General features: G+C 35.7%; 120 protein-coding genes, 1 pseudogene and 2 other annotated features (2 of these 123 cut by a window edge). Of the genes and pseudogenes, 20 read left to right on the plus strand and 101 right to left on the minus strand.

Features of this window, described 5'->3' with window-relative positions:
* The 3 genes from BM121_RS12020 to BM121_RS12030 all read left to right on the plus strand — a co-directional run.
* Window positions 1–67, plus strand: the final stretch of a protein-coding gene (locus BM121_RS12020) for a DEAD/DEAH box helicase (protein WP_091483889.1). Its footprint begins 1,082 nt before the window's first position; only the last 67 of its 1,149 coding nucleotides appear in the window; the start codon falls outside the window, past its left edge; its stop codon occupies window positions 65–67.
* A 226-nt stretch (window positions 68–293) separates the two neighbouring features.
* Window positions 294–536 carry a DNA alkylation repair protein gene (locus BM121_RS12025; RefSeq protein WP_091483890.1) on the plus strand — a complete coding sequence of 81 codons (243 nt, stop codon included), beginning with the start codon at window positions 294–296 and terminating at the stop codon, window positions 534–536.
* Between the two features lie 24 nt (window positions 537–560).
* On the plus strand, window positions 561–713 hold the full coding sequence (locus BM121_RS12030; RefSeq protein WP_091483891.1) for a small acid-soluble spore protein P: 153 nt from the start codon (window positions 561–563) through the stop codon (window positions 711–713).
* 253 nt (window positions 714–966) lie between these two features.
* Here the strand turns inward: BM121_RS12030 and BM121_RS12035 are convergent, their stop codons facing one another.
* From BM121_RS12035 to BM121_RS12230, 41 genes and pseudogenes are all read right to left on the minus strand, one after another.
* Window positions 967–1,710, minus strand: a complete 744-nt coding sequence (locus tag BM121_RS12035; RefSeq protein ID WP_091483892.1) for an SDR family NAD(P)-dependent oxidoreductase — start codon at window positions 1,708–1,710, stop codon at window positions 967–969.
* A 513-nt stretch (window positions 1,711–2,223) separates the two neighbouring features.
* The gene (locus tag BM121_RS22080; protein ID WP_175495418.1) at window positions 2,224–2,391 is read right to left on the minus strand and encodes a hypothetical protein; all 168 of its coding nucleotides are present in this window, start codon (window positions 2,389–2,391) and stop codon (window positions 2,224–2,226) included.
* A 190-nt stretch (window positions 2,392–2,581) separates the two neighbouring features.
* A complete protein-coding gene (locus BM121_RS12045) occupies window positions 2,582–3,847 on the minus strand; it encodes an MFS transporter (protein WP_091483894.1) in 1,266 nt (421 codons plus the stop codon).
* A gap of 247 nt (window positions 3,848–4,094) precedes the next feature.
* The gene (locus BM121_RS12050; RefSeq protein WP_091483895.1) at window positions 4,095–4,754 is read right to left on the minus strand and encodes an ArsR/SmtB family transcription factor; all 660 of its coding nucleotides are present in this window, start codon (window positions 4,752–4,754) and stop codon (window positions 4,095–4,097) included.
* Between the two features lie 193 nt (window positions 4,755–4,947).
* Window positions 4,948–5,944: pseudogene (locus BM121_RS12055) on the minus strand (tryptophan--tRNA ligase).
* A gap of 58 nt (window positions 5,945–6,002) precedes the next feature.
* Window positions 6,003–6,242: a binding site (T-box leader), on the minus strand.
* A 192-nt stretch (window positions 6,243–6,434) separates the two neighbouring features.
* Complete coding sequence (locus tag BM121_RS12060; protein ID WP_091483896.1) at window positions 6,435–6,719, minus strand: hypothetical protein; 285 nt, start codon at window positions 6,717–6,719, stop codon at window positions 6,435–6,437.
* Window positions 6,720–7,060: 341 nt separating this feature from the next.
* Window positions 7,061–7,369 carry a hypothetical protein gene (locus tag BM121_RS12065; RefSeq protein WP_091483897.1) on the minus strand — a complete coding sequence of 103 codons (309 nt, stop codon included), beginning with the start codon at window positions 7,367–7,369 and terminating at the stop codon, window positions 7,061–7,063.
* Between the two features lie 210 nt (window positions 7,370–7,579).
* On the minus strand, window positions 7,580–8,377 hold the full coding sequence (locus BM121_RS12070) for a CPBP family intramembrane glutamic endopeptidase (RefSeq protein ID WP_217649317.1): 798 nt from the start codon (window positions 8,375–8,377) through the stop codon (window positions 7,580–7,582).
* Between the two features lie 454 nt (window positions 8,378–8,831).
* Window positions 8,832–9,194 (minus strand): GNAT family N-acetyltransferase, encoded by a 363-nt coding sequence (locus tag BM121_RS12075; protein WP_342714478.1) that lies wholly within the window; start codon window positions 9,192–9,194, stop codon window positions 8,832–8,834.
* 42 nt (window positions 9,195–9,236) lie between these two features.
* The gene (locus tag BM121_RS12080) at window positions 9,237–10,490 is read right to left on the minus strand and encodes an aminopeptidase (protein ID WP_091483900.1); all 1,254 of its coding nucleotides are present in this window, start codon (window positions 10,488–10,490) and stop codon (window positions 9,237–9,239) included.
* Window positions 10,491–10,880: 390 nt separating this feature from the next.
* Entirely contained in the window at window positions 10,881–11,636 is a 756-nt protein-coding gene (locus BM121_RS12085; protein ID WP_091483901.1) for an alpha/beta hydrolase family protein, read from the minus strand.
* Between the two features lie 280 nt (window positions 11,637–11,916).
* On the minus strand, window positions 11,917–12,129 hold the full coding sequence (locus BM121_RS22450) for a DUF3237 family protein (RefSeq protein ID WP_245780795.1): 213 nt from the start codon (window positions 12,127–12,129) through the stop codon (window positions 11,917–11,919).
* A gap of 627 nt (window positions 12,130–12,756) precedes the next feature.
* On the minus strand, window positions 12,757–13,608 hold the full coding sequence (locus BM121_RS12095) for a tyrosine-type recombinase/integrase (protein WP_342714474.1): 852 nt from the start codon (window positions 13,606–13,608) through the stop codon (window positions 12,757–12,759).
* Complete coding sequence (locus BM121_RS22455; RefSeq protein ID WP_245780797.1) at window positions 13,595–13,735, minus strand: hypothetical protein; 141 nt, start codon at window positions 13,733–13,735, stop codon at window positions 13,595–13,597. The genes BM121_RS12095 and BM121_RS22455 overlap by 14 nt, the downstream gene beginning before the upstream one ends.
* Window positions 13,736–13,782: 47 nt before the next feature.
* Complete coding sequence (locus BM121_RS12100; RefSeq protein WP_245780798.1) at window positions 13,783–14,025, minus strand: hypothetical protein; 243 nt, start codon at window positions 14,023–14,025, stop codon at window positions 13,783–13,785.
* Window positions 14,026–14,186: 161 nt separating this feature from the next.
* On the minus strand, window positions 14,187–14,483 hold the full coding sequence (locus tag BM121_RS12105; RefSeq protein WP_091483902.1) for a MazG-like family protein: 297 nt from the start codon (window positions 14,481–14,483) through the stop codon (window positions 14,187–14,189).
* Window positions 14,484–14,526: 43 nt separating this feature from the next.
* On the minus strand, window positions 14,527–15,090 hold the full coding sequence (locus BM121_RS12110) for an LOG family protein (protein ID WP_091483903.1): 564 nt from the start codon (window positions 15,088–15,090) through the stop codon (window positions 14,527–14,529).
* A gap of 256 nt (window positions 15,091–15,346) precedes the next feature.
* On the minus strand, window positions 15,347–16,096 hold the full coding sequence (locus BM121_RS12115; RefSeq protein ID WP_091483904.1) for a class I SAM-dependent methyltransferase: 750 nt from the start codon (window positions 16,094–16,096) through the stop codon (window positions 15,347–15,349).
* A 398-nt stretch (window positions 16,097–16,494) separates the two neighbouring features.
* A complete protein-coding gene (locus BM121_RS12120) occupies window positions 16,495–16,812 on the minus strand; it encodes a hypothetical protein (RefSeq protein ID WP_091483905.1) in 318 nt (105 codons plus the stop codon).
* Window positions 16,809–17,015, minus strand: a complete 207-nt coding sequence (locus BM121_RS12125; RefSeq protein WP_091483906.1) for a helix-turn-helix transcriptional regulator — start codon at window positions 17,013–17,015, stop codon at window positions 16,809–16,811. Before BM121_RS12125 ends, BM121_RS12120 begins: the two co-directional genes overlap by 4 nt.
* Before the next feature lie 237 nt (window positions 17,016–17,252).
* Window positions 17,253–18,011: a collagen-like protein gene (locus BM121_RS22460; protein ID WP_091483907.1), complete on the minus strand. Its 759-nt coding sequence runs from the start codon at window positions 18,009–18,011 to the stop codon at window positions 17,253–17,255.
* An 830-nt stretch (window positions 18,012–18,841) separates the two neighbouring features.
* The gene (gene pyrE / locus BM121_RS12135; protein ID WP_091483908.1) at window positions 18,842–19,465 is read right to left on the minus strand and encodes an orotate phosphoribosyltransferase; all 624 of its coding nucleotides are present in this window, start codon (window positions 19,463–19,465) and stop codon (window positions 18,842–18,844) included.
* On the minus strand, window positions 19,458–20,162 hold the full coding sequence (gene pyrF / locus BM121_RS12140) for an orotidine-5'-phosphate decarboxylase (protein WP_091483909.1): 705 nt from the start codon (window positions 20,160–20,162) through the stop codon (window positions 19,458–19,460). Before pyrF ends, pyrE begins: the two co-directional genes overlap by 8 nt.
* On the minus strand, window positions 20,162–21,070 hold the full coding sequence (locus tag BM121_RS12145; RefSeq protein WP_091483910.1) for a dihydroorotate dehydrogenase: 909 nt from the start codon (window positions 21,068–21,070) through the stop codon (window positions 20,162–20,164). The genes pyrF and BM121_RS12145 overlap by 1 nt, the downstream gene beginning before the upstream one ends.
* Window positions 21,067–21,828 (minus strand): dihydroorotate dehydrogenase electron transfer subunit, encoded by a 762-nt coding sequence (locus tag BM121_RS12150; RefSeq protein WP_091483911.1) that lies wholly within the window; start codon window positions 21,826–21,828, stop codon window positions 21,067–21,069. The genes BM121_RS12145 and BM121_RS12150 overlap by 4 nt, the downstream gene beginning before the upstream one ends.
* Window positions 21,825–25,025 carry a carbamoyl-phosphate synthase large subunit gene (gene carB, locus BM121_RS12155; RefSeq protein WP_091483912.1) on the minus strand — a complete coding sequence of 1,067 codons (3,201 nt, stop codon included), beginning with the start codon at window positions 25,023–25,025 and terminating at the stop codon, window positions 21,825–21,827. The genes BM121_RS12150 and carB overlap by 4 nt, the downstream gene beginning before the upstream one ends.
* On the minus strand, window positions 25,026–26,117 hold the full coding sequence (locus tag BM121_RS12160) for a carbamoyl phosphate synthase small subunit (protein ID WP_091483913.1): 1,092 nt from the start codon (window positions 26,115–26,117) through the stop codon (window positions 25,026–25,028). It lies immediately after the preceding gene.
* Complete coding sequence (locus BM121_RS12165) at window positions 26,114–27,394, minus strand: dihydroorotase (RefSeq protein WP_091483914.1); 1,281 nt, start codon at window positions 27,392–27,394, stop codon at window positions 26,114–26,116. Before BM121_RS12165 ends, BM121_RS12160 begins: the two co-directional genes overlap by 4 nt.
* Window positions 27,354–28,283: an aspartate carbamoyltransferase catalytic subunit gene (locus BM121_RS12170; protein ID WP_091483915.1), complete on the minus strand. Its 930-nt coding sequence runs from the start codon at window positions 28,281–28,283 to the stop codon at window positions 27,354–27,356. The genes BM121_RS12165 and BM121_RS12170 overlap by 41 nt, the downstream gene beginning before the upstream one ends.
* A 35-nt stretch (window positions 28,284–28,318) precedes the next feature.
* A complete protein-coding gene (locus tag BM121_RS12175) occupies window positions 28,319–29,701 on the minus strand; it encodes a solute carrier family 23 protein (protein ID WP_091483916.1) in 1,383 nt (460 codons plus the stop codon).
* A 131-nt stretch (window positions 29,702–29,832) separates the two neighbouring features.
* Window positions 29,833–30,378, minus strand: a complete 546-nt coding sequence (pyrR, locus tag BM121_RS12180; RefSeq protein ID WP_091484087.1) for a bifunctional pyr operon transcriptional regulator/uracil phosphoribosyltransferase PyrR — start codon at window positions 30,376–30,378, stop codon at window positions 29,833–29,835.
* A gap of 419 nt (window positions 30,379–30,797) precedes the next feature.
* The gene (locus BM121_RS12185; protein WP_091483917.1) at window positions 30,798–31,712 is read right to left on the minus strand and encodes an RluA family pseudouridine synthase; all 915 of its coding nucleotides are present in this window, start codon (window positions 31,710–31,712) and stop codon (window positions 30,798–30,800) included.
* A complete protein-coding gene (gene lspA, locus BM121_RS12190; protein WP_091483918.1) occupies window positions 31,709–32,182 on the minus strand; it encodes a signal peptidase II in 474 nt (157 codons plus the stop codon). The genes BM121_RS12185 and lspA overlap by 4 nt, the downstream gene beginning before the upstream one ends.
* Before the next feature lie 115 nt (window positions 32,183–32,297).
* On the minus strand, window positions 32,298–35,057 hold the full coding sequence (ileS, locus tag BM121_RS12195; RefSeq protein ID WP_091483919.1) for an isoleucine--tRNA ligase: 2,760 nt from the start codon (window positions 35,055–35,057) through the stop codon (window positions 32,298–32,300).
* 277 nt (window positions 35,058–35,334) lie between these two features.
* Window positions 35,335–35,553: a binding site (T-box leader), on the minus strand.
* A gap of 59 nt (window positions 35,554–35,612) precedes the next feature.
* Window positions 35,613–36,134, minus strand: a complete 522-nt coding sequence (locus tag BM121_RS12200) for a DivIVA domain-containing protein (protein ID WP_091483920.1) — start codon at window positions 36,132–36,134, stop codon at window positions 35,613–35,615.
* A gap of 85 nt (window positions 36,135–36,219) precedes the next feature.
* A complete protein-coding gene (locus BM121_RS12205) occupies window positions 36,220–36,993 on the minus strand; it encodes a YlmH family RNA-binding protein (RefSeq protein ID WP_091483921.1) in 774 nt (257 codons plus the stop codon).
* An 8-nt stretch (window positions 36,994–37,001) separates the two neighbouring features.
* Window positions 37,002–37,286 (minus strand): YggT family protein, encoded by a 285-nt coding sequence (locus tag BM121_RS12210; RefSeq protein ID WP_091483922.1) that lies wholly within the window; start codon window positions 37,284–37,286, stop codon window positions 37,002–37,004.
* A gap of 8 nt (window positions 37,287–37,294) precedes the next feature.
* Window positions 37,295–37,729: a cell division protein SepF gene (locus BM121_RS12215; RefSeq protein ID WP_091483923.1), complete on the minus strand. Its 435-nt coding sequence runs from the start codon at window positions 37,727–37,729 to the stop codon at window positions 37,295–37,297.
* A gap of 6 nt (window positions 37,730–37,735) precedes the next feature.
* Window positions 37,736–38,422, minus strand: coding sequence for a YggS family pyridoxal phosphate-dependent enzyme (locus BM121_RS12220; protein WP_091483924.1), 687 nt, complete (start codon window positions 38,420–38,422; stop codon window positions 37,736–37,738).
* Window positions 38,423–38,444: 22 nt separating this feature from the next.
* Window positions 38,445–39,245 (minus strand): peptidoglycan editing factor PgeF, encoded by an 801-nt coding sequence (gene pgeF / locus BM121_RS12225; RefSeq protein ID WP_175495419.1) that lies wholly within the window; start codon window positions 39,243–39,245, stop codon window positions 38,445–38,447.
* Window positions 39,246–39,308: 63 nt separating this feature from the next.
* Window positions 39,309–39,602 (minus strand): YlmC/YmxH family sporulation protein, encoded by a 294-nt coding sequence (locus BM121_RS12230; protein WP_091483926.1) that lies wholly within the window; start codon window positions 39,600–39,602, stop codon window positions 39,309–39,311.
* A 132-nt stretch (window positions 39,603–39,734) separates the two neighbouring features.
* Here BM121_RS12230 and BM121_RS12235 point away from each other — a divergent pair, with 132 nt between their 5' ends.
* Complete coding sequence (locus BM121_RS12235) at window positions 39,735–39,908, plus strand: YfhD family protein (RefSeq protein WP_091483927.1); 174 nt, start codon at window positions 39,735–39,737, stop codon at window positions 39,906–39,908.
* A 391-nt stretch (window positions 39,909–40,299) separates the two neighbouring features.
* Here BM121_RS12235 and sigG read toward each other — a convergent pair whose 3' ends face one another.
* The 23 genes from sigG to BM121_RS12350 form a co-directional block, all read right to left on the minus strand.
* Complete coding sequence (sigG, locus tag BM121_RS12240; RefSeq protein ID WP_091483928.1) at window positions 40,300–41,079, minus strand: RNA polymerase sporulation sigma factor SigG; 780 nt, start codon at window positions 41,077–41,079, stop codon at window positions 40,300–40,302.
* A 92-nt stretch (window positions 41,080–41,171) separates the two neighbouring features.
* Complete coding sequence (gene sigE, locus BM121_RS12245; protein WP_091483929.1) at window positions 41,172–41,894, minus strand: RNA polymerase sporulation sigma factor SigE; 723 nt, start codon at window positions 41,892–41,894, stop codon at window positions 41,172–41,174.
* Between the two features lie 27 nt (window positions 41,895–41,921).
* Complete coding sequence (gene spoIIGA, locus BM121_RS12250) at window positions 41,922–42,812, minus strand: sigma-E processing peptidase SpoIIGA (RefSeq protein WP_091483930.1); 891 nt, start codon at window positions 42,810–42,812, stop codon at window positions 41,922–41,924.
* Window positions 42,813–43,163: 351 nt separating this feature from the next.
* On the minus strand, window positions 43,164–44,312 hold the full coding sequence (gene ftsZ / locus BM121_RS12255; RefSeq protein WP_091483931.1) for a cell division protein FtsZ: 1,149 nt from the start codon (window positions 44,310–44,312) through the stop codon (window positions 43,164–43,166).
* 66 nt (window positions 44,313–44,378) lie between these two features.
* Complete coding sequence (gene ftsA, locus BM121_RS12260; RefSeq protein WP_091483932.1) at window positions 44,379–45,677, minus strand: cell division protein FtsA; 1,299 nt, start codon at window positions 45,675–45,677, stop codon at window positions 44,379–44,381.
* Between the two features lie 148 nt (window positions 45,678–45,825).
* Window positions 45,826–46,194: a small basic family protein gene (locus BM121_RS12265; protein ID WP_091483933.1), complete on the minus strand. Its 369-nt coding sequence runs from the start codon at window positions 46,192–46,194 to the stop codon at window positions 45,826–45,828.
* On the minus strand, window positions 46,194–46,919 hold the full coding sequence (locus tag BM121_RS12270; protein WP_175495420.1) for a DUF881 domain-containing protein: 726 nt from the start codon (window positions 46,917–46,919) through the stop codon (window positions 46,194–46,196). The genes BM121_RS12265 and BM121_RS12270 overlap by 1 nt, the downstream gene beginning before the upstream one ends.
* Before the next feature lie 4 nt (window positions 46,920–46,923).
* Complete coding sequence (locus tag BM121_RS12275) at window positions 46,924–47,610, minus strand: DUF881 domain-containing protein (RefSeq protein ID WP_091483935.1); 687 nt, start codon at window positions 47,608–47,610, stop codon at window positions 46,924–46,926.
* Window positions 47,600–48,382 (minus strand): cell division protein FtsQ/DivIB, encoded by a 783-nt coding sequence (locus BM121_RS12280; protein ID WP_091483936.1) that lies wholly within the window; start codon window positions 48,380–48,382, stop codon window positions 47,600–47,602. The genes BM121_RS12275 and BM121_RS12280 overlap by 11 nt, the downstream gene beginning before the upstream one ends.
* A 97-nt stretch (window positions 48,383–48,479) precedes the next feature.
* A complete protein-coding gene (gene spoVE, locus BM121_RS12285) occupies window positions 48,480–49,577 on the minus strand; it encodes a stage V sporulation protein E (RefSeq protein WP_091484088.1) in 1,098 nt (365 codons plus the stop codon).
* A 100-nt stretch (window positions 49,578–49,677) separates the two neighbouring features.
* Entirely contained in the window at window positions 49,678–51,024 is a 1,347-nt protein-coding gene (gene murD / locus BM121_RS12290; RefSeq protein ID WP_091483937.1) for a UDP-N-acetylmuramoyl-L-alanine--D-glutamate ligase, read from the minus strand.
* A complete protein-coding gene (gene mraY / locus BM121_RS12295) occupies window positions 51,021–52,007 on the minus strand; it encodes a phospho-N-acetylmuramoyl-pentapeptide-transferase (protein ID WP_091483938.1) in 987 nt (328 codons plus the stop codon). Before mraY ends, murD begins: the two co-directional genes overlap by 4 nt.
* A gap of 30 nt (window positions 52,008–52,037) precedes the next feature.
* Window positions 52,038–53,498, minus strand: a complete 1,461-nt coding sequence (locus BM121_RS12300; protein ID WP_091483939.1) for a UDP-N-acetylmuramoyl-L-alanyl-D-glutamate--2,6-diaminopimelate ligase — start codon at window positions 53,496–53,498, stop codon at window positions 52,038–52,040.
* Between the two features lie 88 nt (window positions 53,499–53,586).
* The gene (locus BM121_RS12305; protein ID WP_091483940.1) at window positions 53,587–55,512 is read right to left on the minus strand and encodes a stage V sporulation protein D; all 1,926 of its coding nucleotides are present in this window, start codon (window positions 55,510–55,512) and stop codon (window positions 53,587–53,589) included.
* Between the two features lie 81 nt (window positions 55,513–55,593).
* Window positions 55,594–57,789 (minus strand): penicillin-binding protein, encoded by a 2,196-nt coding sequence (locus BM121_RS12310; protein ID WP_091483941.1) that lies wholly within the window; start codon window positions 57,787–57,789, stop codon window positions 55,594–55,596.
* A gap of 8 nt (window positions 57,790–57,797) precedes the next feature.
* The gene (gene ftsL / locus BM121_RS12315; RefSeq protein ID WP_091483942.1) at window positions 57,798–58,178 is read right to left on the minus strand and encodes a cell division protein FtsL; all 381 of its coding nucleotides are present in this window, start codon (window positions 58,176–58,178) and stop codon (window positions 57,798–57,800) included.
* A gap of 15 nt (window positions 58,179–58,193) precedes the next feature.
* Window positions 58,194–59,153, minus strand: coding sequence for a 16S rRNA (cytosine(1402)-N(4))-methyltransferase RsmH (gene rsmH / locus BM121_RS12320; protein WP_091483943.1), 960 nt, complete (start codon window positions 59,151–59,153; stop codon window positions 58,194–58,196).
* 24 nt (window positions 59,154–59,177) lie between these two features.
* Window positions 59,178–59,609, minus strand: coding sequence for a division/cell wall cluster transcriptional repressor MraZ (mraZ, locus tag BM121_RS12325; RefSeq protein WP_091483944.1), 432 nt, complete (start codon window positions 59,607–59,609; stop codon window positions 59,178–59,180).
* A 171-nt stretch (window positions 59,610–59,780) separates the two neighbouring features.
* Window positions 59,781–61,403: a bacillithiol biosynthesis cysteine-adding enzyme BshC gene (gene bshC, locus BM121_RS12330; RefSeq protein ID WP_091483945.1), complete on the minus strand. Its 1,623-nt coding sequence runs from the start codon at window positions 61,401–61,403 to the stop codon at window positions 59,781–59,783.
* A gap of 104 nt (window positions 61,404–61,507) precedes the next feature.
* Window positions 61,508–61,894 (minus strand): DUF3397 family protein, encoded by a 387-nt coding sequence (locus tag BM121_RS22690; RefSeq protein ID WP_091483946.1) that lies wholly within the window; start codon window positions 61,892–61,894, stop codon window positions 61,508–61,510.
* A gap of 753 nt (window positions 61,895–62,647) precedes the next feature.
* Complete coding sequence (locus BM121_RS12340) at window positions 62,648–63,097, minus strand: RsfA family transcriptional regulator (RefSeq protein ID WP_091483947.1); 450 nt, start codon at window positions 63,095–63,097, stop codon at window positions 62,648–62,650.
* 334 nt (window positions 63,098–63,431) lie between these two features.
* Window positions 63,432–63,605, minus strand: coding sequence for a 50S ribosomal protein L32 (rpmF, locus tag BM121_RS12345; RefSeq protein ID WP_091483948.1), 174 nt, complete (start codon window positions 63,603–63,605; stop codon window positions 63,432–63,434).
* A 32-nt stretch (window positions 63,606–63,637) separates the two neighbouring features.
* Window positions 63,638–64,165 carry a YceD family protein gene (locus BM121_RS12350; RefSeq protein WP_091483949.1) on the minus strand — a complete coding sequence of 176 codons (528 nt, stop codon included), beginning with the start codon at window positions 64,163–64,165 and terminating at the stop codon, window positions 63,638–63,640.
* Window positions 64,166–64,343: 178 nt separating this feature from the next.
* Here BM121_RS12350 and BM121_RS12355 point away from each other — a divergent pair, with 178 nt between their 5' ends.
* A complete protein-coding gene (locus BM121_RS12355) occupies window positions 64,344–65,564 on the plus strand; it encodes a nucleotidyltransferase (protein WP_175495421.1) in 1,221 nt (406 codons plus the stop codon).
* Between the two features lie 62 nt (window positions 65,565–65,626).
* On the opposite strand, the gene BM121_RS12360 is transcribed toward BM121_RS12355, so the two are convergent.
* Window positions 65,627–66,646, minus strand: coding sequence for a SepM family pheromone-processing serine protease (locus tag BM121_RS12360; protein ID WP_091483950.1), 1,020 nt, complete (start codon window positions 66,644–66,646; stop codon window positions 65,627–65,629).
* Window positions 66,647–66,811: 165 nt separating this feature from the next.
* Between BM121_RS12360 and ylbJ the strand changes: the two genes are divergently transcribed.
* Entirely contained in the window at window positions 66,812–68,002 is a 1,191-nt protein-coding gene (gene ylbJ / locus BM121_RS12365) for a sporulation integral membrane protein YlbJ (RefSeq protein WP_091483951.1), read from the plus strand.
* Here the strand turns inward: ylbJ and coaD are convergent.
* The 7 genes from coaD to BM121_RS12400 all read right to left on the minus strand — a co-directional run bounded on the left by coaD (window position 67,999) and on the right by BM121_RS12400 (window position 71,913).
* Entirely contained in the window at window positions 67,999–68,484 is a 486-nt protein-coding gene (coaD, locus tag BM121_RS12370; protein WP_091483952.1) for a pantetheine-phosphate adenylyltransferase, read from the minus strand. The genes ylbJ and coaD overlap by 4 nt on opposite strands.
* Window positions 68,477–69,046, minus strand: a complete 570-nt coding sequence (gene rsmD / locus BM121_RS12375) for a 16S rRNA (guanine(966)-N(2))-methyltransferase RsmD (protein ID WP_091483953.1) — start codon at window positions 69,044–69,046, stop codon at window positions 68,477–68,479. The genes coaD and rsmD overlap by 8 nt, the downstream gene beginning before the upstream one ends.
* Window positions 69,047–69,364: 318 nt before the next feature.
* Window positions 69,365–69,646, minus strand: a complete 282-nt coding sequence (locus tag BM121_RS12380) for a YlbG family protein (protein WP_091483954.1) — start codon at window positions 69,644–69,646, stop codon at window positions 69,365–69,367.
* A 19-nt stretch (window positions 69,647–69,665) separates the two neighbouring features.
* Window positions 69,666–70,109: a YlbF/YmcA family competence regulator gene (locus BM121_RS12385; protein ID WP_091483955.1), complete on the minus strand. Its 444-nt coding sequence runs from the start codon at window positions 70,107–70,109 to the stop codon at window positions 69,666–69,668.
* A 63-nt stretch (window positions 70,110–70,172) separates the two neighbouring features.
* Window positions 70,173–70,406, minus strand: a complete 234-nt coding sequence (locus BM121_RS12390; protein WP_091483956.1) for a YlbE-like family protein — start codon at window positions 70,404–70,406, stop codon at window positions 70,173–70,175.
* Between the two features lie 10 nt (window positions 70,407–70,416).
* Window positions 70,417–70,806 carry a spore coat protein YlbD gene (gene ylbD, locus BM121_RS12395; protein WP_091483957.1) on the minus strand — a complete coding sequence of 130 codons (390 nt, stop codon included), beginning with the start codon at window positions 70,804–70,806 and terminating at the stop codon, window positions 70,417–70,419.
* A 69-nt stretch (window positions 70,807–70,875) separates the two neighbouring features.
* Window positions 70,876–71,913: a CAP domain-containing protein gene (locus BM121_RS12400; protein WP_091483958.1), complete on the minus strand. Its 1,038-nt coding sequence runs from the start codon at window positions 71,911–71,913 to the stop codon at window positions 70,876–70,878.
* A gap of 153 nt (window positions 71,914–72,066) precedes the next feature.
* On the opposite strand from BM121_RS12400, the gene BM121_RS12405 reads away from it, so the two are divergent.
* Both BM121_RS12405 and ytvI read left to right on the plus strand, forming a co-directional pair.
* On the plus strand, window positions 72,067–72,432 hold the full coding sequence (locus tag BM121_RS12405; RefSeq protein WP_091483959.1) for a YugN family protein: 366 nt from the start codon (window positions 72,067–72,069) through the stop codon (window positions 72,430–72,432).
* A 105-nt stretch (window positions 72,433–72,537) separates the two neighbouring features.
* Window positions 72,538–73,593, plus strand: coding sequence for a sporulation integral membrane protein YtvI (gene ytvI / locus BM121_RS12410; RefSeq protein ID WP_091483960.1), 1,056 nt, complete (start codon window positions 72,538–72,540; stop codon window positions 73,591–73,593).
* A gap of 181 nt (window positions 73,594–73,774) precedes the next feature.
* Here the strand turns inward: ytvI and BM121_RS12415 are convergent, their stop codons facing one another.
* The 7 genes from BM121_RS12415 to cyoE form a co-directional block, all read right to left on the minus strand.
* Entirely contained in the window at window positions 73,775–74,230 is a 456-nt protein-coding gene (locus tag BM121_RS12415; RefSeq protein ID WP_091483961.1) for a DUF420 domain-containing protein, read from the minus strand.
* Between the two features lie 20 nt (window positions 74,231–74,250).
* Entirely contained in the window at window positions 74,251–75,141 is an 891-nt protein-coding gene (ctaG, locus tag BM121_RS12420; RefSeq protein WP_091483962.1) for a cytochrome c oxidase assembly factor CtaG, read from the minus strand.
* 386 nt (window positions 75,142–75,527) lie between these two features.
* Complete coding sequence (ctaF, locus tag BM121_RS12425; RefSeq protein WP_091483963.1) at window positions 75,528–75,851, minus strand: cytochrome c oxidase subunit IVB; 324 nt, start codon at window positions 75,849–75,851, stop codon at window positions 75,528–75,530.
* 3 nt (window positions 75,852–75,854) lie between these two features.
* Entirely contained in the window at window positions 75,855–76,475 is a 621-nt protein-coding gene (locus BM121_RS12430; protein WP_091483964.1) for a cytochrome (ubi)quinol oxidase subunit III, read from the minus strand.
* On the minus strand, window positions 76,475–78,325 hold the full coding sequence (gene ctaD, locus BM121_RS12435; RefSeq protein ID WP_245780804.1) for a cytochrome c oxidase subunit I: 1,851 nt from the start codon (window positions 78,323–78,325) through the stop codon (window positions 76,475–76,477). The genes BM121_RS12430 and ctaD overlap by 1 nt, the downstream gene beginning before the upstream one ends.
* Before the next feature lie 26 nt (window positions 78,326–78,351).
* Window positions 78,352–79,443 carry a cytochrome c oxidase subunit II gene (coxB, locus tag BM121_RS12440; protein ID WP_091483966.1) on the minus strand — a complete coding sequence of 364 codons (1,092 nt, stop codon included), beginning with the start codon at window positions 79,441–79,443 and terminating at the stop codon, window positions 78,352–78,354.
* 86 nt (window positions 79,444–79,529) lie between these two features.
* The gene (cyoE, locus tag BM121_RS12445) at window positions 79,530–80,465 is read right to left on the minus strand and encodes a heme o synthase (RefSeq protein WP_091483967.1); all 936 of its coding nucleotides are present in this window, start codon (window positions 80,463–80,465) and stop codon (window positions 79,530–79,532) included.
* A 353-nt stretch (window positions 80,466–80,818) separates the two neighbouring features.
* Between cyoE and BM121_RS12450 the strand changes: the two genes are divergently transcribed.
* Window positions 80,819–81,709, plus strand: coding sequence for a COX15/CtaA family protein (locus tag BM121_RS12450; RefSeq protein ID WP_091483968.1), 891 nt, complete (start codon window positions 80,819–80,821; stop codon window positions 81,707–81,709).
* 323 nt (window positions 81,710–82,032) lie between these two features.
* Here BM121_RS12450 and BM121_RS12455 read toward each other — a convergent pair whose 3' ends face one another.
* Together BM121_RS12455 and BM121_RS12460 are read right to left on the minus strand one after the other, a co-directional pair.
* The gene (locus tag BM121_RS12455) at window positions 82,033–83,226 is read right to left on the minus strand and encodes an FtsW/RodA/SpoVE family cell cycle protein (protein ID WP_091483969.1); all 1,194 of its coding nucleotides are present in this window, start codon (window positions 83,224–83,226) and stop codon (window positions 82,033–82,035) included.
* 141 nt (window positions 83,227–83,367) lie between these two features.
* Window positions 83,368–83,649 (minus strand): Fpa/YlaN family protein, encoded by a 282-nt coding sequence (locus BM121_RS12460; RefSeq protein ID WP_091483970.1) that lies wholly within the window; start codon window positions 83,647–83,649, stop codon window positions 83,368–83,370.
* A gap of 197 nt (window positions 83,650–83,846) precedes the next feature.
* On the opposite strand from BM121_RS12460, the gene BM121_RS12465 reads away from it, so the two are divergent.
* Together BM121_RS12465 and BM121_RS12470 are read left to right on the plus strand one after the other, a co-directional pair.
* Complete coding sequence (locus tag BM121_RS12465; RefSeq protein WP_091483971.1) at window positions 83,847–84,302, plus strand: hypothetical protein; 456 nt, start codon at window positions 83,847–83,849, stop codon at window positions 84,300–84,302.
* Window positions 84,303–84,387: 85 nt separating this feature from the next.
* Entirely contained in the window at window positions 84,388–84,978 is a 591-nt protein-coding gene (locus BM121_RS12470; RefSeq protein ID WP_091483972.1) for a YhcN/YlaJ family sporulation lipoprotein, read from the plus strand.
* Between the two features lie 190 nt (window positions 84,979–85,168).
* Here BM121_RS12470 and BM121_RS12475 read toward each other — a convergent pair whose 3' ends face one another.
* Both BM121_RS12475 and BM121_RS12480 read right to left on the minus strand, forming a co-directional pair.
* Window positions 85,169–88,525, minus strand: coding sequence for a phosphodiester glycosidase family protein (locus tag BM121_RS12475; protein WP_091483973.1), 3,357 nt, complete (start codon window positions 88,523–88,525; stop codon window positions 85,169–85,171).
* Window positions 88,526–88,859: 334 nt separating this feature from the next.
* Window positions 88,860–89,114, minus strand: coding sequence for a hypothetical protein (locus BM121_RS12480; RefSeq protein ID WP_091483974.1), 255 nt, complete (start codon window positions 89,112–89,114; stop codon window positions 88,860–88,862).
* Between the two features lie 160 nt (window positions 89,115–89,274).
* Between BM121_RS12480 and BM121_RS12485 the strand changes: the two genes are divergently transcribed.
* A complete protein-coding gene (locus BM121_RS12485; RefSeq protein WP_091483975.1) occupies window positions 89,275–89,481 on the plus strand; it encodes a YlaI family protein in 207 nt (68 codons plus the stop codon).
* A 97-nt stretch (window positions 89,482–89,578) separates the two neighbouring features.
* Here BM121_RS12485 and BM121_RS12490 read toward each other — a convergent pair whose 3' ends face one another.
* Window positions 89,579–89,962, minus strand: a complete 384-nt coding sequence (locus tag BM121_RS12490) for a YlaH-like family protein (protein ID WP_091483976.1) — start codon at window positions 89,960–89,962, stop codon at window positions 89,579–89,581.
* 119 nt (window positions 89,963–90,081) lie between these two features.
* Between BM121_RS12490 and BM121_RS22085 the strand changes: the two genes are divergently transcribed.
* The gene (locus tag BM121_RS22085; RefSeq protein WP_175495422.1) at window positions 90,082–90,252 is read left to right on the plus strand and encodes a DUF5325 family protein; all 171 of its coding nucleotides are present in this window, start codon (window positions 90,082–90,084) and stop codon (window positions 90,250–90,252) included.
* A gap of 34 nt (window positions 90,253–90,286) precedes the next feature.
* On the opposite strand, the gene BM121_RS12495 is transcribed toward BM121_RS22085, so the two are convergent.
* A complete protein-coding gene (locus tag BM121_RS12495) occupies window positions 90,287–91,090 on the minus strand; it encodes an inositol monophosphatase family protein (RefSeq protein ID WP_091483977.1) in 804 nt (267 codons plus the stop codon).
* Window positions 91,091–91,231: 141 nt separating this feature from the next.
* Between BM121_RS12495 and BM121_RS12500 the strand changes: the two genes are divergently transcribed.
* Window positions 91,232–91,852 carry a YktB family protein gene (locus BM121_RS12500; protein ID WP_091483978.1) on the plus strand — a complete coding sequence of 207 codons (621 nt, stop codon included), beginning with the start codon at window positions 91,232–91,234 and terminating at the stop codon, window positions 91,850–91,852.
* Window positions 91,853–91,996: 144 nt separating this feature from the next.
* Here BM121_RS12500 and BM121_RS12505 read toward each other — a convergent pair whose 3' ends face one another.
* Window positions 91,997–92,266: a UPF0223 family protein gene (locus BM121_RS12505; RefSeq protein ID WP_091483979.1), complete on the minus strand. Its 270-nt coding sequence runs from the start codon at window positions 92,264–92,266 to the stop codon at window positions 91,997–91,999.
* A gap of 150 nt (window positions 92,267–92,416) precedes the next feature.
* Here BM121_RS12505 and BM121_RS12510 point away from each other — a divergent pair, with 150 nt between their 5' ends.
* Complete coding sequence (locus tag BM121_RS12510) at window positions 92,417–93,886, plus strand: aminotransferase class I/II-fold pyridoxal phosphate-dependent enzyme (protein ID WP_091483980.1); 1,470 nt, start codon at window positions 92,417–92,419, stop codon at window positions 93,884–93,886.
* A gap of 123 nt (window positions 93,887–94,009) precedes the next feature.
* On the opposite strand, the gene BM121_RS12515 is transcribed toward BM121_RS12510, so the two are convergent.
* From BM121_RS12515 to BM121_RS12550, 8 genes are all read right to left on the minus strand, one after another.
* Window positions 94,010–94,921 carry a hypothetical protein gene (locus tag BM121_RS12515; RefSeq protein WP_091483981.1) on the minus strand — a complete coding sequence of 304 codons (912 nt, stop codon included), beginning with the start codon at window positions 94,919–94,921 and terminating at the stop codon, window positions 94,010–94,012.
* Between the two features lie 94 nt (window positions 94,922–95,015).
* Window positions 95,016–95,528, minus strand: a complete 513-nt coding sequence (locus BM121_RS12520) for a TetR/AcrR family transcriptional regulator (protein WP_091483982.1) — start codon at window positions 95,526–95,528, stop codon at window positions 95,016–95,018.
* 176 nt (window positions 95,529–95,704) lie between these two features.
* Window positions 95,705–96,616, minus strand: coding sequence for a polysaccharide deacetylase family protein (locus BM121_RS12525; protein WP_342714479.1), 912 nt, complete (start codon window positions 96,614–96,616; stop codon window positions 95,705–95,707).
* A 688-nt stretch (window positions 96,617–97,304) separates the two neighbouring features.
* Entirely contained in the window at window positions 97,305–98,714 is a 1,410-nt protein-coding gene (lpdA, locus tag BM121_RS12530) for a dihydrolipoyl dehydrogenase (RefSeq protein ID WP_091483984.1), read from the minus strand.
* Between the two features lie 4 nt (window positions 98,715–98,718).
* Complete coding sequence (locus BM121_RS12535; RefSeq protein WP_091483985.1) at window positions 98,719–100,014, minus strand: dihydrolipoamide acetyltransferase family protein; 1,296 nt, start codon at window positions 100,012–100,014, stop codon at window positions 98,719–98,721.
* Window positions 100,015–100,044: 30 nt separating this feature from the next.
* Window positions 100,045–101,022 (minus strand): alpha-ketoacid dehydrogenase subunit beta, encoded by a 978-nt coding sequence (locus BM121_RS12540; RefSeq protein ID WP_091483986.1) that lies wholly within the window; start codon window positions 101,020–101,022, stop codon window positions 100,045–100,047.
* A gap of 3 nt (window positions 101,023–101,025) precedes the next feature.
* Window positions 101,026–102,108 carry a pyruvate dehydrogenase (acetyl-transferring) E1 component subunit alpha gene (gene pdhA, locus BM121_RS12545; RefSeq protein ID WP_091483987.1) on the minus strand — a complete coding sequence of 361 codons (1,083 nt, stop codon included), beginning with the start codon at window positions 102,106–102,108 and terminating at the stop codon, window positions 101,026–101,028.
* A gap of 388 nt (window positions 102,109–102,496) precedes the next feature.
* Complete coding sequence (locus BM121_RS12550) at window positions 102,497–103,141, minus strand: YkyA family protein (RefSeq protein WP_091483988.1); 645 nt, start codon at window positions 103,139–103,141, stop codon at window positions 102,497–102,499.
* Between the two features lie 171 nt (window positions 103,142–103,312).
* Between BM121_RS12550 and def the strand changes: the two genes are divergently transcribed.
* Entirely contained in the window at window positions 103,313–103,867 is a 555-nt protein-coding gene (gene def / locus BM121_RS12555; RefSeq protein WP_091483989.1) for a peptide deformylase, read from the plus strand.
* Window positions 103,868–103,975: 108 nt separating this feature from the next.
* On the opposite strand, the gene BM121_RS12560 is transcribed toward def, so the two are convergent.
* Window positions 103,976–104,758, minus strand: a complete 783-nt coding sequence (locus BM121_RS12560; RefSeq protein ID WP_342714475.1) for a Cof-type HAD-IIB family hydrolase — start codon at window positions 104,756–104,758, stop codon at window positions 103,976–103,978.
* Window positions 104,759–105,180: 422 nt separating this feature from the next.
* Between BM121_RS12560 and BM121_RS12565 the strand changes: the two genes are divergently transcribed.
* Window positions 105,181–105,390 carry a DNA-dependent RNA polymerase subunit epsilon gene (locus BM121_RS12565; protein WP_091483991.1) on the plus strand — a complete coding sequence of 70 codons (210 nt, stop codon included), beginning with the start codon at window positions 105,181–105,183 and terminating at the stop codon, window positions 105,388–105,390.
* Between the two features lie 3 nt (window positions 105,391–105,393).
* A complete protein-coding gene (gene rnjA, locus BM121_RS12570; protein WP_091483992.1) occupies window positions 105,394–107,061 on the plus strand; it encodes a ribonuclease J1 in 1,668 nt (555 codons plus the stop codon).
* 117 nt (window positions 107,062–107,178) lie between these two features.
* Here the strand turns inward: rnjA and BM121_RS12575 are convergent, their stop codons facing one another.
* From BM121_RS12575 to BM121_RS12585, 3 genes are all read right to left on the minus strand, one after another.
* Window positions 107,179–107,850, minus strand: coding sequence for a potassium channel family protein (locus BM121_RS12575; protein ID WP_091483993.1), 672 nt, complete (start codon window positions 107,848–107,850; stop codon window positions 107,179–107,181).
* 87 nt (window positions 107,851–107,937) lie between these two features.
* On the minus strand, window positions 107,938–109,776 hold the full coding sequence (locus BM121_RS12580) for an ABC transporter ATP-binding protein (protein WP_091483994.1): 1,839 nt from the start codon (window positions 109,774–109,776) through the stop codon (window positions 107,938–107,940).
* A 15-nt stretch (window positions 109,777–109,791) separates the two neighbouring features.
* On the minus strand, window positions 109,792–111,543 hold the full coding sequence (locus BM121_RS12585) for an ABC transporter ATP-binding protein (protein WP_091483995.1): 1,752 nt from the start codon (window positions 111,541–111,543) through the stop codon (window positions 109,792–109,794).
* 189 nt (window positions 111,544–111,732) lie between these two features.
* Here BM121_RS12585 and BM121_RS12590 point away from each other — a divergent pair, with 189 nt between their 5' ends.
* Window positions 111,733–112,566: a mechanosensitive ion channel family protein gene (locus BM121_RS12590; protein WP_091483996.1), complete on the plus strand. Its 834-nt coding sequence runs from the start codon at window positions 111,733–111,735 to the stop codon at window positions 112,564–112,566.
* A 151-nt stretch (window positions 112,567–112,717) separates the two neighbouring features.
* Here the strand turns inward: BM121_RS12590 and BM121_RS12595 are convergent, their stop codons facing one another.
* From BM121_RS12595 to cbpB, 3 genes are all read right to left on the minus strand, one after another.
* A complete protein-coding gene (locus BM121_RS12595) occupies window positions 112,718–113,833 on the minus strand; it encodes an N-acetyldiaminopimelate deacetylase (RefSeq protein WP_091483997.1) in 1,116 nt (371 codons plus the stop codon).
* Between the two features lie 72 nt (window positions 113,834–113,905).
* Window positions 113,906–114,625: a 2,3,4,5-tetrahydropyridine-2,6-dicarboxylate N-acetyltransferase gene (dapD, locus tag BM121_RS12600; RefSeq protein WP_091483998.1), complete on the minus strand. Its 720-nt coding sequence runs from the start codon at window positions 114,623–114,625 to the stop codon at window positions 113,906–113,908.
* 69 nt (window positions 114,626–114,694) lie between these two features.
* Complete coding sequence (gene cbpB, locus BM121_RS12605; protein ID WP_091483999.1) at window positions 114,695–115,135, minus strand: cyclic-di-AMP-binding protein CbpB; 441 nt, start codon at window positions 115,133–115,135, stop codon at window positions 114,695–114,697.
* Between the two features lie 174 nt (window positions 115,136–115,309).
* Here cbpB and BM121_RS12610 point away from each other — a divergent pair, with 174 nt between their 5' ends.
* Window positions 115,310–115,343: the 5' end (the start) of a metallophosphoesterase gene (locus BM121_RS12610; protein WP_091484000.1), read on the plus strand. It continues 818 nt past the right edge of the window; 34 of the gene's 852 nt are visible here — the first part of the coding sequence; the start codon lies at window positions 115,310–115,312; its stop codon lies off the right edge, out of view.

Genomic DNA, 115,343 nt, shown 5'->3' on the forward strand with positions numbered 1-115,343 from the left:
TCGCCAATTAAATCTGACTGTGTCAAAGAAAATCCTATTCAAAGGGAAATTAGTTAATTCAAAATAATTCACTTTCCCTATTGTCCTTTTTTAACACAGTTCACTATGACTATGCCTCAACTGAAGCTTGCAAACGCTCGACTGAATTCACGAGTTTGAGCAAGCTGTATCATCAAACAGTTTAAGGCCTTCGTATAATTTAGCAGGAGTCAGAGAAAATAAAAGGTAAGTATCGTTCAAACTTTTGTAGCAATACTCCTACAAATAACAAAGTTACCATGGAGGGGTTTTACTTGAATCAGCCTTACCAGTGCCCTAAATGTAAAACAAACCGTTCACGTTTTAATGTAATTGAACAAGTAGCCAAACCAGTAAAATTAAACACAGCTACTGGTGAAGTAATCAATAATTACGAGCAGGAACCGTTAGAAGCCTTTCATGTCGCCTACAACGGCCCTGACAAGAGAATACAATGTGGTGTGTGTGGCTTAATTGAAGATGAAAACTCCTTTATTAAGTATGCTCAAACACGATAAATAAATCATGGAGGATGAATAAATATGACCAAAAATCGTAAAGGACCGAAACAGCAGGAACAACCTAATTTACCCAAAAGCGTACAACAGCCCTACGGTGAACCATTAGCAGGATCGCATAAAGTAAAAAATAAAAACCATTCCCGACAAAAACATGGTGCATCACATGACTTGTGAGACCCCTATTCAATATGAGGTATTGGAGTTAGGCATTATTCTACAATCTGGACCGATTGCAAACAAAAACCACCACATATCAATGCAGGAATTTTATAGAAAATATTTTTAGAATAACGAAGAGCAACGCAAGTTTATCTGCATTGCTCTTTTAGAGTACTGCACCATAGAGTGCAATAAGAGATGTGTGCTTCTGTTAGTTTAATTACGTGGACCAATTCATATCTTTTAATATATTCTACTAAGGTTTTATTTACTCATCTGAAGTACCCAGTGTCATTCCACCGTCTACAACAATTTCTGTACCCGTACAATACGAGCTTTCATCAGAGGCAAGGAACGCTACAGCTCGAGCAATTTCAATTGGTTGTCCAATACGTCCTAAAGGTACTGAATCGTAATAAGCAGGAACATGTTTGCCTTGAGTAGCCATTCCTGTTTCGACTCCACCTGGATGGACCATGTTTACTCGAATTCCTTTTGGTCCTAATTCAATAGCTGCAGCTTTGGACATTGCAACCACAGACGCTTTTGTCGCAGCATAAACAGAGGATTGGCTAATTGGAGCAAATGCAGAAATCGAAACATTGTTTATTATGGAGCCTTTTTGCTGCTTTTCCATTTGTGAAATAACTGCTTGCATCCCCATAAAAACACCAAGTTGATTGATATTGATCAACTCTTGATAATCATCTAGGGTTGTCTCTGTAAATGGTTTGCGTTTTAGAGCTCCAGCATTATTCACTAACACATCAAGCTTACCGAATTTATTTATGACCATATCAACCGCTGATTTCCACTCTAATTCTTTTGTGACATCTAATTGAACTGGAATAGCGTGGTCTTCTCCAATCATCCTAGCCACTACTTTAGCCTCGTCATAGTTTCGAGCACCAATTGCTACTATAGCCCCCAATGTGGCAAGGTGCTGAGCAATAGCTTTTCCCTGTCCTCGATTAGCCCCAGTGACAAGAATGACATGGTTGCTTAAACACATATCCTCACTCCTTTTTTAAATCATCATAAAGCACTGTTTATATGAAACTTTAACATACAAAGTACTTTTAAAGTTTTGATTTCACCTTAATATCAGCGTTAAATAAAGCATGATTTTCACCTAAAACATTAAACGATATAAATCTCTGCTTACTAAATTCCTTTCGTAGTTCATGTTATTTATACTCTATTTTCTTCCGCTAACCTGCTACAATAGTGAAAAAGCGTATCTTCTTATTGAAGATACGCTATCCAAAATTCCTATCCAAAAACAGAAGAAGATAACTACCTGCACAAAGATACATTGCAATTTGAGTTATAATATAAATTGAAAGTTCATTTAAAGTTAGTTTTCTTTTCCTCTTAATTTTTTTAAACTGCCTATAATAATAGAAAGAACATAGGATTAGTATTATTGCTGATATTTGGAATATATTGTCCAATAAACTGATCAATGATTCATCTCCTCACGTTAAATTTTTTTCACTTCAATAAAAAAGGTCCTGTAATAATTTTATTTTCCTTTTTTTATCAACATACTCATTATTAGTGCAAATATGGCTATGCCAGTTACTATTCCACCAATTAACGACAAAGAAAAATAATCAAAAATGAAATAAACCACTAACATACAAGCAATGATACCTGCCCCAAAACTTATAATAAACTTTTTGATATCCAAAATGATTCCCACCTTTAAAATCAACGTATCTCTTATTCAACAATCCTGCTTCGGTAGCACAATATCTTCTTTCACAATATTAACATAATATTCCAATATAAAAATGTGCAACAAAAATTTCTGTTTAATGTTATAGCTCTTGTTTAACTAAAGCATTCCTTTTGTTGAACAAATGAATTCTATTAGTTCATCAATCTTTACTACTACGAGCCCATATCACGACTGGAATGAGTATTAAGGACAAAATCCCTCCTGCAAGTGATAACGTGTCGTAACTTGTTCCGGCAACAACCATTCCTGATAAGGCACTACCTGAAGCTCCTGCTAACGCTATAAAAACATCCATTGTTCCTTGAGTTTTTGCACGTGTTGAAGGTTCTGTTGAATCAACAATGAGAGCTGTACCACTTATCAAGCCAAAATTCCACCCTATTCCAAGTAAAGAAAGAGCGACAACCAGAAGAAATACAGAATTACTCGGTGCAATTGCTGCTATGACACCCGAAAGGAGCAATATAACTCCAGAAGTCATCGCCATGGCGAATCGACCAATCTTATCAACAAGAATACCCGTGAAGAGTGATGGGAGGTACATGGAACCTATATGAAAGCCGATAACAAGTCCGATGGCACTTAAACTGTGACCGTGATTTCCCATATGAACGGGTGTCATTGTCATAATAGCAAGCATCACTATTTGGGTAAGTACCATAATGGTAGCACCAACTGTAATTCCTTTTTTATTATTTTGATTCTTCTCCGGTTCCCCGTTAATTTTTGTTCTTTGCTTATTCGCATTTATTTTTAACGCTATAATGAATGGGTCAGGACGTAAAAAAGTAAATAACACCAGACCTGCTAATATGAATGCTGTTGCGGATAAAATAAAAGGACCTGCTAACTCTGGTACGCCAATAGAAAGAGCGAATTCCCCCATAAGACCCACTAAGTTGGGACCTGCAACTGCACCAAATGTGGTGGAAACCATTGCTATACTTACTGCAGTGGCTCGCTGTTTGTTAGTCGCTAAGTCCGTACCCGCATAACGGGCTTGTAAATTAGTTGCAGTGCCTGCTCCATATACAAGTAGGGCAGCAAATAATAAAAACACACTATTTATGATAGCAGCAAAGACAACACCTAATGCTCCAAGTCCACCTGTAATAAAACCTGTTGCAAGACCCATCCGTCTTCCAAAACGATTAGAAAGCCTTCCTACTATTAATGCAGCCCCTGCTGATCCTAAAGTAAATAAAGCAGCTGGAAGACCTGCGAATGCGTTTGTTCCAAGCATTTGTTCCGCAAGCAACGCTCCAACAGTTATTCCAGCAGCTAGTCCTGCCCCGCCAAACATTTGAGAAATAACGACAATGATTAATGTACGTTTATATAATTGTTTTTGTTTTTCTGGATTATCTATATATCCTTGTGCCACATCATTTGATTCATCAGACATATTAAACTCCTTCTTCCCTATATTTACTCTTAAGAAGAGATTATCAGCCCATTCTACAAGCTCTACACAACATGCATCGTGAAGATTGTTGAGCACATTCCACAGGCTAGTAATTCTACATTTAATTCCTCAAATTTATTCATCTGTTCTTTAACAATGAATTTTTATGATTTTTGTTAAAGTAGTATTAGCAAAAAACATTCGAAACTTTATCTAATCCTTTGTTTCTAAAGTGATTAATCCTCATTTAATTTAATTGGTCTTCAAATTGATTCCAATCTTGAACGCTTTTGTCTAAACGAAAGGCATTTATACCTTTAGTTTTTAAAAGCTCTACTGCTTCTACCGACATCAGACAGTATGGTCCTCTACAATAGGCAACAACTTCACAATTGGTTGGCAAAGAAGTGAGTTTTTCCCTTAATTCCTCAATTGGCATAGAAACAGCACCCGGAATATGAGCTCTTTCATATTCTTCTTTCGGTCGAACATCTAACAATAAAACTTCACCTTTTTCCATCCGATCTTTAAGTTCTGAAAGTGAAACCCCATCCATACCAAGATTGGCATTTAAGAATTCTTGTTTTATTTGTTGAACCTGTACAAACTGTTTTTCTGACAATGTATGCAAGGAATTTATAAAGTCCGAAATGACTGCATCTGCTAATTCGTAAATCACATAATTCCCTTTCTTCTGAAACTTTACCAATCTTGAATTAGAAAGGGTTTGTAGATGCTGAGATACATTTGCCACAGACATAGTAGTTGCTTTCGATAATGCTTCCACTGACTTTGGACCTTGAGATAAAATATCAAGAATCTCCAAGCGTTTCGGACTCGAAAGACTTTTACCTATTCTTGCAAACTCTTGATACAGCAAATCTTTTAAATTTCTCTCATTAAACATTTTAATTCGCCACCTATTCAAGTGTTTTATTGAATAGTTGAATCATAACCATTACTAACCCTTTTGTCAAAAACTCCGACTTAAACTAACCTACAAGTTAGCACAATAAAAAAAGGAGTTTTCCTACAAACTTCTTGTTCAACTATTGCACCCGTTTGTTTAAATACAATGCTTCACAATGTCTCTTATTGATTTATACATAAATACCGATTTTACGCTTAATCTCATTTAAAAATGGTGAAGTGATGGACCTTGCTTTTTCTGCTCCTTCTCTAAGGATTTCATCTATTTTATCTGGAGAGGACATTAGTTCATTATATTTTTCTCGCGGTTCTTCGATAAATCTATTCATCACGTTAAACAAATCCTTTTCCGCATCCCCCAGCCAATACCTTGAAGATATTGCTCTTTCATCTTTTCAACTTCAATATCAGAAGCAAATTCTTTATAAACATAAAGATAGTAGATCTATCGGGATCTTTTGGTGCTTCTGGCAGTAATGAATCTGTTTTGATCTTGTTTATAAGCTTTTGTAACTTTTTAGGATCTTCAAAAAGTGGGATTGTATTATTATAACTTTTACTCATTTTCCGACCATCTAATCCAGGCAATACAGCTGTATTTTCTTGGATTTTGTACTCTGGTAACAAAAATGTCTCACCGTAGGTATTATTAAAACTTTCAGCAATGTCCCTGGTAATTTCGACATGCTGAACTTGGTCTTTTCCAACAGGAACCACTTCAGTTTTAAACATCAAAATATCGGCAGCCATTAGAACTGGGTAGTTAAACAACCCCATATTAACACAAAAATCTATGTCTTTCTCTGATTTTTTATTACTATCGATAAGCGCTTTATAGGCATGAGCCCTATTCATTAAACCCTTGGATGTAAAACAACTCAAAATCCAATTTAATTCAAAAATATCTGGCACATCAGATTGTCTATAAAAGATTACCATGTCAGGATCAAGTCCCAATGCTAACCATGTTGCTGCTATTCCGTATGATAAATGTCTAAATTCCTCAGCATTATGGATTTTTGTAAGACCATGATAATCTGCAACAAAATATGCTGATCTATAATCCTCTATCTTAGCTAGATCTAATGCTGGCTTTATCGCTCCAATATAATTCCCTAGATGAATTTGCCTTGTTGGTTTTATTCCAGTTAATATAGTTTTAGTCATAAATAAACCTCCCTCACAAAAATAAAATACAATATAAAAAGGGCTACCCATCCCAAAATAAAAGGACGAGTAACCCGTGGTGCCACCTTAATTCGCGTTCACATAAGTAAACGCACTTATCCGTACAGAACATTATAGTTGTTTCAATACTTAGTCTCTTTTAACGGTAAGACCATCCGCTAAACCTACTATTAATTCAGTCTAGTAGCTCCGAAGCCCATTCAACAATAGTCCCGCACTGATCATCAGCTCTCTGAAGCGTTCTTAAAAGTTTACTCTTCTTCTTCATCGCACTCTAATTATTAAGTTTCACTCTAAATTATGGATAATAAAAGGTCAAGATTTTAAATGAAAACGTACTTTGTATTTTGAACTAACCTGCTTCAGTAGTGAAAAAGCGTATCTGCTTATTGAAGATACGCACCCGTTAGTTATACATAAAGACTTACACATTAATTGCATATTATATAAATAATGTGACAATAAGTAATTATTTCTTACCTTTTAGTTCTAAAAGTATAGGTGCTATATTTAGTAAGATAGAAACAATTGTCAAAAACCATAATGCCCTTTCCATACCAGGTACTACATCCGCTAAAGCTGCCCAATCTTCCACTTTTACCCACCGAGATACAAGACTGTATTCTGCACAAAGTGTTAATGCTGTAAATGATAATCCCATCGCCATAGCAAGCTTATAATCCTTTCCTGCTTTATACATATAAAGATTTATAAAAGTTGCTACTATAGCAATAACCCCTAATATTACCCACATAACTATACCTCCATATATTTTATTTATGTCCTGTAATAATACTAATGTGCTTCATCTCAATTTTTGCATTACTTTTTTATTAGACATTAATACATCTAATTTTATTTCACAGTAAATGCTCTTCCTTTTGTGATTTCTTATTGAACAAACCTGCTTCGTTAGTACAAGAAAGCGACTGCTTTATTAAACAATCGCTACCCGTTAGTTTAAGTACAGTATTCACAATCAACTAATTGTATCAGAAGTTGCTCTTGTCATTTCTTCTCCTCCAATTCAATCATCTGGCCCGACTGATGAACTAATTTATTACGCAGCTACGCCCTTTTCTGGAAGATATCTATCTATGAATGACTAACTTTCTTGTTCTTGCTATAAACTTCATAAGCAAAATATCCAAATAATAAACCTATTCCAGCTCCCAAACTAAATATTGATGGTAAGGAGATGGGGAAAAATATGCTAAGAAGTATAGCAACTACACAACCAATCACCATTCCGATAGGTATTAAACTGTCTAATAAATTTTGGGCACTTTTTGATTTTTTCTTACCAAGAGTGCCCTTCTTAGTTTTGTGTATCATTCTCATAACTACAAATACTGCAATCCCGCAAACCAGTACAAGCGGTAGTAAAATACGAACAATTTCCATATCTAAGCTCCCTCACCCTCTCTTCTCTCACTTTTATTGATTTAATTTTAACATAAATTATTCAACAATTTGGCCCGACTGATGAACAAATTCACGTTTGCGGCACAGTGACAATCGTTTCATTATTGAAATTTATACTAAAGTAAACAAATTTATTTCTATAGAACAAAAAGGTTTTATTATTTCCAACTCATCATCATATTTATTAACTTAAAACAATCCGGCTACAATCTGCATCGGAAAATTTATTAAACCGTGAATGATGATGAGTACCCATACATTTCTGTACTTCGCCCATAAGAATCCTAAAAATAATCCCATAACCCCCTGGTTGACGATTACATTTGAAAATGCAATATCTGCTGAGTCCCCACCCTGGATTGCCATATGCCAAATTGCCCAGAGCAAGGAAGACGCCATGATTGCAGGCCATGTACCGAGCAATGCCTCAAGTCTTGTCTGCAGCCAAACTCTGTAAAATAGCTCTTCCAATACACTGTTCATCAAAAAGGAAAACGATGCACCTATAATCAATACAATCAAATCCATCTCATATTCAGGAACTTCAGGATTGGCCAAGGGACTGAAGAAATATAGAATAATCCAAACGACTGTGACAATTGAGGGGTAAAGCCATTGGTTATCTTTTAAATAGGAGTGGATTGATAAAATATTATTTTTTGACCGTTTTTGTTTATAAATGCTGAACATCATAACCGGCCCGATAAGCAGCAGTAAAATTTTAAAGATAGGGAAATATATAGATAAATCATCTTCTGGCACCAAAAGTAAACCGATGAAAAGGAGAAGGGCAAGTGTGGTTAATATGGTGGATTGCCTAACCAGCACTTTTTTATCCCCTTTGGTGAATGGATTGTTGTCTGAAAAACTTCCAGGTAACAATAGAATCAATAAAAGCAACACTCCCGAAATAATCCAGTTATTCCAAAAAGGAGTCATTATACCATAATCTGCACTGAATTCGATCAGCCCTTCATTTTGAATCATAACCCAGGCTGCTGCAATAAAGATTAATATGAATCCACTGTATACAATCCATCGGTATCTATTTTTCATCATTAATCATGTTAACCTCTCCTAAAGTATTTGTATTATTATAAAATGTTTTCAAGTGAAAAATAATGACATTTGTAATCAATCGTCCATTGCACTAAACCAATAAGGATCAATAGTAACGGTTTCACTCCAACCATTGTAGCTTTATAATAAAAATTGATAGAATCGCCTTACAAACCTACAATTTATAATAACTAAGAAGAATTCACTTTGAATAAAAATTGATCAAAATGTATTCAATCTATGTGATGTTTTATGCAAATTTTTATGAAAAAGTATGATCATAATCGTTTACGAATTTATTCAACTCTTCTAACACAATGGTTAATAACTAATAGGAGCTGTCACCCTGGCAACTCCTTCTTTCGTTAAAGCACCATTTACTTTAATAAAAATTCATCTTTAAAATAGAAAACACCTTAGTATCACGAAATTCACCTTTAATGAATTCATTTTTTCTTAAAGTACCTTCGTATTCAAAACCTGCTTTTAACATAACCTTTCCAGAACCAATATTGTCAGTATCGCATCCACCTTCTATACGGTTTAGATGAACACTCTCAAATCCGAATTTAATTACTTCTTTGATTGCTTCAGACGCAAATCCATTACCCCAGTAATTTTTATTTAACACATATCCTATTTCTGCTTTTTTATGTTCATTTGACCAATCTACAAACGAACAAGTACCAATAACCTTAGGAATGCTGCCCAGTTTGTTTTCACTATAACTAGCACTAAGTATAATCCACTAGAAATCAATTTTCTCTGTTTTTAAGTTGTAGACGATTTAGAATTGGAAACCTCCATCCTTCATTAGCAGGACTTCAGTTCCACCTTCTTTAATACCCACTACTTTCATATCTTCGGTACCAAAAGTCACATTGACTAACAAAAGTGAAGTATTCAGACCCGCTGCCTTCAACTCTTCCTCAGATCGGTCAATGCCATTTTGAATATTGGAGGGAGATGCATTTCCGATTCCAATATGACAGGCCGTATTTTCATCAAACAAGGTATTGTAAAAAAGAGTATCTGCCTGAGCAAGAGGAGATTTATTAGAGACCAAGGCAATTTCACCTAGATAATGTGAACCTTCGTCTGTTTCGATGAGATTTTGTAACACTTCTTGTCCCTTTGCGGCATAATAGTCGGTAATCCGTCCATCTTTAAAAATTAGATAAAATTCATCGATGACACTTCCCCCATAGATAAGAGGTTTAGTACCTACCAATTTGCCATTCACCTTATTTTTATGGGGAGCAGTAAATATTTCTTCCGTAGGAATGTTCGGAAAGAAAGGTATTCCATTTTTATCTATGACACCCCCACCGATATAGAGATGATTTTTAGGTAGACCAACTAATAAATCAGTTCCACGGCTATTTGTAAAACGCAGGGCTTCAAATTGGCTCTCGTTTAGGATTTTTTTTCGAGACTCGAAGGCTCTACTGTGACTCTCCCAATCTTTTATAAGATTTTTCCCATCTGCCCGAGATCCTTTTAAAATTAATTTCCATAATGATTGTAAAGCTTCTTCTTTACTTAGGTTGGGAAATACTTTAGTTGCCCATACAACGTACGGGACAGCTAGAAGACACCAGCGTACCTCGTGGGATCTAATTTTCGCATAATAATCCCTCAATTTGGTACGAGAAGCTTTTTGGAAACGACTTATCCTTTCTGTAGAAACCTCCTTAAAGACATCTAAGTTTTCAGAAATAATATGGATGTAAGCAGCACCTGCATCGTCCCACTCCTTAAAACGGGCAGCCTGCCAATCAGGAAAGTGATCGATGACACTATCTGCTGCATTTAAGTAAAATTCTTTGGTAGACTGTTCATCTGTCCAATCTATAAATACATTTGAAGCTCCTGCCTCATAGGCTACCATTTGGATTAGACGTGCAAACGTAGCATTTTGTATATCACTATGAATAATCAATAATTGATTTTTTTGCAGATTTACACCAGCTCGTACAGCAAGTTCTGCATACTTTTTTAACTGTGCTTCACTTATAAATTCATATATTCCTTTAATCATTTAATATCTCCCCTGTGATGTTCTTGTATAATTTTACTACAGAACCCTCACCTACTTAAACTAACCTGCTCGTTAGTTTAAGTGAACAACTTCACAATACCACCAATCTTCACAATAAAATTATAAGAAAAAATAACAAATCGTTGTTCTTATTTAACACAATAATAATAATCGTTGCTGCGCAGAATGTGTCAAATACGAAAAGACGATCACTTAGAATGCAATCGTCTCTGGTTCCACGGGGACAGGTTCTTTGTCCCCATTCCTTTGTTTTAAAAATGTGAAAGATACATAAGTAAGAATGATTCATGCAAGGTAAGTAGGAAAAAATCTGAAATTGTGGGACGGAGAACCTGTCCCCCTGGTCCTGCCTCTGCTCCTGCCAAGATGTTAGATATTTGCTTTTACAAATTCATATGTCATCTCAGCGACTTTTTTATTACCAGCTTCTGAAAAACCATGACCTTCTCCTGGAAACACTTCAATTCTAGCGTGTGGATATAACATTTCTGCCCTCTTCCCATATTCAAGTGTTACAATTTCATCCTGATCTCCATGAAAAATTAGAACATTTTTATTGAATTGCCCAATATGGTCGAAGACATCATAGTCATGAATCGATTCAAAATATATTCTACCTAATCGAACTCCCCATAACTCATGTGTATCAGGGATGCTGTCAAGTGTTGGAAACCTTTTATTCCAGTCATCTGCAATACCCAGCGCTGGAAATAGCAATAAGAGTCCTTTAATGTCCTCTATATATTCATCGGCTACTAATCCTGATACTAATCCCCCCTGACTTCCTCCAAATAAAAAGATATTATCAGGATCAACATTTCCCCAATTTTTTATGGTTTCAACAACAGCAGACAGATCTTCTTTTTCTGTAAATATAGACATTTCATCAGTCTTAAGGTCACTCTTTGAATTTATGGAGCCGCCACAAAAGTCGAAGCAAATTGCGCCCACGTCATTTTTTGCTAAATAGTCACTATTCATAGCAAAATCTACATTTGTTCCATTAAAACCGTGGCTGAAGATTACGACAGGGCACTTTCTCTTACTATTAGGCATGTAAGAGACACCATGAATTTCCCTCTCATGATGTTTAATCTTCACCATTTCTTTTTGATAACTGCTCATTTTTATACCTCCATGTCTTAGGAAATTCAAATTACATATCCGGTTAACCCCATTGGATAAAATAATCTGAACTTTATTTTATTTTATATATTTTAATATCTAAACCAGACGCTGTTGGTAGACCTTCTGCAACTAAAATGTCATCATTCAAAAAAGCTAATGCCTTACTATTCGTAATGACTTTTGGATATGATCTAAATAATGCATTTATCAACTTGTTGTTTACATTACCGTTATTCTCAATATAAATTTTGCAAAGTTCCCCTGTATAATCCTTCCCTTAAAGCATATACCTAGCTGATAACGTATGTCGATCACTAAACCTTCCAATGATTTGCGTATCCACGCCTCCGTCAAGGATCTCTCCTTTAAAATAATTACCCGTTACATGACCTTTAAAAGAAATCATTATTACTGAATCTCCATCATTATTATTTAGTTTGATCGTATTCTCTATTTGAACATGTACAGTAAATATTTCTTCAATATCCATTTTTCCAATCCTCCTATACCTTACAATGGACGCATGTATTATGTCTGTCAAGATTATCTGGAATCCTGAAATGGTGGTTAACTGATTATTGCGGATGAAAAGAGCCACTTATGCATAGTTTTGAGCCACCGATTGCAAAAAATAGAGCCACCATATGCGGACATGAGAGCCACTAAAATGGTACCCGCTCTTTAAAGAAGAGCGTCAGAGCCACAGCGAAGGCTGCTTGCCATTGACTGTAACGCCCAATTCTTTGCATTTGGTGGAAGGGGTCGGGGCCCGAATCGGTTTGTCCGTGTTATCATATTTGAGCAGGTGTGCCTATTTGGCATTATTTATGACAGACCTGCGATTATTCCTCAACACGGACAAAAGTTGAGTCAATGGTGGCGGAGAATAGTATCAGCGCTAATTATGGCAGAAAAAACAATCGTGGCTCTCCTTGCCGCAGTTACTGGCTCAAACTGTCCGCAATACTCAGTTAACTATAAATGACTGCTTACATATACCTATGATCAGCACCTAAAGTCTTATAAAGTAAACTCTCGAACCATGTTCCTTTAGTGCATTAAACACTATGGTTAATATGTCTTTCCTGGATAGTAAGAGTCTAATGACAATCACATTTTATTGAATTAGATATCTTTTATGCTGTTCACGTTTCCGTTCATGAGTAATTTTGGCATACTTTAGTGTGGTATCTGGTGAACTGTGACCTAGTAGCTCTTGAATAGATACGAGCTCAGCTCCATTATTTAATGTTAATGTTGCAAAAGTATGTTTAAAAACATGCGGACTTACTTTGTCTTGTAGGCCTGCCCTTTGAGTGATTATTCCTATTTCTCTTTGTATTCCTCGTTTAGAAAACCTTCTATAAGGTTTTCTCTCTGTAATCATCAACACTTCACAATCATCTTTTCGTTCTTTTAAATATTTATCTAAATGATACATTGCTCTAATTGAAAAATAGACTTCCCTTTGTTTATCACCTTTACCTATAACTAATGTGCTCATATTCTGTTGATTGATATCAGCTTTATTTAATCCATGAACTTCAGATAAACGACAGCCAGTTGCATACAATACTTCAAGAAAAGCACGTTGTCTAATTGTTTCACAGGCTTCTCTTAATATTTCCAGTTCTTCAATTGATGGGGCTTTAGGAAGTCGGTATTCATCTTTTGGAGCTTTTAATTTGGCAGTTGGTTCACGTTTAATATATTCTTCTGAAACTAACCAACTAAAAAAACTTTTTAAAATAGATAATTTCTTTCTAATTGTGCTCATTTTTAATGTCCCATCTTGACTTAAGTACATTCTAACATCTGCTGTAGCTATGTCCTCAGCCTTCTTTTTTACGATATCAGCAAACATACTTAATTCCATGAGGTAGTTGTCTAGAGTAATAGAACTTAAACCGTCTAGTTTTTTTGCCGAGATGAACAATTGTATTTTATCCTCAAGGTCAGGATGTATCAACTCTTTGAATATAATACTCTGATAGAACAGTAGATAATTTATTCTTTGTATTTTCCACTTCAATATTAGGATACAAATCTTTTAAAGCAGCCACTAAATCTGATAATACTTGCTCTCCTAGATTCATAATAATCAACTCTCCTTAGTTCTTATTAGTAACTAAGGATTACCTATTCAAACACCGTTAGGGACATCGAGAATAACTAATACGAAACTTGCAATTTCCCCATCAACTTTTACAATAAAAGGGTGACGGTATTCCTCAGTCCATTGGTGGTCTAGAAATTTATATAAATATAAGCCGTGTTGACTTATTACGTGACCATCAAATTCACTGCTATCATAACGATAAAACTGAATTAAATTACTTAGAACGGATTTATCTTCATATGGAACAGGTGATAATGAAATATCCATTATAATGCTCCTTCAAATTAATTAAGTAAGGTTCTATGATTTTTTTATTAGGTGTCTTGTTATACTAAACTGCTTCGTTAGTACAAGAAAGCGACTGCTTTATTAAACAATCGCACCCGTTAGTGTAAGTGAATCCTTTCACATATTATGATTAATTAACTTTAATAACTCATTTTACTTTCCCACTTATCCATCTTCTTACTAACTAGTTCTTGGAATTCTTCATCATTTTCAGATAATTTATAAAACATAGCTAAAGCTACTATAACAACATCAATACATTCTTCTTTTACATCATCAATTCCCAACTCTTTATAGTCACTTCCACTTGCTTTTAGATAAGATAAAACAGCTTGGGTGGTTTCACCAACCTCCTCAGATAACTTCAATGCCATTTGTTCTAACGTTTTTGGTTCTCTTTCACTCAGTAACTTTATCTCTTTTAGCAACTGTTCCATGATTTCTTCCCTCTTTTCAATTTATAATTATAGTGATAGTTTATTACCATTTATGTATATAAGCACCCTCGTATGTCATTAGCTTATTAACTAACTCTTTTGAATCCTCATCAATAACTATTAATTCTTTATACTCCTTTTTAACAAACCCTTGTTCAATCATATGGTCAAAAAGTGTTAATATAGGTGAGTAGTAATCGTTAATATTGAGTAATGCACACGGTTTGTTATGGTATCCTAGTTGAGCCCAAGTAAATACTTCGAACCATTCCTCTAAAGTTCCAGAACCACCAGGTAATGCAATAAATCCATCAGCAAACTCTGCCATTAACGCCTTTCTTTCATGCATAGTTCTAACGACATGTAGTTCAGATAGTTGTTGGTGAGCTATTTCAACGTTTTTTAACTTCTCTGGTATAACACCTATTACTTTACCACCTACTTCCATAACAGCATCAGCAACTGCCCCCATACAACCAACTGTTGCTCCTCCATAAACAAGATCGAATCCATTATCTACTAGAACTTTTCCAAGTTTTTTAGCTTCTTCCATATAGATTGGGTCAATTCCTTTACTAGAACCACAGTAAACTGCAATTGTTTTCACAAACATCTTCCTCTCAAAAATAAAATCATACTATATAATAAAACACTATTTATTTTACCATCATTTTCTATCATAAATAGAAAAAACTAAACACATATTTTCAACCTCATATCTTTACAAAACTCCCCTTTAGCGCTATAAGAGGTGCAACAGCTTGTTCAACTATCGCACCCAATAGTTTAAGTGTATCACTTCACAATTAAACCTTAGAAAAAAGCTGCACTAAGCAGCTTTTTCCCTGGATGGATCATTCTATTCACTTCTTTGCAATGATGAGGAATCTTTTAGAATTTGTTTGGATTCCTTTAACATTTCGATTCTTTTCTATAAATTCATTCAATATTTCAAAATCCTTCTTATCTTCACCAAAATTAGGAATAATTGGTGTGTTTGTAAGTAAGAAGATTAGGTCTTCAGGTCTTTCAAAATAGTCAATTGCATCATATTCAAAGGATTGAATCTTAGAAAAACCTACTTCTTTGAGTTCACTAATATATTTTTCTTTCAATGCACCGTCAGTTTTATCATAAGCCTGCCCTCGACCAAATGCGTTTTTTATATTTAATTTATCTGCTTCACTTACTTGTTGTGTCAGAAACCACCCACCACTTTTTAATACCTTATATACTTCTGTTGAAGAAAGTGGTGCATGACAACTTGAAACCACATCAAAAAAGCCTGAAGGAAAATGCAAATCGTAAGATGACATCTGAAAGAACTTTACGTTCGAAACATTTGAATTTTTAAGATTAGATACCGCAGTTTCTAACATTCCACTTGATAAATCAATTCCAATCAAGAAAAATAATGAAAATGAAATTCGTAATATATTCTCACCGCCACCTGTACCAATATCTAAAAGTACATCTGTTTTTTTACATCTTTTAATTACTTCTTCGTAAAAGTCCCACTTAACACCTTCAGAGGAACATTTTATATTGCTAAAATTCCAACCGTTTATTTTCCCGACCTTATCATAGAAATACTCATAATCAAACTCTTTCATTTTTTAACCGCCTTTCAAATATAAGAAAAAAACAAGACACAATCATACAGTGTCTTGTTTTTCGTAGTAATATAAATGACTACCAACACTGTTCAAAATATAGGTTTAAAAAAGGGCATACTTCTCCCTTGATGGCTGGCACGCGTTTTTTTTCCAGCCCGAAAACCTAGATACTTCGAACAAGACGGTAAGACATTCCATTCACCCCATTTGAAAGATTAGGTAAAGTATAACTAATATTCAGATAATTGTAAACATTTTCATCTTTAATAACCCAACTCTTTAATACAATAGGAACTGTCGATTGATAAGCTCTTTGTTCCACTCTCGCATCCTTTACTTCAACAAGTTAAATCGTTATCCTTGTTAAGCATTTGCCACCCGTTGAAAAGAAAATATTATGCACTTATTTTTTTATTATTAATTACTAAGAAAATAAAATAGCTCACTACCAAAATAATTAAATAGAAAAGTTCTGGAAATACAAAGGGAATATCAGACAAACGTTCATCTTGCAGATTAAATAAATCAAAAAGGAAATTTGTTAATAAAAACAGAAATATGGTAGCCCAGCTTTGAACGATGGATTTTTGTTTAATTGATTTTTTTCGTTCATCATCATTCGGTCCCAATATAAATTCCTTACTCCCAGTAAAATACCCAATGAAGGCTATAAATACAAGGGGAACTATTATGAGCGTAATAAATAAATTCATTCTTTATCCTCCCTCTCTCTGAAAAATAATTCATCCACTGTAACACCTAAATTCCTTGCTAAGTCAAAAGCTAATTGTAAAGTAGGGTCATATTTGTTGTTTTCAATAGCGTTAATTGTTTGCCTACTTACATTACATAATTTCGCTAATTTTCCTTGGGAAAGAGTATATTTTTCTCTGTACTCCTTAATTCTATTTTCCATCCAATATGCCTCCACATTTACAAGATGTAAAAAACATTTTACACCCAAATGATAAAATAAGACAAAGAGATTGTCAAATTCTTTTTACAACCCTTCGTCTTATTTTTACTTATTGCTTCTTGTACTAAACTGTTTCGTTAATTTAAGTAGAACTGTCCCACTCTCGTACGCGCAATCTACCTATAAAACAACCTACATATTAGTTTGGAATAGAGTAAGTGATTCTATTTCTCATGTCTATTGGAGTCGCGTGATAACAAGATGTGCTGAAACAGGCTCTGTTCCTCCAGCGAGAGGAGTGATGGTTAGTGCTGTGGTTTCGCTAGCAGGATTTCGTACAGTGAGTATTGAATCGCTTACTGTCGTTTGAACAAGAGCCATTCCTACTATCTGAGAAGTACCGGTTGCTCGCCCGACCACCGTATAAGGAAGCTCAACGGCTCCTCCTCCCGAATCGAGAGTTAAAACCAATTGTCCTGCTTCGGAAACACTCACCTGAAAAAAGACTTGATAAATGCCAATGTCAAACAAGCTAAATGTATCGGGACCAGTACGAGAAATCTCCCCCCCACTGGAAGGTCCATCTTGAGGAAAATCTACGTCCCCTCCAGCTGGCACCGGTGCAGCATTATCAGGGGGCATTAACGCATAAAAATCAGCAAAGGCGAGTAATCCTCCTGATGGTCCTTGTTCTCCTTGAGGTCCTGCTGGCCCTGTTGGTCCTTGTTCTCCTTGGGGTCCTGCTGGCCCTATTGGTCCTTGTTCTCCTTGAGGTCCTGCTGGCCCTATTGGTCCTTGTTCTCCTTGGGGTCCTGCTGGCCCTATTGATCCTTGTTCTCCTTGAGGTCCTGCTGGCCCTATTGGTCCTTGTTCTCCTTGGGGTCCTGGAGGTCCAGGTGGACAAACACATTTCTTCTTTTTAGCTTTTACTTTTTGTATAGGATAAATTGGACAGCACCGTTGAATTTTTCGGGTATAAGGCTTATAACTAGTCATAAGATCACCTCATAGAAAGTTTTAATTCATACTATGTTGGTAACTTATTAACGGAAGGGCAAGTATCTCATTATTATACTAAAATTCACTGAATAGTATTTTCATTGAAGTGGAAATTATCTTCAACATTACTGCCCTTATATATAGTATAGTTTTCCACCGTATTCAACGTAAGTAAAGATATGTAAAATGCTAAATTTGTATCTTTGTATAAGCATTATATGTAGTAAGTAATTATAGTTTTTAACGTTAACAAAGATAAGACTTTACTTGGATGGGTGGGTATGATAGGCTTGCACGCCTGATGAAACAACTGCTTCATCCTTCCAAGACCAATCGTGCCCACAGAGGCTCCAAGTCAAGTCCTTAAACGCATATCTACGGTTACATGTAAACAATGGTAAAAGGTACGCCTTATCAATGTTTTGAAACGGATACTACATATAACTGCCACTTTAGTTTAAGTACACTTTTTCACAAACTCATTTATTTTTTAACATAAATATCCAATACTGGAGTTAGGAATTATGCTACAATTTGGACCGATTGCGAAATAAAAATACTGCATGTCAATACAGGATTTTTGATCAAAATTTTCCCACTTATCTTCAAAAGTAGTGTTTGACTCCTCTACTATGATTAAAACAGCTTTCCATACCTTCGTTTAAAAATCAAATAGCCTATTTCCATAAATATTTATAGAAATAGGCTATTACATATATGAATCTACTAAAATTAAATTTGTATGTTTATTCCATTCCATGTCATTTTTCTACACAATGGTCGAACAGTATCGAATTAATACATTTCCTGCGGTTTCCCAGGAAATATTAATTATTACCAAGTTCATCTCGCCATTGTAATAAATCCGTTTTTTCTGCCTCTGTAATTTCAGCTTTTTCAACTAATGCACTAGCTAAAATATCAAAGTTTGTTATTGTTTTAAAAGGTATACTAGCATCTTTAAATTGTTTGTCTGCTTTCTCTAAACCATAACTAAAAATAGCTAACACACTTAAGACTTCCGCACCTGCTTCTTGTAGTACAAGTGCACTCTCGATAGATGATCCTCCAGTAGATATAAGGTCCTCAATTACGATGACTTTATCTCCCTGTTCTATCTTACCTTCTATCTGATTTTGCTTGCCATGTCCTTTGGGCTTTGATCGTACATAAACCATTGGAAGACTTAAATAATCAGCTAACCATGCAGCATGAGGTATTCCTGCTGTGGCACATCCTGCAATCACATCTGGTTTTTCTTCTAATTGATCAATTATTTCCGCAAATTGTTTTACTATTTGTTTTCGCACTTCTGGATAAGACATTGTTAATCGATTATCACAATAAATTGGTGAATGAATTCCTGATGTCCATACGAAGGATCGATCTGGTCGAATTTGAATGGCATCTATTTCAAATAACGCATTGGCAATTTCTTTTGATTTAAGCATGATTCCACTCCTTCCGTACACGTTGATAATTAGCTTTAGGGTTTTCCGCTTGAGTAATACTTCTACCGATCACCAAGTAATCCGCACCATTTTGTTTGGCTAACTGAGGGGTTGCTACTCGTTTTTGATCGTTTTGCTTGGAATCGCTTAGTCTAATCCCTGGTGTTACGGTTAAGAAGTCATCACCACATGTTTGTTTAATGAGTGGTACTTCATGTGCCGAACAAACAACGCCATCTACACCACTATTTTTGGTTAATAATGCAAGGCGTGTTACTGCCTGATCTACTGATTGCTTAATCTGTAATTCTTCTTGTAAAGTCGATTGATCCATTGATGTTAACACGGTTACTGCAATTAGTTTAGGAACCTTACCATTAGTTCCTGCTTCCAATCCTCTTTTGGCTGCTTTCATCATTTCTGAACCACCGGAAGCATGAACATTCACAATATCAATACCTAAATGAGCTAAATTATACATCGCTTTTTCAACTGTTGTTGGTATATCATGAAGTTTTAAGTCTAAGAAAATCGGATGGTCATGTTCTTTTAGCCAATCGATTATTTCCCTGCCTTCACGATAAAACAATTCCATTCCTACTTTTACTGGTACCCCATAAAGATCATGCTTCTCAATAAACGATTTCACATCTTCTGCCGTACGGAAATCCAAGGCCAGAAAAAAAGGTTGATCCATTACACATGCCCCTTTCCTATTGCATCTTCCACTGAATCGAAGCCATATTGCTTTAGCACTCGTGGTAAATCATTAATGATCTCAGGACATGCAAGCGGATTTTGAAAATTCGCAGTTCCAACTGCTACCGCATCTGCACCAGCTAAAAGAAATTCTAAAGCATCTTCGGCTGTAATAATTCCACCCATCCCGATAATCGGGATATCAAGGGATTGGCGCACTTCATAGATCATACGAATCGCAATCGGTTTTATCGCAGGACCTGATAATCCCCCTGTTTTATTTGCAATGATCGGCTTTCGCTGTTTTAAATTTATTTGCATACCTGTTAATGTATTAATCATTGACAAGCCATCAGCTCCAACTTCCGACACTGCTTTCGCCATTTCTACAATATTTGATACATTCGGAGATAATTTGACATATACCGGATAGTCACTTGCTTCTTTAACCTGATAGGTTACTTCTTTTGCAAGTGATGGGTCCGTTCCAAATTGTACTCCACCCTCTTTCACATTAGGGCAAGATATATTTAATTCTAAAGCAGTAATATCTTTTGAATGATTTAATGTTTTAGTAACCTTGACATATTCCTCTACTGTACTCCCGGCAACATTAGCAATCACAGGTGTGTCATATGGTCTTAAAAAAGGTAATTCTTCTTCTATAATTTGTTCAACACCAGGATTTTGTAAGCCAATCGCATTTAACATACCACTTGAAGTCTCTGCCACTCTCGGTGTGAGGTTCCCGTAACGTGCTTCACCTGTGGCTGCTTTGACAATAATTGCTCCCAGTTCACTTAAATCATAAAACTGACTGTACTCTTTCCCAAATCCGAAACAGCCGGAAGCTGGCATGACAGGATTTTTCAATGTTAGACCTGGCAATCTCGCCGTTAAATTCATGTTAAGATCACCTCATTTGCTGAAAATACCGGACCGTCTTTACATATTTTTTTCGATTTCGAAGGGTCTTCTTTTAAAGGCACTACACATGCATAACATGTACCAACTCCACAACCCATTCGTTCTTCTAAAGAGATATAGCCATTACGACCGTCTAATTTACTCGAAACCGCCTTTAACATTGGCGTTGGACCACAGGAGAAGAAGTAATCAAATGTGGGCTCCATTTCATCAATAATATCTGTAACAAAGCCTTTTGTGCCATAGCTACCATCATTGGTCGCTATATAGGTATCGCCAATTTGTTGAAATTTTTCTTCATAGAATATTTGATCTTTCGATTGAAAACCAAGGATACTCGTAACTTTTACCCCTTTATCCTTTAGCGATTTAGCTAGATAGTAGAGCGGAGGCACACCAATACCTCCACCCACTATCAATGCTTGATTCATTTCTAATTGGTCAATCGGGTAATAGGAGCCACACGGTAAAATAACATCGAGAGAGTCTCCAGCCTTATATTTACCTAGCTGGCGAGTTCCTTCTCCAAATATTTTAAAGATAATCGTAAAAGTTTCCGCATGGGCGTCGACAGCAGCTACAGAAACCGGCCTGCGTAACATATGATTCGGTAAGGCGATATGCACAAATTGTCCTGGCTTTAATACTTGTGCCATAGATGATTGCAAAACAACTTCAAAAGTATCTTCCGCGATTTGCAAATGACTATTTATTTTCAACAATTGTTTAGTTATCACAGTACAATAGCCTTCCCTTCTACTGCTGGCTTTGCAGTAAATGTTGTTGAATCAATCACATTTACAATAGCTTCTGCTGTATCTAAACTTGTTAAACATGGAGTACCATGTTCTACTGCTTCACGACGGATTCTAAACCCGTCAGAACGAGGTTTTTTACCAGAAGTAAGTGTATTAATAACTACTTGGACTTCACCCTGTTCAATAATGGAGAGTACATTCCTACCTTCTGCTCCGACTTTTCCTACTTCAGTCACTGGTATATTTAATTCCCTGATTGTTTTAGCAGTTCCCGCTGTAGCATAGAGATGGAAGCCTAATTCAAAGAATCGTTGAGCAATTTCAGATGCTTCTGCTTTATCCTTATCAGCTATCGTTATCAAGATTGCCCCTTGCATCGGTATCTTTAACCCAGATGCAGTTAAACCTTTATATAACGCTTTTTCTAATGTTCTGTCACGTCCAATTGCTTCCCCTGTTGATTTCATTTCAGGTCCAAGCATCGTATCAACACTACGTAATTTTTCAAATGAGAACACCGGTACTTTGACAGAAACTGTTTCTGGCTCGGGTAGCAAACCTTTTTCGTAATCCATGTTTGCCAGTGATTCTCCTATAATACAACGTGTTGCGACATTTGCCATCGTTACACCTGTTATCTTACTTAAAAATGGAATCGTACGACTTGCTCTTGGGTTAACTTCTAGTACGTACACTTCATTGTGATGCACGACAAACTGAATATTAATCAGTCCTTTTACTCCCAATTTTTCAGCAATCTTAATCGTAATATCCACGCATTTCTGTTTAATGCCAACTGATAATCGTTGAGCAGGATAGACCGCAATCGAGTCACCAGAGTGAACACCGGCACGTTCAATGTGCTCCATGACCCCAGGTATGATCGTTGTTTCTCCATCACTGATCGCATCCACTTCCACTTCAATTCCAGTTAAATACTTATCGATTAACACTGGATGCTTATGCTTAATATGATTCGTTTTCGCTAGATAGCCCTCTAATTCCTCTTCATTATAGACAATTTCCATCTGACTTCCACCAATAACATATGATGGGCGTACTAAGACTGGATAACCAATCGCTGTTGCTGCTTCTTTTGCTTGATCTAGTTGTCGTACACTTTGCCCTTGTGGTTGTGGAATGTTTAACTCTTGTAAAAGTTGTTCAAATTTATCACGGTCTTCAGCTGTATCGATCGCAGCAAGTGGAGTCCCCAGGATATTTACACCACGACGCTCTAGTCCTTCTGCCAGATTAATAGCTGTTTGACCACCAAATTGAACAATAACTCCTTCTGGTTTTTCTAAATCTATGACATGCATTACATCTTCTAAAGTTAATGGTTCAAAATATAATTTGTCTGAAACACTAAAATCAGTTGAAACAGTTTCAGGATTACTATTCATAATAATCGCTTCATAGCCTGCCTCTTTTAATGCCAGTACAGAGTGAACCGTCGCATAATCGAATTCAATCCCTTGTCCAATTCTGATCGGGCCTGAACCGATAACTAATACTTTACTGCGAGCGGTTACTATTGATTCATTTTCCTCTTCATATGAACTGTAGAAATAAGGTGTTTCCGATTCGAACTCAGCTGCACAGGTGTCTACCATCTTATAAACTGGTAAAATATTTTCCGTTTTCCTAAGCTGATAGATTTCGTCTACATCAACATTCCAAACACGAGCAATATGCGTGTCCGAAAAGCCTAATTTCTTTGCTTCTTTTAACAGATCAAGGTTTTGTGGAATATCTGCTAACTTTATTTCAAATTCAATAATCTTTTTTAATTTTTCCAAGAAAAAGCGATCAATCTTCGTTAATTGAAAAATTTCTTCAAGGGATATGCCTTTTCGTAGTACTTCTGCTAATACATAAATCCGTTCATCATCTGCATGTACTAAACGGTCTTTTAAAGATTCAAGTGATTCATCTTCTAATTTAGCTAAGTAGAAATCATCACCACTTATATCTAATGAGCGAATGCCTTTAAGTAAAGACTCTTCGAAATTACGACCAATTGCCATAACTTCTCCTGTTGCTTTCATTTGGGTACCAAGCTTCCGGTTACCTAATACAAATTTATCAAATGGGAAACGAGGAAATTTCGTCACGACATAGTCTAAAGCTGGTTCATACATTGCATAAGTTGTTCCTGTAATTGGATTCATAATCTCATCTAATGTCATACCAATAGCAATTTTGGCAGCAATTTTCGCAATCGGGTAACCTGTCGCTTTGGACGCCAAAGCAGATGAACGACTTACTCTTGGGTTCACTTCGATAATATAGTATTGGAAACTGTATGGATCTAACGCTAATTGAACGTTACAGCCCCCTTCAATTTCCAATGCGCGGATAATTTTTAATGATGATGAACGCAACATTTGGTATTCACGGTCACTTAATGTTTGTGATGGTGCCACAACGATTGAGTCTCCGGTATGGATACCGACTGGATCAATGTTTTCCATGTTACAAACTACGATTGCTTGATCATTTTTATCTCGCATTACTTCATATTCAACTTCTTTAAAACCTGCTATATTTTTTTCGATTAAACACTGATTTACCGGTGACAAGGCTAGTCCATTTCTGGTAATTTCTTTTAAATCTCCCTCGTTATAACACATGCCACCACCTGTACCACCTAGTGTATATGCAGGCCGAACAATTAGTGGATAACCAATTTCATTCGCAAAGTCTAATGCTTGTTCCACCGTGTTTACGATTTGGCTATCAGGTACTGGTTCATTAATTTCATTCATTAATGTTCTGAATTTTTCACGATCCTCTGCTTTCTGAATCGCGTCTAATTTTGATCCGAGTAATTCCGTACCGTATTCTTCTAAAATTCCGGACTCATCTAAAGCAACCGCTAAGTTTAAGCCAGTTTGCCCACCAAGAGTTGGTAAAACCGCATCCGGTCTTTCTTTGCGAATGATTTTAGATAAAAATTCTACCGTTAATGGTTCCATATACACTGTATCTGCAATCGTATGATCCGTCATAATGGTTGCCGGATTAGAGTTTGCCAAAACAACTGTATAGCCTTCTTCTTTCAATGATTGACATGCTTGTGTTCCGGAATAGTCAAATTCTGCCGCTTGTCCAATTACAATCGGGCCAGAGCCTATTACTAAAATTTTTTTAATATCCGTTCTCTTTGGCATTTAGACTTCCTCCTTCTGTGTTGCTTGATAGCTTGCGATATTCCCCATAAAAAGGTCAAATAAATAGTTCGTATCATCTGGACCTGGTGAGTTTTCCGGATGATATTGTACGGAGAATGATGGATATTTGGAGTGTTTTACTCCCTCCACTGTTTTATCGTTTAATGCGATCTGCGAAAGTTCTAAATCGGTTTGCGCAATGGATTGTTCGGTTACGGCATACCCATGATTTTGGGACGTTAAATAAGTGCGTTTAGTCTCATAATCATAAACTGGGTGGTTTGAACCGCGATGTCCAAATTTTAATTTGTCGGTATCTGCACCACATGCTAATGATAGTAGCTGGTGTCCTAAACAAATACCAAAGATCGGTATAGTTAAAATAACCTTCTTGATCATTTCAATCGCTTCTGGTACGTTTTTAGGATTACCAGGACCATTTGTTAACATGATGCCATCAGGTTTTAGACGCAAAATGTTTTCTGCACTATAATTGTAAGGTACAACCGTTACATGGCAATTACGCTTGGTTAATTCTCGTAAAATACCATGTTTCATACCAAAATCTACTAATACAATGCGGTATCCTCTTCCAGGTGAGACATATGGTTTTACGGTAGAAACCTGTTCAACTTGATTGGTAAGCGATTTTGCTTGTTTTAACTTGTCCAAAGCTTCTTTATCCTCAGCACCAGCTTCTGTTAAAATACCTCTCATTGTACCGTGTTTACGCAAAATTTTAGTTAACTTTCTTGTATCTATTCCAGAAATACCTGGTATATTATTTGCTTTTAAATACTCATCTAGGTTTTCATCACTGCGAAAATTAGACGGTGTTTCACAATATTCTTTTACCACAAAACCAAAAATTGATGGAGTGATCGTTTCAAAGTCATCTCGGTTAATACCGTAATTTCCGATAAGTGGATATGTCATCGTTACAATTTGACCACAATACGATGGGTCAGATAATGTTTCCTGATAACCTGTCATTCCAGTATTAAATACGACTTCACCAATACTTTCCGCTAAGGAACCAAACGCTTCCCCATTAAACACGGTACCATCTTCTAAAATAAGTTGTCTTTTCATTTTGTCCCCTCCTCATAAGCAATCTGACCTTGATAAATGGTCATAACAGGCTTCCCAGTTACTTCCCATTTATCAAATGGTGTATTCTTTCCTTTTGATAAAAAGGTTGCTGTATCTATATTTTCATTTGTTTCTAGATCTAGTAATGTGAAATCAGCGCTTGCACCAATCTCAATCCGTCCGTAAGGTAACCCGAATGTATCTGCTGGTTTTACGGTCATCCAATCAATTAGCTGCTTTAAACTAAAGATTCCTTTTTTAACAAAATGGGTATGCAAAAGAGAAAATGCTGTTTCAAATCCAACAATTCCAAATGGTGCTTCTTCCATACCGTTTGCTTTTTCCTCAGCAGTGTGTGGAGCATGATCTGTTGCAATAAAATCAATCGTTCCATCAAGTAAACCTTCGATTAGCGCCTCTTGATCTGCTGTTGCACGCAATGGTGGGTTCATTTTAAATTGGGCATCATTTTCAGTAATAGCATTTTCATTGATTAACAGGTGATGTGGTGTTACTTCCGCTGTTACCCGAATACCTGCTTTTTTCGCATCTCGTATCACGCGTACTGATTCTTTCGTACTGACATGACATACGTGATAATGACATCCTGCCGCTTCAGCTAAAAGGACATCACGGGCAATCTGTACAGCCTCACAAATAGAAGGAATTCCTGGTAAGTCTAACTGCTGACTCACTTTCCCATCGTGCATCACACCATCATGAATTAATGTATTTTCTTCACAGTGCGCAACAATTGGCATGTCAATTGCTGCTGCTTGTGTCATTGCCTGTAACATCATATCTGCTGATTGAACACCAACACCATCATCTGTATAAGCAAAAGCACCCAATTGCTTTAGTGCCTTCATATCGGTTAATTTATCACCTACAAGTCGCTCGGTAATTGATGCATAGGGTAGAACACGAATTGCTGCTGTTTCTTCAATTCTGTTTTGAATAGATTGTAAAACTTCCGCTGAATCAGGAGTTGGTCGCGTGTTAGGCATCGCGCAAACCGTTGTATACCCTCCACGAGCAGCAGCCTTCGTACCAGTGGCAATAGTTTCTTTAGCTTCGCCACCTGGTTCTCTTAAATGGACATGGACATCGACAAAGCCTGGGGTGACCAAGTTGCCCTTTCCATCAATATGGTCTGCTTCTGTAATGTCCCATTCCGTTCCGATAGCTTTAATTTTTCCATCCTCTATTAAAATTTCACAAGGTTCTAAACTGCCATTATCCAATATTCGCTTGACGTTTGTTAAAATTTTCTTCATTGAAATTGCCCCCTTGGTTCAAAAGTGTCTCTATTACTGCCATTCTTGCTACTACACCATTTTTCATTTGTTTAAATATTCGCGATCTTTCACATTCTACCAACTTGGTATCAATTTCGACTCCGCGGTTAACAGGTGCTGGGTGTAATATGATGGCATGTTTCTTCATGTTTGCTTCTCTTTCTACGGTTAAACCATATTTCTCTAGGTAACTTTCTTGATATAAATTAAATTGATCCTGATGTCGTTCATGCTGGATTCGAAGTAACATTAAAACATCGGCTATTTCGATTGCTTCATCCATGGACACGTAGTGATACGGTAATGATTCATCATGCCACTCGTCCTTCCCGGTTAAATAGACCTCACAGCCTAATGTTGAAAGTGCAATTGCATTGGATCGTGCCACACGGCTATGCTTGATATCACCAGCAATCACTACTTTTAGGCCGCTAAACTGCTTGAATTCCTGATAAATGGTCACAAGATCTAAGAGACTTTGAGTCGGGTGTTCTCCAGTCCCGTCTCCTGCATTAATGACAGGGATGGATAAAGATTCTGCTAATTGATTGGCAATGTTTTCTTGCTGATGTCGTAAAACAATAAAGTTAGCACCAATAGATTCAAATGTTTTTGCTGTATCATAAATACTCTCACCTTTTGTTACACTTGAGACATCTGTCATAAAGTCCAGTGGTTCAATACCAAGTTTTCTTTCTGCTACAACAAAACTCATTTTGGTGCGTGTACTAGGTTCAAAGAAAAGATTAGCAGCAAAATATTGCTCTTGTAGAGGATTTACCCCTTTTTGACTAATATGATGTGCCCTTCTCACCAATTGAAGTATTTCTGTTTCTGTTTTATCCTTCATCGTCACAAAATGCTCCATCTTTTACATCCTCCCTATCCTTTTATTTGAAACTATTACTCCTCATCTTCAGATCTTGCAAACATACTACCATTACCATAACCTGATTCTTTTTCAGGTAAGATAAGATTTAAAACTAAGCCAACTAATGCGGATAGGGCCATACCTGCAATGGGTACAACTTGACCATTACCAACCGGTATATCGATATGGGCACCACCGATTCCGATGACTAAAATGACTGATGAAATAACGAGGTTTCTTTTTTCTCCTAAATCTATTTGGCTATCGATTAGCATTCGTAGACCGCTTGATGCGATAATACCGAATAACAGAATCGATACACCTCCCATAACCGGAGATGGAATAGAACCAATTAATTCTGTAATGATGCCGATAAAACCGAAAATCATTGCTAAAACTGCAGCACCACCGATAACAAACACACTAAACACTCTGGTAATCGCCAATACACCGATGTTTTCACCATATGTTGTATTAGGTGGTCCTCCTAATAATGACGCGATCACAGTAGCTACCCCATCGCCTAATATCGAACGGTGCAAACCAGGCTTTTTCAGAAAATTTCTGCCAGCTATTTTGGAAAGAACCATTTGGTCACCAATGTGTTCGGCAACTGTTACGATCGCAACGGGTACCATCAAAAATACAACACTCCAGCTAAATGCATCTACTGGATTAAACGTAACAAACGGGATAACAAAATCAGGTACTAAAAAGATTGACTGAATAGCCTCACCAAATGAATTACTGGAAACAATTTTGTCCCAAGCAGCTTGAACGCCGCTAGCATCTAATACTTTCACATTTGTGATGGCAGTGATAACTAGTGAGTAGGTATATCCACCGATTATCCCAATTAGGATCGGGATAAGTCCGAAAAATCCTTTAAATAACAAGGAACCGATAACTGTGATCAGCAAAGTGACAATCGCTGCACTGAAATGAACACCGCTGTATTCACCGTCTACATTCATAGCCATATCAATCGCCGTAGGGGCTAATCCTAACCCAATCACAATAATGACTGGCCCTACTACAATGGGAGGTAATACTTTGATAATCCAATCTGTTCCAAAGGCTGCTATCAATAACGAAAGGATTCCATATACAACACCAGCCAAGAAACTCCCAATCATGACTCCTTCTGGTCCACCTATTGCCATGGCACTTGTGATTGGAGCGATAAAGGCAAAACTGGATCCTAAATAGGCTGGAATTTGTCCTCTTGTAATCAGCAGGTATGCGAGTGTACCAAAACCACTGGATACTAACGCAACTGCTGGTGACAACTCTGTTAAAAACGGAACTAAAATTGTAGCTCCAAACATTGCAAACAAGTGCTGTATACTAAAAATCAACCACTTTGATAGCTTGGGTACTTCTCGGACATCTAAGACGATATTTTTCTCTGACATTTCTCCATCTCCCTTAATTAACTAATAAAAAAACCTCTTTGCTGGTCGCAAAGAGGTAGACGTGTAGTATAAGGTATACACGTAGCCTTTAAATGCGACCTTGCAAGCATCTCTGTACTTGTTTAAAGGTCTTATTCTTTTTCATAAATACTAACACTATCTTTTTGATCGATTTCTTCCAATTCAACTGTAATGATTTCATTTTGTGATGTTGGAATGTTTTTACCTATAAAATCTGCACGTATTGGCAGTTCACGATGTCCCCGGTCTACTAAAACAGCTAGCTGCATTTGAGAAGGTCTACCTATATCCATAATTGCATCCATTGCAGCTCTGACTGTTCTGCCTGTATATAAAACATCATCTACTAAAATAACGTTTTTGCCTGTAACCTGTTCTTTTAAATTGGCTTCATTCAGTGTTGGTTCATTTTGATCTTCAACATGTGATAAATCATCACGATATAGTGTAATATCCAATTCTCCAATTGGTACTTCTACACCTTCGATATCTTGAATGCGTTCCTGGAGACGCTTAGCAATCGGAACTCCTCTTGTTTTAATACCTACTAGCATTAATCCGCCAACACCTTTATTGCGTTCGAGAATTTCGTGAGCAATTCGTGTCAGCGCCCTTCTCATTGCTGGAGCATCTAGTACATTTGCTTTTTGATTCAACATAAAAACCTCACTTTAAATTACTATATTAAGACCTGTTACAAGAAAAGCTTAGTGCGCCCGTCTAGAAACGTAGCGACTTCAGAATCAACTGAGATTAAGGAATCACGGTAAGCATGTGAGCCGATGATGACTTTCACCCAAGGGTATAAGGGCGACTAGGCCTCTGGTTTCACCAGTCAGCAAGTCTTCTTTATCGTAGGGTGATTCGTGAAGCCTCCTAGTTTTTGGGCGTTCGGAGCTAGACACCCGCGCACATTTTATACTTTATTGCCTAAAAAAACCCTTATTCTCCGTGAGAGAATAAGGGTTTTGGTCATACTTATGGTATGATGATCCGTTTCCTTTTCAGCCTCACGGGACTGTTTTAAAAGGTCTTTATGATATTGGTTTCATTATGCCAAAAACTGTTGATAAAGTCAATTGCTTTTTCGGATATTTTCTAATACTGTTGCAAATTTTTCTGGTAACGGTACTTCAAACTCCATCTGTTCTTTCTTGACAGGATGTTCAAAACTTAAATGATAAGCATGAAGTGCCTGACCATCTACATCTATTGTTTTTCGCTGACCATATTTTGGATCTCCAACCAATGGATAACCAATATATTTCATGTGCACACGAATTTGGTGTGTTCTACCGGTTTCTAACATACATTTTACGAAAGTAAATTTCCCATGTAGCCTTTCGATTACTTCAAAATGAGTAACAGCCGCTTTACCTTTCTCTGTTACATCCATTAATTGACGATTTTTTTCGCTTCGTCCTACAGGAGCATCAATCGTACCATATTCATGTGGAATATCACCATGCACAATTGCCTGATATGCTCTTTTGACTTTTTTCTCTTTCAGTTGTTCTGATAAACTTTCATGTGCAAGGTCATGTTTAGCAACCACTAATAAACCACTCGTGTCTTTATCAATTCGATGGACAATTCCTGGTCTCTTAACACCATTGATACCGGATAAATCATCACAGTGGTACAGTAATGCATTGACCAATGTATCTTCCTGATGACCTGCTGCCGGATGAACAACCATTCCACTTTCTTTATTAATAACAAGAATATCCTCATCTTCATATACAATATTAATCGGTATATTTTTCGCCACTATATCTAGCGGTTCTGCTTTTGGTACTTGCCACTGTATTTGATCCTCAGCCTGGCATTTATAGTTCTGTTTCACAGCCTTATCGTTTACAAGTACTAAGTTTTTATCAAACCATGTTTTAATCTGTGATCTGGAATAGTCATCGATAATGTTGACTAACAGTTTATCAATTCGTATCCCTTGATCACTCGTTTTTACAATATAAGAAAATTCGCTCATTTCTGGTTGCTCCTTTTTTTGTTTCTTTCATCGAAGAACGTATAAATAAATATTACAATAACTCCCACTACTAAAGAAGAATCAGCAATATTAAAAATGGGATAATCATATGTACCAATATACACATCAAAAAAATCGACGACTTCTTTATGGATCAGGCGATCTATAAAATTTCCTACTGCCCCACCCAGAACAAATGCTAAAGCAAGACCAAGCCATTTACTCTCCTTGGCAAACTTTTGGATATAAAAAACAATAAAGGCCACTACGACCAAGGTAATGATATAAAAGAAAATCATTTGACCTTCTAGTATTCCCCATGCTGCTCCTGAATTTCTGTGTGATGTTAAATAAAAAAAGGATTCAATAACTGTTATATGTTCTCCAATTTCCATATTTGTTACTACAAGCCACTTTGTCAGTTGATCAATAATGACAACTGCTAATGCTACTACATATACTCGCCACATAATATACCTCCGAAATTTCATTAGACAATCAATCTCAATACTTTAACATTATACCATTATATATAACATTGAAAAAGCAACTACCCCTTTTATAGGATAGTTGCTTTAGAATTCATTATTCTGCTAGATCAGCATAATTTTCTTTTACTACCGTTGCACAACGTGTACATAATGTTGGATGTTCATTATCCTCACCTACGGTATCTGAAATTACCCAGCAACGTTGACACAATTCGCCTTCATGTTTGTTGATTTTCAGCGTAACATGTTCAAACGTTTTGCCAGCTTCTAATTTCTCTACAAGTTCTACATGAGAAACAATTAGTAATTGATGTAGATATGGTACTTCTGCTAGTAATGCAGCTACCTTCTCATTGTTTGCTTTGATTGTAACTACGGCTTCCAACGATTTACCAATTACTTTTTCTGCACGTGCTTCTTCTAATGCCTTTAAGATATCGTCTCTGACATCCATAAATTGTGACCATTTAGCAGCTAATTGTTCCTGGTCTTTGATTGCTTTTGCTTCTGGCATATCTGCTAGTTGTGGACTTTCTGCTTCCATACCAGGGATATAACTCCAAACTTCTTCCATTGTATGAGTTAAAATCGGTGTTAACAATTTTACTAAGGAAGTGATAATCTCGTGATAAACTGTTTGAATACTACGTCTTCTATGATTATCCTCTGCCTCAATATATAGAATATCTTTGGCAAAATCTAAATAGAATGAGCTTAAGTCAATCGTACAGAAATTGTGAATGGTTTGATATACCGTTGAGAAATCATATTCATCATACGCTTTGCGTGACTTGTCAATCACTTGTTGCAAACGGTATAACATATAACGATCGATTTCTTCCAACTGTTCTTCTGCTACACGATCTGCTAGTGTGTAATCAGCTAAGTTACCCAATAAGAAACGGAAGGTATTACGGATTTTACGGTATCCTTCTGCTGTTTGTTTGATAATTTCATCTGAAATACGAACGTCAGCTTGATAATCAACAGAAGCTACCCATAAACGCAAAATATCTGCACCGTATTGTTTCATAATTTTAGATGGAACAACGACGTTTCCTACAGATTTACTCATTTTGCGCCCTTGGCCATCTAATGCGAAACCATGACTGATTACCGTTTCATAAGGAGATTTACCTGTAACCGCAACGGCAGTTGAAATGGATGAGTTAAACCAGCCACGATATTGGTCAGAACCTTCTAAATAAACATCTGCTGGTCTCTGTAAATCTTCTCTTCCTTCCAAGACCCCTTCATGAGAACTTCCTGAATCGAACCATACGTCCATGATGTCTGTTTCTTTGGTAAACTCTCCATTTGGACTATGTTCTGATGAGAATCCTTCCGGAAGTAATTCTTTCGTATCCCACTCAAACCAAATATTAGAACCATGATCTTCAAATAGTTTTGCAACATGATTTATGGTCTCATCATTAATGATAGGCGTCTTATCCTCACCGTAAAATACCGGAATTGGTACACCCCATGTACGTTGTCTTGAGATACACCAATCTTCACGATCACGTACCATGTTAAACAGTCGTGTTTCTCCCCATTTTGGTAACCAGTTAATCCGATTAATTTCCGCTAAGATATCTTCACGGAAATCCTTAATGGATGCAAACCACTGATTAGTCGCACGGAAAATCGTTGGTTTTTTCGTACGCCAGTCATGTGGATAGGAGTGTGTAATAAAATTAAGTTTTAACAACGCATTGTTTTCTTCCAGTTTTTCTGTTACTTGTTTATTCGCTGCATCATAGAATAAACCTTCAAAACCTGGTGCTTCATCTGTAAAATACCCTTTTTCATCAACTGGACACAGCACCTCTAAACCATATTGCTTACCAATAATAAAGTCATCTTCCCCGTGACCTGGTGCAGTATGAACAAGTCCTGTACCACTTTCCGTAGTTACGTGCTCTCCTAAAATAACTAATGATTCACGATCATAGAAAGGATGCTGTGCTACTAATTTTTCGGCCTCTTGACCCTTAAATGTTTTAACTACTTCTGTTTCCTGCCACTCGAACGTTTCTTTTAAATCACTTAGCATATCATGTGCAACAATATATTTTTCTCCTGCTACTTTAACAACCGCATATTCAAGATCTGGATGTACCGAAATGGCTAAGTTCGCTGGAATTGTCCATGGAGTCGTTGTCCAGATTATGAATTTTTCATCGCCAGCTAATAAGTCTTTACCATCTTTAACGTCAAACGTTACAAAGATAGACGCTGAACGTTTATCCTGATACTCAATTTCTGCTTCAGCTAAGGCAGACTCAGATGATGGGGACCAGTAAACCGGTTTTAATCCTTTATAGATATAACCTTTCTTGGCCATTTCCCCGAACACTTTAATTTGTGCCGCTTCATAAGACTTGTTTAATGTGATATATGGATTATCCCAGTCTCCTCTGACCCCTAACTGTTTAAACTGGTTTCGTTGATTATCAATTTGTTTTAATGCATATTCCGCGCATTTTTGTCTGAACTCTGCCACGGTCATTTTTTTGCGATTTACTTTCTTTTTAGCAAGTGCTTGCTCGATTGGAAGACCGTGTGTATCCCATCCCGGGACATAAGGAGCATGGAACCCTGCCATTGACTTGTATTTGACAATAAAATCTTTTAATACTTTGTTTAGTGCATGCCCCATATGGATGTCTCCATTGGCATATGGAGGTCCATCATGTAAAACGAACAACGGTTTTCCTTCTGTTCGTTGCTGGACTTTTTCATACATTCTTTCTTCATCCCATTGTTCTTGCATTTTTGGTTCTTTGTTAGGTAAATTACCACGCATCGGGAATTTCGTTTGTGGCATATTTAATGTTTTTTTATATTCCAATTTAAATCCTCCTATTATTCTTTTATTATTAACACAAGTAATTACTGACGGTAATGTGCATCCTCTGTGACTAAGAAAAAGAATCAAACTGTGAACTAATAATATTTCGAATTTGCTTTCTTCCATTCTTTTGGAGTAGAGTGTAGTTCGTCGCTGTGGAAAAATACTCTCTATCGAAAGAACAGAAGAAAGCAACTCCACATGAGCTTTATTCCGCAGTTTATGATCTTGCACACTATTTTAAAGTGTCTAATACTAAAAAGAACTCCTCATCCCGAAAAGGGACGAGGAGTTCTCGTGGTACCACCCTTATAGATAGCAGAAAAATGCTACTATCCACTCAGCTATTCGTAACGTGAATGACTCGTTTACACTTACTATATTCAGTGTAACTACTCATGGGTGATCTTCTATTAAGGTACTAAATTAGGCTTTCACCATCCCTAATTCGCTTAGTTAGTAATCCCAAATATACTCTCCCGATCATAGTATTTAATTCAAATATGAAAAGTTTGTATTATGAATTATATGTAATATTTTCAATTTCGTCAAGATTTAATATTGATTGGACTCTTCTTTTTCATTCTCAAGTTCCTCTTCTTCATTTTCGAGGTCCATTTCGAATAATCCATCCCAATCATTATTTTCCACCAAATCAAGTTGTGCTTCTACTAACATTTTCAATCTGGTACGGAATACTTTCGCTTGTTTCTTTAATTCTTCTACTTCTAATGAGATTGTTCTTGATTTATGGAGTGCTTCATTAATTATACGATCCGCATTTTTTTCTGCTTCTTTTATGATTAATTTAGATTCTTTTTTGGCATTTTCTTTTACTTCTTCTGCCGTCTCTTGTGCAACCAGAATCGACTTGTTCAAAGTAGATTCGATATTGGAGAAGTGACTAAGCTTCTCATTTAATTGATCCACTTTTTCTTTTAAATCTTTTTTCTCACGCGTAACCGTTTCATAATCTTTAATCACTTGATCAAGAAATTCATTTACATCATCTTCATCATAACCCCGAAAACCTCTAGCAAATTCTTTGTTATGAATATCGAGCGGTGTTAAAGGCACATCGGCCACCTCCTATTAGATGTCATTCTTTATACAATATCTTATCATACTTTATTGACAAATCACCAAAAAATTCTACAAAAAGTTATAATAATTTTTCAAAAGTGATTCTTATTCTATCTTTTTTGGTAAGACCGTGTAATTCAGTGATTCGAGACCTGCCTTTTCCTCTAATCGATATAAGATCATCTTCTTCTAGTATAAAAGAAGGTTGATCAATTGCTTGAAAATTGACTTTAACCAGGCCTTTTTTTATAACGTTTAATGCTTGTTGCCTGGACATTTGATACATTTCCTTGATTATTACATCTAGGCGTAAAGAAGCACATGTCGCCATTCTTGACTGCCAAGTATCTTGAGACGGCATTCTTTCTGACATGGAAACTCTGTCAAAAATTACTCCTGCCTTTTTGACTGATGTCACATTAGTGATTAGATAAGTTGTTATATCTTTTGCTACGAGTATTTGAATGGTATCGTTGTGAATAACAATATCACCTATTTTTTTGCGTTTGATACCAGCAGATAAAAAAGCTCCCAGCACATCAGGATGTTCAATCGAAACAAATTTTTGTGGAAATTTTGCTTGTAATAACTCAACTTCAAAACTCGATTCATTTATTTCTTCATAAAAAGGTGCTAGTACCGCACGCTTTCTTTCTGCCGATTCCCATCCACCAAAGAATGCTAATTGCAATTCTTCATCATTTCCAATAATCATCTCGAATATCTTTTGTTCCCTTGGATGGAGAAAATCAATTACTTTTCGCTCATACCGAGTCGTTACTTCATCGCGCCATGACAATACTTGATCAATAAAAGGGTATTCCTCTTTCCTAAAGTGCTGATATAAATCCATAAGATCACCTATATACCGAAAACGGTAGAAAGGAGTCTAATAAATAAGAAATCTAATCCACGCATAGCAAATTGTAAAACAAAAATCGCCACAATAGGTGAAATATCAATCATACCACCGATTGGAGGAATAATTTTTCGGAACGGCTCTAGATAAGGCTCCACGATAGAACCGAGCATTTGACCGAAAGATGACTCTCTGGCACCTGGAAACCAAGACATCAAAATAAAAATAATGATCGCATATGTGTAAAGCAACATAGCATAATGTAAAATCTCATATAAAAATCCCATTTAACTGTTTACCACCTTTGTTCTGGATCTGCTTCTTCCATTATTTCCGTAATATCTCCTGAAATTTCAATGTTTTCTGGTGTACATAAAAAAGTCTGTGAACCAAGCTTTTTTATTTGGCCAGAAACAGCGTAAACTGTTCCACTCATAAAATCAATAATTTGCCTTGCTTGTTGTGTATCTACTCGTTGTAAGTTGATGACAACTGATCGTCGATTTACGACATGATCAGCAATATCTTGCACTTCATTGAATGATCTAGGTTCAAACAGCACCATTTTTGCACTTTTTTGAACTGACTTCAAACTAACAACGTTGGCTTTCTCATCTTTTCTTTCACTTCGTCTCTGTGGTTTATTTTCTTGTTCTACTTCCTCTTCGACAATTTCATACTCTTCATCCTCAATTCCGAACAAATTACGGAATTTCCCCTTCATACTCATCATTCATCACCCCTGTTCTTCATACGGGCCCACCAGACTGGAACCAATACGTATATGAGTAGCACCTTCTTCAATTGCAGTCTGATAATCATTGCTCATACCCATTGATAAATACTGACATGGTGCATGTGTCCATCGCTTATCTTGAATATTACTCTTTAGCTTATGTAAGGATCGAAAGATATCACGCAATACATTTTCATCATCAAGATGTGGTGCCATTGTCATTAATCCAACTACTCTAATATTTGGATAGTTTCGTAACATATCTATGAACGTTTCTATATTTTCTGGTTGTAATCCATGTTTCGATTCTTCTCCACTAACATTCACCTGAACAAAACAATCAACAGGCTTGTCTGTTCGTTTATTAATTTCCTTTGCTAAGGATTTTCGGTCTAATGAATGAATGTAATCGATCATATGAATAACGTCTTTTACTTTCCGGGATTGTAACGTACCAATAAAATGCCATATTGCTTGTTCTCCAATATTCTGATGCTTTTCCAAAAGTCCTTCCAGGCGATTTTCACCTACATGACGAATACCGGATTGAACCGCTTCTAAAGCTCTTTCTATTGTAACATATTTTGTTACCCCTATAATGGTGATATCTTCAGGATTCCGCCCCGCTTTGTCACATGCTTGTTTGATATTTTTCTGTATTTGCGTGAGATTTTCTGCTACTGTCATGTTTAAACTCCTTTCATCACAGTTAAACTAATGCGATAAAACCAATCATTCTCCCGGTGGGATGCTTGTCTCTTCGGTGAGAGAAAAATGTTGAATGATGGGCTGTACAATACTTTGAAATATGTATATGATCAGGTGAAACACCCGCATCCAATAATAATTGAAAGTTTAAATGTTTTAAATCTAAGTGATATTGGCCATTAAATCCTTGATAAGAATCAACATATTTTGCATCAATATGCCGGATGACATGGTCATTTACCTGATAGCATGATCTACAAATACTTGGTCCAATTACAACTTCTATGTCCTTTGTATCTGACGACAATTGTTTAAAGCGATCTACTGTTTCTTTAGCAATATTAGAAACTGTCCCTTTCCAACCTGCATGTGAAATGGCCACTATACCGTTCTTTCTGTCTGCAAAAAATAAAGGAACACAATCTGCAAACAATGCCGCACACAACACATTTTTTTCCGTTGTGACTAAACCATCTGTTTCTGGTATTGCATCATCTCTGGAAAATGCTCCACTGCCACTATCGTTTGATTTACTTATCTGGACATGATTACCATGTATTTGTTCGGCCATAATCCACTTGTCTAACGGAAATGAAATAGCATCGGCTACATGTTTTCGATTTTGTAATACATCACTTGCATTATCTTCCACATGAAAACCCAGATTATTACTCTGATACGGTGATAGACTTACACCACCCTCACGTGTTGTGAAACCGGCTATAATATCGGAGTTATTACTCATCCATTCTTTAATCCATAGTATACCTTCATCTTCAAGTTGCACAAAGGGTTCCGTCATCATACCCCTCCCATTTTACATCATTTTATCATATTTTAGCTCAGCAATACAGTTCTATGTCGTTTATTGTTGATAAGAAGAAGAGGAATCCTCTTTCTGTTGAATTTGAAGGGTTGGAAAATCCCCATTCTTTTTCACCAAAATAACATCGTGACCTATTTTCATGACATGTTCCCATGGAATAATAATTTCCCGAGATTCCCCAAAAACTCCTAATGTTTTTGTTTTTGTTGCTACCACTATATTGGTAATATTACCAATATCTACATTTATCTCTATATCCGTTAAATTGCCTATTTTTGTTCCATCTTCAATGTACACAATATCTTTCATTTGTAAGGCTGATAATGTTATCATTTTCTCTTCCTCCTTTATATCAATATATGTATCGACTTAAAAAATATGGTGTTTATGACAATAAAAATCGCTCATGTTCTATTGTTATTAGCACACACTAAAGACAATTCGATATGTTAAGAGGTGAAAAATATGGGTAAAGATGAACACAAGAAAAATACTTCGAGAAATCCATTAGCACAAACGCCTAAAATGGAAAAAACGGATGGAATTGATGTAGAATTTTCCAATGAGCTAGCTGATACAGATGATGTAGAAGCGAAAGAAAGAAGTAAAAAAGCAGATAAAAGAGCAAAGAAGCGATGATTTACCATCGCTTCTTTTAATCATATCAAATACGGAAACTAAATCACCTTAGGGTTGTTCACTGTAAAGCAAACCATGAAACAGAGAAATTTCATGGTTTGCTTTTAAATATCATGACTACTAGTATTCTCACCTATGTAGACTCCTGTGAAACCACTGCATAAGATTCCACAGTGAGCGGTTTTACGAGCGAGGAAGCTGAAGTGGAGCCCACGGTTAGGACACACTGAAGAAGCATGCTTACAGCGCAGTTATTTTGCCCTAACGAATCCAAGCACTCAGAGACAATAATCAGAAGGAAAGTAAGCATATTATGTTCACCAGTGCGCAGATTATATCTTTTACTAACATCAGGTAATCGGAGCAAAACCGAAGGGTTGCTCCGTTTTTGTTACTCAAACATTTCTTTATTCATTTCTTTAATTGCTGCTTTTTCTAATCGTGACACTTGCGCTTGTGAAATACCAATTTCTTCAGCAACTTCCATTTGTGTTTTACCTTGGAAAAAGCGTTTATTAAGTATCATTTTTTCACGCTTGTTTAACCGATGCATTCCTTCTTTTATCGATAAATGATTAAGCCAGTCATTATCTTTCACATTATCATCACTTACTTGATCCATTACATAAATGGGGTCTCCACCATCATTAAAAATGGGTTCAAATAAAGAAACAGGGTCTTGAATCGCATCAAGAGCAAAAATTACATCTGTAACCGGTACATCTAATTCTTCTGAAATTTCCATAGGAGAAGGATCCTTTGACGTTTTGTTTAATAATTTCTCTCTTGCATGCAGCGCTTTATAGGCAATATCTCGTAATGATCTAGATACTCTTATCGGATTATTATCACGCAAATAACGTCTGATTTCACCGATAATCATTGGGACAGCATACGTGGAGAATTTTACATTCTGACTTAAGTCAAAATTATCAATTGATTTTAATAAACCGATACAACCGACTTGAAATAAATCATCGCCGTACTCTCCTCGATTATGAAATCGTTGAATAACACTTAAAACTAATCTTAAATTACCATTAACTAATTTTTCCCGTGCAGATTGATCCCCGTTCTGCATAGCCCGAAATAAAATTCGCATTTCATCATTCTTTAATACTGGTAAGGTTGCTGTATCTACCCCACAAATTTCTACTTTATGCCTTGTCATTTAATACCCTCCCAATTGGAGATCCTTCTCAAAAATCAGTATCACCAATCGGGAGGTTTTTATGCATCATCCATGATTTACCATTCGTTATTTCAGACCATTTTATTAAACTCTTTTTGTAGTCTTTTAATGATTTTTTTTTCAAGTCGTGAAATGTAGGATTGCGAGATACCCAGTAAATCTGCAACATCTTTTTGGGTCATTTCTTCTTCTTTATCAACCAAACCAAATCTTAATTCCATTATTTGTTTCTCCCTGCCATTTAATTGCTCTAAAGCTTTTCGTAATAATGATTTATCAACATTCTGTTCTAGATCTTTAAATGTCACATCTTCATCTGTTCCTAACACATCTGAGAGTAAAAGTTCATTGCCATCCCAATCCACATTTAATGGTTCATCAAAAGAAACTTCGGTTTTTATTTTGTTATTTTTTCGAAGATACATTAATATCTCATTTTCGATACATCTTGATGCATAGGTAGCTAGTTTAATTTTCTTTTCTGGATTAAAGGTATTGATAGCTTTAATTAAACCAATCGTACCGATGCTGATTAAATCCTCAATATTAATTCCTGTATTTTCGAATTTTCGGGCAATATAAACAACAAGACGTAAGTTTCTTTCGATTAACATTGCCCTAGCAGCTTTATCACCTACTGGCAAGCGATGAATTAATTCATATTCCTCTTCTTTAGATAATGGTGGTGGTAATGCCTCGCTTCCCCCAATGTAGTAAATTTCATCTACTTTAAAGCCCATTTTCTTCAGAATTTTGTAAAAAATCATTTTATATTTTTGTTGTACGACTAGCATTCCTTCCACTCCTTATCTTATATAATGTCACCCTGTCTGCTGAAATAATTTAGGGTGTAATAAACAATGGTAACTGTTATCAGCCACTAAATTCCCAAATTGAATACCTATTAAAACCTTCTTGTTTGTAAGTTGTACATTTTTCATATGTATTTCAAGTAAATCTGGTTTAAAGGCAATCATAAAATCATGTTGTCCACTCACTCCTTGAAAAGGTAATATTCGAAAAGTGGTAGAGGTAAAGTCATTCATTTCACCTTTCATCAAATTTTGAGCGGATGCTTGCAACTGCATCATATCTTCTTCGTCAAACCAATGCTTAAGAATAGTTTCATCAACAATAATGACTGGGGTCTGGGTAAACGGATCGACTAAATGGTTTCCACTATCTAAATATCCTGTTGTTTCTACTTGTTTACCTTTCCACTCAATCGTGACGCTATAGTAAAACTCATGTTGGAACTGTTGCATTTTGTGCTTGTCCATTCGGTATTTTGTAAAGAACAATATAATAGGAAATCCTATTAAAACAAATAAGCCATGTATTTGATCTGTAGCAAAACCTTGTCTAGATAAATAAGCTTCTGTTGAAAATAAAAAGTGAATGGCAAATAAGCCACCACCTATCGAAAATGTCATAAAATAAAATGAACAAAGCAACTTGAAATAGATAGCAACATTTTGAAAGCCAAAGGCAATCCAAATAATGATAAAAGAATGTGCAATTTTTAATATCCATGAATCAATCGGAAATGTTGGAGCAATGAAAGATATCGGTACAATTAGAGATCCAAATAGACTGGCTATTACTAAGCGGTACCACTTCGTTATATGTTTAGTTACCGATTGTGTCAGTAATAGAATCATCCAGTCAATCATGAAATTAAGTAGCCATATGACTTCTACATAAACAACCACCATGTCCTTCCTTTCCAGCTAATATTAAATAAGCTTTACTTGTCTACTTAGTATAAAGAAAAGAATGAAAGAAGTCTGTCACAGTTTGTATGCAAAAATCCTCTAGTTTTCAGAAAAAACCCATAAAAATGTTGAATAAAAAACTGTTCTATCTACATAGATGTAATGTAACCCTGCACTTTCCGATAGTTTCGGACTAGCGCGCTTCGTGAGACACATTCACAATATGTTTACTCCATAGTTTATGTTTTTTGTGCCTGATTTTTAATCTTTTTTCCATGCAAAAAAACCCGTTTCAATCGATATTGAAACGGGTTTGATTTGGAACTCTAATATTAACATGTATTTGTTCTATCTTCTTCTATTTCGGTTTCTCAAAAATGTAGGTATATCTAATGTATCTTCTTCTTGTTTTGGTCTTGAAACGGAAGAAGTTGGACTTGGTTCTTGGTTTTTTTCTGGCTGTGGCTGCTGTTGCTGCTTTTCTCTCTTAGGAGAGCTTCCTTGTAAAACAGATTTTGGTTTATTTTGTCCATTTTTGATTTGTGCTTCATCAAAGCCAGTTGCAATGACAGTTACGACAATTTCATCCTTCAAGTCTTCATTGATTACGGAACCGAAAATAACATTTACTTCTTGATCCGCTGCGGATGTTACAATGTCTGCTGCTTCTTGCACTTCATATAAGCTCAAATTGGTTCCACCTGTAATGTTCATAAGCACACCGTGTGCACCATCAATAGAAGTTTCCAGTAATGGAGAAGAAATAGCCTTCTTAGCCGCCTCAGCAGCTCGGCTTTCTCCTGTAGCAACACCAATACCCATTAGTGCTGAACCTTTATCAGCCATAATAGTTTTCACATCGGCAAAGTCGACGTTAATTAATCCAGGTGTTGCAATTAAATCAGAAATACCTTGTACACCTTGTCGTAACACATTATCTGCTTCACGGAATGCTTCTAGCATAGGTGTATTTTTATCAATTATTTCTAGTAAACGATCATTAGGAATAACAATAAGTGTATCAACACTGCTTTTCAGTCCATCGATACCTGAAACTGCTTGTGTTGCTCTTTTTTTGCCTTCAAAAGTAAACGGGCGAGTAACTACTCCTACTGTTAATGCCCCTATCTCTTTGGCTACTTGGGCAATTACCGGTGCAGCACCTGTTCCGGTACCACCACCCATACCAGCAGTAACAAAGACCATATCAGATCCTTTAAGGATTTCTTCAATTTGTTCCTTACTTTCTTCTGCAGCTTTTCTTCCTACCTCAGGATTTGCTCCTGCGCCCAAACCTCGAGTTAATTTTGTACCAATTTGCATTTTAACTTCTGCTTTCGAAAGATTTAATGCTTGTGCATCCGTATTCACGGCAATAAATTCTACCCCTTGAACACCATGCTCTATCATTCGGTTAACAGCGTTGCTTCCACCGCCGCCTACACCGATTACTTTTATCGTAGCTAGTTGATCCATATTCGTATCAAAGTCTAACATACCATTTCCTCCCATTTTGCTAGATTAATAGTCTGTCTTTTCATGTCTTCATTTATTCCCATTTTCTTAATCAAAGAAATATTTGAAGAAGTTTGCTAATTTAGGTTCTTTCTTTTCTTTTACATTTTGTTTATTTGTTGATTTTTTTGTTCGTTTAGGTTTTGGTTTTTCAATTTCTGTATGATGTGCTTGTTCTCGTTGAACTGTTACTGCTTCTGAAAACTCTTTCCCTTGTATTTTCGCATTCTTATACGCAAATTTCAAGATACCAATTCCTGCTGTAAATTGAGGTTCACGAACACCTATATAATCAGGAATGGCGATTCTAACATTACTTTGATAAATATCTTGTGCTAAATCAGCTGTCCCTGGCATACTCATCGTACCACCTGTAAGCACCAGACCACCTGGAATTTCATCATACCCCATTTTCTGAATCTCTCGTGCACTATATACTAAAATTTCTTCTAATCTAGCTTCGATTATTTCAGTTAAATCCAATTGAGTATACATTTGTCTCTGATTACTGCCAATGATATTTACTTCAAATGTTTCCTCTTCGTTGGCATCACTATAGAAGGCATGTCCATGGTCGAGTTTAATATCTTCTGCTTCATCTGATGTTGTACGTAGTCCAATAGACAAATCCTTCGAAATATTATATCCACCTAGTGGTACAACACTGGTACCTACCAAGCCATCATCTTCAAAAACAGAAACCGTTGTACTGCCTCCACCAATATCTAGTAATGCAACACCTAAACTTTTCTCATCTTGAGATAAGGCAACTTCACCTGTTGCTAATGGTTGCAAGCAAATATCCATAATACTTAGCCCTGCTTTTTCTACACATTTCAAGATATTATGTAGCATCGTCTTTGAACAAGTAATAATGGTACCTTCCATCTCTAATCGGACCCCAATCATCCCTCTTGGGTCTCGAATTTCATCTAATCCGTCAACGATAAATTGCTTTGGTATCACATCAACAATTTCTCTTTCAGGTGGAATCGACATAACCTGTGCCGCATCCATTACTCTATGTATATCTTCTTCTGATATTTCTTTATCATCACTTGATACTGCAACCACTCCATGACAAGATTGTAATTGCACATGATTACCATTAATTCCAACTATAACCTGATCAATATGTATATCTACCATGCGTTCAGCTTGTTCAACTGCAGTACGGATTGAATGCACAGTCTCATCTATATCCACAATAGCTCCTTTTTTCATACCTAGAGACTTTGCTGTACCAACCCCAATCACATTTAAAGAATCACCGATGATTTCTCCAATGATAACCTTTATTTTTGATGTACCTATATCCAAGCTGACTAGAATTTCACCGTTATCCATAAGGCACCTCCTATTTCACTCCTATTTCAATGCATTAAACTACGATTCATTTCATATAAGTATATTAAACTGTATTAAACACTATTATAATAAAAAAAACAATATTTTTACATGAATATATGTAAATTTATCGCAAAAATATTAAATATTATGATTTATCATCTTTTTTTGCCTGTTTACGCATGTAATATTTCCTAAATATTAGTCTTCTTATAATAGATAGATTTTGGAATAACCTAACTCCAAATGCAAAGATTGCTGCTAAATATAAGTCTATTCCTAGCTGTACACCTATAAATGCTAAAAAGCCAGCTAATAAAACATTGAAGAAAAAACCAGAAACGAATACTTTTTGGTCAAATTTCGACTCCAATTGTGCCCTAACACCACCAAATAAGGTATCTAAAGCAGCTAACACTGCAATAGATAAATAATTGGTATCTTCAGCTGGAATACTCATATTTGTCATAAAACCTAATAATAAACCAATTATTAAAAACAATGCCGGCAACCACATTAGCTTTCACCTTCTTCTGGGACATCAACAATATCTACATCCTGTAAGTCAATAAGATCATCATACTCTGGGAGTACGATATCACTTTGTTTTGATATACTCATTGTAACATTTTCTAACGCGAAGTAATCACCTATTTCACTAACCTCTATATGGTTTACTATTTCTTCCGAATTATTTGTTAGAACATATATTTCTGTTGGTAGATCTCCAATGGAAGTATTGTTTACATAGATGTTTCCATTCACATCTCTAATTGGAGTTATATTAGTGATACGCTGGTTTTCAATGGCCATTTCCGTTGCACCAGCTGCACTCAACTCATTGATAAATAATTGAAGTAATTCAGCATTTATTTCAGGATATTCTTGATAATCATCATCTAAAAACATTGGTTCCAACTTAATAATAAGTCCTTGTCCTTGTTTTTCTGTTAATCCTGCTTGTTCTCGTAATTGTTGGATGGAATTTTGTAATGACTCAATTTGCTGGTGTTCAGTTTGCTCTCGATACTCACGAAGTGTGTTTTCCGCTTCCGCGATCTCTGTGTACAAATTTTGCTGAACTTTTTGTTCTTCTAACAGTGCTGTTCTAATTTCCCAAGTGTCTCTCGTATCTCGTTCTGTAGTTTGGTAATTGGTGTTAAATAAAATAGCTATCATAAAGCCAATCAATAAACAAACTAACCCTATCGTAAAGTGCTGTTTTGTAAAAATAGTTTTCATACTGTCACATATCCTTCGCGTACATTTCAACATTAGAGTTCTTCTCAATCGTTACTTCAATATTATCCTGGACAAGTTGGTCAATGACCCCATTTTTAAGGTTTAAACTGACATCCAAAACTTCTTGATCACCAATTGCTGATATCACAAATGGTGCAGGATATGAAGTCCCATCAATCGAAATAACAGGTCCAATACAAGATATGTAACTATTACGGTATATTCGCTGTCCATTAATTGCTATAGCTTTAGCGCCTGCACTAAATAATTCGTTTACTGTTTGATGAATGTGCCGGTCATGAACAATATATTGATTCGCATGATCCTCGGCAGGAATAAAACTTGCATCTTTTAATGTCACCATAATACCATCACCACTAATAGACAATTCACCCGTTAATTTTTGTAAATTAGATTTAGTAACTACTAAATCTTTTAATACATCAGCTTCTTCACCTATATCCTGTTCAGTGGACTGTACTTCCTGTCGAATTTGACTTAATTCTGATCTTAATTGTTTATTTTTTTCTTCCATATCGATTAATTGTTTACGGTAATAGAAATCTCTTTCCCATTCCTCATTATTGACTTGTACAATTTCTGCAGTTGATTTTGTTTGCTGATAACTAAAAGTTAACAAGAAGCCCAATACCAAAAAGACCAATGCAAATACTAATTGTCTACTCTTCATTTTCCTCCTCCACTTCCTTATCTACACTATAAGGAGTAAATACCGCTCCGCTTTCGTCAATTTTAATAATACCTTCTTTGTTCTTATCCAACTGACTTACAATAGAAGGATAACTATCAAGATTAGAAGATAAATTCCGAATCGAAGACTCGACCTCCTGGCCATCTGTCATATATAAATTCACCTTGTAAGGATTGGAGTCTGACGGAATCCATTTCACTTCAGAGATTAATGCAAAAACATATGGAGAAAGATTGGCTAATTCTTCCGATAATTCTTGTAAATAGTTATTATCACTAAATCCTTTTAAAATGGGAACATCCCCATGTATATCGGAAGAATTAACCTTATCTAACAATTTGCCATTTTCCAAAAGTGGTTGTATTTTTCCATCCACTTCAACATAGGCCACATGGCTTAATTCCGTTATTTCCATAATGATCGTATTCGGAAAAGATTTCGAAACATCAGCCTCTTTCACTTGTGGATGTGAAATGATATTTTCTTCTAACTCTTTTGTTTGTACTCCCCAAAAATTTGCATTTTCTTCTATTTCACTTTGGTTAATTATTTCTTCTTTTGTCAGCCATTGCAAACCATTTACTGATATATTTTTCACATAACTCATAGGTGATTGAAGATAGATCACCGTAAAAATTAATACAAAAAAGATGAGCACATAAAAAATCAGTTTTCTGTTTGCTTTTTTTCGACGCTCTTGTTTCAATTTTGGTATACGATCTTCTATTGAAACGACTCTTTTTTGTACCATATCTATACTTCCTTTTATTCACTAAATTTTGTATTCATGTCTTGTTTCGATTATATCATAGTCATTACTATCTAGGAATCATCCAAAACTCCCAAGTTTATTGTCGATATTTACTAATGTTAATTAATATTCCGACAGAACAAAGGGTCAATGTCAAAGAAGAACCACCATAACTCAAGAATGGCAAGGTAATTCCTGTGACTGGAATTAAACCGATCACAACACTGATATTAATCATTACCTGGATAGCAATCATACCGACAATTCCCACAGCTAGCAATCTAGCGAACAGATCAGGTGCGTGAATCGCCGTTAATATTCCTCGCCATATAAATAAAATGAATAGCACAATGACAAAACCTGCACCTATAAAGCCTAACTCCTCTGCAATTATTGCAAAAATAAAATCATTATGTGGTTCCGGTAGGTAAAAATATTTTTGCAGACTATTTCCAAAACCAACCCCTAATAGTCCCCCAGGACCAATCGCATACAAGGACTGAATAATTTGAAAACCAGTCCCTAATGGGTCCTGCCAAGGGTCAAGAAAAGCTGTAATCCGGTTGATTCTGTATGGAGCAGAGATGATAAGCAAAAGAAAACCAATGACACCAAAACCAGCTAAAAATACAAAGTGAATGATTTTGGCACCAGCTACGAAAATTAATAAAAAACAGGTTAATAGAAACACCATACCTGTACCTAAATCCGGCTGAAGCATGATAATAAGAAAAACAACTACTGAAAGCAACAGAGGTGGAAGAAAACCTTTTTTGAATTCCGTAATCCTATCCTGTTGATTGACTAGAAATCCACTTAAGAACATAATCATGGCAAGTTTAATAAATTCTGCCGGCTGAATGCTAAACGCACCTACTCCTATCCAACTTCTTGCACCACCCCTAACCATTCCAATACCTGGAATTAAAACGGCAATTAACAGGATAAGGCAACTAATAAAAATCCATTTCCGATGCTTTATCCATTGAAAATAGGAGATGTTGGATACAATCATCATTGCAATAACACCAACACCAGCAAATAGTACTTGTCGTTTCAGGAAATAGAAAGAATCATTGAACTTATACTCGGCCCAAATCGAGGATGCACTATAAACCATGATTGTTCCGACCAACAAAATAGCAATAATTACAAAAATCAAAAAATAATCTGGCTTATGTTGATTTTTTAACATTGGTTGCACAAAAAAACCCCCAAATCTTTTAATAAATTTAGGGGCTCGTTTTATTTTGATACAACATGGTCTGTGCTTATTATAATAGACAAGCCCCCCATTATAATTTATGCACAGATTCCATAAACATGTTGCCTCTTTCTTCAAAGGTTTTATATTGATCCCAACTTGCACAAGCAGGTGACAATAAGACAACATCTTCTTCATTGGATAATTGATACGCTTTTTGAACAGCTTCTTTCATCGTGTCGACCATTTCTAAATTTTCTATTCCACTAGCTTCTCCGATTTTTCTTAATTTTTGGGTTGTTTCTCCAAATAATACAAGTGCCTTCACATTTGACATATATGGTAACAAATCATCAAATTCATTGCCGCGGTCAAGACCACCTGCCAGCAATATGATCGGTTGATTAAAGGCAGATAATGCCTTAGTTGTTGCAAGTATATTAGTAGCCTTGGAATCATTATAAAACTTTCGACCATTTACATCTTTAACAAATTGCAGTCGATGTGACACACCTGTAAATGTTGTAAGGACTGTTTCAATAACTTGGTTTGAAATACCTTCAATTTTTGCCACGGAAATAGCAGCTAAAATATTCTCTAGGTTATGTTCACCAACTAATACAATTGAAGCTAATTCAATCACTTTCTCACCACGAAAATAAATTGCCTTCTCATCACAATACGTACCGTTCGATACTACTTCTTTACGGCTAAATGGCACAAGATTTGAGCTAGCATTTTTAATCATGTTTAAGATACGTTGATCATCAGCATTATAAACTAAGTAGTCATGTTCTGTTTGATTTTTAAATATATTTGCTTTTGCATTGTGATACTGTTCCAATGTATGATGATAATCCAAATGTGCTTCGAAAAGATTTAGTAACACCGCAATATTAGGTTTAAATGTACTAATACCTAATAACTGAAAGGAAGATAATTCGGCAATCATTGTTTGTTTATCGTGCATTTGCTCGGCAACTTCTGATGCAACATGACCGATATTTCCCGCTAAACTTACAGGAGAATCTGCTTTTTTAAACATTTCATATATTAAAGTAGTTGTCGTGGTTTTTCCATTTGAACCAGTAATTCCTACAGTTTGATTAATATCAAAGTACGGTATTAACTCTATTTCTGTTAATACCGGAATCCGATTTTTAACAGCCTGATCTATTAAAATATTTTCATAGGGAATACCTGGGTTTTTAATAATGGCGTCGACATCCTCCAGCAATGATAAGGGGTGTTCACCAACAATTACAGAGATACCCTGGGATTGTAAACTTTGTACATTTTCATCGTCTTCAGAGGCTTTTAAATCATTCGCGATAACTTTTACACCATTTCTACTTAACAACTTCGCAACAGCTGTTCCACTTTTTGCAAGGCCTAATACAAGTACTTTAGCAAAAGGGAACTCCTTTAGTACTCTCATGATGCCAACACCTCAATATATATGCCTAATATAGCAAATAAAATACCTATCGCCCAGAATGTAGTAACGACACGCCATTCAGACCAACCTTTTAACTCATAGTGGTGATGCAGCGGACTCATTAAAAAGATCCTTTTTCCTCTTGTTTTGAAGGAAATAACCTGAATGATAACGGACAATGTCTCTAAAACGAAAACTCCACCGATAATTACTAATATAATCTCCAACTTTAATAATATAGCAATGGCTGCAATCGCACCACCTAGCGCCAATGATCCAGTATCTCCCATGAATACCTTAGCAGGATGTGCATTAAATACTAAGAAGCCTAGTAATGCACCTACAACCGATAAACTAAACAGTGTCACGCTTAAATTCGGGATACCGTACCAAGCTAATATTGCAAATGCTCCGAAAGCAATAGCAGCCGTACCAGCCAATAACCCATCCAGTCCATCAGTAAGATTTACTGCATTAGAAGCACCAACTAACATTAACACGATAAAAATAGGATAAAACCATCCTAAGTCAAAGGAGACTTCTGTACCTGGGATAGCAATACTTGTTGAAAAATTTTGTTGCAGTAAAACTACATAAAATATAATAGCAATCACTATTTGCCCTAATAACTTTTGCTTGGAGGTTAGTCCCAGATTTCGTTTTAATACCACTTTAATAAAATCATCAAGAAAACCTAATATGCCAAATCCAATCAACACTAATAGTAACAATAATACTTCATATCCTAATGCACCATTATTGACACGGGCAACGACAACGATGCTTGTTATCGTAATACTTAGAATAATCATGACCCCGCCCATAGTTGGAGTGCCTGACTTTTTCTGGTGTGATTGAGGCCCTTCTTCTCTTATACTTTGTCCAAATTTTAACCTTTTAAGAAAAGGAATTAAAATGGGGGATAGTAGGACAGTAATTAAAAATGCGATCGCTACTGTAATTAAAAATGTATATTCATTCATCCATGTTCTCTCCAATCTCCTATCCAAGTGTTACGAATTCAGATATTTTATAGCTACTTTTTCATCGTCAAAATCTAAGACTTTATCTCCTACCAATTGATATGTTTCATGCCCTTTACCAGCAATTAAAATTACATCTTTATCATTAGCTTGTTCAATTGCTTGCTTTATTGCATCTTCACGCTCTAACACTGTTTGATAATTGTTATAGGTCAATCCTTTCACCATATCATCAATAATAGTTTGTGGGGCTTCTGAACGTGGATTATCAGAAGTAAAGATTGCTAGATCTGCATATTGACAGGCGATTTCTGCCATCAATGGTCTTTTACGACGATCACGATCGCCACCGCAACCAACTACTACATGTATATCTCCTTCACAGAATCGCTTGATCGTTGACAAGACATTTTCTATTGAATCAGGTGTATGTGCATAATCAATAATTACACCAAAATCCTTCTTATGTTCTACCGGTTGGAAACGTCCTTTCACTCCTGAAGTATAGTTTAACACATTTTGTATTACTTCAAATCCAATTCCCGATGCATAGGCTGCAGCAGCCGCTGCTAACATATTATAAACACTAAACATACCCATTAGTTTACTCTCGATTGGAATATCACCTTTTGGAGTTTTCATTATAAATGAAACACCATTGGCCATCAATTTTACATTGATAGCTTGGAAAGAAGCTTTATTTTGAACACCGTAAGTTAAAATCGGTTGAGCAGTTACTTTTTTTAAAAAGTCAGCATACTCATCATCTTGATTAATAATTGCATATTTTGGTGATTCATGTTCCAACGTATTACCTAACTGTGAGAACAATAAACTTTTTGCATATAAATAGTTTTGCATTGTTTGATGATAATCAAGGTGATCTTGACTTAAGTTAGTAAATACAGCGATATCGATATCTACACCATGAATTCTCCCTAAGTCTAATGCATGTGATGATACTTCCATTGTAGCCACGTCTATTCCTTTTTCGACCATGGTATATAAATTTTTTTGCAAAAATAAAGCATCAGGTGTTGTGTTTTTAACTGGATGATTCTCACCATCAATCACCATTTGAATTGTACCGATTAAAGCTGTTTTTTGCTTCGCGTACTGGTGAATTTCGTCAATAATATGTGTGACAGAGGTCTTTCCATTTGTACCAGTCACACCAATAACTTTTAACTTATTGGAAGAATGGCCATAAAAAATGTTTGCTAAATGAGCCAAAGCCCTTGATGTGTCTGGGACAATGACAACCGGAACAGATACATCCAATTCCTTTTCGGCCAGGATGACAGTTGCACCATTTTCAATTGCGGCTTCTGAAAATTGATGGCCGTCGACGGTATACCCTTTAATACAAACAAATAAAGAATCTTCTTTTAGAAGTCTGTGATCCATTGCTATATGTTCTATATTAATCATATCAAGGTTCTGTTTACATTGATAATCTGGTAAATTTTTGATTAAATCATTTACATTCATACTAGTCACCTTTTCTTTTGGGTTACTTTTTATAAACAACTACATTATTATATCAAAGACTTTTCAACATTACGATAAATCTTTATTACTATTTATTACCTAATACAAGCCTGATTTTACTTCCTTCTTGTACTTTTTCTCCTGCAGCTGGTGCTTGATCAATAATATAATCACCTTCTCCTACCACATCAACTTCTAATGAAACTAGCGACTGTTGTAATTCATTTTTATTTAAGCCAATTAAGTCAGGCACTTCAACAGGGGGAGATTCAGGCCATTGGTATTCTTTTTCAATTCCTTCTTCTTGCTTTGACACACCTAACGCGCGCAGACTATCTCCAATAATGGTGCCGACGATTGGAGCAGCTACCACCCCACCAAATTGCACAACATCTTTTGGATTATCTATAGCAACATAGACAACTATTTCAGGATCATTAGCTGGTGCAAAACCGATGAATGATACAATATGGTTATTCTCCATATACTTCCCATCTTCACCGACTTTCTGTGCAGTCCCTGTCTTTCCACCTATTCGATAACCATCCACATACGCACTTCTACCTGTCCCTACGGCAACAACGGATTCAAGAGCCTCGCGTACCTTTTTAGATGTATCGGATGAGATGATTCTATTTTTCAAGACAGGCTCTGTTTTATCGACCTCTTCACCTGTCACCGGGTCAAGAAATGCCTTTGCAACGTATGGCTCATATAAATAGCCACCATTAACGGCTGCTGACACTGCCATTACTTGCTGGATCGGTGTAACTGATACACCTTGACCAAAAGCGGTAGTCGCTAGCTCAACAGGACCGACATTATCTAAATCGAACAAAATTCCATTAGCTTCACCTTGTAAATCAATACCTGTTTTTTGTCCAAAGCCAAAATCTTCAATATAAGAAAATAACCTTTCTTTACCTAGCTTTTGCCCTAAAACGATAAATCCAGGGTTACATGAATTCTGTACAACTTCTAAAAATGTTTGATGACCATGCCCCCCACTTTTCCAGCAATGCAAATGTGTTCCACCCACTTCAATGTCCCCATCATCCACATAAGTATCATTTTCAAGATCAACCAAGTCCTCTTCCAATGCAGAGGCTAGCGTAATAATCTTAAACGTTGAACCAGGCTCATACGTGCTCCAAATCGGCAAATTTCGATTATATACTTCAGCACTGATATCCTGATAATTCGCAGGGTCAAAGTTTGGTCTCGATGACATCCCTAAAATACTGCCATCCTTAGGATTCACAGCAATAGCTATAGCCCCATCAGGGTTATATTTCTCTTCTGCTATATCTAATTCTCGCTCCATAATCGTTTGTACTTTGCTATCTATGGTTAGTTGAAGGTCATAGCCATCTTTAGGGGCAGTATATTTATCAGCCATTTGTGGCATTCTTTTTCCTTTTGCATCACTGTAAAAGGATAAACTGCCTTCTGTTCCACTTAACATATCTTCATACATTAACTCTAGTCCTGTTAATCCTTGGTTATCAATCCCACTAAATCCAAGTACATGTGACAAATATGCGCCGTTTGGATAATGTCTAATAGAATCTTCTGCAATGTAAATACCTTCTAATTCCAACATTTGGACAGCCATTGCTTTTTCTTCTGATATTTTCCGACCTTCTGGTTGCAGTATTACGATACGCTCATTTTTATGAACAGCTTCTAACACATCTTCATAAGGCATATCCAATACGTCTGCTAATTGTTGTGCTGACTTCTCTGGCTCTATCACTTGTCGTGGCACGATCATTACCGTTGGAGCTGAAACATTCTCCGCCAAAACCTCTTCATTGGTGTCAATGATTTTCCCTCTTTCCGGTTCGAAAACAATATCTCTACTCCATAAATCTTCCGCCTCAGCAATCAGAAAATCGGACCAGACAAATTGCACATAACCCAACCGTGCTACAATAACTCCCATAATGATTAATGCAAAAAGAAACACAGTGACTATTCTGCGTTGCACCTTAATATTGGTTATCCGTTTCATGACATATCTCCTTTAGTTCAAGAAACTGTTTGTCCCAATATATGTTTGTGAAAGGCTGAATAGAACACTGTGTATGATTGTTTACTGCTCTTCTTCGTTCTCCTCATCATCAGATTCATCTGATGTTGCTTCCTGTTCTTCCGGTACATCCGGTTCTTCCAGTTCAACCATTAAATAATCTTTTTCATTGAAAGACGACCCTTTTTCAATACTCTGTTTCTTCACATAACCATTTCCCGTCCACTCTAAATCTAAATCCAAAAAGTCTCGGAAAGATAACACATCTCTAAATGACCATCCTGTCAAATCCGGCATCTTCATGTTATCAGTCGCAACAAAAACAGTTTGCCTAGATGTTATTTTGGTCCCTGGTTGAAGGTTTACTTTTTTGATCTGCTCACCATCACCGATAACAATTGGTGCTATACCTAAATCTTTTAATTTATTTACATATGAATCTGTTTGTTTTCCTTCCCACTCAGGAATCTCTACTACTTCGATAGGTTCTTTTGCTTCTTTATCCGGTTCGATATTCAAATAACGCAAACTATTTTCCATTACATTTTTAAAGACAAAAGAAACAGGTGCAGATCCTGATTCTGTTGAATCTAGAGTAGGTTCTTTTACTGATACATACATAATAAGTTCTGGATCGTCAGCCGGAGCCATGCCCATGAAAGAAAAGGTGTAACTTTCTCTTCCTATTTTATATTTTCCTGTTTCAGTATCAACAAAGTTAGCAGTACCTGTTTTACCTGCAACAGTATAATCATTTAAATTGTAAATCTCATGACCTGTACCGTTCTCAGATGTAATAACCGATTCTAGCACTTTTAATGTTTCTCTCGCCGTTTCTTCAGAGATAGGTTCACCAACTACTTCTGGTTGATTCTCTGCTAAAACTTCTTGTGTATCATGATCCAATGTTCTGTCGATGATATATGGTTTTAACATTTTACCGTCATTTGCAATCGCAGTTGCTGCTTTCATCATTTGTATTGGTGTTGTAGTGGTACCTTGTCCAAATGCAGTCGTTACTTTTTCACTAACCCAGTTATAAAGTATCCTTCCTGACACTTCACCTGGAAGGTCAATACCTGTCTTTTTATCGAAATCAAATGCTTGCAAATACTCCAAGAATTTATCGGGTCCGATCTTTTCATAGGCTAATTTTGCTGCCGCTACATTGGAAGAACGTTGAATACCTTCTAAGTAACTAATCGTTCCCCAACCTTGACGACCATTATGATCTCCTATTGTTTGAACGTTGTCTTCTGCCTTGTATTTGCCTGATTTGTATTGTTCCTCAGGATTCCAAACACCTTCTTCGATTGCCGATGCTAGCGTGAATATTTTCATCGTCGATCCAGGTTCGAAAGGTGTAGCAATGACATCATTATACCAATTATCCACTTCACCAATATTGTTAGGGTTATAACTTGGTCTGTTGCTTAGAGCCAGTATTTCCCCTGTTTTGGCATCCATTACAACAGCACTCATCCTATCAGGCTCATATTCTTCTTGCACTTCTGATAATGCGTCTTCCATTAATGTTTGTATTTTTTGGTCAACTGTTAAATAGACATCATCACCATTATCAGGCTCATTTATTACCTCTTTTGGATCTAATAGTTTCATATTAAACTGATCTCTTTGATAAGAAATCGATCCATCCTTACCGGTAAGTAAATCGTTCACGAACCCTTCCACACCATTAATTCCGACAATTTTATCATCTTGTTTGTCTGTTAAACCAATCGTATGTGAAGCAAACATACCATTTGGATAGAAGCGGATTGGTTCCTCAATAAAGTTAATACCAGGTAACTCCAAAGCTTCGATCTCTTCTTTCTGTTCCTGATTTAATTCCCTAGCATTAGAGCCAAATTCAACCTGAAACTTTTCATTACTAATACCTTTATTCAAACGCTCGGCTACTTCACTTTCTTCCATTTCTAATATAGGTGCTAGTTTTTGCGCTGTCTTGTCCACATCTTTAACATAGTTAGCAGTATGTGACTCATCAATAACAGCATATAAGCGGTACACAACATGTTCTTGAGCTAGTGCCATACCTTTACGGTCGTAAATCGTCCCCCTAGAAGCGGGAATATTGTAGTTATTGGTTCTTTTTTCATCAGCCAACTCCTGAATGGAAACACCAGATACTTCTCCAGATACTTGAATGTACAAAAACCTTCCAACAATGACAAGAAATAAAATGGTGAATATAACAATCCAAATAACCGGCATGATTTGTGTTGTTTTACTTTTCATTTTTACACCTAATCTGCAAGTTCAGTTGCTTGTTTGACTTGTGTGTTTTGAACTTTCAATCCATGTTTTTTGGCATTTTCAATAATGCGCTCAGGCTGGCTTAATTCTTTTTGTTGAAAAGCAAGATTTTTATTGTGTACACTCTGCTGTTGAATTTGTGTGTTTAACGATTCAACATTTCGATTAATTTGGTCTAACGAAGCACTATAGCTAACCAAATAAGCAGAAAAACAAAGAAATATTACAGCAAAGATAGAATACATCAGTTTCTCTCCGCGAGTAACCCAGCGCTTCTGTACTTTTACTTTTTTTCTGACTACATTCGGTTGCTGCACTTGTTCTTTTACCTGATCGTGTGTGTAATAAACTCTTGCATGTTGACTACTCATGGTTTTGCCACCCTTCTATTTAAATATTTCTTCATTCCACTCTTTCACTTTTTCAATTACTCTCAACTTAGCTGACCTTGATCGTCGATTCTCTTCCAATTCTGTCTCTGATGCTAAAATTGGTTTTCGATTATCCAGTCGAAATGGAGGTTTGAATTCTTCTGGTATCACTGGAATATTCTTTGGAACTGGAGGTATTGTACTCCATTTTTTAAAGGTTTGTTTACAGATACGATCTTCCAATGAATGAAAGGTAATAACTGATATTCTTCCACCTATACAAAGAGATCTGCCTGCTTGATATAATGCATCTTCAAAAGCTTTCAGTTCATCATTAACTGCAATTCGAATTGCTTGAAATATCCGTTTAGCGGGGTGTCCACCTTTTCTTCTGGCAGGTGCAGGGATTGCTTCTTTAATAATGTCAACTAATTCATACGTCGTGTCGATTGTTTTTTTCGTTCTTTCTGATTCGATTTTGCGAGCAATTTGTTTAGAAAATTTCTCTTCACCATATTTAAAGAAAATTGATACTAGATCTTCGTATGGCCATTTATTCACAATTTCAAACGCATTTAATTCGCTGTTTTGATCCATTCGCATATCTAATGGTGCATCATGCTGATAGCTGAAACCTCGTTCACCTCTATCTAATTGAGGGGAGGAAACACCTAAATCAAACAAAATACCATCTACTTCTTTTATTTGGAGTTTTTCTAATTCTTCACTTAAATGACGGAAATTCCGTTGTATCAAGGTGACTTGTTCAAGTTGATCTTTTAATCTTTCTTTAGCAGCATCAATAGCATCTTGGTCTTGATCAAACGCGATTAACCTGCCTTTTTCACTCAACTGTTCTAATATGTACCCGGAGTGTCCGCCACCACCTAATGTACAATCAATATAAATGCCATCCGGATTGATATGGAGACCATTGACAGTTTCTTTTTTTAATACCGTATAATGTCCAAACATGAAGTCACCCCTATCTTGTTGTTTTTACAAATCAAAATCCATCATATTTTCCGCGATTTCTGCAAATGATTCTTCTGATACATCTACAAATTCATTCCATTTATCTTCAGCCCAAAATTCTACACGGCTTGATACACCAATAACCGCACATTCTTTTTCAATTCCTGCATACTTGCGAAGTGGGGCAGGTATATTTATTCTTCCCTGCTTATCAAGTTCACATTCAACTGCGCCAGAAAAGAAAAAGCGGGTAAATGCTCGTGCATCCTTTTTAGTTAACGGTAATTTTTTAAGTTTTTCTTCTAATAGGTGCCATTCACTCATCGGGTATGCAAACAAACATTGATCCAAACCACGAGTAACGACAAATTGATCTCCTAGTCCGTCTCTGAACTTAGAAGGAACGATTATACGTCCTTTTGTGTCAATGTTGTGTTGATATTCTCCCATGAACATACCCAGGCACCCCACTTTCTAACTTTATCGTACCACATTCCCCCACTTTTCACCACTAAATCTTCAAAAAAATTAACCATTTTTTAAAAAGGCTATAAAACCGCATTAGATCAGTGTTAAAAAGACCATAAAAAAAAAGATAATTGGTTACATCAACCAATTACCTTTTCTTTATAAGCACACTATATAATGTTGTTTTTTCCAATCAAATGGATAACTATTTATTTGTTTGAACCATTCAAATCCATGGAGGTTAAGGAAATAAGTAATATTCCAGATTCGTTCTTGTAGTCCATTCTCAGGTTTTAAGTGCATTTGAATATAATCAAACTCTTTTAACTGCAAATGATATTTTTTGGAATATTCTTTATTTATTCTCTTCGAAAGTTTATCTACTTGCTGTAATAATAATTGCAAGTTTTTATCTGCATATTGTGATATATCATCTGTTAAATCATTGGTTACTTCTTTTAGAGGATGATGCGCCTTTTTAATGGCTTCCTCCAGTTGGTTCGTCATTTCTTCAATCGGCCTGCTAGATTGAGCAGATAACCAGTTTATTTTTTGATTCTGGACCCCGTTATTAATTGCGGAGGTAGTATCAATATTATATTTATTCAATACTTTTAACAGTTTCTCTTCGACTAATGTTAGCGACATTCGTGGCAAAACTGGTGGCATTTTGATTGATATATGATGGAATGCCTGTTTTAAAATCGACCAATAAGCCGCTTCACTTGGACCTGCAAAAAACGCTATAGTAGGAAATAATTTTTCTTGCATTAAAGGTCTGGTCACTACATTATTACTCAATCGTTCTGGTGTTTCTGTTGCTATATCCAAAAGCTCTTGAGTGGTATATTGGCATTCATTATTTTTACCAACCCAATTGTAGTCGTCTTTTTGAAGTAATATTCTTTCTCCATCCTGTTCTACAAATAAATGACCATCATGTTCATTGGCATCAACACTAACATGATATCCCTTTGTTCTCATTGATTGTAACGAACGGTACACATTGCGGCTTATTTCCGGTTGCTTTTCAATCATTTCATGAAAGTATGTAGATTCTAATTGTCGAACTTCAGCATCTCCAGAATCAACTAGGATTAATCCAGTATCAGCAAAGATATCATGAAGAAAGGATGCGAAAAAATCTACAAAAGTGTTTGCTTTCATCAACTTGTCATGCAAAGTTTGAAACAATTCTTTCGTATAAGCAGTTTCATTTAGAGAGCGAAAGGTTGTTTCCAACCAATCATATGTTTGTTCTTTATTTAATTTTCGATGAGATACGGAAGATCTTTCTTTATCATCAACATCTATGGGATTTTTTCGAAGTTCTGTTTCTTCCGGTAAATAAATATGATTCACTTCATCAAAATCGTGGTCTTCTCCCGCAATCCAAAACACAGGTAATACTGGTACACCTAATGACTCCTCTTGTTGCTTTGCCAAAGAAATGATGGAGACTATTTTATTAATGGTATACATTGGACCAGATAGTATACCTGCTTGTTGACCTCCAATAACAACGACACTCTTCTCATCTCTTAGTCTTTCAATATTTTCATATGTGGCCTCCGTTGCAAACCAACGTTGATTTATCGAAATTAATACATCAGCAAGGGCATCTCTTTGAAATTTCTGTTCTTTTAAATCTTTCATACGTTCTTCAAAAACATTTTCATCATAAGGATTATAATCAAAATGATCCAATAAATCCTTTACTCCCTTTTGATAATCATTGATAAATTTATTATGTAAATCGAGTCTTTGGGATTCGATACGCATTAATGAACTGCTCCTTTATCTTCAATATATACAATAGTAATCCAATAGTATTGTACATAATGCAAGCGATAAAAGCACATATTTTGTTTGTGAATATGTAATCGCTACAACACCTTGCTTATATTGTAGAAGATTCCATATATAATCGTGATAATATGTAATGTAAAAAATAGTAAAAATGAAGCTTTCCAGAAACGCTTACAGACATGAGAAAAAATGATATCCGTATATACTCTCCAATGAACAAAGACACATACCAATAAAATGAATAACAAAAGGAGAATAATATAACTAATAGGATTTACGGAAAAAACAGAATAAATAATAGCGGCAACTGATGCGATATATAAAACAGTCGTTGTATCAATTGCTAAATGGAAGCAATAGCGTTTTTTACCTACAAACTTATACGATAATTTGTAAATTAAAAACGTTATAGCAAACGGTAGCGTAACCATCAATGCAAGTAGATAGTACAAACCTTCTATCATACGATACCCTCACTTTTAAAATTTGTTATAACTTTCTTACCATCACTTTTAGTCATATTTATTTTAATTATATAAGACTTTTGAACTTGTGCAAGCATCTTTTTCAAATCCCTATACCTATTTCCGTTTAATCGCCACAATAAACATATACTGCGCAGTAAAACTTTCGCTTAGATTTGCTTCCTTCCCTCTTCTTAGAAATGAGTGTTAAGGATACGCTGCGGCAACATACTTCGCTTTCCGCGGGTGACCCGTGAGCCTCCTCACTCACCCAGACCGTTCGCTGTGGGGTCTCACTTTGGCCACTGTTCCCGCAGGAGTCTGCGTATGTTGCCTCCGCTAGTAGTGATTTTCTGTTGATGGAAGGCTGACCCCCTTGGAATATACCTTCTTGGACTTCTGCTCACTTGATCAGAAAACCATACGAAGCTGCGGAAAAATGCGACACTCCTAGGGGAACAGCGCGAGCTGAAGATCCCGCAGGAAAGCGATTTTTGCTTTTTGAGGAAGCTGAAGCCGTGCCCCTGGAAAGGGAGTATTTTTCCGCAGCGACGAATTAGCAGTCACCTCAAAAGAATGGAAGATCATCTCACCCTAAATGTTTTCATTGGTTAGCATTTTGTATCTATTGTTAAGCAAATTTTTAAGAAAACTTTCTTTACAGGTAACAAGTAATTTATAATGAGTATCATTTCAAAAAACATAAAAACCCCATCATTTCCGATGAGGTTACTAACTCATAATAGTTATGAATTAATGCTCTAACTTTTCCATTGCTTGCTGTATGGATTCAATTAATACTTGATACTGATATAACATTTGCTTTAACTGCTTATTTTCTTCCACTAGTTTACGTAATTCTTCCTGATGGTCTATAGCCTGATAGTATTTTTGCAGACGCTCTAATGTTTGGATCACTTCATGAATGTTTGGTTGATCAGAGTGACTAGCATCTAGTTTTTGGTGAGATTGGTAAGATATTTTCTTTCGATTCTGTTTTGCTATCTGTATAGCTTCTTCATACTGTTTCCTTAACGTTGCATTCCACCGAAAACCACACGCTGCAGAAGTTCGTGATAATTTTTCTCCTACTTCCTTAAATGCCTCTAACTGCGTCTTCCCTTCACGAATATAGCGCAACACGGTTTCAGCTAGCAAAATATCCTCATCACTAGTCCAAGCATCTTGTCGGTTCCCTTGCACAACTCCACCTCCTCTACTCTTGATACAATGTATGCAATTAATAGAAGAGATAGACATATTGTTCATAAATATTAGAAAAACTTGATCTACAGCTAGAACTATTGCCTTATTTTTTCTTGTACGTTAGTGATACTTATCAGGGTGTTAACATCTGTGATTTATAGTGGGGGTTTTATGGACGATTAACATCGTAATATTTTTTTGCATAGTTGTCTAATCGACCTTGGGAAATTCAAGTTTTTCTATAACACAATGATATAACTCGCTATTGTGAAAATAAAAATAGTGTAAGAGATCTTTATCCCTTACACTACTTGTTGTACAACATATAAAATTATTGGTCTACTACTTGTTTTCCATCATATTGTCCACAAGATTTACATACATGGTGTGGTTTAGTTAATTCTCCACAATTTGAACATTCTACCATTCCTGGTACATGTAATTTTTTATGAGTACGACGTTGGTTTTTTACCTTTTTTGAAGTTTTGCGCTTTGGTACTGCCATGCATTACACCTCCTTTAAAGAGAAGTAAAGATCTATTCTTTACTATCTTTCTCATTACTGTTGTCATCTAATAAAGATTTCAGTTTTTCAAGGCGTGGATCTACCTTTTCTGATTGTTCTTCCTCAGTAACCAGTGTCCACCCCTTACCTTCCTTCATCGTATTTGCTTCTAATTTGTCATCATCAGCAAACACTCTTAAAGGCATCTCTAATAGTACATTTTCCTTGATAAATGGTATTAAGTCAAGTACCTCACCATTCACTAAAAATACCTCATCTTCCTCGCGGTAAGAAGTTGTCGTAAAAGTTTCGATTGCATGTATGGAAAAGTCATACGCTACATCTACTAATGTTCTTGCACAAGGTAGAATCATCGTTCCTTGAATTTGAAAATCACAGGTAATATCGTCACCAACCATCCTAGCTGTTCCGTCAACTAGAACTGGTTCGATTCGTCGGATATCATTATCCAAGTTCGCAATATCTGAAATGTCTGCTTCCTCACGAAAAGAAACGGGTTCTCCCTGTAACTGTTTAAGTTTTTGGATATATAATTTCATTTATATTCACCTCAAGGCAACAAGAAATATTTTAAAATGTATTGGTCCATTTGTCAATATATTTTCTTTACAGAACAAACATTTATTACTTTATATGATATACTACTTAATACAATATGCTTATCATTCACATTCATACGAAAAATCATTCATAAAACAAATGATGGAGGAGGTTACTATGAAAGCATGCGGATTAATTGTAGAATACAATCCCTATCATAACGGACATCACTATCACTTTCAACAGGCAAAAATTGTTTCAGGTGCAGAATGTATGGTTGCAGTAATGAGTGGTAACTTTTTACAACGGGGCGAGCCAGCGATTGTCGATAAGTTTTCCAGAGCAAAAATGGCGATACAACAAGGGGTTGACCTCGTAATCGAGCTACCTTATTTTTATGCGGTTCAACATAGTGAGCTCTTTGCAAATGGTGCAATAAAAATTTTGAACAGTCTTCAAGTTGATTCATTGTGTTTTGGTAGTGAACATGGTGAAATCGATGATTTTAATACATTATATCATTTCATTACTGAACACCAAAAAAACTATGATCTTTATTTAACGGAAGCTTTAAATCAAGGTAATTCCTATCCTAAAGCAAATGACATAGCATTTTCCAAGATTGGCGGCGAAAATCTGTCTATTGATTTTGCCAAACCCAATAATATACTTGGGTATCAATATGTTAAAAATATTTATGATTTACATACAACCATCTTCCCTTACACAATTAAACGAATTAAAAATAATTATCATGATCGTGAAATCAATGATCCTATAGCAAGTGCAACAAGCATTCGCAAGCAATTATTGACAGCTCATACAAATACAAACACAAACGAATTAAATGATACTATTCCTTCCATAACTAATGAATCACTTGAGTCATATAAAGAGCTTCATAGTTCTTGGCATTATTGGGAAGCATATTTTCCATTACTAAAATATCGGGTATTAACGATGAGGAAGGATGAATTTGCTAACATTCACGGTATCAAAGAGGGATTAGAGAATCGAATAATTAATACTGCTAAAAAAGCAGAATCATTCTCTGAGTGGATGGAACTGTTAAAAACAAAAAGATATACGTGGACTAGTTTACAACGTGTATTTACACATATACTGACCAATACTTACGCCAGTGAAATCGAAGCATACGTGACTGAAAAAAAACCGTCTGCGATTCGGATCTTAGCCATGAGTAAAAATGGCCAAAACTATTTAAGTGCCAGAAAAAAAGAAATCGATGTGGAATGGTATACAAGTAACAAACATCCCTATCCCTATCAGGCATTTGACGATCGCATTGATCATGCCTATTACAGCATTTTGCCATTAACTTCCCAACAATATTTAACAAAACAAGCATATCAAAAACCAATATTTAAGACGCCATAATTTATGGCGTCTTAAATATACTGATTGTAAATATGATATTTATTTGTTCCACTGATTCTTTTTCACCGATTTTGAAGATAGGTAAGAGCGTCGTCGAAAGTGTCGACAGGAATTATTTCCATGTCTGTTCCGATTTCCTTAGCAACTTGTTTGGCTATTTGATAGTTAGAATCTTCCCTACCGTTTTCATTAGGTGCGAAGAAGATATCACAGTCCGCATGATCTGCTGCGACTATTTTTTTATCTATACCTCCAATCCTTCCTACATTACCTTGATAATCAATCTCGCCTGTACCAGCAATTTGAAGGCCATTCGTAATATCTGTCTCTGTTAGTTGATCATAGATTTCCAACGAGAACATGAGCCCTGCACTGGGACCCCCGATCTCACCACTAGTGAAAGTTAATTCAGGTGAAACAGTCACACTTCGATTTGTGACAAGTTGAATTCCAATTCCTGGTTGCCCATCTAATGCCTCAAGGGCCTTCATGGTAATTTCTGTTTCAAAAGTCTCTTCATTTCGTTTAACCTTTATTGATATATGATCACCAACATTTTTCGTTGAAACATAATCGATAAGGTCCTCTGCCTCATTAATAGTATGTCCATCTATTTCAATGATTTGATCTGCTGATTGTAAGATCCCATCTGCAGGCATTCCTTCCACAACTGATACAACATAAACTCCTTCATAATTAATATTAATCTCTTTTTTTGCTGCTTCATATGCAACAACAGTTGATCCTTCTTGTGAACTTTCCATCATCATTAGCTGCATTTGACGATAATCCTCATCAGTCATGCCTTCAGGTAATACATCCTCTATCGGAAGTATATCATGATAATCTCGCCATAAAGCCATCATATATTGAAATGGTGTAGCTCTACCACCTTGAATAGTTACAAGATGCATATCTCCTTCACTGTCTGACGCCCCGTCTACTTCTATAACAGGGTTAAGTGGATCTGCATGTCCCGGTTTATGAATATAAAAGGGTAGCTGATAACTAAATAATAAAATAACCATAATGAACGCTACGAAAAATCCAATTAACCTTGTTTTACTTTTTGTCTGAAACATCTAATCCCTTCTTTCTCGCGATCTTTCAATTTTATGTAATGATAAGTCATATTTCTTTGGCACAGTTGCGTATATTTAAATGAAGGACAAACTTTAAAAACACTACATATTTTACTACTCATATTGATAAAGGTACAGAAAAGTGCTATTAAAGGAGTGCAAAAATTGAAGCAAAAGTTGTATTCTATTATCTATGCATCATCTTCCGTATTTATGGCTACCATGATTATAGCCTTTCCTCAAGAAGTATTAAAAGCTAGCCAAAGAGGTTTAGATGTTTGGGCCAATGTTGTGTTCCCATCATTATTACCTTTTTTTATTATAGCTGAATTATTAATCGCTTTTGGAGTAGTACATTTTATTGGAGTATTTTTCGAACCTGTAATGAGACCATTATTTAATGTCCCTGGTGTAGGCGGGTTTGTCTGGACTATGGGGATGGCTAGTGGTTATCCGTCAGGAGCAAAATTCACAGCAAGATTAAGACAAGAAAATCAATTATCAAAAGCAGAAGCAGAAAGACTTGTCAGTTTTACAAATGCCTCTAATCCATTATTTATTATTGGAGCCGTTTCGATCGGCTTTTTTCATGATCAGCAATTAGGTGTTTTACTTGCTATCACTCATTATACGAGTAATTTTTTTGTCGGTATTTGTATGCGATTTTACAAATACCATGAACGAAATCATTATTCATTACAACACTTTTCCATTACGAAAGCTTTTACGCAACTCCATCATGCAAGATTAAAAGATAAAAGAACGCTTGGTAAAGTATTAGGTGACTCAGTAATCCATTCTATTCAAACATTGCTCATCATCGGTGGATTCATTATTCTTTTTTCGGTCTTAACAGAAATCTTACGTGAGGTTCACATCGCCCAATTTTTATCAGGAGGAATCGCCATTATTTTAAGTTGGTTTCACATACCGGCCGAGATGGCTTCACCATTATTTTCTGGTATGTTTGAAATTACAATAGGAGCAAATGAAGTATCAAACACGAATACTTCTACTTTAATAAAAGCTATTTTAGTTTCTGTTATTCTAGCGTTTAATGGTTTTTCTGTTCAAGCGCAAGTTGCCAGCATACTTGCTGAAACAGATATATCATTTACTCCTTATTTCTTAGGGCGTTTGTTACATGGTCTTATCGCTGGCATAATGGTATGGCTTTTATATGTACCTGTATATAAAAGCCAGCTATCAACAAATGATACGGTCATATCAACTTGGGCACAACCTTCTGTTGACAATATTCAACATTTATATTTGCTATTCGAGCAAATGGGATTCATTGTCACTTTATCAGCTTTATTTATCTATGTTGTTATTTTAGTAAAACACAAGAGTTAAATATTGTTAAACTTTTCTTTTAGTGCCTCGTCCACTATTGGGGGTACTAAGTCTGACACATTTGCTTGATACTTTGCAATTTCTTTTACCATACTTGAACTTAGAAAAGAATATTGATTATTCGTCATCATAAAAAATGTTTCAATTTCTTCATTTAGTTTTCGGTTCATGGAGGTAAGCTGTAATTCATATTCAAAATCTGATACTGCTCTTAATCCGCGTAATACAGCTTGAGCATTTTTACTTTGAGCATAATCCATTAATAAGCCACTACATGCATCTACAGATATGTTGTCGATATCTTCTGTAGCTTTTTGCAAAAGGTGAACTCTTTCCTCAACTGTAAATAGTGGATTTTTTGATTGATTGTTAAAAACGGCAACAATTATTTCGTCAAAAATTTTAGCCCCTCTTTGAATAATATCCAGGTGACCATTTGTTACCGGATCGAAACTGCCAGGGCAAATTGCAAGCCTAGTCATCATCTTTCACACCTTTCTTTAAAATCGTGATCGCAGTGGTATTGCTATATACTTCATGTTTCCATATATGATATCCTTCATCTTTATACTCGATCCTAGTATTAGGATCATGCTCACAAATAATAAGCCCATTTTCTTTTACAATGTCTGCAGAAGTAATACCATATAACAACTTATCGTAAGATACTTTATGGTAAGGCGGATCCAAAAAAATAGTATCGAATTGTATTGCTCTTTTTTGAATCGCCTTTAATGCCCTAATGGCATCATTACGATATATTTCAACCCTATCTTGAATATGTAAATGATTAACATTTTGATGAATAATAGAAATTGCTTTAGGTTGCTTGTCCACTAAGATTGCTTTATTCATCCCTCTACTAATGGCTTCTATAGCCAATGCACCACTACCAGCAAATAAGTCAAGACAAATTCCGCCATCAAAGAATGGTCCAATCATTTGAAATAAAGACTCTTTCACTTTGTCCCCTGTAGGGCGTGTTAGCTGATTAGGAACTGGTTGAATTCTGTTACCCTTAAAATCACCAGCAATTATTCTCAAAGTCTTCCCTTCTTTCTGCTTTTTAAATCTCCCTTACTATAGCATGAAAGTAACGAAATTCTCAATTATCAAATTCATTTGTATAAAAGCAATAGGTTTTGTACAAACTTTAAATATAGCAACATAAAAAGTTGCTTAAATACGGAGAAGACTTACATTTCCCCATAAGTTCTTCCTCCGGTTTCTCCTCTCCCTTTATCTTTTTGTTTTCTTTATAAAGAAAATAAAAAGAACCTGCAGTTATTAATAACTGCAGGTTGTTTTTTATTGTGAAGAATATGTTCAATATGTTATCTACTTCAAGTGACTTTATTTATGCTATATTCCCATTTTGTATTCGTAATCGTATTCTTTTTCTTCTTCCATTACTTTACTTTCATAGTCCGTTTTGATAAATGGTTTGTAAGAAGGTTCCACTTTTGTGACAAAAGGTAATTTTATTAGCGAATGATATGTATCATCCAATTGATCCTGATCAACATATATCATCGCATATTTTAACTTTTTCGAAACATGAATCATATGACCGAATTTTTTGATATGTTTAACATGCTTCATCTGATTAAACCAAATAATTAATCCTTGTCTTTTCACTACCATAAGGGTCACCTCACTTTTGCTAAGAAGCTTTACAGCCACATCCACTGCTTCCTGATCCACAGCCACAACCACCATCTGTTAGTGCTGCTCCATCCATTGGTACTTTTACGTTATCACTCACACTAAAGGCTACTAACTGACTGATCTCATCGAGGAATTTCTGCAGATTGGTTTCAGCCATTTTATAAGCTGCAATTGTTTCATGCATATCCATCTCACGCTTGGCAACACGTATTTCTTTCGTTATTTTACTATAATCAGGATGGTATCTGCCGAAACGTTCTACCTCATCATATGATTCCTTTATGTGATTAAAGCGCATGATTAGCTCCTGTGCTTTATCGTCTTGTACCATTACTGCTCTTGCTTTATTAAAATCCTGCATGACATCAGACTCTAAAACCATCTGACCTAACGCTTCTGATTCATCTAAAATATCAACAATTTCCATTGTCGCTAACATAATTATAACACCTCCATATCTTTATCATACCAATTATAAGGAAGAAATAAAAGAGACAGAACTCTAATCATTCCAAGAGCCTGCCATTTGCATTAGCATTCGTATCATCTGTATGTTTTGTTGTGCCTTTTCCATACGCTGAGGTAATGTTTTTCCATAGAATTGCTTCGCCTCTATTTCCAATTTACCAATTCTGCTCGGATCTCTTGTCAAATACCGATACCACTCAGGATTCAAGCGAATAAAATTCCACAAATCTTCTCGTTGCTGGATAAAGCGGTAGGTGTCCGGCTCCATCTAGACCCTCCTAATCCTTTGGTTTATAAAAGAAATTATCTGATTGTGATTGGCCTGTTTGATTATTTCGATATTGTTTAAACTGATCAATCAATGTCATAACGTTATCTATAGCGCCATTCAAATCATTAATATGGGTTTCTACTTGGTTTGCATCTAATTTCTCTATATGTTTCCATAATTTTTGATATAGTTGATTGGAGGTGGTATCATTTGAGTCATTTTTGTCGTGATTAGGCTTATATTTATTCCAACTAGGATCTTCTTCTCCTAATAAAACATATTGCTCATAAGCCTCTTGCAAACTCATTTTTCCATGTTTAATTTCCTTAATTAAAAGTGGATGTTCATGAATGAATGTTTTAAAATGTTGTACAGAAGGATTGGATGCATTTTTCATTGCTGTACTCCTTTCTTACAACTTTTCTACTACAATATATGCAAATGGCCTATTTTTGTGCTTTTAGCATTATTTTTGAATGAAATTTTGGGTGTAAAATGAGTGGAAAACACCTACACCTATATGGGTATATTCTTCTTTTAGCAAGGCTTCCCGATGTCCTTCACTGTTAAGCCATCCGTGAATTACAGCCGGAGCATCAACATAATGAGCTGCTATATTCTCTCCCGCAGACAAATAATGAGCATTAACAGCTAACAAGCGTTCCTTCAACCCGTCCCCATCCAAACTGTAATGAGAAAAATAATTTTCCTCAAACATATCATTACTATGAGCCTTTGCAGCATCTGCTGCTTGATCATCCCAGGTTAATGTCCCCAATTCATGTGCTGCGCGAATTTCATTTGTTAAGTCAAAAACCTGCTGCTCTAACCCTTCCTCAACGGCTTCCCAGTCATCATCTTCTGGTTGACTAGTCTCTTTTATTTCACCCCAATAGAACAATTCGTAAGGTTTTATCAACTCAAACGCTTCTTTGTTCATTAATCTTATACCTGCTAGCTTTTCCGTAAACTGATCAATATATAACTGAGCAAATACTTTTTCAGATAACCTTATTACAGGTCTTTGTTGCAAGTCTCTTTCAGTTAATTTAAAGCGTAAATGATCAAACTCTATTTCTTCTTCCAATTGATATATTTCCTTAACCTCCTCCATTGTATGCCCGATTTCTAGTGGGCTGAAGTCTAATGTTGTAGCATTTGAATAAATACTTATAATTTTTTCATTTTGCACTGCTACTTGAACATAGAAATCTTCTTGCTTAAATATCCACCACTCAAATTCATATTGTGAAGGATCTTTTCGATTTGGTTCTCCGTAAACAGATACAAAATTATCAATATCTTGATTAATATATTTCCATACAGCATTTTGTTGAACGATAAGCGTATGCTCCTCATCCAACTGTATCTTTTCATTTTTTATTTGTGTAGGAGTATTATGATAATGAACTATCTGAGGTTCATCAGGTTGACTAAAGTAATAAAGACTAAAAAACACTATTAAAGATACTATTACGATAAAAGTTACCGCTTTAATTTTCATACAACCCCACCTATTATTGACTTATCTTTACTTCATTATATGCATCTCTATATTATTCATGAAAGTTTTTAATAGAGATTACTTTTTTAAATTGCATCTTTTGGCATTTCATACTATTATAGGTTTAGTGATAAATTTAGATGAGGTGAAAGTATGAAATTTACAAACACAGGAATAGAAGATGTATTAATTGATTTAAAACCATTAGATCATGCAATGTCAAAAGCTAATTTCATTCGAGCAGATCAGTGGGATTATGAACGTGTTACATATGATTATAAGATCGGCTCACCCGAGAAAAACATCACATATTACATAAGAGTACAAGGCTACGCAGTTGAGGGCGATGTTGATAAGGGTAATGCAGTAATTAAATTGTTAACACCTTTATTAGGGAAACATTATTATCCTACTGGCATTGAATACGGAGAGGAAGAAACCTTTCCACCATCTACAGTTGAAAGAACGTCAAAATTATTACAAAATGCAAAAGAAAACATGGAACCGTTTATTAAATAATGGTCCACATTCCTAATAAAAACGGCTGTATCCGAAATACAGCCGTTTTTCATAAGGATCCTATGTGTACACCTTGCTGTTGAAAGGAGTTTCAATATTACCTAAATGAAAAATCTCAATAAAAAACATATCAAATTATTTTTTGTTATTCTACTCCTACTTTTAGTAGCTATATTTATTTTACCAGTCTCGATTCCACTTATTTTAGCATTTATTACAGCTTTAATTCTGAATCCCATTATACGATGGGTTATCAGAAAATTAAAATTAAATCGTAAGCTTTCTGTTACAATTGTATTTATCTTATTCATCATAATCATTAGTACAATTGGAACATATGCAGTTACTAAAATAATTGGTCAAGTCATTAATTTTGCTGAAAACGTACCATCATACCTTATTCATTTAAATAATCAAGTGCTTGAATGGGAATCAGATTTGGATCATTTTACAGAAGACTTGCCTACAGAACTTGTGGAGGAAGTAAAAACACAAATACAAACTACTACTACGGCTTTAAGTAATAATGTTAGAGAAATGTTACGGATTGAAGAGATTGCCAAAGTAGCTAGCAAAGTACCAGATTATCTGGTCAGTTTTATCGTTTATTTAATTGCATTATTTATGTTTATGCTAGAACTACCTCGTTTAAAAGCAAAGACATATGGCCATTTAAAAGAAAGCACAGCGGATAAAGTAAGATTTATGAACGATCGTTTATCTTATGTTATTTTGGGCTTTTTTAAAGCGCAGTTGTTAGTAAGTATCATTATTTTTATTGTGACACTTATTGGATTATACATTATTGTGCCTGAGTATGCGTTAATTATGTCCTTAATTATTTGGATTATCGATTTTATACCTATTATAGGTTCGATTGCTATATTAGGTCCGTGGTCTCTTTATATGCTAATAACAGGTGACATATTTGTAGGTGGGCAATTAGCGATCTTAGCTATTATTCTTCTTGCGATTAGGAGAACAGTGGAACCAAAGGTAATGGGGAAACATATTGGTTTATCACCACTTGCAACACTTATTGCCATGTATATCGGGCTAAAGTTATTAGGTATTCTAGGTTTTATTGTTGGACCACTACTTGTCATAGCTTTTAATTCTGCAAAAGAAGCAGGTATTATAAAAATGAATTTCAAAGTATAACAAATATCGATACCCAGCAACACGCTGCTAATCGTCCAATCAACGAAGTTAAGCGTAGGATAACGGACAGATATCCTAATGAGCTTCACTAACTATCAGTGGCGTAAAAAATGCCACTGATGGGAGTCTCTCTTTATAAATTAAAGTATAAAAAAAGCCGAGCGCTAATGCTCAGCTTTTTTTATGTACCTAAAATTGCCTTTAATAAACTTGTTGTTTCTCCACCGTCATAGAAGACATATAATAATAAATATACCATTAACCCGGTAATCGCACTACAAAACCAAACAACACTTGTCACAGGGCCAATTTTTTGGTGCTTTTTAATATTTCGCTTGAATGCTAATGTCAAGGTTATAACCCCAAATATTGCCCCAGAAGTTGCTAACATAATATGAAAAATTAAAAATATCGTGTAGTAAACTTCTAATTCTTCTGGCCCACCAAAGCTTGTATTTCCAACAAAAATTGTTCTGGACATATAAATAATGAAAAATGCTAAAGCACTTATTGCTCCTGCTATCATTACTTTTTTATGGGCTTTGTATTGCTTTTTTACTACTAATCGCCATCCAATAGCAACAAGTATTGCACTTAATATAATGAAAAATGTACTTAGTGTCGGTAATAATTCCATCGGATCCAATCCTTCCAATTTTATATTTGTTCTGTATGTTGGTTAGACGGTAACGGATCGATTTTATCTGCGCCACTTCTAAACCATGGGAAGAAAATACGAGCCAAAATCACACCATAGATAATTTCCTGTGTGATTTTCATTACAATTCCACCAAGCTGTTGGTCTTCCAATATTCCTAATGGAGAGAACATTTCAGGTCCACTTAATGACAAACCGCTTAATACATCACCCGGAACACATAATGCCAATGCTTGTATCCATCCACCAGTGGCGCTGTATGTTGTATAAATACTAGACGTGGCAAAGATAATTAGCGCACAAGCTGGAGTTATTAAAATTCCATTTGCAGCTATATATCCAAGCTTCAGTAAAGGTGACATTGTATCCATCTTTTTGATTGGTGTAAAGATTGGCCACCACACAATAAATGCAGCGACTAATAATGTTAATGTGATCGATGCATGCGCGAATTCATTTGCTTTAGCGTAATCGAAAACCACCGGAATATGATAGATAGAAAACAGTCCATTAAACAACAGCAAAGCGATTAAAGGCTTCGTCAATAAGCGCAATATTGGACCAATTACAATACTATCGAATACTTTTTTCCACACCCACACCGGAATCCCTTTAATGATCAGAATGGGAAACAGTAAATAATATAATGCCATCTGTATCATATGGGACGTAAACATGATATGGGATAATAAATCTACAGGAGACCCTTTAATAATATAGAGTAAAATTAAACCACTGTAGAAAAATGAGATTTGTTTAATATCCGCTTTTTTATCATCTTTTCGATTTATGAAAAATAAATAATAAAGAGCAGCTAAACTAAGTATAAATAAAACATAGTATGGGCTCCATAACGCCCGAAAACCGAATATCTGCAAGTTTTGCCACATGTATATCACTCCATTTTCTTTCATAGCAACTATTGCTTATTATACCGGACTTATCAATTATTAAAAAGCAATATAAACATTATATTTCTAACAATTTAATGAACAAAGAGAAAGCATAGATCTATCTGCCAGAAACACCTACCTCCCTATTCAATTTTTAATTCGTTCAAGATACAAACTGCAAAGTTGTGAAAGCTTTCGGAGTGAGACTCTCTTCCACTCTTTCTATCGAGAGTGGCGAAATACCTCTCCGGCAGAATGGAAGAATACAAATCACAAAAGAGTTACTTCGCAGTTTATGTATTTTGTGTACAAGTTTATACTTTCATTACGATAAAAAAAGCTTGAGAAGTGTTGATATACTTCTCAAGCTTTTTACTTTTAATTTACCACCAAACTAGCACGGTTAATGCCAGAATTGTTAAAAACGCTGTAAATACTCCACCATAAAACATTACAGCTGGTAGCTCATGTCCTTTATGACTCATATGCATAAAGTAATAGACTTGAAAGCCTACTTGAATAGCTGCTAAAACCAATAATACAGGAATAACAAATAGTCTATCCAATTCTGCTTCAATCATTGCGAAGGCAACAATTGTGAAAACAATCATTAGAACAAACGTAATAACTTGTTGCTTCATTTCATCTTTTCTTTTTTGTTTTTCAAAATCGAATTGTTCAGTAGCTCCAGATACTTTTTCAGCCATTTGTTAAAGCACCCCCATGAGATAAACTACTGTAAAGATAAATACCCATACAACGTCAATAAAGTGCCAGTACAAACTCGCTAAATAGAATTTTGGCGCGTTGTATAAGTTTAACCCTCGTCTGGCGTTTCTGATCATTAACGCTATAATCCATAAAAGACCAAAGACAACGTGCCCCCCATGGAATCCAACAAGTGTATAGAAAGCTGAACCAAACGCAGATGACCTCATCGTAAAGTGTTCTCCGTGAATATAATGATAAAACTCATAAATCTCACAGCCAAGAAAACCTAGACCAAGAGCAACAGTAATTCCTAACCAAATTTGCATTTTCTTAAAGGCATGATTTTTCATATGGTACATGGCATAAACACTAGTCAATGAACTAGTTAAAAGCAACATGGTCATAATGAAAACTAATTCAAGTCCGAATAGTTCTTCAGATGAACTTCCGCCATTTGTCGAGTCATTAAGTGCTAAATAAGTACCAAATAAACTAGCAAAAAGCACCGTTTCTCCACCTAGGAAAAACCAAAAACCCATAAACTTGTTTTTACCTTCTAAGGTGGCTTTTTCAGGGTCATGAGGCATATGCTTTGGATTTAGTATATCTTGTTCACTCATTATTCCTCTGCCTCCTTCTTCAAGTCTTCTTTATGGACGTGGTAACCTAGGTCATCCTTAACAGATCTGACTAACATACATCCTAGTGTGATACCCATACCGATAAATAATACGATTAACCATGATAAATCATGTTTTTGATAAATGAACCCAAAGCCTGCGATAAATAAACCTAATGACATTACAAATGGTAAGAAAGAATTATTAGGCATGTGAATATCTGTAAGCGGCTCTGCCGGTGTCATACCTTTTCTTCCTTCCGTTTTTTCCACCCATAATGGGTCTAAACCACGAACTAATGGTAACTGCTTAAAGTTATAGAATGGTGGTGGTGATGGTATTGCCCATTCTAATGTACGTGCATCCCAAGGGTCTCCACTTACTTTTTCATTTTTTACGGAAGTTTTAATAATATTAATTAATAACACGATAGTACCTAGTCCCATTAAGAAAGCACCTATTGTACTGATCATGTTCCCTAAATCCAGACCTTGATTTTCCATGTATACCCAATATCGTCTAGGCATACCCATTAAACCTAGGAAATGTTGGATAAAGAATGTCAAGTGGAAACCAATAAAGAATAACCAGAAAGTAAGTTTTCCTAATTTATCATCTAAGACCGTACCAAACATTTTTGGCCACCAGTAGTGTGTACCGGCAAATAATGCAAATACTACCCCACCAACAATTACATAGTGGAAGTGTGCTACAACGAAATACGTATCATGGTATTGAAAGTCAGCAGATGCTGCCGCAACCATAACACCTGTCATACCGCCAAGTGTAAATGTAGGTATAAAACCTAATGCCCACAACATTGGGGTATTAATTTGGATACTTCCACCCCAGAGGGTAAACAACCAGTTAAAGATCTTAATACCTGTTGGAACGGCAATCGCCATTGTGGCAACAGCAAAGATAGAGTTGGCTGCTGGCCCCATACCTACTGTGAACATATGGTGAGCCCATACCATAAATCCTAAGAAACCAATTAGTACAGTCGCAAAAACCATTGCTGTATAACCAAATAAACGCTTCTTAGAAAAAGTTGAAATAATTTCACTAAAGATTCCAAAACCAGGTAAAGCCAAAATGTATACTTCCGGGTGTCCGAAAATCCAGAATAAGTGTTGCCAGATAACAGAGTTACCACCCATGGCAGGATCAAAGAACCCTGCACCGAATAATCGGTCAAACATCATTAAAAATAACCCAACTGTTAATGCTGGAAATGCAAAGAGAATAAGTGCACTTGCAACAAAAGCAGTCCATGTAAATAATGGCATTCTCATGTAAGTCATACCTGGCGCTCGCATGTTAACAATTGTTACCAGGAAGTTAATACCCCCGATTAATGTACCCGCACCTGAAATCTGTAGACCTAATACATAGTAATCTACCCCTTCACCTATTGAAGTAGTAGAAAGTGGCGCATATGCTGTCCAACCAGCATCTGCTGCTCCACCTGTAAACCAACCTACATTCAACATAATTCCACCGAATAAAAATAACCAGAAACCTAATGAGTTTAAAAACGGGAATGCCACATCGCGCGCGCCAATTTGTAAAGGCACTACCGCATTCATAAATGCAAAGATTAACGGCATTGCTGCCAGAAATATCATCGTTGTACCGTGCATTGTAATTAATTCGTTATAAAACCCTGAACTTACAAAGTCGTTCATCGGTTGTACTAATTGCCATCTAATAGCTAATGCTTCTAAACCACCAATGATAAAGAAAAAACCACCAGCTATGAGGTACATAATAGCAATCTTCTTATGGTCTACTGTTGTTAAGTAATCCCATAAAGTGGCACCGAGGCCTTTTTTGTTCGTAGCTACCATAGTACTCACGTTAAGTTAACCTCCCTTTAGTTATCATTTGCTTCATCTTTAAATTGCTGCACACTGTCTACTGGTTCATCAGTAGCTTTTAATTCCATTAAGAAATCAGCGATTTTTTCTGCTTCTTCTTGCCCAATTGAGTTTTCTTCAAGATATGGCGCATCTAACATGCCATTTCCTGGTTTTATTTCTGCAGGATCAACAATCCAGCTAACGATTTCTTCTTTACTGAAGTCCCTAACCCCACCAACTTTTGTACGGTTACCAAAGTCTGCTAAGTTAGGGCCAACTACAGGGTTATTGGCACTTGCGTCAATCGCGTGACAGCTTATACAACTATTTTCAAATAATTCTTGGCCCTCTTGAGCAGTAGCAGCTTCAGCAGTGTATTCCGGATCAGTGTTTTCCATACCATTTACCCACTGATCATATTCTTCTTGACTAACTACAACAATTTTAAAGTCCATTAAAGAGTGTGAATCTCCACAGAACTCTGTACATTTACCCCAATAAACGCCTTCTTCAAAGGCTTCAATGTACATGGTGTTTTCATTTTCAGGGGATACATCCATTTTACCGGATATTGATGGCACCCAGAATGAGTGGATTACATCACTGGACATCATGTTTAGATAAATTCTTTCATCAACAGGAATATAAAGTTCCTGACTTGTTTGAATTTCTTCATTTGCATACTCGAAATTCCACCAGAACTGTAAACCTGTTACATTAACATTAATGCTGTTTTCTTTTTCTGATTCATCAGCTAAATCATATGTACTAACAATCGTCGGAACAGCAATTATAATTAATAGTAAAATTGGAATAACTGTCCAAACCATTTCTAACGTTTTGTTCCCCTCTGTTTGTTTAGGGATGTGGTCTTCTTGCCCTTTTCTCTGGCGAAATTTTAAAATGACATACAGATAAATTGCCATAACGACAACAAAGACCACAATCATAACTAGAATTGAAATGATAATGACATTAAATGATTGTTCTGCCCCATATCCTTTTGGTACTAATGCAGTTAAGTTGTCTTTACCGCACGCTGAAAGTATGATTACCAAAAAAGAAAATAATGACAGAGTTCGGATTTTTCCCATCCAATCTTTCATGTTTTAACCCTCTCTTTCTTTTTAACTTAATATATTATTTAGAAAAACTTGAATAAAATCAAGTTCTACTGACAAAATTCACTTCATTATAACAAATTTCCAGGCAAAGTTATAATAATCATCGAAAAGAAAATAGCAGTCAAATACAATAATGAATAAACAAACATTTGGTTGGACCATTTTTTATTATCACTAGTAAACAATCCTTTAATTGCTAAAGCTAACCAACCTATATTTAGTATTGTTCCTAACAAGACAAAAATAAATCCCAATTCATGTAATAAAAAAGGAATCGGTAATAAACATACTACATATACAATCATTTGACGTTTAGTTATATCAAATCCATGTACCACTGGTAACATCGGAATGTTAGCATCTCGATAATCATCCACTTTTTTCATTGCTATCGCAAGAAAGTGTGGTGTTTGCCATATAAAAATAAGTAAAAACAAAATCCAGGCAATGACATGTAAATTCGGATCAACAGCTGACCATCCAATTAAAGGAGGTACTGCTCCTGATAAGCTTCCAATTGCAGTGTTAATGGTATATCGACGCTTCGACCACATGGTATATAACACAACATAGCTAAACCACCCGATCACACCAAAAGTTGCTGTTTGAACAGAAGCTAAGGACAATATTAATATACCTACCACTGATAACGAAACACCAATAATTAAGACATGTGATAATTCGATACTTCCAGTTACTGTAGGACGTTTGTTTGTTCTTTTCATTACTTGATCAATGTCTCGATCATAATAATTATTAATAACACATCCACCAGCAATTACAAATGCTGTACCGACAAGTGTCACTAATAAAACATGCCAATATTGAGATAAGGAGGCACCTGTATAGAATAAGGCTAACCAAAATCCAGCAAACGCAGTCATAGTATTCGAATTGATTATACCGACTTTTATCAATGCTTTAAGTTCAGACCATTTATACAAATAGTCATTTGCATAAGTTGACAAAATCGGTTCATTCGAAGAAAACCCCATTTTATCCATCTTAGTTGTTACCCCCCTTTCCGTCATTTCAAAACATAAAAGCTTGTTATTTAAACACAATAATTGTATCCATTATAAACTATCAAACAATGATATTGTACCATGTATTTTATTGCTTCGCTATTTATGTTTAATAATGATTTTAAATTTTGACATTTCTGTGAACAATTGATTCAAAAATGACTTAATCGACACGAATATAGTTTTATTTGTTATAATAAATAGGATTTTGATTTCGAAACATTCTATTTGACCCTATGATACATAAATACTTTGTAAGATATATATGCAATAAAATAAAGTATTTTATTGCGTCTAAGGTAGAATGATCTAACGTTTATTGAGGTGTAATAATGATGAAATTATTAAAATGTTTATCTATATTATCAACATTAGTCATGGTTTTTGTTCTTGTTGGTGGTTCTTTAGTAACTAAAACCGGGTCTGGTATGGGATGTGGTGCTAATTGGCCCTTCTGTTACGGCACTTGGTCAATGGAAATGTTCATTGAACTAAGTCATCGTTTAGTCTCCTCTGCGGCAGGAATTATAGTTTTATTATTATCTGTTATTTCCTGGATAAAATTGGGGCATGTTCGCGAAACTAAATTTTTGGCATTTATATCGATCTTCTTTCTTCTAGCACAAGGCCTGATTGGAGCAGCAGCTGTCTTGTGGTCGCAATCTGACTTTGTATTAGCCTTACACTTTGGAATTTCCTTAATTTCGTTTGCGGCAGTATTACTTTTAACATTGTTAATATTCGAAGTGGATCATAAATTTGATGCGGATTCATTAATCATATCATCACCATTTCGTAAACAATTTCTTTGGTTAGCTATTTACATATTAGTAGTTGTCTATTCCGGAGCACTACTAAGACATATTGATTCCAGCTTGGCATGCCCTAGTTGGCCAGTTTGTGATGCTAGTCAACCGCTAAGTTTTGATTATCATTTAGGTCAGTGGGTAAATATGGGACATCGACTATTAGCAGGTATCGCATTTATTTGGACATGGGTGTTATTTTTCAGAATTAGACGTCAATACCGGAATAGCCGTGTAATGTATCAGGGCTGGAGTATTGCAACCTCCTTCATTACCATTCAAGTGATTCTTGGTGGACTTGTTATTTTTACAAAGGTTAATCTTATTATCGCGTTATTCCATGCTTTGTTTATTACATTATTTTTCGGATTGTTATGTTACTACTTGTTATTATCTTATCGTAGCAGAAGGAAATAGTAATAAATGGTGTTTAATCATTGACAAAAAATGCAACAAGTGACTACAACAAGTAGGTTCGTCACATATCATGGAAACTACACCCATATAAAATGTGAAGAGCCAATAAGAAAAGCTTAGTGTTCCCGTTTAGAAACGTAGCGACTTCAGAATCAACTTAAGGAAATATGGTGAGCAAGTGATTCTATGATGACTTTCGCCCAAGGGCATAAGGAAGATTCGGGAAGTCGCCTAGTTTCTGGGCGTTTGGAGCCAGACACCGCGCGCATCCCATACTTTCTTGTCTTACTAAAAAAGCAAAGCCGAAAATCGGCTTTGCTTTTTTAAGATGAATAATTCTTTCTTAATCTGCCTGTTGTTGGTGTTTTTTGGACCTTGGTTTCTTCTGTATCTGCAGTTTCCTCATTAAATCTTTGATAATTCACATGACGAGCGATATTGTTTAAAATACCCACCGAGAATAGTAATACAATCAGTGATGATCCACCAGCACTCACAAATGGTAAAGGTACACCAGTAATCGGTAATAAACCACTAATTGCACCTAAGTTAATAACCGCTTGAATCCCTATCATAGAAGATATCCCAATCGCTAAAAGACTTCCAAAAGGATTTTCACATTTCTTCGCAATAAATAAACCTCTTAATACAATAATACTCAAGTTTACCAGCACAAATAATACACCGAATAACCCTAGCTCCTCTGCAACAACAGCCATAATAAAATCACTTTCTGCTTGTGTTAAATAGCCTAGCTTTTGGATACCTTGTCCAATTCCAACCCCAGAAATACCACCTGTACCAATCGCTATGTATGATTGAATAAGCTGATAACCACTTTCATCAGCATCTTCAAATGGGTGATATGCCCCTGTAAACCTAGATATTTTTTCATCTGTTACCATATTAAAGCTGACTGCAATTAAAAGAAGCAAGCCAATGAATATCAATAAAGATAAATGTTTAAACTTTATTCCTGAACTAAAAATAATGGTACATGCAATAGCAAAAACGATTGCTGCAGTTCCCACATCCGGTTGCTTGATAATTAGTGCTAATAAAGCACTAATTATCACTAACGGTGGCAACACTGCTTTAAAAAAATCTTCAATATAAGCCAACTTTTTGGTATAGATAGCAGCTAAATAGATAATTAAGCCGATTTTAACAAATTCAGATGGTTGTACGGAAAGTGAACCTAAAGCCAACCAAGATGTTGAATTGTTTACGGTCTTTCCAAATAATTCAACGGATAGGAGACCAATAAACATTAAAAGGACAATCCATTTCGTTAACTTTAGATACAAGGTATATTTAAAATAGCTGGCAAATAAAAATATAACTAAACCAATACCTAACCACATACATTGTTTCAAAGCCATTGAATAAGCTGGATCTTCCCGAACCAATACAGATGTAACCATACTTGCGCTATAAATCATGACTACACCAAAGGCAGATAATAATAAAGGTGATATCATCAATAAAAAATCAAACGTTTTAGTTTTTTGTTTCATAACGATTACCTCAGAATCTTATATATTATTATTCTCATTTTATCATACTAATACCAGCTTTTAACATAGGACATTTTATATAAATCCGCTTTAAATACAAAAACCTTGCCTGGTCTGGCAAAGTTTGCACATGTTAAACTATTATGCTTTCTGCGATGCCTCATGCAGAACATTTAATTGTCTTTCAAGATTATCTAGTAATGCTTTTCCATCTTCTTCACGTATTAAATGTAGCCTTACAGCAAAATCTATTTCTCTAGATAAACCAAACATTTGTGTATCCAAAACTTCTTCATATAAAGGGCACTGTGGCATCGTTAAGTTATCTATCTGAACTTTTATTAATTGCAAAATTTTATCCGCATCAGCCTTTAGAAGGGCATAGGCTTGCTCCTCTTTTCTTACAGCCACTTCAGGTATCAACTAAATCCCCTCCGTTTTAAAAACTTCTACTTTTAATATTATCGTGAAAAAGATAAAAATGCAAGATTACTAATATTTATATATATTCTTGGTAAATTGAATAAGTATTAAATCGATAAAATAATGGATGTGAAATGCATTTTCTATTATTATTTGCTATCCTATAAAGTAACGTAAAAATAAAGAGGTGGAGTAAAGTGATTATTCAAATTAAGGGAAATGTGAAATATCAAATAACATTGGACCCAAGTGTATGGATTTTTGATGACAGAAAAGTAAAATTAGAAGAGGCATTTAAAGCAGCTACCGTTCCAAATGAGGATGTTGTCGAATCAAATATTAAATTACATAAGCCCCCTGTAAATCACAGTATAAAAAAATATAATAAAAAAGAATTGCTAGAACATTCATATCTTATGCCAATCCAAGAATTCATTGAAAATGCTGAAGTAGATGAAAATGCTGAAGTAGCTATTTTAAAAACAGCAGATGCTGAACATACGATTTCCATTGATCAACTATACGCATCATATTTATTATTTTCCATTGATGGTAAAATAATAAAAGAACACGGCCCTGCTTATTTTTATCACGGAGATGGTTCAAATCAGGATGAGCCGATAATGGGAATCAAAGTTATCGAATTAAAATAAATAATAACAAGTCCTTTCTTCTTCTCGATAGTATATTTTATTAATTTCAACAAAAAATATACAGAAAAGAAGGAGGGATTTTTTTATGAGATACATTTTCCTGTTGTGCTTTTTGACTGTATTGATTGGTTGCCAGCAAGATGTTCAAGACAATAATTTAGCGCAGAATTCGGAGGACTATGGAGCAGTTCAAGTAAAGAATTCGGATCCAACAGAGACAGATGACATGGATAATCAAGAAAAAGCGCAATATTTGGCTAATCTGGCAAGTGGCGTACCGAATGTTAATGACGCATCTGCTCTAATCACTAATCGTGGTGTCATCGTCAGTATAGATGTGGATGAAGATTTAGACCGTTCACATGTAGGTTCGATCAAATTTTCAGTTCTAGAGGCATTAGAACATGATCCATTTGGAAGAAAGGCAATTATCGTAGCTGATGCTGACTTACATGAACGATTACAAGGTATGGGCCAAAAAATAGAAGACGGTCATCCAATAGAAGCTATTTCAGAAGAACTAGCAAACATTACTGGACGTTGGATGCCTGAACTACCTTTAAATGAAAAACAGTCGGATAAAGCAGATCAAAATAAACAAATTATGAATGAAGACGAACAACAGCAGCTTGAAGAAATTAATGAAGAGCAATCAAACCATCAGAAAGATCGCTAAGCAATCCACATTTCCTGCAGAGTACAAAGGCCAATATCAAATGGCTTTTTAGAAAATGGTTACTTATGTAATACCAAATTAACGCGATGAATTTGGATAAGTAGGAAGTCAAGGTTCTCACAAAAACTAAAAAAGAGGGTGTCATTGCACCCTCTTTTTGCTTCATTCAGATCATATTAAGAAACATTCATTATTTAATTGTAATTTTCTCAACAGATTCCATATTATTTGATGTTACTTTAATAGAAATTTCTCCAGTAGCTATTGCTTTTAATTCTTTGGTTCCAGTATCAAAGATAGCAACATATTTACCGGACTTCTTAGCTTTTTCAAGTTTACTTCCTTTTCCCACAAATACATCTTCACTGGCACCCCACATAACTGATGCTGGATAGTGAAGAGGAAATTCTAATTCGCCTTGTTGGTGTCCAATTGCACGAAGCTTTACGATATCTCCTACTTTCATTTCCTTCGGAGCATCAAGTATAACGGATTCCAGTAATGGACGAACTTCTGCTCGAATCCATTCGCTTCCTTTTACCTTACTATTATCTGCTGCTTGTTCAGGACCTGCTGCTTTATCTGGAACAGGAGTAGGATCAACACCAAACAAATTCCAAGCATAAAATCCTCCACTTTCAGGTGAGCCGTATGGTGCTTTTCCGGCTGACCCCACAACCATGTAAGGTACCCCTTCTACCCGTTCTAAATTTGCAACATGGGCATGTCCACTTATATATATCGCACCTTTTCCTTCTGACATTTGGCGGAAATCAGTCAGCCAGTTCTCTATCAACTCTGCCTCTTTCCTGTCAGAAAGCTGACTATTATTTGTCGGTAATGGATCACGTGTAGGATGATGTCCAAATACGACAACATTGTTGATGGATGAATCGGTTGCTGCATCATTCAAAGATTCTTTTAACTCTATCATTTGATCAAAATCACTCGTCCGGAAGCTTCCTGTAGAGGAATCCAGTAAAATAAATCTTGTCCCTTGATGATCAAAGCTATAACGATTCTCCTCAAAAACAGCTAAGAAATTATCCAGGTTTCCTGAGCCGACGATTTCATGATTACCAGGAGTATAATAAATAGGGAATTCATCTCCCACTTCCTCCTCTAATACTTGTTTCGCAAAAGCAAAGTCCTCTTCCCACGCTGTATCTACAAGATCCCCATTTATGACTAGAAAATCAGGATTTTCAGCAACAATTTGCTGCAAGGCTTCGCGAGCCATTTTCACCTGAGAACTATTTGGATTCTTGGCAACGAACTGACTATCAGATAAAACTGCGAATTTCCAGCGATCATCAGAAATCTTAGTATTTTGAAGGATGAGTGGATCTTCTTCTACCTCAACTGGTTCTGGAATCTCAATAGAAGGTGGTACTTCGACCGTTAAATCATCAATAATCAACCGCCCTGTATACTGCTCATTAGAATTGGTTTCCACTGGATAAATACGCCACAATTTCACCGGGTATTGAATTCCCTCAGGTAAGCTGGTTTCAACGTATTTCCAGCCAGTCCAGTTAACTTGACTCGCTAATGTTAGTGTGTAATTGGTACCTGAAGCATCCTCGATTACTGTACGGAGCCATGCCCCATTCCCATCACCATGTACCCACATCCCTATCTTTTGCACATCACCTGGAAGTTCCAGTTTCGGTGAAGCCTGTAAATAAGCAGCACGAGTAGCTGTAGTTGATGAAAAATCATAACTTAACTGCATTCCATTTCCATTTCGGCCTGTGACCACTTCCATCGATGCATCAACATTGGAAGGATATTTCGTAGCTGTCCATCCTGCACCTGTCTCAAAATCAGAAATGTTCTCTGTCGTTAAACCAATTGTAACTGGAAGAAGTGTCTCTTTCTCCTGTACTTTTACCGATAGAGTTGTTGACTGGCCATCTTGTAATGGCTCAACTGTAAAAGTTCCATCTTCTAATTCTTCTACATTAATAACTGATTCATCGTATGATATTCGAATATCTCTTGCTTCAATTGGCGCAGAATACCCATCTTTATCATAACCAATTACAGAAAACTTCTCTTCTCTTCCCATTTCAGTCCCGAGATAGGACTTTGTTGTTTCGATTCTATCCAACTTACCTAGAACCGTAATTTCTGATGTTCCTTTTGCTGATTTAATCTGTGCTTCAGCAACTGCCTTTCCAGATTTATTGGCATAGAACACACCATTTTTATCAAAAGAACCAACATTTCCAGGAAGTGCCTGCCATCTTATTCCCTCCACATCGACTGGGGAATAATTTTCATCATGACCTTGTCCAATAAAACTTCTGCTTAAATCAGGGAAAACACGGTTACTAAATTCAGATTCTGATACCGTTTCAACAGCAAAGTTTGTCAACTTGCCGCTACCTTCCTCAGCAAAAATACCAATACCATTGGGTACTGCCCTTTCCGATCCATCGGAAGGATTGTTTACAACTTCTGCATCTTCAGAACCAGGTGGTCGAGCAACCATCGTTGATGATCCGCCGCCATCAATATTTAAAGCCTGACGTGCCCCATTTTCTTTCATCAGTTGGGCCAATTCTTGATAAGTCATCCCACGGCTAGCCATTTGACGACCATCAACTAATGCTAAAATCATTGTTTTACCATCTTCTGAAAATCCTACAGCCGTTCTTGGTGCAGCTGTGCTGTCATCCAGATTCTCTGTAATTTCACCATTTTCCATTAGCTTTACATTACCACCAACAGCGAATTCCATTAACGTATCACCGTCAACCTTTGGTGCATAAGAGACAGAAACCTCATCACCTATAACAAGACTTTTTAGTAAATTAGCTCCATCCTCACGACCTACGAGCACATATGAGTTTTCATCAATCTGATTTTGCCCTATCCGATCCGAAACTTCAACTACTACTCCATCTTGCACCGTTACTTCATATACAGAACTTCCTCCATCAGGACGCGACTCTTCTCCCCACAAGGATGTATAAAAACCCATTCCATTTTCAGGAATACTGGATTGGTTGAGAGCTTCTAATGGAACGTCACCATCTGGAAGCTGTACGATCCCTTCAAGGAATATATCAGTAATTTCACCTACCCCTTCCTTATTGACTCCAGCTGATAACGTGTGAGAACCCTGTGGTCCTTTAATCAATTCACTGTCTTGAATCATTGTCCCTAATGGTGAATTGGTACGATTAATATCGAAAAAATCACCATTTACACCTCCAACAGCTCCATCCTGTTTTGCCATTTCAGACAGCGGACTGGCTTCCGTGACTTCACCGGGATAAAGCAAATCAGCGGATACTGCATCATTCGACAAATCCACTGTCATAACTTTCCCATTTAGCCAGCCCCGTGCATCAAAACGCTCAAAACTAATTAGCTGAATTCCAGGCCCAATTATTGTTTTTTCTTCATTTGCTAGAAGCGTTTTCCCCTCCGGACCAACCGTAACAATTGGCTCCGTACGATCTGATGAAGCAGATCGAGCTTCTGAGACAGGACTTGCTTTCGCATTCACCTGAATTGATGGTGTAAACGAAACCAAAATAACAATTACCGCGAATAATACACTTAACCAATGTTTGCTATTAATATAAATCTCCCCTCTCTATCGTTTCTCTATGAAAATTCTAGCAAATAAATATTAAGAAATAGTATGATTTTTATAAACTTTTTTAGTCCAAAAGTATCTAATTTGTTAACTGAATATATTTAATTATTAAGAAAATATTGAGTGATATTCAAGGATGCAACTCAAAATAGTAGGAATATCTTGGAAGGCCTCCACAGGTGAATGATGGAAGTGATTGAACAAATTAAAATAGGCTATCGATGGGGTATCGACAGCCTAGAATCTAATATCATATTGGTTCCTTTTCTTACTTTCTTATCTTATTATAATAATTAACTCCAAATTGAGACCCCTCTGCTACCATATCGGTATTTTCTAAATTATCTTTACCTGGGTCTCCAGCTGCTTCAAGTGGCAAGTTGGATTGATTAGTTTGAAATGTATTTCTCCATTCATTCCATTTATTCATCATTCTCTCTCTTTTAGACTTATCCATTAGTACAAAAGAAAGAGTAGCTATACCAGTGGCTCCAAGCATTCCAATAACACTTCTTTTACGCATGTTCATCATCCTCTCTTATTTCTCTTCTTACTATACCTATACCCAGACATTATTCGTTAAAAACGTATTTTGCTTTTCACAACTATGGTAAATATGAAAAATGTGAAATTTGTGTTACAATAATAAAAAATAGGTATTTGTATATATTTGAGGTGAAACAATGCGAGTAAAATGCGTGATATGCGATACAATAAAGAAAATAGATAATGATTGTCCCAAAGCTAAAAAATTGCGTAATAGATTAATACACACATATATGTGTCCTGAATGCGATCAACGCATTGAAGAAAATACGATCAAAAGGCATAAAACTGGTAATTTCAAACTTTATCGAAAAAAAGAAGTACAAGACCAATATTTATCTTAATATAAACGTTTTGTTCACTTGAAGCCTTTCAGTTCAATTAAATTATCAAAAAAGAAATAATTCTATATTTATTTTTCTATCTAAAAAGGCTGAGCAGTCATTGCTCAGCCTTTTTGTTATTATTGTGTTTTCGTTCTTGAGATAGCCTTAGACGATAGACTCCCATTATCACTGCGATAATAAACAAACTTTCTGCTAGCGGGAGATTTAGGCCGAATATTAATGTTAAAAAGAATGTCCCGATAATTAATATGATATAGATAACCAATGATTTAAGCGGTGGAAGCTTTTTGGCAAAACCAAATTTATATGCCAATATAGCGAAAATAACAACCGTTAGGTAAAGAAGCATAAAACCTGTGATTAAACTAGCCATCTCGCCTTCATCTGCTACGTTTACTTCCCCACCTAAACCACTCATAAAAAAATCAGCTACTGGCCATAGATTGTCGGGTACTTGAATTACTGTTTCTCTTTGCATGTGAAACCTCCAAATTCTACATTCAAACAAATCTATTATACTTTAATCATCTGATAAATACAATTTCTATTAAAGATATGATATGCTATGAATGACGACTATATATTAGAGGTGACATAATGAATTTTCAATTCTCAAAATTTCTATTAGCATTATGTGTTATTTTAGCATTTTCTGCTGCAGGCGTTGGTGTAGCACTAAGAAGCACTTGGTTTATCGTCATTGCATTTCTGGTTGGTTTTGGACTAATGGGATACGGTATATCACTTAAGAAAAAGGAAGCCAGTTAAAAATACTAGCAATCATAAGACTGCTAGTATTTTTTTATTTAAATTCAATATATTCATCGAGCAGTTGGTGTTTAATCTTGCTATTACACGTTAAAATGGTGTTTTTTTCTAAAAGGTTTACAGGCTTTCCATTAGCCTGAATAGTAACCCCACCTACTTCTTCTACAAGAATCAAACCTGCAGCAAAATCCCACGGAGCTAATCTCATCGTCAGATAAGCATCGATTATACCTTCTGCTACAAATGCAAATTCTAATGCTGCTGAACCATAAGACCTCGTTCCACGACTATCTTTAATTAATTGCTGCACTTTCTTTTCATTTATTCGTTTATTTTCACAAGCTAAGGAACTATTTAATGCTATAATGCTTGTTTCTATATTAACTTGTTCACCTAATGGTGGCAGCTTGTCCTGATTTCGATATGCGCCTTCACCTTTTTTCCCGCTATACAATACATCTTCCATGACATTATAAATCAAACCTATTTCTCCAATGCCTTCATGAAAAATACCAATCGAAATCGCAAAATTTCGTTTTTGATGTACAAAATTCATCGTACCATCAATAGGATCAATAATCCATATCGTTCCTTCTAACGACTCTACTTTATCACCATATCCTTCTTCACCGACTATAGAGTGAGTGGGATATTTTTCTCTTATTTTTCCAGCGAAAAATTGCTCTGTTGATCGATCTACTGCGGTTACAAGATCGTTCGCATCTGATTTAGTATCAATTTGGTATTGGTCATCTATTTGATCACGTATTTGCTTACCAGCTTGATAAACCCATTTTTTTGCATCTTCAAAAATTAATTGCCGAGTGGCTTCATCCATCAACCTTCCTCCATTCTCCTTATGATAAATACTATTTTAGCAAATATTCAATCAATTTAAAAATGTATACTATTTCTTTGCAAACAGATAATAATTAATATAATATTAAAATGATACTAGATAAATAGAAAGGTGAACAAGATGACATTTAATGGATTTCAACAAAAAGATTTCGAAACATTCCAGATCGATGGACTTGATGAACGTATGGAAGCAATTCAAGAACGAATTCAACCAAAATTCAGAAGTATATATAAAGAAATTGCAGACGATTTAGATGCATTAACTGAACGTGAAATGCATTTACACATCGCTAAGCATGCCAGACGTACAGTTAACCCACCAAAAGATACTTGGTCGGCTTACTGTCATAACAAACGCGGATATAAAAAACATCCACACTTCCAAGTTGGTTTATGGGGTGATAATCTCTTCATTTGGTTAGCATATATTTATGAATTGCCACACAAAAGTGAAATTGCGGAGAAATTTTTAAGTGAAATCGATGATATTAAGGAAACAGTTCCTGAAGATTATCATATTGCATTTGATCATATGAAAAATGAAGCTTTCCCCCTTTCTGAAACAGATTTACAAAAAGGATTGGAACGTTTTAAGAAAGTTAAAAAAGCTGAGTTCTTAATCGGCCGTAAAATTGACGCAAATGATCCTTTGTTACAAGATGGAGAAAAGCTAATACAGACCATTAAAGAGACTTTTCAGACATTAGCACCGTTATACCGTTCATCAATGAATCTTTAGTGATTTTAAAGTGAGACTTCCATCAGTGGGGAATTCACGGACGATTAGTACCGTGTAAATATTTAGTAGGTCATTCAAAAAAGCTTAAAGTGCATAAATACAGGCACTCTAAGCTTTTTTGTTGATTTTCTTTAAATGACTTCATTACATTTTAACGATATCTCTAGGAGATAATTCTTTGGCTTTTTTGATAACACGGAAAGGGACATAACCTGATTGTTTTTCGAATTTTTTATCTAATTGTTTTTCTTCACTTTTGGAAGGTACGATCTCTTTATATCGATTGTATGCTGCCACTAAGTCTTGTTTCTCTACCCCTTTTTCATATGCTTTTTCAATTAAGGAAAAATAATTAACGACATCGACAATTTCTTCAGTCGCCCAAGTTTCATCAATAGGATAACTATAATTCATTTACAACACCTCACGATTGGATTCGCCCGTATTTTAACATGTTCATTTTAGAAAGTATAGCGATTTAAGATATAACTAGCTATTCATAGATGGATTTGCTATAATACGTTTTGCTTTATATTTTTATGTTAAAGGAGCTCACAGCAAAGCATGAATCAGAATGATACTCCACTGTTTAGTGGTTTACTACAACATATACAAAAAGATCCTAAGGCATTCCATATACCCGGACATAAAGCTGGTAAAGGAATGGATCCGGCATTCCGAGAATTTATCGGATATAATGCACTTGCAATCGATTTAATTAATATAGAACCATTAGATGATTTGCACCACCCTGGAGGGATCATCAAAGAAGCACAACAATTAGCTGCAACTGCTTTCGGAGCTGATCATACCTTTTTTTCTGTACAAGGAACAAGTGGTGCGATTATGACGATGATTCTTAGTGTATGTAATCCTGGCGATAAAATTATAGTACCGAGGAATATTCATAAATCGGTATCGTCTGCTATTATTTTTTCCGGTGCGATACCTATATTTATCCACCCGGAATTAGATCATTCACTGGGTATTTCACATGGAATAACACCAAACGCAGTCACTAAAGCTTTACAAGCACACCCCGATGCAAAGGCTGTTCTTGTTATCAATCCTACTTATTTCGGTATTGCTGCTGACTTAAAACAAATTGTAAGTATTGCTCATCAATTTAATGTACCAGTTTTAGTTGATGAAGCCCATGGTGTGCATATTCATTTTCATGATAAACTCCCGTTATCAGCGATGCAGGCAGGCGCAGATATGGCAGCTACCAGCGTCCACAAACTAGGTGGCTCCCTTACCCAAAGTTCTGTACTAAATGTTAAAGCAGGTCTGGTTAATCACGATCGTGTCCAAACAGTTATGTCGATGTTAACTACGACATCTACTTCATATATTCTGTTGGCATCATTAGATGTCGCAAGAAAATATTTATATCAACATGGAACAGAATTGTTAACCAAAACATTAGAGAAAGCTGCCATTGTAAGGCATAAAATTAATCAAATTTCTCATCTATATAGTCCCGGAGAAGAATTATTAGGTACAGAGGCAACCTTTGATTATGACCCAACAAAAATTATTATTTCAGTAAAAAATCTAGGGATAACTGGACATGATGCAGAAGTTTGGTTAAGGAGTAACTACCAAATAGAGGTAGAATTATCCGACATGTATAATATTTTATGTATTTTAACACCTGCTGATAACAATGAAGATGTATCACACCTATTACATGCTTTAAAACACTTATCCTTACATTATGAAAAAAGCGCTAATCTACAAGAAGTTAAAGTTTCTGTAGCTGATATCCCTATTCTGGCAGTAAGCCCCAGAGATGCTTTTTATGCAGCATATGAAGTGATACTTTTACATGAGTCTGCTGGCAGAATCAGTGCAGAATCTATTATGGTCTACCCACCCGGAATTCCTATTTTTATTCCGGGTGAGATAATATCGGAAGAAAACCTAGACTATATCTCCGAAAACATTAATTCAGGTTTACCTGTTCAAGGTTTAGAGGATGAAACTTTGACTACTGTGCGCGTACTGAAAGAACGAGTAGCTTTCAAATAAAGGAAAACTAAGGCTTTCGCTAAGTAATAGTGAAAGCCTTAGTTTTTTAACAGTATGGTTACCATGATTAGCTAATGGGGTTTAATAACGTAGGAAAACAAATATATGAATAACCTTTTTAGTCTATTCTGTAAAGGATGGTTGATCTATTGGTGAGGAGTAGTCGTTTCTGCTTTGTTTGATAACAAGCACAACTGCCATTATTACTGTTCCAAGCCAAACAAATAATAAACAGCTTCCCAGTATAGGAATTATCGTTAACTCAAATACAGAACGACCTAGAGCAGTTTGAATCCCTATGAATAAAATCATAAGAATCCAAGCAATACTGCCTGAATGGAGTAGAATTTTTTTGTAGTGCCATTTTGCCTGCGTTTTTTCTAAAAACCAAGCTAACAAGATTAGTGTTTGTAACGCATGGAAGCCAATGCCGTGTAGTACAATTATATTACCTGCATCACCTGTTAGCCTATCTTGAAGCAATATCATCCATATTCCAGCAATGCTGGCAACAGTAACAGATGTAAAAGCATATCGAACACCTAATAAGAGCAATGGTCGTTCATGAGGAGACTTCATTCGTAAAAAGTGGATTGTCAATACAATTGCTAAAGCTACAAGGACTAGAGATACAATCCCGAATAGCATGCCAGCAACCATATCAATATTAGTACCTGCACTCGAAAATCGAGGATTAATTCCTCTAAAATTTTGAACGGTTTCAATGGCATAAGAATATAATGTTGCTGAAATAAATAGCCATCTTATCACCTTCCTTTTACGGTCTCCAAATCTTGCAAGAGGTAAAATGGCTGCGATGGATAGTATATAAATACCGATAGCTGCATTAAAAGAAAAAACATCTTTCATATTGCCTTCAGGTAAAATCAAATGCCCTTGGAAATAGATAAAGCTGGCTATACCTAATGAAAGTATAACTCCAAATAATCCCGTAATAACAAGTTTACGTTCTCCTTCAAACAGCTTCACTGACGGTTCATTTGCATTTAAGTAAGACTTTATGAACTTCAACATAAATAATCTCTTCCTTTCAACTATTTTATTTTTTATTTATTTATCAATAAATAAATGTCATTCTAAAAAAAAGGAGAGTTATTACTCCTTTTTATCAATGATCAACTTTATTGGTTAGTTGAGGTAAATCTAACACTTCTGCAACCGTAATTAATAAACCAGTACCAACAAAATGAGATGCTGTCTGTTTAGCATTTGGAAGACCTGCATTTTCGAATTTTAATGTTAAGGAATCAAAAATAGTAAGAAATAGATTTTTAACATGTTCACGAATTCCTTCCTCCGCAATAGCATGGGCTTGCATTACCATCAGTACCTCATCACGATGTGTTTGAACAATTTGTTCAAATGCACGTCCCATTGTTTCCATTAATTTATTTGCAGGTGCTTGAACTTCTGAAAATGTGTCATATATTCTGCCGAAAGCACGATCAATTACTGCTTTGAATAATTCTTCCTTGTTTTTAAAAAAATGAAACACATATGGTTGCGTTACCCCTGCAGCCTTCGCAACCATTGCAGTGGTTGCTTTATAATATCCTTTTTCTGCGAATACTGCTACTGCATTTTCAATAATGATTTCCTTTTTATCTTCTCTTGGTGCCATTATATCATCCTTACATTTATTTATTACTCAATAAATGAATGATAATTGAATACTATGATTTTGTCAATAAGAATATTCTTGCACACGCAAAAACACCTTCGAAATGATTTTTATCATTAATTCATTTCGAAGGTGTTTTATATTAATTTCATTTATCTAGATTAGTCTTTTATTTGTTATTCCGGCAATTGTAATGTCATCGGATCTGCGAATTCATACCCTTTCTCACGTAAACCCTTCACAATATCTTCTAATGCAGCTGCAGTCCATTCACGGTCATGCATTAATAAATTGGCACCAGGATTCAATAAAGAATATGAGATATCTATTTCAGGGGCTTCACCAGAGATCATAGCCTCTTTGAGTTTTTCTTCATCCATATATGGCTCAAAATAATCATAGCCATAAGTCCAATTCATTAGTAACATACCTTCTTCTTTCACTAACGATTTAGCATAATCGGTATTATCCCCGTGTGGTGCACGGAAGAAATGAGGTTGATCACCAATTATCTTCTCAATGAGATCATTTAATTCTAAAATTTCTTGTTTCTGTGTTTCTTCATCAACTACCGATAATTGTTGATGATTATATGTATGGTTTCCAATTGCAAATCCCATCTCATGAATGTCACGTAACTCATCTTTTTCTTCATCTGTTTGTAAGTAATGACCATTCACAAAGAAAATTGCTGGAACTTCTAGTTCATTTAGTGTTTGAGCCATTTCTAAAGCGTATTTATCAGGCGCATCATCAATTGTAAGTAATAATACTTTCTCGTTTGTTCCTTCTTCAAGAGGAACTAAATTCCAATTATCATCCAATTCATACAATGGTTCGGCTATATCTTGGGCTACTTCTTCTTCTACATTTTCTTCCACTTCAGTACTGTTGTCATTTTCTTCTGTAGCCTGTTGCTCTTTTTCATCTTCCTCTTCCGTTTTATTCTCATCTTCTGCCTCATCTGTCGCTATTTCCTCCGTATTATCTTCTTCATTCTCAGCCGCTTCGTCCTCATTAACATTGTCATTACAAGCGACCAAAACAATCATTATACCAAAAAGCAGAATATAGATACTTTTTTTCACCAATGAAAATTCCTCCTTTACAAAAATGGTACGAATACCAAACAAAATCCCATTCTTCTCTATTCACTTCATTCGTAATAGATACAAACTGCGCACTAACTTATTGCGTAGATTTGCTCTTCTACCTTTTTGATGGTGAGTGCTGGGAAACGCTTCGGCAGAATACTTCGCTTTCCACGGGCACGGCCTTAGCCTCCTCAGAAAACCTAGTACGTTTTCTTGCGGGGTCTTCGGCTCGCGCTGTTCCCGTAGGAGTCTGCGTATTCTGCCTACGCTTTGCATAGTGTTCTGATAACGGAAAGAATAGAACTATTGATATTCTATTCTATGGATTCCCTGTCTTTTTGAACAGAACACTATTCTAAGCTGCGGAAAAATGCGACACTCCTGGGGGAATAGCGCGAGCCGAAGATCCACTTGGTGAAGTGGTTTTCTTCACCAAGTTAGCTGAGACCGTGCCCCCGGCATAGAAAACACAACGAAGGCGATTTTTGCTTGAGTAGATGTTGTACTTGTGCCCTCGGGTGAAAGGGAGTATTTTTCCGCAGCGTCGATCATGCACGCAACAAAATTCAAAATGGAAGAGAGAAAATCCATGTCTGCGTTACTGCGCAGTTTATGGTTTTTGTGCATATTTTTAATACTTTTAAAAAGGAGTCTGCCAGGCAGACTCCTCACTTTTAACTTATTATTTTACAATATGAATTGGTGTACCCATTGCAACTTCTGCTGCTTCCATTGTGATCTCACCTAATGTAGGGTGAGCATGGATAGTTAGCGCTAGGTCTTCTGCTGTCATACCAGCTTCAATTGCAAGCCCAAGTTCAGAAATCATATCACTAGCATTTGGACCAGCAATTTGTGCACCAACAATTAAACCATCTTCTTTACGTGTAATAAGCTTCATAAATCCATCAGATGCATTTAATGACAATGCACGACCATTTGCTGCAAATGGGAATTTAGATGCTTTAACATCGTAACCTGCTTCTTTCGCTCCCTCTTCAGAATAACCAACAGTGGCTAATTCAGGGTCAGAGAATACAACTGCCGGGATGGCGTTATAGTCGATTACCGCATTTTCTCCAGCAATCGCTTCAGCAGCAATCTTTCCTTCATAAGATGCTTTATGTGCAAGTGGAGGTCCATCGACAATATCACCAATCGCGAAAATGTTATCTACATTCGTACGACATTGTTCATCGATTTTAACAAGACCTTTATCATCCATTTCGATGCCAACCTGCTCTAATCCAAGCTCATCTGTATTAGGTTTACGTCCAACAGTTACAAGTACATAATCAGCTTCAACCGTTTCTTTCTTACCTTTGGCCTCATATGTTACTTTAACACCGTCTTTTGTTTCTTCAACACCTTGAGCCATAGCTTCTGTTACAATTGTTGCACCTTTACTTTTCAATTTTTTCTTGACAAGTGCACTCATTTGTTTTTCAAAGCCACCAAGGATATCTTTTAATCCTTCTAGGATTGTTACTTCTGTACCGAAGTTTGCATATGCTGAACCTAATTCAGTACCAACATATCCACCACCGATTACAACTAGTTTTTTCGGAACTTCTTTTAAGTTAAGTGCGCCAGTTGAATCTAATACACGATCAGAGTATTTGAAAGTAGGTAGTTCTATCGGATGTGAACCAGTTGCAATAATACAGTTTTTAAATGTATATGTTTGAGAGTTTTTTTCATCCATTACTTTAACTGTATTTTTATCAACAAAGTACACTTCACCACCTACTATGTCTACTTTGTTTCCTTTTAATAATCCTTCTACACCGCTAGTTAGTTTATTAACAACTGAACCTTTCCATTCTTGTACTTTAGAAAAATCCACAGAAACATTTTCTGTTTTAATCCCAAGTTCATCGTCTCCTTGAGCATGTTCTGCGCGGTGCCCTGCTTCGATTAAAGCTTTTGACGGGATACATCCAACGTTAAGACATACACCACCGATTGCACCTTTTTCTACGATTGTTACTTTTTGTCCAGTTTGTGCTGCACGAATTGCTGCAACATATCCCCCAGGACCAGAACCAACTACAAGTGTATCTAATTCTATCGGAAAGTCTCCTACTACCATTTGTTTACCCCTCCATCATAATTAGTTGTGGGTCTTCTAACAGACGTTTCATCTGATTTAATGCTAATTGAGCCGTGGCACCATCAACTATTCTGTGATCAAAACTTAATGATAGTGCTAATACAGGCGCAACAACAATTTCACCGTCACGTACAACTGGTTTTTCTGCAATACGTCCAATTCCTAAAATAGCAGCTTCAGGATAATTGATTACAGGTGTAAACCATTGTCCACCAGCTGAACCGATATTAGAAATCGTACAAGAAGCACCTTTCATTTCACTAGGAGCCAGCTTTCCTTCTCTTGCTTTTCCTCCAAGTTCATTAATTTCGTTGGAAATTGCAAAAATTGATTTAGAATCTGCATTCTTCACTACAGGAACAAGAAGACCCTTCTCCGTATCTGCTGCAATACCAATATTGTAATAATGCTTACTCACGATTTCATCAGTTTCATCATCAATAGAAGCATTTAAAATTGGGAATTTAGATAATGCAGAAGTTAAAGCTTTAACAACATAAGGTAAATAAGTAAGCTTAATGTCCTGCTCTGCAGCAATTGGTTTAAATTTCTTGCGGTGTGCTACCAATTCTGTTACATCAACTTCATCGTGTAATGTAACGTGTGGTGCTTTATGCTTAGAATTAACCATCGCATTAGCAATTGCTTTACGGATTCCACTCATTTTCTCACGAGTTTCTGGGAATTCACCCTCTGAAACCGTTGGAGCAGACGTTTGAGCTTGCTCTTCACTTGCTTGATCTCCAGCTGCTGTTGTTTCTGCTTTTTGATCACCGCTTAAGAAGACATCAATATCATCTTTTAGTACTCGATTGTTTTTGCCAGTTCCTTGTACTTCTGTAATATTAACATTGTTATCACGTGCATATTTACGAACAGAAGGCATCGCAATTACGCGGTTGTTCGGGTCTTTAGCTACTGGCTCTTGCTTTTCTTCTTTCGCAGCATCGTCATTTTTTGCTTCTTCTTTATTCTCTTCCTTCGGTTCATCCTTCGCTTCAGCTTTATCACCATCATCTGAAGATCCTTCATCTTCATATCCTTCAGCATCGATGGTAATAATTGTTTCACCAACTGTTGCAACTGAACCATCTTCAAAATGCACTTCGGATACCGTACCATCTACTGGGGAAGGAATTTCAACAACTGCCTTATCATTTTGTACTTCACAAAGCACGTCGTCTTCTTTGATTTCTTCACCAGCTTTTACGAACCATTTTACTATTTCACCTTCATGGATACCTTCACCAATGTCAGGTAATTTAAATTCAAAAGCCATTCTCATGACCTCCCGTCTCGATTTAATTGCTTAGAAATTAATGACTTTGTTTACTTTTTCGATAATATCGTTATAGTTTGGTAACCAAATTTCTTCTGCTTGTGTAAAAGCATATACTGTATCAGGAGCAGCAACTGTCAGAATAGGTGCTTCTAAGTGTAGTATAGCTCGTTCTTGAACATTAGATACTATATAAGAAGCCAAACCAGCTTGACGTTGTGCTTCTTGTACCATAACCACACGATTTGTTTTTTCTACCGATTGTACAATCGTATCAAAATCAATAGGCATAACCGTGCGTAAGTCAATTACTTCTGCATCAATTCCGTCTTTTTCTAGTTCTTCCGCTGCTTTTAGTGAAGAGTGAACCATTGCTCCATATGCAATTAATGTTACGTCATTTCCTTCACGTACAATATTCGCTTTACCTAATTCTAATGTGTAATCTTCTTCAGGAACTTCTTCACGGAATGAACGATAAAGTTTCATGTGCTCTAAATACAGTACCGGATCATTATCACGAATAGATTGAATTAAAAGACCTTTTGCATCATAAGGACCAGACGGAATTACTACTTTCATACCTGGTTGTTGTGCAATAAGACCTTCTAAAGAGTCTGCGTGAAGTTCTGGAGTATGCACACCGCCACCAAAAGGTGAACGAATCGTAACTGGAGCATTTTGTGTATTACCAGAGCGGTAACGTAAACGTGCCATTTGACCGTTAATAGCATCCATAGCTTCAAATACGAAACCAAAGAATTGAATCTCAGGTACCGGACGGAATCCTTGTGTAGAAAGTCCAAGTGACATACCTGCAATACCAGATTCAGCTAAAGGAGTGTCAAATACACGATCTTCACCGAATTCATTTTGTAAACCTTCAGTTGCACGGAAAACACCACCGTTTTGGCCAACGTCTTCCCCGAATACAAGGACATTTTCATCATTTTTTAATTCTGCTCTTAAAGCATCAGTAATTGCTTGGATCATTGTCATTTGAGCCATGATTTACTTCGACTCCTTTGCTTTATATTCTTCCATTTGTTCCTGCAAGTGAGCTGGAAGTTCTTCATACATATTACCAATTAAATCAGTAACTTTCTGCTTTGGTTGTTCATCTGTCTTCTTAATCGCTGCTTTAATTTCTTCTTTAGCTTTTTCGATTACTTCGTTTTCGTCTTCTTCAGACCATAATCCTTTTTCTTCTAAGAATTTACGTAAACGAACAATTGGATCCTTCTTCTCCCATTCGTTGTCCATTTCTTCTGTACGATAACGAGTAGGATCGTCACCAGCCATAGTGTGTGGACCATAACGGTATGTTAAAGTTTCAATCAATGTAGGTCCTTCACCATTTACAGCACGCTCTCTTGCATCTTTTGTTGCCGCATATACAGCAAGAACATCCATACCATCTACTTGGATTCCTTCAATACCTGCAGCAACCGCTTTTTGAGCTAATGTATCAGCAGCAGTTTGTTGTTCAACTGGTACCGAGATAGCAAAGTGGTTGTTTTGCACAACAAAAATAGCTGGAGCTTGATAAGCACCTGCAAAGTTAATTCCTTCGTAGAAATCACCTTGAGAAGTACCACCATCACCAGTGTAAGTAATAGCTACTGACTTTTTACCACGTTTTTTCATACCTAATGCCACACCAGCAGCTTGTGTATACTGTGCACCAATGATAATTTGTGGACTTAAAGCATTAACTCCTTCAGGCATTTGGTTACCATGGTAATGGCCACGGGAGAATAAGAATGCTTGATATAATGGAAGTCCGTGCCAGATTAACTGTGGTACATCACGATACCCAGGTAAAACAAAGTCTTCTTTTTCAAGTGCAAATTGTGTTCCTAACTGTGATGCTTCTTGTCCTGCCGTTGGTGCATAAAAACCTAAACGTCCTTGGCGATTTAACGCAATCGAACGTTGATCAAGAATTCTTGTATACACCATTCGATACATAATTTCTTTTAGTTCTTCATCTGAAAGATCAGGCATAGCATCTTCATTAACGATTTTACCTTCTTCATTCAGAATTTGAAACGTTTCAAACTGTTCTTCAATATTTTCTAAAGTACGTTTCAAAAGAATTCACCTCTTCCTTTCTCAATCCCTAATTTAAATTTATCAAAATTAGCTTTCCCAAAAGATTAAAAAATCTGTACCAAAGTCATTATTATTGCTATACCCTTTTGGACAAAAAATAATCAACCTATGTAATTAACAAACTGTTACATAAGAATTGACTTATAGTACTGGTACAATTTTTGCTCATTTATAGTTTAGCTCATTGAACTCAGTTGGTCAAACACTTTGCAAGATTTAATTATAATTTTATAATATCCATCTTAATTGGTATTCGAATATTTAATAAAGCGCTTTTATACAATCTGTTTCATTATCTTTTCTTATCTGTACTATTTTTATTAGCCGAAAAAAAGTATAGAAAAAAGCTTTCGAAAAATCGAAAGCTTTACTCATATACAACATTTAAATCAGCAGCTTTATAAAAGTCTTCTTTTAGCTGATTATATGTATCCGTCAGTTCATTAAATTCTTTGTTTATTTCCATCACATCATCGTATGATTGATTTACCGTTTCGATCTGTTCACGAAGTTCTTCTTCTGTAAGTTCTTCGTTCATAAATAATTCATATAACATTTTATCTTGGTCTAAAGATGCTAAAAATGATTCATTTAATTGTTGATACATATCATAGCGTTGATCCATCGTTTGGATCATTTCTTCAGCTACTTTTTTAGGTTCTTCATCCAAATCATCAATATACTCTTCTACTTGAGAAAATTCTTGTTCTGCTTCTTGCATACTTTCTAATTCTGTTTCAAGTAATTTTCTGCGTTCATCAATTGTATCAATTGCTTGTTCTGACAATGTTGTAATTTCATCCATTTCGTCAGCTGTCAATTCAATAATTTGATTATATAGTTCCTGTTCTTCTTCCTCCAGACCTGTAAAAGGTTCTTGTTGTTCAGCAAATGTTTGCTCTAATTCTACAGTTTTTTCTAAATGATCATACATGTCATTAGCGGCAGATTCTCCACTACATCCAACTAATGCCACTATAAACAAAAAGCCGATTAGTAATAATCTTCTCATATTCCCCAAATCCTCCTAAAGCAACTTCATTAATAATTTAAGCCAATTTATTATAACATAAATTGACCAACCTTTTGTATAAAAGTTAAAATTGCTTATTAGAATTCTATATTTTTTGATCATTTTTCGTTATGATAGATAATACGAATATTTATGAAGAGGTGTATGTCAATGATTACAATGAAAGATATAGTTAGAGAGGGACACCCTGTTTTAACTAAAGTGGCAAAAGAAGTAGAACTGCCACCAACTAAAGAAGAGAAAGAAACATTGCAAGAAATGCTACAATTTATAAAGAATAGTCAAGATGAAGAAATCGCTGAAAAATATCAATTACGAGCAGGTGTTGGTTTAGCTGCTCCACAAATTGGGATATCAAAAAGAATGATTGCCATTCACTTCCAAGACTTAGATGAGAAAGAATACAGTTATGGCCTGTTTAACCCTAAAATTATCAGCCATTCTGTTGCAGAAACATTTTTGTCTGGTGGTGAAGGATGTCTATCCGTTGATAGAGAAGTCCCTGGGTATGTACCTCGTTATCAAAAGATTACTATAAAAGCTACTGATTTAGAGGGTAATGATGTGAAACTGAAATTAAGGGGATATGCTGCAATTGTTTTTCAACATGAAATTGATCACATAAATGGTGTGATGTTTTATGATCGAATTAATAAACAGGATCCTTTTGCAATCCCAGAAAATTCAAAGCCTTGTGATCAATAATCTTGAATAGCAATTATTTCATCCCGTTTCAACAAAATTGAAACGGGATTTTATTATTGTTTATACAATCAATAAATGAGTGACTCTTTCGAACAGAAACGGTGAAAATTATTTAATCAACGATAATTTCTTCATAGCTTTGCTTAAGCCGTTTTGATCTACATCATCTGTTACAAGATCGGCTGCTTCCTTGACTTCTTGCACACTATTTCCCATTGCAATCCCTGTATGAACTTTCGTGATCATTTCTAAGTCATTTAATCCGTCACCAAATGCATATGTATCTTCCAAATTTAAATGAAGTGCTTCTATAAATTTTTCAATACCATGTGCTTTTGATCCAATTTTCGGCATTACATCACAAGAAACTGGATGCCATCTAACAAATTTCAATTGTTGAAATACCTCTTCATAAACCTTTTGTTCTTTTTCTTTGTTAAATAATAAAACTTGAAAAATCTCTTGCTTCTTATAATATTCTGTATCCTCTAAAGGATGACTTCGTTTTAAACTTCCAATTCCTTGTTCAATATGCGGATGGTTACTTACAGATGATTTCATGTCTTCAATACTTTGATAAACAAGTGGATGATTGTGATTAATACTATATGCAGTCAATTCTTCAATTTGCTCAGAATCGATTGGATTTCGAAAAACAACCTCTCCATTATATACAGCATATTGACCATTAAAACTTATATACGAATGGATATTTAATTCTTCAAGAATATCTTGAAACATAAATGGTGCACGTCCGGTAGCAATCGATACAATAACTCCTGAATCCTGAAGTTGTTTTACTGCTTCTTTTGTTGCACTCGGTATTTGTTTGTCATGATCTAAGATTGTCCCATCAATATCAAGAAATACAACTTTTTGTCCCACATTCATTCTCCTCTATATGTAATTTTAAAACCACGATTGATTGTACCATGAACAAAATGAATAAGTATATTCTCCCTAGTTAAAACTAAGTAAAAGCTATGAATAATAGAAGCCATAATAAAGGTTATTTAGAAAATAATTCATTTATTTTAGCCTTTTTTGTTTCAAATTTTCGTAATTCATACTATACTATATAGTAATAGGGATTGGATCGGTTCGTTGAATACTTGCTTTTCTTTTCTATATAGATAGGAAGGTGTTGAGCAGTTATATGTTAAAACGTTTAAGAGAAAAATTAAAACGACGCTTGCGGGAAGCTTTACGGAGAAAACGGATACCAACTACCATTAATCGTTCTGATGATTTTTATAAGCATTCAAAACAAACCATAGAATCGAAACGCAAATAACAACTAAAGGAGAGATAGCATGATATTTAAAGTACTTTATCAAGAGAACGCATCAGAAATACCTGTGCGTGAACATACTAAGAGTTTATATATCGAAGCTTCTACGGAAAGAGAAGTACGTGACTCTTTAAAAGAAAAGCATATTAATATTGAATTAATCCAATTGTTGAGTGAGGCACACCTAGAATATGAACAACAATCCCCTTTTTACAAAGTGGAGACTGTTTAGCGTATGAAATTTGTAAAAAACGACCAAACAGCAGTTTTTGCACTGGGTGGTTTGGGTGAAATTGGTAAAAACACGTACGGTGTTCAATTCCAAGATGAAATCATTCTTATCGATGCAGGAATCAAGTTTCCTGAGGATGAATTATTAGGAATCGATTATGTCATTCCTGATTACACCTACCTTGTGCAAAACCAAGATAAAATAAAAGGTCTATTCATCACACATGGTCACGAAGACCATATTGGTGGGTTACCTTATTTACTACGCGAAATAAATGTGCCTATTTATGCAGGTAAATTAGCAATTGGACTCATTCGAAACAAATTGGATGAACACGGATTATTACGCAAGACAAAGTTACACACCTTCCAAGAGGATGATGTATTTAAGTTTAGAAAAACAGCTGTGTCCTTCTTCCGGACGACACATAGTATTCCCGATTCTTATGGTATTGTTGTAAAAACACCTCCAGGAAATATTGTTCATACTGGTGACTTTAAATTTGATTTTACACCAGTTGGAGAACCTGCCAACTTGGCAAAAATGGCTGAAATTGGCAAAGAAGGCGTTCTTTGTCTATTATCAGACAGTACAAACAGTGAAGTTCCTGGATTTACTCTATCAGAACGAGTAGTTGGTGACAGCATTAATGATATTTTCTCACGAGTGGATGGCAGATTAATTTTTGCTACTTTCGCTTCAAACATTCACCGCTTGCAACAAGTCGTTGAAGCAGCCGTTAAACATAAACGTAAAGTAGCCGTATTCGGACGAAGCATGGAAGGTTCCATTAAGATTGGACAAGAGCTCGGATATATTCGTGCACCTAAAAATACGTTTATTGATGCACATCAAATAAACCAACTTCCTGCTAACGAAGTGACCATCCTTTGCACCGGTTCACAAGGAGAACCAATGGCTGCATTATCTAGAGTTGCGAACGGTACACATCGTCAAATTCAGATTATCCCTGGTGACACAGTTGTATTCTCTTCTTCACCAATCCCTGGGAATACATTAAGTGTTAGTAGAATTATTAATCAATTATACCGTGCCGGTGCTGAAGTTATTCATGGACCACTTAATGATATCCATACTTCAGGTCACGGTGGTCAACAAGAACAAAAATTGATGCTACGTCTCATACAACCAAAATATTTCATGCCTATTCATGGGGAGTATCGTATGTTGAAAGAACATACGAAATTGGCAGATAGCTGTGGTATATCCCCTAAAAATAGCTTTATTATGGACAATGGAGAAGTATTAGCATTAGGAAAAGATAGTGCTGCGATTTCCGGTAAAATTCCTTCTGGTTCAGTCTATGTAGACGGTAGTGGAATTGGAGATATTGGTAATATTGTATTACGTGATCGTCGTATCCTTTCCGAGGAAGGACTAGTTATCGTTGTCGTAAGTATCAATATGAAAGAATTCCAAATCGCATCAGGTCCAGATATTATATCACGTGGATTTGTCTATATGAGGGAATCTGAAGACTTAATTAACGAAGCACAAAAGCTTGTTTCCAAACACTTAGATAAGGTAATGGAACGCCGGACTACACAGTGGTCTGAAATCAAAAATGAAATTAACGATACAATCGCTCCATTCCTTTATGACAAAACAAAACGTCGTCCAATGGTCTTACCGATCATTATGGAAGTCTAAAATACTCAGATCAAAGAAAACCCGTTTCAATTATTGAAACGGGTTTTTAATGTATTAAAAGGTAATAACAGTTTCGATTGTTCAACAAAAGAGTTTAATCTACTCTCCAGTATGTACTTAATCTTCTACGACTAGTTCTTTTTCAAATCGGGATATGTCTTTATCCGCACCAATAACAATAAGGATATCATCTTGCTCGATTTCTTGTGTTGCCATCGGAGAAACATTAATACCTTTCTCATCAGCTTCTTTAATTGCTACAACGTTACAGCCATACTGAGCTCGAATATCTAAGTCCAGCAATGTTTTTCCATCCATTTTTACTCCTACTTTCACCTCAACAATACTATGATCATCAGATAACTCTAGATGATCCAAAATATTGGTGGAGATGATACTATGTGCAATACGTTTTCCCATATCACGCTCGGGATGTACAACATGATCCGCTCCAATTTTATTTAAAACTTTTTCATGATGGTCATTTTGTGCTTTAACAGTTATTTTTTTAATTCCTAACTCTTTTAACATTAATGTGGAAAGAATACTTGCTTGGATATCATCACCAATTGCAACAATAACATGATCAATGTTGCGGACACCTAATTCCTTTAACACATTTTCATCCGTTGTGTCTGCAATTACAGCATGTGCTGCAATATTTTTGAATTCTTTTACTTTATCCTCTTGTATATCGATCGCCAGTACATCCATCCCGTCTGCACTTAACTCTCGACAGATACTTCCACCAAATCTACCTAAACCAATTACTGCAAATTCACGTTTCATATAAACTCCTCCAACACTTATAATCATAATCATTTTACCACATCGAACCAAAAAAGAAACCAGATATAATATCTGGTTTCCATTTAATTATAATGCATCTAACATTTCAAATTGCGATTTAACAAGCTCATAGTACTCGCCCTTTTTCTTCATTAATTCATCATGATTACCTTGTTCTAATAAACGGCCATGTTCTAACACGATGATATTATCTGCTTCTCTAATAGTAGACAATCGGTGAGCAATCATAATTGCTGTACGTCCTTCGAGCAATCTTTTTAGTGCTTTTTGAATTTTCACTTCTGTTTCCGTATCAATACTAGCTGTCGCTTCATCTAATATTAAAATCTTAGGATCAGCTAATAATGCACGAGCGAAAGATAACAACTGTCTTTCACCAGCAGACAAAATATTTCCCCGTTCTTCTACTTCCATTTGATATCCATTTGCTAATCTTTTAATAAAGTCATCTGCTCCAACGACTTTTGCTGCTTCTTTTACTTCTTCATCCGTTGCTTCTGGACGACCAAAACGAATATTTTCCATAATGGTACCTGAGAATATAAAAGTATCTTGCAATACAACAGAAATATTCGTACGTAAACTATCCAAACGCATATCGCGAAGGTCATGCCCATCAATCTTGACTGTACCTTTAGTCGGATCATAAAAACGACTGATTAAATTAGCAATGGTTGACTTACCTGATCCAGTATGACCAACAAGTGCAACCGTCTGACCTTGTTTCATATTCAATGAAATTTCATGTAATGCTACACGGTCTTCATCATAGGAAAATTGCACTTGATCAAACACAATATTTCCCTTCATATCATGAAAAGCTTTGGCGTTCTTTTTCTCTTCGACATTTGGTTGTTCATCTAAAAATTCGAAAATACGTTCAGAAGAAGCCATAGCTACCAATAATTGATTATATATCTGTCCTAGGCGGGAAATAGGTTCCCAAAACATGCCTAAATAGAAGGCAAAGGCTACAAACACACCAATTTCAATATTTCCTGTAATAATAAGATGTGCACCATATGAAATTAATATCACGGTACCAATTGCGTTACTCATCTCTACGAAGGGACCAAAATAAGCACTTTTCTTCATGGCAATTCGTTCTTTTTCATAGTTATCTGTATTCACACCGTTGAAGAACTCTGTATTTTCTTTTTCCTGAGAGAAAGATTGAGTAATACGAATACCTTGCATACTTTCATTCAAATGTGAATTCAGACGTGATTTCTGAATACGTACATCCTGCCATGAGCGACGAATCTTTCTTCTTAATTTAGTAGAAATAAAGAACATGATCGGTAAAATAAATAGAACGGCCAATGCTAATGGTGGACTTAATACAAACAAGATAACAATAATACCTGTAAGCATCACAACATCCATTAACAAATTAATAATCCCATTCGTAAACAATTCCTGTAACGAGTTAACATCGTTCAATATTCGTACTAGAATAGACCCTGCAGATCTTTTATCAAAAAAATTGTGAGATAAACGTTGAACATGAGAAAATAAACTCTTACGCAAGTCATGAATAACTCGTTGTCCTAAAATATTTACCCATCTAATTCGATACGTATTCGCTGCATAACTTAAAAGATATAACACGGAAATTCCGATAATTAGATACGTAAGTAAGTTAATGTTTTGATCTTTAATTGCTTTATCAATAACCCATGTACCAATAATAAAGGGTACAACTAATCTGACAAATGTAGACACAAGCATAGCAATAATTGCGGCTGGCATAAGTGTTTTTGCATAAGGCTTTAAATATATTACCAGCCGCCACATCTGCTTCCAATTAAAAGGCTTTTCCACCGCTTGATCTAACGGATAATAAAAACGATTTAAATGGGGACTGTCTTTTTTCATTTCTTTTACTGTCATTGATTTAGCCATTTCGACTCCCTCCTTCTATTCAACAGATTGCATAACAATGTCTCGATCTTGATATTGAATATCATAAATACGATGATATGATCCATTCATTTTAATTAACTGTTCATGTGTACCTCTTTCCTTAATTTCTCCTTCTTCTAATACAAGAATCTCATCAGCATGCTTCAATGAAGAGATACGATGCGCAATAATAAATGTTGTCCTACCATCCATCACTTCTTTAAGTGCTTTTTGAATTTGAAATTCCGTTTCCATATCTACTGCCGAAGTCGCATCATCTAATACTAAAATACTAGGATCAATTAAAATCGCACGAGCTATTGCAATTCTTTGCTTTTGCCCTCCGGAAAGTCCCATACCACGTTCACCAAGTAAGGTATCATACCCCTTCGGCATTTCCATGATAAAATCATGCGCTTGTGCCCGTTTAGAAGCAGCAATAACCTCATCCATAGATGCACCTGGATTACCATAGGCAATATTCTCTTTTATTGTCGTAGAAAATAAAAAGGACTCTTGCAATACAAATCCAATATGTTTTCGTAACCATTTTAAAGAATAGGAGCTTGTTGGTTTACCATCAACTAAAACCTCTCCTTCTTCTGGTTCATAAAACCTTGTTATTAATTGGGTAATACTTGTTTTACCTGCACCAGTAGGCCCAATCAAACCTACTACTTTTCCTGGTGGTGCATCAAACGAAATATTTTTTAAGGCAGAATCATCATCTTCTGTATACGTTAAAGAAACGTTGTTAAAAGTAATGTGTCCGTTAATACGTTCAGGAACAATTGGGTCGTCTTCCTCCACAATATCTTCTTTCGCTTCAAGAATTTCCAACAATCGTTCACCAGATGCTTTTGCCTGCGAGAATTGGTTCACGATAAAACCTAAATGCATTAATGGACCCAAAATATACGTTACCAAACTAAAGAAAGCAACAAGTTCACCTAACTGTATGGAATCATTAATGACCAAATAACCACCATAAATTAACAATGATACCATGCTGACATTTCCTATAAACTCCATTAACGGGAAGTATCTTGACCAGATATTAGAAGTGTAAATATTAATGTCTTTATAGTTAACGTTATTTGATGTAAATCGCTCTATCTCAAAATTTTCCTTAGATAAAGATTTAACCGTATTCATACCACTTACGTTCTCTTGAATACGAGTATTTAGTCGACCTAATGACTTCCTAATATTTCGAAATGCCGGGTGTACTTTTTTATCAAAGCGGTAAACAACGATAGCCAAAAATGGCATAGCAGCCATGGTTACCAGTGCTAATGGTATAGAGTAATAAAACATTACCCCTAAACTGATTACTATTAACAATGATACTCTGATTAATTCACGAAAACCTGCAGCTAAGAAAAAACGGAAACCTTCTACATCCATTGTTAACCTCGACATGAGATCACCAGTACGAGCATTGTCATAATAAGTAAAAGAAAGCCTTTGCAATTTCTTGTACAATTGATCTCGCAAAGTGTAAACAGATTTCACTCCAAATAAGTCACCTAAGTACTGCTGCAGAAAGTTGGAAATCCCTTTCAAAATCATGATCAATATAAAGCCAGTTGCTAGGAATGGAACGAGTTGATAGTTGCCAGGTATAACCACATCATCAATTGTTTTTTGTAAAATGATTGGATATACTACCGTAATACCGGCTACAATCATAACGAAAAAAACCGATAAGAAAAAGTATTTTTTAAAAGGCCAATAAAAATTCTTAAGTTTCTGAAATGTTTCCATCTTGTTTGCACCCCCTATTTTTTTACGTATGTATAAATATAACGGCATCCGAAATAAATTTCCACCTTTTCGACTTATTTTCTAAAAATTTTTTATAATTGTTAATAAATTGAAATAATCAGTCTTTTATTTGCGTCTTTATTTACATTTTTATATGATTGGGTTAATCATCATGAGAGGAGGAAAAATATGTTTGAAAATGGATTAAAGATTGATTGGAGTTTTATATTAGAGAATGTGATCTATTATGGTATTCAAATTTTAATACTTATCATTGCATTACTTATTATATCTCCAATCGGAAAAAAATTAATCTCCGCAGCACTTAATAAATCGAGTTCCAGACAAAATGTATCTGAAGCAAGAATACAAACGTTAGAAAAACTACTATTAAATGTATTTTCATATGTTTTAATTTTTATCTTTGTCGTTATGTTTTTTGGCATCATTGAACAACCGATTGGCCCGCTTCTTGCTGGTGCAGGTGTTGTAGGTTTAGCAATTGGTTTTGGAGCTCAAGGATTAGTTAGTGACATTGTAACTGGATTTTTTATCTTATTGGAAAAACAGATCGATGTTGGAGACTATGTGACTGCTGCTGGATATGACGGAATTGTGGAAGAAGTTGGTTTACGCACTACAAAAATTCGTGGCTTTAATGGTACACTGCACTACCTACCAAACAGAGAAATAGCCGGTGTCAGTAACCATTCCAGAGGAAATATGCGTGCACTAGTTGATATCGGAATTAGTTATGATGATAATATTGATCAAGCAATGGCTGTATTAAAAAGTGTATGTGAAGAATTCGAGTCAGATCCTCGCTTCATGGAAGGTCCTGATGTATTAGGTGTACAAGGCTTTGGATCAAGTGAGGTTGTATTACGCATCATTGGTAAAACCGAGAATATGGAACAATGGGGTGCAGAAAGAGAAATTCGTAAACGTATTAAAGAAACGTTTGATGAAAACAATATCGAGATCCCATTCCCACATCAAGTATACGTACAAAAGAATAACTAAACAAAAAACTCACTCGCTTAAGAGTGAGTTTTTCTATAGAATGGTTGCTACGAGCGAGGAGGCTGTGGCCGTACCCATGGACAGCGAAGTATTCTGCCGTAGCTCTATTCCAGAAATTTCAACAACAAAGTTACTTCCGCAGTTTATGTTTTTATATCTCTTTCATCATCGCTGTTACTGCTTTGATACCTGTTTCTATTGCGTCTTCGTTGGGCGTTAGTTTGCTGTGATGCAATCCGTAGGGAGAGTCTACTCCTAACCAAAACATGAAACCTGGAATTTCCTTTAAGAAATATCCAAAATCTTCACCAGTCATCGCTGCATTTGCTTCGATAAACTGAATGTCACTCTTTTGAACAGCTTCAGCAAATTTATCAACATATACTTTATCATTGTTCACTTGATAATACATCGCACCATAATCTACTTCAATCGTACAATCATGTGCAATCTCAAAGCCTTTAATGATATTTTCCAGCTCTTTTTTTATAATAGTCATGGTTTCCGGTTGTAACGTACGAATGGTTCCTTCTAAACGTGCGGTTTCTGCAATAATATTTTGTACAGTTCCAGCAGTCATTTTACCTATAGTGATTACTCCACTATCTAGTGGATCTACTTTTCTTGAAATAATTTGTTGTAACTGTGTAATAAAACTGCTCGCTGTTACGATCATATCTTTCGTTAAGTGTGGATATGCAGCATGCCCACCCTTACCAGTAAAATCAAGAAATAATTCACTTGTATTGGCAAACAAAATACCTGCTCTAGTTGATACCGTTCCGACTGGCAGTTCAGGTGCTATATGTAATGCAAAGATACTGTCGACCTTCCATTGTTTAAACGTATCAGATGAAAGTATAGGTTCTGCCCCACCTGGCCCTTCTTCGGCTGGCTGGAAAATAAATAAAACATTGTCATCAATCGCATTCGCACTTATCTCATCAAGCACTCCTAATGCAATCGTCATATGTAAATCATGTCCACATGCATGCATCTGACCTGGATGTTGTGACTTAAATGGAAAATCTGTTTCTTCTGTAATGGGCAAACCATCAATGTCCGTACGGTAGCCAATCGTTTTCTTCGGATTATTCCCTTTTACCAAAACGAATAATCCTGTTTTCCATTTAGTGATTTCAATGTTCGATCGATTCATTTTTTTAATTGTCTCTAATAAAAAAGATTGTGTTTTATATTCCTGAAAACCGAGCTCAGGTATTTGATGCAGCGAACGTCTAATGGTTAATAATTCATTCTTGATCATGAGGAACTCCTTTCGCATTCATTTTAAGTTAAAACAAGACAGGATCTTTTTGACCCTGCCTCATCACTTTTATTAATCATCTAATTTTCGTAGTGCTTCCATAATTTCTGTTTTTGATTTGGTTTGGTCATCAATCTCTTTAATTACTTTTGCCGGTGTACCAGCTACTACAGTATTTGGCGGTACATCTTTCGTAACAATCGCACCAGCTGCAACAACTGCTCCTTCTCCAACACGAACCCCTTCAAGTACTACTGCGTTCGCACCGATTACAACACCGTCTTCAATAGTTACTGGTTGAGCAGAAGGCGGCTCAATTACACCTGCTAATACTGCACCTGCACCAACATGGCAATTCTTACCTACTGTTGCACGGCCACCTAATGATGCATTCATATCGATCATTGTTCCCTCACCAATAACAGAACCGATATTTATCATTGCACCAAACATAATAACTGCACCATCACCGATTTCCACTTGTTCACGAATAATCGCACCAGGCTCGATACGTGCATTGATATCTTTCATATTTAATAGTGGAATGGCTGAATTACGGCGATCATTTTCCACTACATGATCAGTAATTTTATCATTATATGTATCAAGTAATTCTTTTACTTCTTTCCATTCACCAAAAATAACACCGTTTGTTTCGTTTAAGAAAGTCTGGATCGATCCTGTTTCTTCGATTTTATCCAAGTCTGTACCTTTCACATATACTTTTACAGGTGTTGATTTTTTGCTGTTTGAAATAAAAGAAATAATCTCATGTGCATCCATTTGCTTCATTGTTTTCTTCCTCCAATATTTGTTGTTTTTATAAATGTAACAAAAAATAATTTACTTTTACAAGTAATATTATTTTGTCGTATACATTGATTTGTTAACCTCTTTTAAAATAGCACGTCTCGTTAAAATACCTAGAAAATATCCCTCTTCATCGACAACACATGCAAAAGCATGGTTAATGACGACTTTTAGACACGTTAAAAAATCGGTATCCATCGTTAAAGTTGGTTGTTCAACTTGCATAACCGCTTCAACTTTAGTCTCTGCTAATTTTTCCATCTCGAATCGTTCCATTCCCATCACACTTTTTAGGATTGGTGTTTTAGCAATCGTACCCTTGAATTTATAGTTTAAGTCCAATACAGGAACAGACGAATAACCTGATTCAACTAATACAAGTAAAGCATGTTCTACAGGATTACCTACTTGAACATGTGCCACCTTTTCTGCAGGAATCATCAAATCCTCTACAGTCAAATCAGTTAACGATTTTTTTAGTATACTAGACATATGGACACTCCTTTTTTCTCTGGTGAAGGAGCTATTATGACATCACCTACACTATTTTAACATAAATTTTAAAAATTTGTGTAATCTCCCGCATCGATATCATATTTACTTAACACCATGCTATAATGTAATACATATATTATGATGACTAAATGGAAAGGGCTTTTTAACTGTATGAACCGTAGAACCTTTTTAAAACGATTATTTG

This window comes from Gracilibacillus orientalis (genome assembly GCF_900114645.1).
GTDB lineage: Bacteria > Bacillota > Bacilli > Bacillales > Amphibacillaceae > Gracilibacillus > Gracilibacillus orientalis.

Bases quoted from the DNA above. Each gene is read 5' to 3' on its own strand.
- BM121_RS12030 (WP_091483891.1), top strand. From the start codon at position 561: ATGACCAAAAATCGTAAAGGACCGAAACAGCAGGAACAACCTAATTTA.
- BM121_RS12035 (WP_091483892.1), bottom strand. From the start codon at position 1,710: ATGTGTTTAAGCAACCATGTCATTCTTGTCACTGGGGCTAATCGAGGA.
- BM121_RS12045 (WP_091483894.1), bottom strand. From the start codon at position 3,847: ATGTCTGATGAATCAAATGATGTGGCACAAGGATATATAGATAATCCA.
- BM121_RS12050 (WP_091483895.1), bottom strand. From the start codon at position 4,754: ATGTTTAATGAGAGAAATTTAAAAGATTTGCTGTATCAAGAGTTTGCA.
- BM121_RS12060 (WP_091483896.1), bottom strand. From the start codon at position 6,719: ATGTGGGTAATATTAGGGGTTATTGCTATAGTAGCAACTTTTATAAAT.
- BM121_RS12065 (WP_091483897.1), bottom strand. From the start codon at position 7,369: ATGGAAATTGTTCGTATTTTACTACCGCTTGTACTGGTTTGCGGGATT.
- BM121_RS12070 (WP_217649317.1), bottom strand. From the start codon at position 8,377: ATGATTCAAAATGAAGGGCTGATCGAATTCAGTGCAGATTATGGTATA.
- BM121_RS12080 (WP_091483900.1), bottom strand. From the start codon at position 10,490: ATGATTAAAGGAATATATGAATTTATAAGTGAAGCACAGTTAAAAAAG.
- BM121_RS12085 (WP_091483901.1), bottom strand. From the start codon at position 11,636: ATGAGCAGTTATCAAAAAGAAATGGTGAAGATTAAACATCATGAGAGG.
- BM121_RS22450 (WP_245780795.1), bottom strand. From the start codon at position 12,129: ATGGATATTGAAGAAATATTTACTGTACATGTTCAAATAGAGAATACG.
- BM121_RS22455 (WP_245780797.1), bottom strand. From the start codon at position 13,735: ATGAATCTAGGAGAGCAAGTATTATCAGATTTAGTGGCTGCTTTAAAA.
- BM121_RS12100 (WP_245780798.1), bottom strand. From the start codon at position 14,025: ATGGATATTTCATTATCACCTGTTCCATATGAAGATAAATCCGTTCTA.
- BM121_RS12105 (WP_091483902.1), bottom strand. From the start codon at position 14,483: ATGGAACAGTTGCTAAAAGAGATAAAGTTACTGAGTGAAAGAGAACCA.
- BM121_RS12115 (WP_091483904.1), bottom strand. From the start codon at position 16,096: ATGAAAGAGTTTGATTATGAGTATTTCTATGATAAGGTCGGGAAAATA.
- BM121_RS12120 (WP_091483905.1), bottom strand. From the start codon at position 16,812: ATGAATTTATTTATTACGCTCATAATAGTTCCCCTTGTATTTATAGCC.
- BM121_RS12125 (WP_091483906.1), bottom strand. From the start codon at position 17,015: ATGGAAAATAGAATTAAGGAGTACAGAGAAAAATATACTCTTTCCCAA.
- BM121_RS22460 (WP_091483907.1), bottom strand. From the start codon at position 18,011: ATGACTAGTTATAAGCCTTATACCCGAAAAATTCAACGGTGCTGTCCA.
- pyrE (WP_091483908.1), bottom strand. From the start codon at position 19,465: ATGCTTAAATCAAAAGAAATTGCCAATGCGTTATTTGAAATAGATGCC.
- pyrF (WP_091483909.1), bottom strand. From the start codon at position 20,162: ATGGATCAACCTTTTTTTCTGGCCTTGGATTTCCGTACGGCAGAAGAT.
- BM121_RS12145 (WP_091483910.1), bottom strand. From the start codon at position 21,070: ATGAATTTAACGGCGAGATTGCCAGGTCTAACATTGAAAAATCCTGTC.
- carB (WP_091483912.1), bottom strand. From the start codon at position 25,025: ATGCCAAAGAGAACGGATATTAAAAAAATTTTAGTAATAGGCTCTGGC.
- BM121_RS12160 (WP_091483913.1), bottom strand. From the start codon at position 26,117: ATGAAAAGACAACTTATTTTAGAAGATGGTACCGTGTTTAATGGGGAA.
- BM121_RS12165 (WP_091483914.1), bottom strand. From the start codon at position 27,394: ATGAAGAAAATTTTAACAAACGTCAAGCGAATATTGGATAATGGCAGT.
- BM121_RS12170 (WP_091483915.1), bottom strand. From the start codon at position 28,283: ATGGAGCATTTTGTGACGATGAAGGATAAAACAGAAACAGAAATACTT.
- BM121_RS12175 (WP_091483916.1), bottom strand. From the start codon at position 29,701: ATGTCAGAGAAAAATATCGTCTTAGATGTCCGAGAAGTACCCAAGCTA.
- BM121_RS12185 (WP_091483917.1), bottom strand. From the start codon at position 31,712: ATGAGCGAATTTTCTTATATTGTAAAAACGAGTGATCAAGGGATACGA.
- lspA (WP_091483918.1), bottom strand. From the start codon at position 32,182: ATGTGGCGAGTATATGTAGTAGCATTAGCAGTTGTCATTATTGATCAA.
- BM121_RS12205 (WP_091483921.1), bottom strand. From the start codon at position 36,993: ATGGATTTATATCAGCACTTTAGGAAAGAGGAATACCCTTTTATTGAT.
- BM121_RS12210 (WP_091483922.1), bottom strand. From the start codon at position 37,286: ATGGGATTTTTATATGAGATTTTACATTATGCTATGTTGCTTTACACA.
- BM121_RS12215 (WP_091483923.1), bottom strand. From the start codon at position 37,729: ATGAGTATGAAGGGGAAATTCCGTAATTTGTTCGGAATTGAGGATGAA.
- BM121_RS12220 (WP_091483924.1), bottom strand. From the start codon at position 38,422: ATGACAGTAGCAGAAAATCTCACGCAAATACAGAAAAATATCAAACAA.
- pgeF (WP_175495419.1), bottom strand. From the start codon at position 39,245: ATGACGGAACCCTTTGTGCAACTTGAAGATGAAGGTATACTATGGATT.
- BM121_RS12230 (WP_091483926.1), bottom strand. From the start codon at position 39,602: ATGATAACATTATCAGCCTTACAAATGAAAGATATTGTGTACATTGAA.
- BM121_RS12235 (WP_091483927.1), top strand. From the start codon at position 39,735: ATGGGTAAAGATGAACACAAGAAAAATACTTCGAGAAATCCATTAGCA.
- sigG (WP_091483928.1), bottom strand. From the start codon at position 41,079: ATGACAAGGCATAAAGTAGAAATTTGTGGGGTAGATACAGCAACCTTA.
- sigE (WP_091483929.1), bottom strand. From the start codon at position 41,894: ATGCTAGTCGTACAACAAAAATATAAAATGATTTTTTACAAAATTCTG.
- ftsZ (WP_091483931.1), bottom strand. From the start codon at position 44,312: ATGTTAGACTTTGATACGAATATGGATCAACTAGCTACGATAAAAGTA.
- ftsA (WP_091483932.1), bottom strand. From the start codon at position 45,677: ATGGATAACGGTGAAATTCTAGTCAGCTTGGATATAGGTACATCAAAA.
- BM121_RS12265 (WP_091483933.1), bottom strand. From the start codon at position 46,194: ATGTGGTTGCCGGCATTGTTTTTAATAATTGGTTTATTATTAGGTTTT.
- BM121_RS12270 (WP_175495420.1), bottom strand. From the start codon at position 46,919: ATGAAAACTATTTTTACAAAACAGCACTTTACGATAGGGTTAGTTTGT.
- BM121_RS12275 (WP_091483935.1), bottom strand. From the start codon at position 47,610: ATGAAGAGTAGACAATTAGTATTTGCATTGGTCTTTTTGGTATTGGGC.
- BM121_RS12280 (WP_091483936.1), bottom strand. From the start codon at position 48,382: ATGGTACAAAAAAGAGTCGTTTCAATAGAAGATCGTATACCAAAATTG.
- spoVE (WP_091484088.1), bottom strand. From the start codon at position 49,577: ATGTTAAAAAATCAACATAAGCCAGATTATTTTTTGATTTTTGTAATT.
- murD (WP_091483937.1), bottom strand. From the start codon at position 51,024: ATGAGAGTACTAAAGGAGTTCCCTTTTGCTAAAGTACTTGTATTAGGC.
- mraY (WP_091483938.1), bottom strand. From the start codon at position 52,007: ATGAATGAATATACATTTTTAATTACAGTAGCGATCGCATTTTTAATT.
- BM121_RS12300 (WP_091483939.1), bottom strand. From the start codon at position 53,498: ATGAATGTAAATGATTTAATCAAAAATTTACCAGATTATCAATGTAAA.
- BM121_RS12305 (WP_091483940.1), bottom strand. From the start codon at position 55,512: ATGAAACGGATAACCAATATTAAGGTGCAACGCAGAATAGTCACTGTG.
- BM121_RS12310 (WP_091483941.1), bottom strand. From the start codon at position 57,789: ATGAAAAGTAAAACAACACAAATCATGCCGGTTATTTGGATTGTTATA.
- ftsL (WP_091483942.1), bottom strand. From the start codon at position 58,178: ATGAGTAGTCAACATGCAAGAGTTTATTACACACACGATCAGGTAAAA.
- rsmH (WP_091483943.1), bottom strand. From the start codon at position 59,153: ATGTTTGGACATTATACGGTATTAAAAAAAGAAACTGTCAATGGTCTC.
- mraZ (WP_091483944.1), bottom strand. From the start codon at position 59,609: ATGTTCATGGGAGAATATCAACACAACATTGACACAAAAGGACGTATA.
- bshC (WP_091483945.1), bottom strand. From the start codon at position 61,403: ATGCGTATCGAATCCCAAAGACTCGATTTACATAATAAATTTATCAAT.
- BM121_RS22690 (WP_091483946.1), bottom strand. From the start codon at position 61,894: ATGATAGAAGGTTTGTACTATCTACTTGCATTGATGGTTACGCTACCG.
- rpmF (WP_091483948.1), bottom strand. From the start codon at position 63,605: ATGGCAGTACCAAAGCGCAAAACTTCAAAAAAGGTAAAAAACCAACGT.
- BM121_RS12350 (WP_091483949.1), bottom strand. From the start codon at position 64,165: ATGAAATTATATATCCAAAAACTTAAACAGTTACAGGGAGAACCCGTT.
- BM121_RS12355 (WP_175495421.1), top strand. From the start codon at position 64,344: ATGAAAGCATGCGGATTAATTGTAGAATACAATCCCTATCATAACGGA.
- BM121_RS12360 (WP_091483950.1), bottom strand. From the start codon at position 66,646: ATGTTTCAGACAAAAAGTAAAACAAGGTTAATTGGATTTTTCGTAGCG.
- coaD (WP_091483952.1), bottom strand. From the start codon at position 68,484: ATGACTAGGCTTGCAATTTGCCCTGGCAGTTTCGATCCGGTAACAAAT.
- BM121_RS12380 (WP_091483954.1), bottom strand. From the start codon at position 69,646: ATGGTAGTGAAAAGACAAGGATTAATTATTTGGTTTAATCAGATGAAG.
- BM121_RS12385 (WP_091483955.1), bottom strand. From the start codon at position 70,109: ATGTTAGCGACAATGGAAATTGTTGATATTTTAGATGAATCAGAAGCG.
- BM121_RS12390 (WP_091483956.1), bottom strand. From the start codon at position 70,406: ATGGAGCCGGACACCTACCGCTTTATCCAGCAACGAGAAGATTTGTGG.
- ylbD (WP_091483957.1), bottom strand. From the start codon at position 70,806: ATGAAAAATGCATCCAATCCTTCTGTACAACATTTTAAAACATTCATT.
- BM121_RS12400 (WP_091483958.1), bottom strand. From the start codon at position 71,913: ATGAAAATTAAAGCGGTAACTTTTATCGTAATAGTATCTTTAATAGTG.
- BM121_RS12405 (WP_091483959.1), top strand. From the start codon at position 72,067: ATGAAATTTACAAACACAGGAATAGAAGATGTATTAATTGATTTAAAA.
- ytvI (WP_091483960.1), top strand. From the start codon at position 72,538: ATGAAAAATCTCAATAAAAAACATATCAAATTATTTTTTGTTATTCTA.
- BM121_RS12415 (WP_091483961.1), bottom strand. From the start codon at position 74,230: ATGGAATTATTACCGACACTAAGTACATTTTTCATTATATTAAGTGCA.
- ctaG (WP_091483962.1), bottom strand. From the start codon at position 75,141: ATGTGGCAAAACTTGCAGATATTCGGTTTTCGGGCGTTATGGAGCCCA.
- ctaF (WP_091483963.1), bottom strand. From the start codon at position 75,851: ATGGCTGAAAAAGTATCTGGAGCTACTGAACAATTCGATTTTGAAAAA.
- BM121_RS12430 (WP_091483964.1), bottom strand. From the start codon at position 76,475: ATGAGTGAACAAGATATACTAAATCCAAAGCATATGCCTCATGACCCT.
- ctaD (WP_245780804.1), bottom strand. From the start codon at position 78,325: ATGGTAGCTACGAACAAAAAAGGCCTCGGTGCCACTTTATGGGATTAC.
- coxB (WP_091483966.1), bottom strand. From the start codon at position 79,443: ATGAAAGATTGGATGGGAAAAATCCGAACTCTGTCATTATTTTCTTTT.
- cyoE (WP_091483967.1), bottom strand. From the start codon at position 80,465: ATGGATAAAATGGGGTTTTCTTCGAATGAACCGATTTTGTCAACTTAT.
- BM121_RS12450 (WP_091483968.1), top strand. From the start codon at position 80,819: ATGATGAAATTATTAAAATGTTTATCTATATTATCAACATTAGTCATG.
- BM121_RS12455 (WP_091483969.1), bottom strand. From the start codon at position 83,226: ATGAAACAAAAAACTAAAACGTTTGATTTTTTATTGATGATATCACCT.
- BM121_RS12470 (WP_091483972.1), top strand. From the start codon at position 84,388: ATGAGATACATTTTCCTGTTGTGCTTTTTGACTGTATTGATTGGTTGC.
- BM121_RS12480 (WP_091483974.1), bottom strand. From the start codon at position 89,114: ATGCGTAAAAGAAGTGTTATTGGAATGCTTGGAGCCACTGGTATAGCT.
- BM121_RS12485 (WP_091483975.1), top strand. From the start codon at position 89,275: ATGCGAGTAAAATGCGTGATATGCGATACAATAAAGAAAATAGATAAT.
- BM121_RS12490 (WP_091483976.1), bottom strand. From the start codon at position 89,962: ATGCAAAGAGAAACAGTAATTCAAGTACCCGACAATCTATGGCCAGTA.
- BM121_RS22085 (WP_175495422.1), top strand. From the start codon at position 90,082: ATGAATTTTCAATTCTCAAAATTTCTATTAGCATTATGTGTTATTTTA.
- BM121_RS12495 (WP_091483977.1), bottom strand. From the start codon at position 91,090: ATGGATGAAGCCACTCGGCAATTAATTTTTGAAGATGCAAAAAAATGG.
- BM121_RS12500 (WP_091483978.1), top strand. From the start codon at position 91,232: ATGACATTTAATGGATTTCAACAAAAAGATTTCGAAACATTCCAGATC.
- BM121_RS12505 (WP_091483979.1), bottom strand. From the start codon at position 92,266: ATGAATTATAGTTATCCTATTGATGAAACTTGGGCGACTGAAGAAATT.
- BM121_RS12510 (WP_091483980.1), top strand. From the start codon at position 92,417: ATGAATCAGAATGATACTCCACTGTTTAGTGGTTTACTACAACATATA.
- BM121_RS12515 (WP_091483981.1), bottom strand. From the start codon at position 94,921: ATGTTGAAGTTCATAAAGTCTTACTTAAATGCAAATGAACCGTCAGTG.
- BM121_RS12520 (WP_091483982.1), bottom strand. From the start codon at position 95,528: ATGGCACCAAGAGAAGATAAAAAGGAAATCATTATTGAAAATGCAGTA.
- lpdA (WP_091483984.1), bottom strand. From the start codon at position 98,714: ATGGTAGTAGGAGACTTTCCGATAGAATTAGATACACTTGTAGTTGGT.
- BM121_RS12535 (WP_091483985.1), bottom strand. From the start codon at position 100,014: ATGGCTTTTGAATTTAAATTACCTGACATTGGTGAAGGTATCCATGAA.
- BM121_RS12540 (WP_091483986.1), bottom strand. From the start codon at position 101,022: ATGGCTCAAATGACAATGATCCAAGCAATTACTGATGCTTTAAGAGCA.
- BM121_RS12550 (WP_091483988.1), bottom strand. From the start codon at position 103,141: ATGAGAAGATTATTACTAATCGGCTTTTTGTTTATAGTGGCATTAGTT.
- def (WP_091483989.1), top strand. From the start codon at position 103,313: ATGATTACAATGAAAGATATAGTTAGAGAGGGACACCCTGTTTTAACT.
- BM121_RS12560 (WP_342714475.1), bottom strand. From the start codon at position 104,758: ATGAATGTGGGACAAAAAGTTGTATTTCTTGATATTGATGGGACAATC.
- BM121_RS12565 (WP_091483991.1), top strand. From the start codon at position 105,181: ATGATATTTAAAGTACTTTATCAAGAGAACGCATCAGAAATACCTGTG.
- rnjA (WP_091483992.1), top strand. From the start codon at position 105,394: ATGAAATTTGTAAAAAACGACCAAACAGCAGTTTTTGCACTGGGTGGT.
- BM121_RS12575 (WP_091483993.1), bottom strand. From the start codon at position 107,850: ATGAAACGTGAATTTGCAGTAATTGGTTTAGGTAGATTTGGTGGAAGT.
- BM121_RS12580 (WP_091483994.1), bottom strand. From the start codon at position 109,776: ATGGCTAAATCAATGACAGTAAAAGAAATGAAAAAAGACAGTCCCCAT.
- BM121_RS12585 (WP_091483995.1), bottom strand. From the start codon at position 111,543: ATGGAAACATTTCAGAAACTTAAGAATTTTTATTGGCCTTTTAAAAAA.
- BM121_RS12590 (WP_091483996.1), top strand. From the start codon at position 111,733: ATGTTTGAAAATGGATTAAAGATTGATTGGAGTTTTATATTAGAGAAT.
- BM121_RS12595 (WP_091483997.1), bottom strand. From the start codon at position 113,833: ATGATCAAGAATGAATTATTAACCATTAGACGTTCGCTGCATCAAATA.
- dapD (WP_091483998.1), bottom strand. From the start codon at position 114,625: ATGAAGCAAATGGATGCACATGAGATTATTTCTTTTATTTCAAACAGC.
- cbpB (WP_091483999.1), bottom strand. From the start codon at position 115,135: ATGTCTAGTATACTAAAAAAATCGTTAACTGATTTGACTGTAGAGGAT.